Source organism: Acinetobacter cumulans (assembly GCF_003024525.3).
Classification (GTDB): Bacteria; Pseudomonadota; Gammaproteobacteria; order Pseudomonadales; family Moraxellaceae; genus Acinetobacter; species Acinetobacter cumulans.
Genome location: NZ_CP035934.2, coordinates 2,939,083 through 3,054,425, shown reverse-complemented (window position 1 = coordinate 3,054,425; position 115,343 = coordinate 2,939,083). Strand labels below are relative to the sequence as shown.

Annotated in this window: 115 protein-coding genes (2 of these 115 only partly in view); 57 read left to right on the top strand and 58 right to left on the bottom strand. The window is 41.3% G+C overall.

The window, feature by feature from the left end; all coding sequences use genetic code 11:
• The 8 genes from hcaE to C9E88_RS14325 all read left to right on the top strand — a co-directional run.
• Positions 1-1,289, top strand: the 3' portion of a protein-coding gene (gene hcaE, locus C9E88_RS14360; RefSeq protein ID WP_106985354.1) for a 3-phenylpropionate/cinnamic acid dioxygenase subunit alpha. 79 nt of this gene lie to the left of the window's left edge; only the last 1,289 of its 1,368 coding nucleotides appear in the window; its start codon lies beyond the left edge, outside the window; the stop codon is at positions 1,287-1,289.
• Positions 1,286-1,804 carry a 3-phenylpropionate/cinnamic acid dioxygenase subunit beta gene (gene hcaF / locus C9E88_RS14355; RefSeq protein WP_106985355.1) on the top strand — a complete coding sequence of 173 codons (519 nt, stop codon included), beginning with the start codon at positions 1,286-1,288 and terminating at the stop codon, positions 1,802-1,804. The genes hcaE and hcaF overlap by 4 nt, the downstream gene beginning before the upstream one ends.
• Positions 1,804-2,130 (top strand): 3-phenylpropionate/cinnamic acid dioxygenase ferredoxin subunit, encoded by a 327-nt coding sequence (gene hcaC, locus C9E88_RS14350; RefSeq protein WP_067763933.1) that lies wholly within the window; start codon positions 1,804-1,806, stop codon positions 2,128-2,130. The genes hcaF and hcaC overlap by 1 nt, the downstream gene beginning before the upstream one ends.
• A 2-nt stretch (positions 2,131-2,132) precedes the next feature.
• Positions 2,133-2,948, top strand: a complete 816-nt coding sequence (gene hcaB, locus C9E88_RS14345; RefSeq protein ID WP_106985356.1) for a 3-phenylpropionate-dihydrodiol/cinnamic acid-dihydrodiol dehydrogenase — start codon at positions 2,133-2,135, stop codon at positions 2,946-2,948.
• Between the two features lie 65 nt (positions 2,949-3,013).
• A complete protein-coding gene (locus C9E88_RS14340) occupies positions 3,014-3,979 on the top strand; it encodes a 3-carboxyethylcatechol 2,3-dioxygenase (protein ID WP_106985357.1) in 966 nt (321 codons plus the stop codon).
• Between the two features lie 5 nt (positions 3,980-3,984).
• Positions 3,985-5,214 carry a 3-phenylpropionate/cinnamic acid dioxygenase ferredoxin--NAD(+) reductase subunit gene (gene hcaD / locus C9E88_RS14335; RefSeq protein WP_106985358.1) on the top strand — a complete coding sequence of 410 codons (1,230 nt, stop codon included), beginning with the start codon at positions 3,985-3,987 and terminating at the stop codon, positions 5,212-5,214.
• A gap of 377 nt (positions 5,215-5,591) precedes the next feature.
• Positions 5,592-6,497, top strand: a complete 906-nt coding sequence (locus C9E88_RS14330; RefSeq protein WP_106985360.1) for a DMT family transporter — start codon at positions 5,592-5,594, stop codon at positions 6,495-6,497.
• Between the two features lie 339 nt (positions 6,498-6,836).
• Complete coding sequence (locus C9E88_RS14325) at positions 6,837-7,892, top strand: MBL fold metallo-hydrolase (RefSeq protein WP_106985361.1); 1,056 nt, start codon at positions 6,837-6,839, stop codon at positions 7,890-7,892.
• Here the strand turns inward: C9E88_RS14325 and C9E88_RS14320 are convergent.
• Together C9E88_RS14320 and C9E88_RS14315 are read right to left on the bottom strand one after the other, a co-directional pair.
• A complete protein-coding gene (locus C9E88_RS14320; protein ID WP_106985362.1) occupies positions 7,881-8,285 on the bottom strand; it encodes a DoxX-like family protein in 405 nt (134 codons plus the stop codon). The two genes, C9E88_RS14325 and C9E88_RS14320, sit on opposite strands and share 12 nt — an antisense overlap.
• Positions 8,278-8,718 carry a thiol-disulfide oxidoreductase DCC family protein gene (locus C9E88_RS14315; protein ID WP_106985363.1) on the bottom strand — a complete coding sequence of 147 codons (441 nt, stop codon included), beginning with the start codon at positions 8,716-8,718 and terminating at the stop codon, positions 8,278-8,280. The genes C9E88_RS14320 and C9E88_RS14315 overlap by 8 nt, the downstream gene beginning before the upstream one ends.
• A gap of 355 nt (positions 8,719-9,073) precedes the next feature.
• Here C9E88_RS14315 and katG point away from each other — a divergent pair, with 355 nt between their 5' ends.
• Positions 9,074-11,257, top strand: coding sequence for a catalase/peroxidase HPI (gene katG / locus C9E88_RS14310; RefSeq protein WP_106985364.1), 2,184 nt, complete (start codon positions 9,074-9,076; stop codon positions 11,255-11,257).
• A gap of 63 nt (positions 11,258-11,320) precedes the next feature.
• On the opposite strand, the gene C9E88_RS14305 is transcribed toward katG, so the two are convergent.
• Positions 11,321-12,145 (bottom strand): hypothetical protein, encoded by an 825-nt coding sequence (locus C9E88_RS14305; protein ID WP_106985365.1) that lies wholly within the window; start codon positions 12,143-12,145, stop codon positions 11,321-11,323.
• 399 nt (positions 12,146-12,544) lie between these two features.
• The gene (locus tag C9E88_RS14300; protein ID WP_106985366.1) at positions 12,545-13,153 is read right to left on the bottom strand and encodes a TetR/AcrR family transcriptional regulator; all 609 of its coding nucleotides are present in this window, start codon (positions 13,151-13,153) and stop codon (positions 12,545-12,547) included.
• Positions 13,154-13,244: 91 nt separating this feature from the next.
• Between C9E88_RS14300 and C9E88_RS14295 the strand changes: the two genes are divergently transcribed.
• Positions 13,245-14,906, top strand: a complete 1,662-nt coding sequence (locus tag C9E88_RS14295) for an acyl-CoA dehydrogenase family protein (protein WP_106985367.1) — start codon at positions 13,245-13,247, stop codon at positions 14,904-14,906.
• A 60-nt stretch (positions 14,907-14,966) separates the two neighbouring features.
• Here C9E88_RS14295 and C9E88_RS14290 read toward each other — a convergent pair whose 3' ends face one another.
• Positions 14,967-15,440, bottom strand: coding sequence for an Lrp/AsnC family transcriptional regulator (locus tag C9E88_RS14290; RefSeq protein ID WP_106985368.1), 474 nt, complete (start codon positions 15,438-15,440; stop codon positions 14,967-14,969).
• Between the two features lie 137 nt (positions 15,441-15,577).
• Between C9E88_RS14290 and C9E88_RS14285 the strand changes: the two genes are divergently transcribed.
• Complete coding sequence (locus C9E88_RS14285) at positions 15,578-16,231, top strand: LysE family translocator (RefSeq protein ID WP_106985369.1); 654 nt, start codon at positions 15,578-15,580, stop codon at positions 16,229-16,231.
• A gap of 93 nt (positions 16,232-16,324) precedes the next feature.
• Positions 16,325-16,540: a DUF7230 family protein gene (locus tag C9E88_RS14280; RefSeq protein WP_106985405.1), complete on the top strand. Its 216-nt coding sequence runs from the start codon at positions 16,325-16,327 to the stop codon at positions 16,538-16,540.
• Here the strand turns inward: C9E88_RS14280 and C9E88_RS14275 are convergent.
• From C9E88_RS14275 to C9E88_RS14260, 4 genes are all read right to left on the bottom strand, one after another.
• Complete coding sequence (locus C9E88_RS14275; protein ID WP_106985370.1) at positions 16,537-17,118, bottom strand: DJ-1/PfpI family protein; 582 nt, start codon at positions 17,116-17,118, stop codon at positions 16,537-16,539. The two genes, C9E88_RS14280 and C9E88_RS14275, sit on opposite strands and share 4 nt — an antisense overlap.
• A gap of 120 nt (positions 17,119-17,238) precedes the next feature.
• On the bottom strand, positions 17,239-17,709 hold the full coding sequence (locus tag C9E88_RS14270) for a hypothetical protein (RefSeq protein ID WP_106985371.1): 471 nt from the start codon (positions 17,707-17,709) through the stop codon (positions 17,239-17,241).
• Between the two features lie 36 nt (positions 17,710-17,745).
• The gene (gene ptsP / locus C9E88_RS14265; protein WP_106985372.1) at positions 17,746-20,043 is read right to left on the bottom strand and encodes a phosphoenolpyruvate--protein phosphotransferase; all 2,298 of its coding nucleotides are present in this window, start codon (positions 20,041-20,043) and stop codon (positions 17,746-17,748) included.
• A gap of 75 nt (positions 20,044-20,118) precedes the next feature.
• A complete protein-coding gene (locus tag C9E88_RS14260; RefSeq protein ID WP_106985373.1) occupies positions 20,119-20,598 on the bottom strand; it encodes an RNA pyrophosphohydrolase in 480 nt (159 codons plus the stop codon).
• A gap of 182 nt (positions 20,599-20,780) precedes the next feature.
• Between C9E88_RS14260 and C9E88_RS14255 the strand changes: the two genes are divergently transcribed.
• From C9E88_RS14255 to C9E88_RS14240, 4 genes are all read left to right on the top strand, one after another.
• The gene (locus C9E88_RS14255) at positions 20,781-21,431 is read left to right on the top strand and encodes an HAD family hydrolase (protein WP_106985374.1); all 651 of its coding nucleotides are present in this window, start codon (positions 20,781-20,783) and stop codon (positions 21,429-21,431) included.
• A 142-nt stretch (positions 21,432-21,573) separates the two neighbouring features.
• Positions 21,574-22,068: a DUF2628 domain-containing protein gene (locus C9E88_RS14250; protein ID WP_106985375.1), complete on the top strand. Its 495-nt coding sequence runs from the start codon at positions 21,574-21,576 to the stop codon at positions 22,066-22,068.
• 160 nt (positions 22,069-22,228) lie between these two features.
• Complete coding sequence (locus tag C9E88_RS14245) at positions 22,229-22,465, top strand: DUF2789 family protein (RefSeq protein ID WP_106985376.1); 237 nt, start codon at positions 22,229-22,231, stop codon at positions 22,463-22,465.
• Positions 22,466-22,705: 240 nt separating this feature from the next.
• Positions 22,706-23,137: a DUF2628 domain-containing protein gene (locus tag C9E88_RS14240; protein ID WP_106985377.1), complete on the top strand. Its 432-nt coding sequence runs from the start codon at positions 22,706-22,708 to the stop codon at positions 23,135-23,137.
• Positions 23,138-23,234: 97 nt separating this feature from the next.
• Here the strand turns inward: C9E88_RS14240 and C9E88_RS14235 are convergent, their stop codons facing one another.
• Positions 23,235-24,104: a LysR family transcriptional regulator gene (locus tag C9E88_RS14235; protein ID WP_106985378.1), complete on the bottom strand. Its 870-nt coding sequence runs from the start codon at positions 24,102-24,104 to the stop codon at positions 23,235-23,237.
• 691 nt (positions 24,105-24,795) lie between these two features.
• Positions 24,796-25,038 carry a DUF2061 domain-containing protein gene (locus C9E88_RS14230; RefSeq protein WP_106985379.1) on the bottom strand — a complete coding sequence of 81 codons (243 nt, stop codon included), beginning with the start codon at positions 25,036-25,038 and terminating at the stop codon, positions 24,796-24,798.
• A 261-nt stretch (positions 25,039-25,299) separates the two neighbouring features.
• On the opposite strand from C9E88_RS14230, the gene leuC reads away from it, so the two are divergent.
• The 4 genes from leuC (at position 25,300) to leuB (ending at position 29,185) form a co-directional block, all read left to right on the top strand.
• Positions 25,300-26,733 (top strand): 3-isopropylmalate dehydratase large subunit, encoded by a 1,434-nt coding sequence (gene leuC / locus C9E88_RS14225; protein WP_106985380.1) that lies wholly within the window; start codon positions 25,300-25,302, stop codon positions 26,731-26,733.
• 24 nt (positions 26,734-26,757) lie between these two features.
• A complete protein-coding gene (gene leuD, locus C9E88_RS14220) occupies positions 26,758-27,408 on the top strand; it encodes a 3-isopropylmalate dehydratase small subunit (RefSeq protein ID WP_106985381.1) in 651 nt (216 codons plus the stop codon).
• 95 nt (positions 27,409-27,503) lie between these two features.
• A complete protein-coding gene (locus C9E88_RS14215; protein ID WP_106985382.1) occupies positions 27,504-28,064 on the top strand; it encodes a hypothetical protein in 561 nt (186 codons plus the stop codon).
• Positions 28,065-28,105: 41 nt separating this feature from the next.
• Positions 28,106-29,185 carry a 3-isopropylmalate dehydrogenase gene (gene leuB / locus C9E88_RS14210; protein ID WP_106985406.1) on the top strand — a complete coding sequence of 360 codons (1,080 nt, stop codon included), beginning with the start codon at positions 28,106-28,108 and terminating at the stop codon, positions 29,183-29,185.
• Between the two features lie 83 nt (positions 29,186-29,268).
• On the opposite strand, the gene C9E88_RS14205 is transcribed toward leuB, so the two are convergent.
• Positions 29,269-29,664 (bottom strand): hypothetical protein, encoded by a 396-nt coding sequence (locus C9E88_RS14205; RefSeq protein ID WP_106985407.1) that lies wholly within the window; start codon positions 29,662-29,664, stop codon positions 29,269-29,271.
• Between the two features lie 242 nt (positions 29,665-29,906).
• On the opposite strand from C9E88_RS14205, the gene C9E88_RS14200 reads away from it, so the two are divergent.
• On the top strand, positions 29,907-30,266 hold the full coding sequence (locus C9E88_RS14200; protein WP_106985383.1) for a lysozyme inhibitor LprI family protein: 360 nt from the start codon (positions 29,907-29,909) through the stop codon (positions 30,264-30,266).
• A gap of 81 nt (positions 30,267-30,347) precedes the next feature.
• Here the strand turns inward: C9E88_RS14200 and infA are convergent, their stop codons facing one another.
• A complete protein-coding gene (gene infA, locus C9E88_RS14195) occupies positions 30,348-30,569 on the bottom strand; it encodes a translation initiation factor IF-1 (RefSeq protein WP_001284370.1) in 222 nt (73 codons plus the stop codon).
• Positions 30,570-30,799: 230 nt separating this feature from the next.
• On the opposite strand from infA, the gene C9E88_RS14190 reads away from it, so the two are divergent.
• Positions 30,800-31,807: an AraC family transcriptional regulator gene (locus tag C9E88_RS14190; RefSeq protein WP_106985384.1), complete on the top strand. Its 1,008-nt coding sequence runs from the start codon at positions 30,800-30,802 to the stop codon at positions 31,805-31,807.
• A 139-nt stretch (positions 31,808-31,946) separates the two neighbouring features.
• Here the strand turns inward: C9E88_RS14190 and truA are convergent, their stop codons facing one another.
• The 5 genes from truA to asd form a co-directional block, all read right to left on the bottom strand.
• On the bottom strand, positions 31,947-32,744 hold the full coding sequence (truA, locus tag C9E88_RS14185; protein ID WP_106985385.1) for a tRNA pseudouridine(38-40) synthase TruA: 798 nt from the start codon (positions 32,742-32,744) through the stop codon (positions 31,947-31,949).
• A gap of 23 nt (positions 32,745-32,767) precedes the next feature.
• Positions 32,768-33,727: an asparaginase domain-containing protein gene (locus tag C9E88_RS14180; protein WP_171406260.1), complete on the bottom strand. Its 960-nt coding sequence runs from the start codon at positions 33,725-33,727 to the stop codon at positions 32,768-32,770.
• 48 nt (positions 33,728-33,775) lie between these two features.
• Positions 33,776-35,020 carry a fimbrial protein FimV gene (locus tag C9E88_RS14175; RefSeq protein ID WP_106985386.1) on the bottom strand — a complete coding sequence of 415 codons (1,245 nt, stop codon included), beginning with the start codon at positions 35,018-35,020 and terminating at the stop codon, positions 33,776-33,778.
• A 70-nt stretch (positions 35,021-35,090) separates the two neighbouring features.
• Positions 35,091-36,590 carry a FimV/HubP-related protein gene (locus tag C9E88_RS14170; protein WP_106985387.1) on the bottom strand — a complete coding sequence of 500 codons (1,500 nt, stop codon included), beginning with the start codon at positions 36,588-36,590 and terminating at the stop codon, positions 35,091-35,093.
• Positions 36,591-36,740: 150 nt separating this feature from the next.
• Positions 36,741-37,859 (bottom strand): aspartate-semialdehyde dehydrogenase, encoded by a 1,119-nt coding sequence (gene asd / locus C9E88_RS14165; RefSeq protein ID WP_106985388.1) that lies wholly within the window; start codon positions 37,857-37,859, stop codon positions 36,741-36,743.
• A 185-nt stretch (positions 37,860-38,044) separates the two neighbouring features.
• On the opposite strand from asd, the gene C9E88_RS14160 reads away from it, so the two are divergent.
• Together C9E88_RS14160 and C9E88_RS14155 are read left to right on the top strand one after the other, a co-directional pair.
• Entirely contained in the window at positions 38,045-39,157 is a 1,113-nt protein-coding gene (locus C9E88_RS14160) for an endonuclease/exonuclease/phosphatase family protein (RefSeq protein ID WP_106985389.1), read from the top strand.
• Positions 39,158-39,640: 483 nt separating this feature from the next.
• On the top strand, positions 39,641-39,958 hold the full coding sequence (locus tag C9E88_RS14155; RefSeq protein WP_106985390.1) for a hypothetical protein: 318 nt from the start codon (positions 39,641-39,643) through the stop codon (positions 39,956-39,958).
• A gap of 111 nt (positions 39,959-40,069) precedes the next feature.
• Here C9E88_RS14155 and C9E88_RS14150 read toward each other — a convergent pair whose 3' ends face one another.
• The 5 genes from C9E88_RS14150 to C9E88_RS14130 form a co-directional block, all read right to left on the bottom strand.
• Positions 40,070-41,179, bottom strand: coding sequence for a glycosyltransferase family 4 protein (locus C9E88_RS14150; RefSeq protein ID WP_106985391.1), 1,110 nt, complete (start codon positions 41,177-41,179; stop codon positions 40,070-40,072).
• A 30-nt stretch (positions 41,180-41,209) separates the two neighbouring features.
• Positions 41,210-42,145 (bottom strand): LpxL/LpxP family acyltransferase, encoded by a 936-nt coding sequence (locus C9E88_RS14145; protein WP_106985392.1) that lies wholly within the window; start codon positions 42,143-42,145, stop codon positions 41,210-41,212.
• 104 nt (positions 42,146-42,249) lie between these two features.
• Positions 42,250-43,011 carry a 3-oxoacyl-ACP reductase gene (locus C9E88_RS14140; protein ID WP_106985393.1) on the bottom strand — a complete coding sequence of 254 codons (762 nt, stop codon included), beginning with the start codon at positions 43,009-43,011 and terminating at the stop codon, positions 42,250-42,252.
• A gap of 107 nt (positions 43,012-43,118) precedes the next feature.
• Positions 43,119-43,637: an aromatic acid exporter family protein gene (locus C9E88_RS14135; RefSeq protein WP_106985394.1), complete on the bottom strand. Its 519-nt coding sequence runs from the start codon at positions 43,635-43,637 to the stop codon at positions 43,119-43,121.
• A 177-nt stretch (positions 43,638-43,814) separates the two neighbouring features.
• The gene (locus C9E88_RS14130) at positions 43,815-45,713 is read right to left on the bottom strand and encodes an ATP-binding cassette domain-containing protein (RefSeq protein WP_106985395.1); all 1,899 of its coding nucleotides are present in this window, start codon (positions 45,711-45,713) and stop codon (positions 43,815-43,817) included.
• Between the two features lie 34 nt (positions 45,714-45,747).
• Between C9E88_RS14130 and C9E88_RS14125 the strand changes: the two genes are divergently transcribed.
• From C9E88_RS14125 to C9E88_RS14095, 7 genes are all read left to right on the top strand, one after another.
• Positions 45,748-45,993, top strand: a complete 246-nt coding sequence (locus tag C9E88_RS14125) for a SlyX family protein (protein WP_106985396.1) — start codon at positions 45,748-45,750, stop codon at positions 45,991-45,993.
• Between the two features lie 197 nt (positions 45,994-46,190).
• A complete protein-coding gene (locus C9E88_RS14120) occupies positions 46,191-47,183 on the top strand; it encodes a hypothetical protein (protein WP_106985397.1) in 993 nt (330 codons plus the stop codon).
• 332 nt (positions 47,184-47,515) lie between these two features.
• Positions 47,516-47,965, top strand: a complete 450-nt coding sequence (locus C9E88_RS14115) for a hypothetical protein (RefSeq protein ID WP_106985398.1) — start codon at positions 47,516-47,518, stop codon at positions 47,963-47,965.
• Positions 47,966-47,997: 32 nt separating this feature from the next.
• Positions 47,998-50,640 carry a type I DNA topoisomerase gene (topA, locus tag C9E88_RS14110; RefSeq protein WP_106985399.1) on the top strand — a complete coding sequence of 881 codons (2,643 nt, stop codon included), beginning with the start codon at positions 47,998-48,000 and terminating at the stop codon, positions 50,638-50,640.
• A gap of 97 nt (positions 50,641-50,737) precedes the next feature.
• On the top strand, positions 50,738-51,721 hold the full coding sequence (locus C9E88_RS14105) for an NYN domain-containing protein (protein ID WP_106985400.1): 984 nt from the start codon (positions 50,738-50,740) through the stop codon (positions 51,719-51,721).
• A 6-nt stretch (positions 51,722-51,727) separates the two neighbouring features.
• Positions 51,728-52,489: a hypothetical protein gene (locus C9E88_RS14100; RefSeq protein ID WP_106985401.1), complete on the top strand. Its 762-nt coding sequence runs from the start codon at positions 51,728-51,730 to the stop codon at positions 52,487-52,489.
• A gap of 129 nt (positions 52,490-52,618) precedes the next feature.
• Positions 52,619-53,191 carry an HdeD family acid-resistance protein gene (locus C9E88_RS14095; protein ID WP_106985402.1) on the top strand — a complete coding sequence of 191 codons (573 nt, stop codon included), beginning with the start codon at positions 52,619-52,621 and terminating at the stop codon, positions 53,189-53,191.
• A gap of 56 nt (positions 53,192-53,247) precedes the next feature.
• On the opposite strand, the gene C9E88_RS14090 is transcribed toward C9E88_RS14095, so the two are convergent.
• Positions 53,248-53,697 (bottom strand): carboxymuconolactone decarboxylase family protein, encoded by a 450-nt coding sequence (locus C9E88_RS14090; RefSeq protein ID WP_106985403.1) that lies wholly within the window; start codon positions 53,695-53,697, stop codon positions 53,248-53,250.
• Between the two features lie 81 nt (positions 53,698-53,778).
• Between C9E88_RS14090 and C9E88_RS14085 the strand changes: the two genes are divergently transcribed.
• The 8 genes from C9E88_RS14085 to C9E88_RS14050 all read left to right on the top strand — a co-directional run bounded on the left by C9E88_RS14085 (position 53,779) and on the right by C9E88_RS14050 (position 60,182).
• Positions 53,779-54,909, top strand: coding sequence for a glycerate kinase (locus C9E88_RS14085; protein WP_106985404.1), 1,131 nt, complete (start codon positions 53,779-53,781; stop codon positions 54,907-54,909).
• A gap of 73 nt (positions 54,910-54,982) precedes the next feature.
• Positions 54,983-55,915: an IS5-like element IS17 family transposase gene (locus tag C9E88_RS14080; RefSeq protein WP_099475569.1), complete on the top strand. Its 933-nt coding sequence runs from the start codon at positions 54,983-54,985 to the stop codon at positions 55,913-55,915.
• A gap of 60 nt (positions 55,916-55,975) precedes the next feature.
• Positions 55,976-56,305, top strand: a complete 330-nt coding sequence (locus C9E88_RS14075; protein WP_117006809.1) for a hypothetical protein — start codon at positions 55,976-55,978, stop codon at positions 56,303-56,305.
• A gap of 174 nt (positions 56,306-56,479) precedes the next feature.
• Positions 56,480-58,468, top strand: coding sequence for an ATP-dependent helicase (locus C9E88_RS14070; protein ID WP_106985109.1), 1,989 nt, complete (start codon positions 56,480-56,482; stop codon positions 58,466-58,468).
• An 89-nt stretch (positions 58,469-58,557) separates the two neighbouring features.
• A complete protein-coding gene (locus tag C9E88_RS14065; protein ID WP_106985110.1) occupies positions 58,558-58,809 on the top strand; it encodes an RNA recognition motif domain-containing protein in 252 nt (83 codons plus the stop codon).
• A gap of 47 nt (positions 58,810-58,856) precedes the next feature.
• Positions 58,857-59,216 (top strand): ASCH domain-containing protein, encoded by a 360-nt coding sequence (locus C9E88_RS14060; protein WP_106985111.1) that lies wholly within the window; start codon positions 58,857-58,859, stop codon positions 59,214-59,216.
• 75 nt (positions 59,217-59,291) lie between these two features.
• Positions 59,292-59,795 (top strand): DUF6586 family protein, encoded by a 504-nt coding sequence (locus tag C9E88_RS14055; protein ID WP_106985112.1) that lies wholly within the window; start codon positions 59,292-59,294, stop codon positions 59,793-59,795.
• 108 nt (positions 59,796-59,903) lie between these two features.
• A complete protein-coding gene (locus C9E88_RS14050) occupies positions 59,904-60,182 on the top strand; it encodes a hypothetical protein (protein WP_106985113.1) in 279 nt (92 codons plus the stop codon).
• 64 nt (positions 60,183-60,246) lie between these two features.
• Here the strand turns inward: C9E88_RS14050 and C9E88_RS14045 are convergent, their stop codons facing one another.
• The 5 genes from C9E88_RS14045 to C9E88_RS14025 form a co-directional block, all read right to left on the bottom strand.
• A complete protein-coding gene (locus C9E88_RS14045; protein ID WP_106985114.1) occupies positions 60,247-60,864 on the bottom strand; it encodes a DUF1294 domain-containing protein in 618 nt (205 codons plus the stop codon).
• A 143-nt stretch (positions 60,865-61,007) separates the two neighbouring features.
• A complete protein-coding gene (locus tag C9E88_RS14040) occupies positions 61,008-62,726 on the bottom strand; it encodes a cation:proton antiporter (RefSeq protein WP_106985115.1) in 1,719 nt (572 codons plus the stop codon).
• A 136-nt stretch (positions 62,727-62,862) separates the two neighbouring features.
• The gene (gene rpmG, locus C9E88_RS14035) at positions 62,863-63,018 is read right to left on the bottom strand and encodes a 50S ribosomal protein L33 (RefSeq protein ID WP_001205031.1); all 156 of its coding nucleotides are present in this window, start codon (positions 63,016-63,018) and stop codon (positions 62,863-62,865) included.
• A gap of 12 nt (positions 63,019-63,030) precedes the next feature.
• The gene (rpmB, locus tag C9E88_RS14030; RefSeq protein WP_000048256.1) at positions 63,031-63,267 is read right to left on the bottom strand and encodes a 50S ribosomal protein L28; all 237 of its coding nucleotides are present in this window, start codon (positions 63,265-63,267) and stop codon (positions 63,031-63,033) included.
• A 162-nt stretch (positions 63,268-63,429) separates the two neighbouring features.
• Positions 63,430-64,878, bottom strand: coding sequence for a coniferyl aldehyde dehydrogenase (locus C9E88_RS14025; protein ID WP_106985116.1), 1,449 nt, complete (start codon positions 64,876-64,878; stop codon positions 63,430-63,432).
• Positions 64,879-64,993: 115 nt separating this feature from the next.
• Between C9E88_RS14025 and C9E88_RS14020 the strand changes: the two genes are divergently transcribed.
• From C9E88_RS14020 to C9E88_RS14000, 5 genes are all read left to right on the top strand, one after another.
• Positions 64,994-65,701: a TetR/AcrR family transcriptional regulator gene (locus tag C9E88_RS14020; RefSeq protein ID WP_106985117.1), complete on the top strand. Its 708-nt coding sequence runs from the start codon at positions 64,994-64,996 to the stop codon at positions 65,699-65,701.
• Positions 65,702-65,925: 224 nt separating this feature from the next.
• Complete coding sequence (purU, locus tag C9E88_RS14015; RefSeq protein WP_106985118.1) at positions 65,926-66,792, top strand: formyltetrahydrofolate deformylase; 867 nt, start codon at positions 65,926-65,928, stop codon at positions 66,790-66,792.
• Positions 66,793-67,013: 221 nt separating this feature from the next.
• On the top strand, positions 67,014-67,781 hold the full coding sequence (locus C9E88_RS14010; protein ID WP_106985119.1) for a TonB family protein: 768 nt from the start codon (positions 67,014-67,016) through the stop codon (positions 67,779-67,781).
• 26 nt (positions 67,782-67,807) lie between these two features.
• Complete coding sequence (locus C9E88_RS14005) at positions 67,808-68,428, top strand: MotA/TolQ/ExbB proton channel family protein (protein ID WP_106985120.1); 621 nt, start codon at positions 67,808-67,810, stop codon at positions 68,426-68,428.
• Entirely contained in the window at positions 68,428-68,832 is a 405-nt protein-coding gene (locus C9E88_RS14000) for an ExbD/TolR family protein (RefSeq protein WP_106985121.1), read from the top strand. The genes C9E88_RS14005 and C9E88_RS14000 overlap by 1 nt, the downstream gene beginning before the upstream one ends.
• A 97-nt stretch (positions 68,833-68,929) precedes the next feature.
• Here C9E88_RS14000 and msrA read toward each other — a convergent pair whose 3' ends face one another.
• From msrA to thyA, 5 genes are all read right to left on the bottom strand, one after another.
• Positions 68,930-69,448, bottom strand: coding sequence for a peptide-methionine (S)-S-oxide reductase MsrA (gene msrA, locus C9E88_RS13995; RefSeq protein ID WP_106985122.1), 519 nt, complete (start codon positions 69,446-69,448; stop codon positions 68,930-68,932).
• Between the two features lie 118 nt (positions 69,449-69,566).
• A complete protein-coding gene (locus C9E88_RS13990; protein ID WP_106985123.1) occupies positions 69,567-70,025 on the bottom strand; it encodes an META domain-containing protein in 459 nt (152 codons plus the stop codon).
• A 112-nt stretch (positions 70,026-70,137) separates the two neighbouring features.
• Positions 70,138-71,166 (bottom strand): Lnb N-terminal periplasmic domain-containing protein, encoded by a 1,029-nt coding sequence (locus tag C9E88_RS13985; RefSeq protein WP_171501785.1) that lies wholly within the window; start codon positions 71,164-71,166, stop codon positions 70,138-70,140.
• Between the two features lie 72 nt (positions 71,167-71,238).
• Positions 71,239-71,751 (bottom strand): dihydrofolate reductase, encoded by a 513-nt coding sequence (locus C9E88_RS13980; protein ID WP_106985125.1) that lies wholly within the window; start codon positions 71,749-71,751, stop codon positions 71,239-71,241.
• A 97-nt stretch (positions 71,752-71,848) separates the two neighbouring features.
• Positions 71,849-72,691, bottom strand: a complete 843-nt coding sequence (gene thyA / locus C9E88_RS13975; RefSeq protein ID WP_106985126.1) for a thymidylate synthase — start codon at positions 72,689-72,691, stop codon at positions 71,849-71,851.
• A 242-nt stretch (positions 72,692-72,933) separates the two neighbouring features.
• Between thyA and C9E88_RS13970 the strand changes: the two genes are divergently transcribed.
• On the top strand, positions 72,934-73,485 hold the full coding sequence (locus C9E88_RS13970) for a hypothetical protein (protein ID WP_106985127.1): 552 nt from the start codon (positions 72,934-72,936) through the stop codon (positions 73,483-73,485).
• A 177-nt stretch (positions 73,486-73,662) separates the two neighbouring features.
• On the top strand, positions 73,663-74,190 hold the full coding sequence (locus tag C9E88_RS13965) for a peptidoglycan amidohydrolase family protein (RefSeq protein ID WP_106985128.1): 528 nt from the start codon (positions 73,663-73,665) through the stop codon (positions 74,188-74,190).
• A gap of 50 nt (positions 74,191-74,240) precedes the next feature.
• On the opposite strand, the gene C9E88_RS13960 is transcribed toward C9E88_RS13965, so the two are convergent.
• The 3 genes from C9E88_RS13960 to lgt form a co-directional block, all read right to left on the bottom strand.
• Positions 74,241-74,606: a hypothetical protein gene (locus C9E88_RS13960; protein WP_106985129.1), complete on the bottom strand. Its 366-nt coding sequence runs from the start codon at positions 74,604-74,606 to the stop codon at positions 74,241-74,243.
• Positions 74,606-74,992 carry a hypothetical protein gene (locus C9E88_RS13955; protein WP_106985130.1) on the bottom strand — a complete coding sequence of 129 codons (387 nt, stop codon included), beginning with the start codon at positions 74,990-74,992 and terminating at the stop codon, positions 74,606-74,608. Before C9E88_RS13955 ends, C9E88_RS13960 begins: the two co-directional genes overlap by 1 nt.
• A gap of 110 nt (positions 74,993-75,102) precedes the next feature.
• The gene (gene lgt / locus C9E88_RS13950) at positions 75,103-75,915 is read right to left on the bottom strand and encodes a prolipoprotein diacylglyceryl transferase (protein WP_106985131.1); all 813 of its coding nucleotides are present in this window, start codon (positions 75,913-75,915) and stop codon (positions 75,103-75,105) included.
• A 93-nt stretch (positions 75,916-76,008) separates the two neighbouring features.
• Here lgt and C9E88_RS13945 point away from each other — a divergent pair, with 93 nt between their 5' ends.
• Positions 76,009-76,794 (top strand): NRDE family protein, encoded by a 786-nt coding sequence (locus C9E88_RS13945; protein WP_106985132.1) that lies wholly within the window; start codon positions 76,009-76,011, stop codon positions 76,792-76,794.
• A gap of 77 nt (positions 76,795-76,871) precedes the next feature.
• Here C9E88_RS13945 and C9E88_RS13940 read toward each other — a convergent pair whose 3' ends face one another.
• The 4 genes from C9E88_RS13940 to tatA form a co-directional block, all read right to left on the bottom strand.
• Positions 76,872-78,899, bottom strand: coding sequence for a PhoX family protein (locus tag C9E88_RS13940; protein ID WP_106985133.1), 2,028 nt, complete (start codon positions 78,897-78,899; stop codon positions 76,872-76,874).
• Between the two features lie 197 nt (positions 78,900-79,096).
• Complete coding sequence (gene tatC / locus C9E88_RS13935) at positions 79,097-79,867, bottom strand: twin-arginine translocase subunit TatC (RefSeq protein WP_106985134.1); 771 nt, start codon at positions 79,865-79,867, stop codon at positions 79,097-79,099.
• The gene (gene tatB, locus C9E88_RS13930; protein ID WP_106985135.1) at positions 79,864-80,301 is read right to left on the bottom strand and encodes a Sec-independent protein translocase protein TatB; all 438 of its coding nucleotides are present in this window, start codon (positions 80,299-80,301) and stop codon (positions 79,864-79,866) included. Before tatB ends, tatC begins: the two co-directional genes overlap by 4 nt.
• Positions 80,302-80,313: 12 nt before the next feature.
• Positions 80,314-80,532, bottom strand: coding sequence for a Sec-independent protein translocase subunit TatA (tatA, locus tag C9E88_RS13925; protein WP_106985136.1), 219 nt, complete (start codon positions 80,530-80,532; stop codon positions 80,314-80,316).
• 182 nt (positions 80,533-80,714) lie between these two features.
• Here tatA and C9E88_RS13920 point away from each other — a divergent pair, with 182 nt between their 5' ends.
• Complete coding sequence (locus tag C9E88_RS13920; RefSeq protein ID WP_106985137.1) at positions 80,715-81,593, top strand: AEC family transporter; 879 nt, start codon at positions 80,715-80,717, stop codon at positions 81,591-81,593.
• A 48-nt stretch (positions 81,594-81,641) separates the two neighbouring features.
• On the opposite strand, the gene C9E88_RS17930 is transcribed toward C9E88_RS13920, so the two are convergent.
• Positions 81,642-81,767 carry a hypothetical protein gene (locus C9E88_RS17930; protein WP_256733383.1) on the bottom strand — a complete coding sequence of 42 codons (126 nt, stop codon included), beginning with the start codon at positions 81,765-81,767 and terminating at the stop codon, positions 81,642-81,644.
• Between the two features lie 266 nt (positions 81,768-82,033).
• The gene (rdgB, locus tag C9E88_RS13915; RefSeq protein WP_106985138.1) at positions 82,034-82,657 is read right to left on the bottom strand and encodes an RdgB/HAM1 family non-canonical purine NTP pyrophosphatase; all 624 of its coding nucleotides are present in this window, start codon (positions 82,655-82,657) and stop codon (positions 82,034-82,036) included.
• Between the two features lie 143 nt (positions 82,658-82,800).
• On the opposite strand from rdgB, the gene C9E88_RS13910 reads away from it, so the two are divergent.
• Positions 82,801-83,259 (top strand): GNAT family N-acetyltransferase, encoded by a 459-nt coding sequence (locus tag C9E88_RS13910; RefSeq protein WP_106985139.1) that lies wholly within the window; start codon positions 82,801-82,803, stop codon positions 83,257-83,259.
• Between the two features lie 75 nt (positions 83,260-83,334).
• Here the strand turns inward: C9E88_RS13910 and C9E88_RS13905 are convergent, their stop codons facing one another.
• The 9 genes from C9E88_RS13905 to C9E88_RS13865 form a co-directional block, all read right to left on the bottom strand.
• Positions 83,335-83,925 carry a tetratricopeptide repeat protein gene (locus C9E88_RS13905; protein WP_106985140.1) on the bottom strand — a complete coding sequence of 197 codons (591 nt, stop codon included), beginning with the start codon at positions 83,923-83,925 and terminating at the stop codon, positions 83,335-83,337.
• On the bottom strand, positions 83,922-84,515 hold the full coding sequence (gene metW / locus C9E88_RS13900) for a methionine biosynthesis protein MetW (protein ID WP_106985141.1): 594 nt from the start codon (positions 84,513-84,515) through the stop codon (positions 83,922-83,924). Before metW ends, C9E88_RS13905 begins: the two co-directional genes overlap by 4 nt.
• Positions 84,515-85,675, bottom strand: a complete 1,161-nt coding sequence (gene metX, locus C9E88_RS13895) for a homoserine O-succinyltransferase MetX (protein WP_106985142.1) — start codon at positions 85,673-85,675, stop codon at positions 84,515-84,517. The genes metW and metX overlap by 1 nt, the downstream gene beginning before the upstream one ends.
• Before the next feature lie 143 nt (positions 85,676-85,818).
• A complete protein-coding gene (gene leuA / locus C9E88_RS13890; RefSeq protein WP_106985143.1) occupies positions 85,819-87,516 on the bottom strand; it encodes a 2-isopropylmalate synthase in 1,698 nt (565 codons plus the stop codon).
• A gap of 268 nt (positions 87,517-87,784) precedes the next feature.
• On the bottom strand, positions 87,785-88,888 hold the full coding sequence (locus C9E88_RS13885; protein ID WP_106985144.1) for an alpha-hydroxy acid oxidase: 1,104 nt from the start codon (positions 88,886-88,888) through the stop codon (positions 87,785-87,787).
• Positions 88,885-89,568, bottom strand: a complete 684-nt coding sequence (locus C9E88_RS13880; protein WP_106985145.1) for a Fe2+-dependent dioxygenase — start codon at positions 89,566-89,568, stop codon at positions 88,885-88,887. Before C9E88_RS13880 ends, C9E88_RS13885 begins: the two co-directional genes overlap by 4 nt.
• 93 nt (positions 89,569-89,661) lie before the next feature.
• On the bottom strand, positions 89,662-91,923 hold the full coding sequence (locus C9E88_RS13875; RefSeq protein WP_106985146.1) for a TonB-dependent siderophore receptor: 2,262 nt from the start codon (positions 91,921-91,923) through the stop codon (positions 89,662-89,664).
• Between the two features lie 299 nt (positions 91,924-92,222).
• Entirely contained in the window at positions 92,223-94,520 is a 2,298-nt protein-coding gene (locus C9E88_RS13870; RefSeq protein WP_106985147.1) for a TonB-dependent receptor, read from the bottom strand.
• Between the two features lie 348 nt (positions 94,521-94,868).
• On the bottom strand, positions 94,869-96,977 hold the full coding sequence (locus tag C9E88_RS13865; RefSeq protein ID WP_227865812.1) for a TonB-dependent receptor: 2,109 nt from the start codon (positions 96,975-96,977) through the stop codon (positions 94,869-94,871).
• Positions 96,978-97,350: 373 nt separating this feature from the next.
• Here C9E88_RS13865 and tig point away from each other — a divergent pair, with 373 nt between their 5' ends.
• From tig to C9E88_RS13845, 4 genes are all read left to right on the top strand, one after another.
• Entirely contained in the window at positions 97,351-98,682 is a 1,332-nt protein-coding gene (gene tig / locus C9E88_RS13860) for a trigger factor (RefSeq protein WP_106985149.1), read from the top strand.
• Between the two features lie 193 nt (positions 98,683-98,875).
• Positions 98,876-99,481 (top strand): ATP-dependent Clp endopeptidase proteolytic subunit ClpP, encoded by a 606-nt coding sequence (gene clpP, locus C9E88_RS13855; protein ID WP_067666729.1) that lies wholly within the window; start codon positions 98,876-98,878, stop codon positions 99,479-99,481.
• Between the two features lie 29 nt (positions 99,482-99,510).
• Complete coding sequence (clpX, locus tag C9E88_RS13850; protein WP_106985150.1) at positions 99,511-100,821, top strand: ATP-dependent protease ATP-binding subunit ClpX; 1,311 nt, start codon at positions 99,511-99,513, stop codon at positions 100,819-100,821.
• A 214-nt stretch (positions 100,822-101,035) separates the two neighbouring features.
• Positions 101,036-101,752, top strand: coding sequence for a DUF2846 domain-containing protein (locus C9E88_RS13845; protein WP_106985151.1), 717 nt, complete (start codon positions 101,036-101,038; stop codon positions 101,750-101,752).
• A 34-nt stretch (positions 101,753-101,786) separates the two neighbouring features.
• Here C9E88_RS13845 and C9E88_RS13840 read toward each other — a convergent pair whose 3' ends face one another.
• Positions 101,787-102,284: a DUF2059 domain-containing protein gene (locus C9E88_RS13840; RefSeq protein WP_227865810.1), complete on the bottom strand. Its 498-nt coding sequence runs from the start codon at positions 102,282-102,284 to the stop codon at positions 101,787-101,789.
• Positions 102,285-102,511: 227 nt separating this feature from the next.
• Positions 102,512-104,038, bottom strand: coding sequence for a fumarate hydratase (locus C9E88_RS13835; protein ID WP_106985152.1), 1,527 nt, complete (start codon positions 104,036-104,038; stop codon positions 102,512-102,514).
• Positions 104,039-104,553: 515 nt separating this feature from the next.
• Between C9E88_RS13835 and C9E88_RS13830 the strand changes: the two genes are divergently transcribed.
• The gene (locus C9E88_RS13830; protein WP_106985153.1) at positions 104,554-105,165 is read left to right on the top strand and encodes a class I SAM-dependent DNA methyltransferase; all 612 of its coding nucleotides are present in this window, start codon (positions 104,554-104,556) and stop codon (positions 105,163-105,165) included.
• Between the two features lie 281 nt (positions 105,166-105,446).
• Complete coding sequence (locus C9E88_RS13825; RefSeq protein WP_106985154.1) at positions 105,447-106,604, top strand: hypothetical protein; 1,158 nt, start codon at positions 105,447-105,449, stop codon at positions 106,602-106,604.
• Between the two features lie 51 nt (positions 106,605-106,655).
• Here C9E88_RS13825 and C9E88_RS13820 read toward each other — a convergent pair whose 3' ends face one another.
• Positions 106,656-108,185, bottom strand: a complete 1,530-nt coding sequence (locus C9E88_RS13820) for a DNA methyltransferase (RefSeq protein WP_106985155.1) — start codon at positions 108,183-108,185, stop codon at positions 106,656-106,658.
• A gap of 180 nt (positions 108,186-108,365) precedes the next feature.
• Here C9E88_RS13820 and C9E88_RS13815 point away from each other — a divergent pair, with 180 nt between their 5' ends.
• Positions 108,366-108,707 (top strand): helix-turn-helix domain-containing protein, encoded by a 342-nt coding sequence (locus tag C9E88_RS13815; protein ID WP_106985156.1) that lies wholly within the window; start codon positions 108,366-108,368, stop codon positions 108,705-108,707.
• A gap of 91 nt (positions 108,708-108,798) precedes the next feature.
• Here C9E88_RS13815 and pta read toward each other — a convergent pair whose 3' ends face one another.
• The 3 genes from pta to C9E88_RS13800 all read right to left on the bottom strand — a co-directional run bounded on the left by pta (position 108,799) and on the right by C9E88_RS13800 (position 114,092).
• Positions 108,799-110,940 (bottom strand): phosphate acetyltransferase, encoded by a 2,142-nt coding sequence (gene pta, locus C9E88_RS13810; protein ID WP_106985157.1) that lies wholly within the window; start codon positions 110,938-110,940, stop codon positions 108,799-108,801.
• Between the two features lie 70 nt (positions 110,941-111,010).
• Positions 111,011-112,228, bottom strand: a complete 1,218-nt coding sequence (locus C9E88_RS13805) for an acetate/propionate family kinase (RefSeq protein WP_106985158.1) — start codon at positions 112,226-112,228, stop codon at positions 111,011-111,013.
• Between the two features lie 598 nt (positions 112,229-112,826).
• Entirely contained in the window at positions 112,827-114,092 is a 1,266-nt protein-coding gene (locus C9E88_RS13800; RefSeq protein ID WP_106985159.1) for a glutamate-5-semialdehyde dehydrogenase, read from the bottom strand.
• Positions 114,093-114,393: 301 nt separating this feature from the next.
• Here C9E88_RS13800 and C9E88_RS13795 point away from each other — a divergent pair, with 301 nt between their 5' ends.
• Positions 114,394-115,343, top strand: partial view of an alpha/beta fold hydrolase gene (locus tag C9E88_RS13795; protein WP_106985160.1) — the 5' portion only. 382 nt of this gene lie beyond the right edge of the window; only the first 950 of its 1,332 coding nucleotides appear in the window; it begins with the start codon at positions 114,394-114,396; the stop codon falls past the right edge of the window.

Genomic DNA, 115,343 nt, shown 5'->3' with positions numbered 1-115,343 from the left:
CAGATCCTGATATCTACGAATTAGAATTAGAGCGTGTTTTCGGTCGTACATGGTTGTTCCTTTGCCATGAGAGCCAAATTCCTAAGGCTGGGGATTTCTTCAATACCTACATGGGTGAAGATCCAATTATTGTTGCACGTCAAAAAGACGGTTCAATCAAAGCATTCTTAAACCAATGCCGTCACCGTTCTATGCGCGTAAGCTTCGCAGACTGTGGTAACACACGTGCGTTCACTTGCCCATACCACGGCTGGTCATACGGTATTGACGGTTCACTTAAAGACATCCCACTTGAAGACCGTGCTTTCCCGCATGGCGCTTGTAAAGAGCAATGGGGTCTGGTTGAAGTTACCCGTGTTAAATCCTACAAAGGCTTAGTATTCGCATGTTGGGATGAAACAACACCTGACCTAGAAGAATACATGGGCGATATCGCTTGGTACTTAGATGGCGTTTTAGACCGTCGTCCAGGTGGTACAGAAATTATTGGTGGTGTACACAAGTGGGAAATCGAGTGTAACTGGAAATTTGCAGCTGAACAGTTTGCATCTGACCAATACCACGCATTGTTCTCTCACGCATCTGCAATTCAAGTACTTGGCGCGAAACCAGACGACGAAGCTTCTAAGAAATTAGGCGCTGCGCAAACTGCACGTCCAGTTTGGGAAACTGCGAAAGACGCGATCCAATACGGTTCACGCGGTCATGGTTCAGGTTTCTTCTTTACAGAAAAGCCAGATGCTAACGTATGGGTAGACGGTGAAGTTGCAAACTACTTCCGTGAAACTTATGAAGAAGTTAAAGAGCGTTTAGGTGAAGTACGTGCATTACGTCTTGCAGGTCATAACACCATGTTCCCAACATTGTCTTGGTTAAACGGTACTGCAACACTTCGCGTATGGCACCCACGTGGTCCAAACAAAACTGAAGTTTGGGCATTCTGTATTGCAGACGCTGAAGCATCACAAGAAGTGAAAGAAGCATTTGAACGTTCTGCAACACGTGCATTTGGTCCAGCTGGTTTCCTAGAGCAAGATGACTCTGAGAACTGGATTGAGATTCAAAAAGTTTTACGTGGTTATAAAGCGCGTCAAAACAAACTCATTATGGAAATGGGTAAAGGCAACGAGAAAGTACGTGAAGACGGCATTCCAGGTATTACCAACTACATTTTCTCAGAAACTGCAGCACGTGGTATGTACCGTCGTTGGGCAGATCTATTGATTCATGAAAAATGGGAAGACGTTGAAGCTGCGGCTGACGAATATGAGAAGGAGCTTATGAAATGAGTCAAGTGAGTTTAGAACTTCATCATCAAATTAGTCAGTTTCTTTATCGTGAAGCAAAATTGCTTGACGATTGGAAGTTCCGTGATTGGTTAGCTGTATTAGCGGAAGATATTTCTTATACGCTACGCACAACACCAAACGCGCAAACACGTGACCGTCGTCGTTCGATTGAGCCGCCAACAACTTGGGTATTTAATGATACTAAAGATTTGTTGGAACGCCGTGTAGCTCGTTTAGAAACAGGTATGGCTTGGGCTGAAGAACCTCCTTCACGTACAACACACATGGTTTCAAATGTGATTGTTGAAGCGACAGAAGTTGAAGGCGAATACGACGTTTACGTAACGTACTTGTTGTACCGTACCCAGAAAGAGAAAGATGTAACAATCTACTGTGGTAAGCGTCACGACAAGATCCGCAAAGTCGACACTGAGCAAGGGTTCGAAATCTTCAACCGTAAGATTACCCTTGATCAGGTGACTTACAACTCACATAACCTGAGCGTGTTCTTCTAATGAATAAGATTTTTGTTTGCCAAGTTGACGAATTAGACGAAGGCGAAGCATTGAAAGTAGATTGCGGCGTTAACGGTATCGATGCGCTTGCAGTATTCAACAACAATGGCGAATTTTTCGCGATGAATGACCGTTGTTCACATGGTAATGCTTCAATGTCTGAAGGTTACCTTGAAGATGATGGCACTGTTGAATGTCCACTTCATTCGGCTCGATTCTGTTTGAAAACTGGTCAAGCATTATGCTTACCAGCAACAGATCCTATCAAGACATTCCCTGTGATTGTTGAAGATGGTGCTTTATACGTAGAGATGGCAGGAGAGTAATCATGGGTTGGCTACAAGGCGAAGTTGCACTTATTACTGGTGGTGGTTCTGGTTTAGGCTGGGCTTTGGTTGAACGTTTCTTAGAAGAAGGTGCACAAGTGGCCGTTCTTCAACGTTCAAAGGCAAAAGTGGATGCATTGAATGAGCACTTTGGTGGTAAGGTTCTTGCAATTGAAGGTGATGTAGCCAGCTATTCGGATAACGTTCGTGCAGTTCAAGCAACTGTAGAGCGTTTCGGTAAACTCGACTGTTTCGTAGGTAATGCCGGTATCTGGGATCACTATGCAGATATCGTCAATACTTCTGGCGAGCAGCTAGAAAAAGCCTTTGATGAGATTATGGGTATTAACACCAAATCGCTCATCTTAGGTGCAAAGGCTGCGCTTGATGCATTGATCGCTTCTGAAGGTTCTATCATATTTACTTTGTCTAATTCGGCACTGTACTCCGCTGGCGGAGGCCCTGTATATACTGCATCTAAGCATGCTGGTGTGGGTATTATGAAAGAATTAGCCTATGAACTTGCGCCTAAAGTACGAGTGAACGCTGTTGCACCATCAGGTATGAATGTGAATATCAAAGGTGCTGCATCTTTGGGTCAAGAAAACCTTGGCTTATTAGATGCACGTGATCCTGAGAAAATCGCACGTGGTATGCCACTGAATTTCTTACCTGAACCGGCAGAAATGACAGGTTCTTATGTGCTCTTGGCATCTCGTCAAAATAACCGTCCGCTGACTGGTGTTCTGATTAATGCAGAATGCGGTCTTGGTATTCGCGGCTTACGTCAGCCACGTGCGGGATTCTTTGACGAATAAAAATCTAGTCTTAAATGGACTTATCGGCAGCTAACCATTAGCTGCCTTCCTTTTTGGAGTCTCTCATGGCCGTTAAACTTATTTGTGCATCGCACAGTCCTTTGATGGAATTTGCTTCACCGCAAGATCAAGCGCAAGAACAAAAAGTCCGTTCTGCATTTGAAACACTTTCTGCTGAAGTAAAAGCTTACGACCCAACCCTAATCATCACGTTTGGTCCAGACCATTTTAATGGTTTCTTCTATGACCTTATGCCAAGTTTCTGCGTGGGTATTCGTGCCAAAGCAGCAGGCGACTGGGATTATGGTAAAGACAATGACCACATTGATGTACCTGAAGACAAAGCTTTGGCTATGGTTCGCCGTGTACTTGATGAAGGTGTTGACGTTGCGTACTCATACCGTATGCAAGCGGATCATGGTGTGACTCAGCCATTACATTTCTTATGTGAAGGCAAACTTGATCGTTACCCAACGATTCCAGTATTTATTAATGGCGCTGCAGCACCAATGCCAACCACAAAGCGTACCATCGCTTTGGGCCGTGCTGTAGGTCAGTTTATCAAGTCTTTAAACCTTGAAAACGAGCGTGTTCTTGTATTGGGTACTGGCGGTCTTTCACACGATCCGCCTACACCGCAAATGGGTTCTGTACCGCCAGAAGTGGAAGAGTTCCTGATTGCAGGCCGTAACCCAACGGAAGAGGCACGTAATGCACGTCAAGCGAAGATTATTGCTGTAGGTCAAAAATTGGCTGCGGGTGATACTTCTGTTGCTGTGCCATTGAGTCCTGAGTGGGATATCGCATTGCTTGAGAAATTCAAGAATGCTGATTTCGCTGCAATGGAAGCAATGAAAGAAGATGAAATCCGTCGTGACGGTGGCCGTGGTGGTCAAGAAGTTCGTTCTTGGATGGCAGCATTTGCAGCCCTTCACGAAATCGGTGAGTACGAAATGACGACTCACTGTTATGAAGATATTAGCGAGTGGATTGCGGGCTTCGGCATCGTATCTGCAGAGTTAAAGGGTTAAGAGATATGAGCAATATTGAAACCGTTGTAATCGTAGGTGCTGGTCAAGCAGGTGCGAGCGCGATTTTAGAACTTCGTGGGAACAAATACGAAGGCAAAATCATTTTAATTGGTGATGAAACGCATCTTCCTTATGAGCGTCCGCCATTATCAAAAGACGTGATTCTAAAACCTGAAGAAACCAAAATCGAAATTTTGTCAGAAGAAAAACTGACTGATCTTGGTGTAGAGACAATTCGCGGCAATGGCGTTGTGAAAATCAATGCAGACGCGAAGACTGTTGAACTTCAAAACGGTGACCTTGCTGCTTATGACAAGTTGCTTCTAGCGACTGGCGGTGCTGCGCGTCGTTTACCAAACTTTGATGCGTTGGGTAAACACGTTTATACACTGCGTAATCTTGAAGATTCACAAGCGCTAGTTCCAGTATTACAAGCTGGCCGTCGTATTATTTTGATCGGTGGCGGTGTAATTGGTTTAGAGCTTGCTTCATCTGCACGTTTCAAAGACTGTATCGTTACAGTGATTGAAATGGGTCCAATGGTGATGGGTCGTTCATCTCCACGTGTATTGAGCGAATTCTTATTGGCACAGCAGCGCCTTGCTGGTGTTGATGTACGCCTTGAAACTTCAATTGCAGATTGCAAATTGGATGGCGAAGAAATCGTTGTGACTTTAGGCAGTGGTGAAGAGCTTCGTGCCGATGCAGTGGTTTACGGTATTGGTATCGTGCCAAATGCACAGCTTGCGACTGAAGCTGGTTTAGACGTTGACCTTGCAATTAAAGTCAACGAAAACTGCCAAACTTCAAATGCTGACATTTATGCAGCAGGTGACGTTGCAACTCAGCTTCGTGACTGCGGTAACCACCGCCGTGTGGAAACTTGGGAAAATGCCAACCTTCAAGCAGGCATCTTCGCACGTCATGTGATGGGTGTTGAGCATCCTACGCCAAACCCTGCATGGTTCTGGACAGACCAGTTAGACATCAACTATCAATTTGTTGGTGATATGGCTGCGACTGAATGGCTTGTTCGCGGTGAAATCAATGCGGAACAACGCGCGGAATCTTCTTTCGTATTGTTCGGTGTGACTGACGGTGTGATCGTTGGCGGTATTACTGTAAATGCGGCTAAAGAAATGCGTCATCTTAAAAAGTTGATCAGCAAGAATGCAGCTTTTGAAGCTGATAAATATTTAGATCTAAGCCAAGATCTTCGTAAACTCGTGAAATAACCTTTGCGTTATTAATGAGTTTACAAAAGGGCAGACCTTGGGCAACCTAGGTCTGCTTTTTTATGGCTATATTTTTTGATGATTGAGGCATGACCGCAATTTGCATTTTAATTTTTAATGGCATTGCGTAGGTATGTCTTACTTTTCAATGATGATGAGAATATCAAAACCTCAAATTTTGTGTCATGGGTAACTGCTCACGCGCAGGTGAAGCCTCACTTTTGAGAGATCAAAAGTGACAAAAATCTTTCGATAAGCTGAAGGTATATCCCTATATCTCAGCTTATCGGTGGCATCCATGCCACCACGCGGAATAGATTTTGGGTGGATTTTCTGTGCTGCAATGCTTCTGAATTTATATTGCGATAGAACCATTTATGAACTCTAATTCCTCTCCCATGATGGTCACGGCAAGTATTTATGCTTTGCTGGTGTTGATTTGGGCAGCGACGCCGCTTGCAATTGTATGGAGTGTGGCAGAAGTGCATCCAATGTGGGTGCTGATCATCCGCTACTTTGGCGCATGTGTCATTGCTTTGGTTATTTTAGCGGTCATGCGTAATCCGCTGCCTTTTGACAAAGTATCGCTACAGAGTTACGTAGCAGGCAGTCTAAATTTGATTGGCGCGCAGCTGTTTATTTATTTGGCTGCCAATTATTTGACCTCTGGCTTGATGGCGCTGATTTTTGGTTTCTCACCGCTCATTGCAGGCCTGATTGGGCATGTGATTTTAAAAACGCATAAACTGGTGTGGTTGCAGTGGCTGGGCATGGCGGTTGCCGTCGGTGGCTTGAGTTTTGTCTTTTTAGATTCTGCCAACAGCAAGGTCAATCCGTGGGGCGTGGTATTGATGCTGATCAGTATGGTGTCATACATCAGTTCGATTTTTTGGGTGAAACAAATTAATGCACCTTTGAAGCCGATGTCACAGGCGACAGGTTCACTTATGGTATCTGCACTGGGTTCATTACTGCTGATTCCATTTATTTGGCAGCATTTTCCAACCGAAATACCAAGTAGTAATGCCATCATTGGTTTCTTGTTTACCATGATTTTGTCATCTATTGTGGCAATGCTGTGCTACTTCTGGCTGATCAAACGCCTAGCGGCTTCAACCGTGTCTTTAAGTAATGTGATGACGCCAATTATTGCACTGGTATTAGGCGCAACATTAAATAGCGAACACATTAGTGCTAATGCTGTACTGGGGATTGCTGTGGTGATGTTTGGTATTGTGCTGTATTTTTGGAAAGAGTGGCGCGAGCAGTATTTTGCCAAATAATATACGGTGGTGAAGGAAAGGGAGTCTGAGACTTCCTTTTTTTATGTCTCTTTTGATGTTTGGGTGAAAAATGTTCCATGTGGAACACCTACGATGTGTGTTTGATCTTTGTCCTTGTTGAAAGAACTTAAAAGTTGATCATGTTGCAAAGTCTAGACGCATAAATTCAACAGAATTTACATAAAATTATGGCACTCTTTATTAGCGTACAATGGCAGTTGATCGATTCAACGTAGACAAAGGTCCTGTAGGTGGTTGAAATTCGCTACTTTCGGTGTCACTGTAGAGGTTGAACTCGTCAGAGTTGGCATATTTAACATTGAAGAACTCGAAATATTCATGAAGCAAGATTTAGAACATAAAAATTTCCAGTTACCTGCAGCGCGTTGTTTGTCGCATACTTGGCAGCAACCTGTATTTGATTTTCTTGCATCAAATCATTTTAATGGCACGCATTTTTTAAATGCTTTGCGTCCGCCTGAAGCACATAAGCGCTCAAATTTTATTAAATGGATGTTAAAGCGACGTAGCTCAACATGGAAGGTCGATCGTAAGCGTGAATATGCGACCTTTGAGCAAGCGTCACGCTCTTTACCTCAAAATAGGCCAAATGCACGCTTAGATGATTGGCAGGTGTGGTTTGTAGGGCATGCAACCGTGCTCATTCAAATTGGCCCTTATAACTTGTTGACAGACCCTGTGTGGGCTGAATATGCAGGTCCGAAACAGGGCAGTGGACCACGTCGGGTTTGTCCTGCTGGGATTGCTTTAGAAGAACTGCCAGAAATTCATGCTGTTTTACTGAGTCATAATCATTATGATCACATGGACATTGCCAGTTTAAATTGGTTACATGAACGCTTTGCCATGCCAATTTATACAGGTTTGGGCAATGGTTATTATTTGCCAGAGCATTTCCAAGTCTATGAAATGGATTGGTGGCAGTCGGCATTATTGGGTGATTTAAAATTTGTATATACCCCAGCTCAGCATGGTTCGGGTCGAGGCTTGCGTGATCAAAACCGCGCATTATGGGGCGGTTTCTCTGTGCTGAATGGACAGGATCATTGCTTTTTTGCCGGTGACACAGGCTATTCACCACATTTTAAAGACATCTTTGCCAAATATGGCGCGCCACGGATAGCATTGTTGCCAATTGGTGCATACGAGCCACGTTTGCTGATGCGTTATTTGCACATGAATCCTGATGAAGCATTTCAAGCGCATAAAGACTTACATGCCAAATGTTCTTTGGCGATTCATTACCGTACTTTCCAGCTCACAGATGAGAGCCGTGAGCAGCCAGAAGAGGACTTACAAAAAGCACGTCAGAAATCGTCTAAGTTGATGAATCCGTTTATTTGCATCCGTGAAGGAAAACGCTTAACGGTTTAAGTCTGTATTTTTCGCATCTTGAATGAGCGCAATGGCAATCATCGAAAGTGTTGCCATTGCGAGGTTCATCACCAATGGATTAAAAGCCTGCAAAAAGTAACTTGGATCGAGCCATACAATTAATCCGCTTAAAAGTAGCATCGCCAGTAAATTGAGTGCATGTAAGCACAAACTTTTTCTCAAGATAAAAAACAACAGCCCAAATATAATTTCAGCACAACCTGACATTTGCATGAGTATGACCGCATGATCTGCAGTGACGCCTTGCAGTGCCCAAATACGTAATTCATCTGGAGCTTGTACTAAAATTTTAGGCACCAAGCCCTGATAGATCCATAAAGTCGCTAGCGTGGCATGAATGCCTAGCAGAATGTGTCGATGTAGTTTAGTCATGGATGGCATATTCTAAAAAATGCTGTTGGTTGTCTGTGGATGGCAACATGCAATAGTCGGTTGTACCAAACAATTGATAGCGATTCAGTGCGACACGCCGATATAAAAAATCACGGATGAATTGAGGAACCACATAGCCTGCACTGAGTAGCGAATAGGGCATGCCTAGGTGCTGCATGACTTTGAGCAAAGCTGTAGATTCGAGATAGCGTTGTCCATTGAAAATAACCACCATCGTGGTGTAATCCACTGTCGACATTGCATAATATTTTAAAATCGCTTCCCCAAGAGGCGATTGGACAGAAGCCAATTTAAATTTTTGCTGCGTATCATTTTGAATTAAAAACTTGGCCCAGCCATTACAAAGTACGCAAATTGCATCGAATAAAATAATGTTATGTTGCTGGATAATCTTTTCAATATTGTATTGCATCGCAGAGCACCTTTTTATCATTTTATACTTGAATATCAATAGTTTTATTTTAAAGAAAACTAGAAATATGATGATTTTGGGGAATCAATTTTTTGATTTTTTTTAAAAATTTCTAATATGGCTTATATAAATAATATTGCAAAATAACCATCAGTGTTGAATTTTAAATACATGCAGAAATCTAAATCTATGAAAAACAAAAATTCATTTATTTTTAATGTCTTAAATTGAATAAAACGATTGTTTTTATTCGTAAAACTCACTTCATATTGTCACCTAAAAAGGTTAAGTTAAAACTGGAATTAAAGATTTATACGGTTCGAAACATTACTTCATAATTATTTGGAGCTTTACAATGACACAGAATACGCAAGGCAAGTGCCCATTTCACCAATCAGGTGCACAGACCACGCAAGATACGACAAATAATGCATTTTGGTGGCCGAATGCCTTAAACCTAGACATTCTTTCGCAGCACGATAAGAAAACCAATCCTTTAGATCCTGACTTTAACTATGCAGAAGCTTTCAAATCACTTGATCTTGAAGCGGTAAAAGCAGACCTCCGCGATTTAATTAACAGTAGTCAAGAATGGTGGCCTTCAGATTACGGTAGCTATATTGGTATGTTCGTACGTACAGCTTGGCACTTAGCGGGTTCTTACCGCAAGCAAGATGGCCGTGGCGGTGCGAACACAGGCAACCAACGTTTTGCGCCACTCAACAGCTGGCCAGATAACGTCAATACAGACAAAGGCCGCCGCTTACTTTGGCCAATCAAGCGTAAATACGGTAACAAAATCTCTTGGGGTGATTTAATCGTTTTGGCTGGTACGGTTGCATACGACGTTGCGGGCTTAAAAACTTTTGGTTTTGGTGGCGGACGTGAAGACATTTGGCACCCAGAAAAAGACATTTACTGGGGCGAAGAAAAACAATGGTTAGCGCCAACTGAAAACCGTTATGGCGATGATGACAACCGTGAATCACTAGAAAACCCATTGGCTGCAGTGCAAATGGGATTGATCTACGTGAACCCTGAAGGTGTAGACGGTGTTCAAGATCCGCTGCGTACCGCGCAAGATATGCGTGTCACTTTCGACCGTATGGGTATGGATGACGAAGAAACTGTAGCTTTAACCGTAGGTGGTCATACAGTTGGTAAAGCACATGGTAATGGTAAAGCTGAAAATTTAGGTGCAGATGTTGAAGGCGCGGACGTTGAATTCCAAGGTCTAGGCTGGCACAACTCTGAAGGCACAGGCAATGGTGCAAATACCATGGTCAGCGGTTTAGAAGGTGCTTGGACAACGCATCCTGACAAATGGGATAACGAATTCCTTTATTTACTGTTCACTTATGAGTGGGAAAAAACACTCAGCCCAGCAGGCGCGAAACAATGGGAACCGATCAACATCAAAGAAGAAGATAAACCTGTTGATGCGCACAACCCGAATGTACGCCGTAACCCAATGATGACAGATGCCGATATGGCGCTGAAATTTGACCCTGCTTACCGTGCGATTGCAGAGCGTTTCTACAACAACCCTGCAGAGCTTGATGATGCCTTTGCACGTGCTTGGTTCAAATTGACACACCGTGACATGGGCCCTAAATCTCGTTACTTAGGTGCTGATGTACCTGCTGAGGATTTAATCTGGCAAGATCCAATTCCTGCAGGTACAGCATTGTCTGATGCAGACGTTGCGGATTTGAAAGCTAAACTGTTAAACAGCGGTTTATCTGCTGCTGAACTCATCGCAACTGCATGGGACAGCGCACGTACTTACCGTGGTTCTGACTTCCGTGGCGGTGCAAATGGTGCACGTATCCGTTTAGCGCCACAAAAAGACTGGGAAGGCAACGAACCAGCGCGTTTAGCGAAAGTTTTAGCGAAGCTTGAAGAAATCAAAGCGGCTTCTGCGGCAAATGTAAGTATTGCAGACTTAATCGTACTAGGTGGTACAGCAGCAGTTGAAGCAGCAGCGAAAGCAGCAGGCGTAGACATTGCAGTTCCGTTCACATCGGGTCGTGGTGATGCAACGCAAGAGCAAACTGATGCGTATTCATTTGCTGACCTTGAGCCTAAAGCAGATGGTTTCCGTAACTTTGTAAAAGCGGATTATGCTGTTCAGCCTGAAGAGCTGTTATTAGACCGTGCACAATTGCTTGGTTTAACTGCACCTGAAATGACTGTGCTGATTGGTGGTTTACGTGTACTTGGTGCGAACTTCGGTGATTCTAAAGCGGGTGTGTTCACAGACAACGTGGGTACATTAAGCAATGACTTCTTCGTGACCTTGACGGATATGGCTTACAACTGGAAGCCTACAGGTAAGAACTCGTACAACATCGTAAGCCGTGCAACAGGTGAAACGAAATACACAGCAACGCGTGTAGACCTAGTATTCGGTTCTAACTCGATTTTACGTTCGTATGCAGAAGTGTATGCGCAAGACGACAACAAAGCGAAGTTTGTAAAAGACTTTGTTGCTGCTTGGACGAAAGTGATGAATGCAGACCGTTTTGATGTGAAGTAATTTTCACTGAAATGTAAAAAACCGCCTGAAAGGGCGGTTTTTTTCTTGTTGTATCAACAACAATTATGACTGTTTAGGTAGTGTTAATATTGCTTGATATAAGGTTGCAGCAGCAGATGAATTGAAGGCCTGACAAATGCCCGCGGAAAACTGTACTGAACTATCATATTCTTCACGATAATCATAAACACGCGCATCATCATAAAGTCCTTCATACAATTTGCCATCTTTTTCAATCGCAGCATTTTGACGGTAGCCTAGCCCAATATAAAAGTTTTGATCTGGACTACTTACCACATAAGCAACTTTATGGTTTGCCCACGTTGCTTCAACTATTGTATTTTTGAGAGCTGCTTGTTCAGCCTTCCAATCTTCTAAAGTTTTTTTGTCATTTCCTTGGCTTTCAGAAAAAATAATATTGGCTTGATTGAATTGTTTAGATAAGTATTGATGGCAGACAGCATCTTGATCAAATTTGAAAGATAAAGCATTAATTGCATTGCTGAGTTTAATAAAGTTAGCATCATTCAGATCTGAATGAATATAGTTATTAAACAAGTCTGTTGTGATCTTTTTTGAATTTACAGTTTCGTTAGCAATCGAAATATTCTTAAACTTAATCGTAGATTTTAAGCCTTTACCATCCACATCATAGGCTAGCTCTAGGACTGAATCTGCATTTTTAATCACGTAAAGAGGGTGCTGACTATTTGCAGAATAGTAGAGTTTATTCTTAGTAAGAATGAATTCTTGCCATCCAAGCCAGTTAGGATTGTAATTGGTATTTTGTTGATACAATGTTTTGGACTCTTCTGAAATAAGAGTATTCAACAGTGATTGATTATTTTGTTGAATCGAAAAAATATCTGCTTGTGTGCCAATATCCACTTTATTTATTTTAAATTGAGTGATGGGAAAGCTTAGAATATTTTGCGTAGTTACGGGCGGTTGCGTTGGTGTTGTCGGTGATTCTATATTGGTGTCATTTGAGCTGCCACCGCCACCTCCACATGCGCTAATCAATAATGTCGTTGGTAATAAAAGTGAATAGATGAACTTATTTATAATAGGGGGGGTCCAAAGTATGCATTAAGAGAGTATTCAACCTTTTAAACACGAACATATTTAGAGTGTGATGAAAGGTATGTAAAACGCGAAAAGATTAGTATTTTTTCACATTGTAGATTTAGGTTTTATGGCAAATTATTTAGATTTGTTTGTTTTAAGTTATTGTAAATATGATTGTTGTTTAAGCTTTTGAATTTTTTATTAATTTAATTTTCTAGTTTATTTAATTGATTTTAATATATCCTTTTCAAGCTGTTGCCACTCCCAAAACTCAGGCTCAATCAATAAAGTCTGCGACACAAAGCCATAACACACTCGTTGCATATTTAAAGCCATCGACTTATTGAGTTGTTCATCATTCTGAATAAACGGTTCAAGAATGCTCTGCCACATGTGCACCATCATGGCATAACTCTTACGGTAACTTTCAATATCTGAAATTTGCCGTTCCAACAAAAACACCTGTGACCATAAAAATTGCTGTGCTTGAATTTGCTCAATTTGAAAGTGAATAATTTGCTCCAAATACGCCTGAACATCCAAATCTGTGGATAACTTGATCAAGCTTTGTGCATAACTTTTTAAGCTTTCCGCATTGTGTTTCACATGCAAATGAATGGTCAGCGCAATCAAATCTTCCTTCTTAGAAAAATACTCATAAAAAGTTCCCAAGCCCACGCCTGCAAGGTCGGTAATCTCCCGAATGGTAATTTGACTGGCAGGGCGCTCATGCAAAAGCCGAACAAAACTGTCCTGTAGGGCTTCTTGGGTCAGTTTGGCCCGTGATTGACGTGGCTTACGCCGTATTTGAATGGCTGAATGCTTCATATTTTTAAGCGCTGAAAACCGAACGCCTAGGCTTTAAATTTTCTCTATACTGAAATGAAAAGCCAACAAGAACAAGCGGAAAATATAGACGATGAATACATTAGAACAGACATGGATGACACATCAAATCAGCAACCAATTTGATGAACTGGACAACTACAATCTATTTTCAAGCGATACGGTTTTACACGAAATCTTAAAACGCTACGGCAGCCATGATCAGCCGACTTTATGCGAAATGGGCAAAGTCGCAGGTTCGAGCGAATACTTTCAGCATGGGGCTTTAGCCAATAAACACACGCCTATTTTACATGCCTTCGATGCCCGTGGACGCCGTACTGACTTTATCGAGTTTCATCCCTCATGGCATAAATGGATGGGACTCAACCGCCGGTTTGATACCCATGCACATCCTTTTAATCAGCCAAATTCTAAGACTAAATGGGTGGAATGGGCAGCACGTTTTTATCTTGCAGGTCAGGTCGAATGCGGTAACTTATGCCCAAACTCCATGACGCTCGGCAGTATTCCGCTCATTCAACGTGAGCCTGAACTGTGGGCGAAAATTGGCGAGAAACTATTATCGACTGAATACGATGAACGTGATGTGCCGATTGCACAGAAAAAGTCGATTGGGCTCGGTATGGGCATGACCGAAAAGCAGGGCGGTTCGGATGTACGCGCCAATGAAACCATCGCTGTGCCTGTGGCAGAAACAGGACGAGGCAAGGCTTATTTACTCACGGGGCATAAATGGTTTTTCTCTGCGCCGATGTGTGATGCGCATTTGGTGGTGGCAAAAACCGAACAAGATGGCTTGGCCTGTTTCTTTGTACCGCGCTGGCTGGAAGATGGCACCAAGAATAATATTCAAGTACAGCGCCTGAAAGAAAAAGTAGGTAACCGCTCGAATTCAAGCTCGGAAGTCGAATTCAAAAATGCATGGGGCATTATGATTGGTGAGGCAGGGCGCGGCATTCCAACCATTATTGAAATGGCGAATTACACCCGTCTGACTTGTTCGGTCGGTTCGAGCGCCATGCTTCGTCAAGCTTTGGTGCAATGCATTGCCTATACCCGTCAGCGTCAGGCTTTTGGTAAACATCTGATTGAACAACCGCTCATGCGTGCAGTCTTGGCAGATTTGGCTTTAGAAAGTGAAGCAGCGACGCAGCTCAGTTTCCATTTGGCGCAGTGCTACGAATCGGATGATGCCTTGTCTGTGGCGTGGAAACGCATCATGACCCCAGCAGCCAAGTTTTGGATTTGTAAGCGTGCGGTGGAACTGACCGGTGAGATGATGGAAGTCTTTGGCGGCAATGGCTATGTCGACAACGGCATCATGGCACGCATCTTTAAAGAAGCGCCTGTAAATACCATTTGGGAAGGTTCAGGCAATGTCATGTGTTTGGATGTACTGCGTGCCATTGGACGTGATCCTGAATCCATTGGAGTACTGTTTAAAGATTTAGCCAGTACAGCAGGTACCGATGAAACTTTGCAAACAGAATTGCAGGAATTATTCAGATTGTTCCATCAATCGCCTGAAGATTTACAATTTATGGGGCGCAGTTTGGTCAGCCGTTTAACGGTCTTGGCACAAGCGGTATTACTCAAACGCTATGCACCAGACTTTGTGGCAGATGGCTTTATTCAAAGCCGTTATAGTGAGAAACATGGGCAAGTGGTGGGGATGCTGGATGCCAAAATGGTCGATGTAGAGCGTTTGTTGGAACGGGCTTTTGCAAGCTAAATACTTTGGAATTCCCTCTCCCTTTGGGAGAGGGTTAGGGAGAGGGCTTCAGTCAGTATTTTATTTCTGACTGTGAATCGGATAGCCCAAGAAAGGCTTAATTTCTTTCAGCACAAAAATACTCTGCATTTCTTTAATGCCGGGTAAGCGGCGGATCGTCGACATCGAAAACTCAGCATAAGTGTCTAAATCCGGTGATACGACTTGCAGCAAGAAATCTGCATCACCGCCCACGCTATAACACGCGACCACATGCTCCAGCTCAGTCACACGTTCTTCAAATTTTTTGGCTTCTTTTTCGCTATGGCTATCAATCGACACGCGGATAAACACCATCACGCCTTGACCAATTTTTTTACGGTCTAATAAGACGCCATAGCCTTTAATCACTTGCGTGTCCTCAAGCTGTTTGACCCGACGCCAGCAGGGTGAAGTCGACATACCAATCTGTTCGGCTAGTTCCGCATTGGTGGTACGGGAATCTTCTTGCAGGATTTTTAAAATTTTGGCATCTGTCTTGTCTAAAAGGCTCATTGGTATAAATTACCTTAAAAATAAATTTATAGGTTATTTATACCCTTTTATGTGCTTTTTATAAAATAAATAGATCAGTTTTACCCATAAAATTATTCAAAAATAGTGCCATTCATTGCTCATCATACCTTTGCAAAATGGAACATTTCACACAGCTTTCGACTTATATTTTTACTTTATTTTTGGCTGCTTTATTGCCAGGGCCGGGTATGACAGGTCTCATGTTTAAAACCTTATCGCAAGGTTATCAAGCTGGGATGGTCATGCTCTTGGGCCTGATGACAGCAGATATGCTTTATCTATCAGCATCGATTTTTTTATTAAGTTATATCAATCAGCTCAGCCCGAATTTTTCATTTTATTTAATTATTTTTTCAAGCTGTTATTTGCTGTATTTGGCTTACCAGTTTTGGACTTTTAAAGGCGATTTATTGGCAAGCTCAAATGAAATGAATTTGGGTAAAACCTTTTCGGCCTATAAAGATGGTTTGCTGATTACCTTGAGTAATCCGAAAACCATTTCTTTTTATTTGGCTTTGGTACCAGCAATTTTTGGTTCGGTGTCTTTGCAGGAAAAAAGCCCGATGCTGATGTCTGTGACTTTGCTGACTTTGGCATTCATTGGCGGGCTTTATATTTTCTGTTCGCTCAGTTTAAAGAAAGTGCTCAAACCGCTACATGTACAGAAAATGCTGGTACGTAGCTTGGCCTGTGTAATGGGCTTTTTGGCGGTCAGTCTGTTGTATAAAGAACTGAATGTAATGGCGCCAGTCTATGCGAGCTTATTTTAAAGGCATTTAAAATAAGGCTTGAAATTTGCCAAAAATTGCCCAATATATGCACTACAGCACGAGGGTGCTACATAGGCAAAAAGGTGAATGCAAATGGCAAAGAAAAAAGTCCTGCCTGAAGTTGAAGTTCGCAACTTTGTGGCAAAACACATGAACGATTTTAACAAAAGCCAAACTTTTGTAGATCGAAAGAAAAATGCCAAACGTGGCTATGCAAAGCACAAAAAAGGGGGATATTCGAATGATTATCTCCCTTTTTATTTCGGTGTATTTTCTAGTAGGTTAAATTCTTCTTCAACATCTACTTAAACAAATGCTGCATCATATTCCATACGTTTTGCTGTTTGCTTCGCAATCTCTAAGCCATGCAATTTGGCCACAATATAAAGCGATGCATTGATCCCCGAAGAAATCCCCGCAGCAGTAATGATTTTGCCTTCATCAACATATTTCACATCGCTGAGTACTTCAATGTGCGGATAATCTTGCGTGAGACGTGCAATGTCCATCCAGTGTGTTGTGGCTTTTAAACCATTTAGCAAACCAGCTTCTGCCAAAATAAATGCACCTGTACAAATCGAAAAAGTCAGTTGAGCCTGTGCATGACGCTGCAGTAGCCATTGTCTGAGTGGCACGTTATACATTTCGACAGTTTCGGCCCCAAGTCCACCTGGAATCACAAGAATATCAATATGCGGGGCAGTGTCTAAGGTGTAATGGCTGGTGATTTGCAATCCATTGCGAGCACTAATTTGAGCGTGCTCAGATACAGTAAATACATTAAATAATTTTTTTTGCTCTGCATTGCTACAAATTGAAAAGACTTCAAAAGGGCCTGCAAAATCTAAGACTTCTACTTCATTAAATAACAAGATACCGACATTCATAGTGTCACTTCAGTTGTGTGTGAATGATTGAATAGTATTGATTTTATAGCGTTTTATTTGCTGGTATTGCAAGCAGTAACTGCGTTTAGTTCTGAGTCTATAAGGTTATATACGCTGAATTTAGCGTGGGCGTTGCTCGGAAAATAAATCATCAAAGATTTTATGGAGTTGTTTGCTTAAGGTTGGCGCTGTCGGGGATGTTGAGTGACTATGCTCTTGGGCAGATTGAGCCACTTTTTCTAACTGCTGTTTAAGCTGATCAAAGAAAGAAGGGGGATGGCCTGTGCCAGTCGAGTACGCTTTATTTAACTGGGCTGCAATCACTGAAGGATCATCCTTACCTAGGCGTCGGCATTGGGTTGCTGATATTTCAATGCCGTGTAAAGGAGGCATGCGTGGGCGTTCAATCGTCTGACGCGAGTATGTGGTAGGGCTTGGTGATGATGTTTCTATTTTGATCGGTTTTTGGCGTAGCACCTGTTGGGGTGCACGTTCCTCGAGCTCCGTGTTCGCGCGCTGATTTTGGCGTGGTTTGATTTGGTTAAAATAAAACACCACACCTGCAAAAACTAAAAACAGAATAAAATCCATAGGCACCTGCCATGAAAAATAAGCTGAGCCCGTGAATTAAAGGCTCACAATACGTGTAGAGGCTTTGACCATGTCACCTAGGCCATGCGTTCTAAAATAATATTCCATCCAACTTTTCACCATCAGTGGATTATTCATTTTTAATACATGCTCAAGTAACGCTTGTGCATCGGTCATTGGCACATGGCAAATGGCTTTACGCACCCGCAAAATATTACTTGAACTCATCGACAGGGTATTAAAGCCCATCGCCATCAATAATACGGCCGAAATAGGATCGCCAGCCATTTCACCGCAAATGCTCACAGGTTTATCGTATTTATGGCACTCTTGCACCAAGCGGGTGAGGGCTTTTAATACGGCAGGGTGTAAGTGCGAATAGACATTGGCTACGCGTGGGTTATTTCGGTCTACCGCCAATAAATATTGAGTTAAGTCGTTGGAACCCACCGAGAAAAAGTCAACCAAATGTGCAAATTCTTCAATTTGTAACAGCACACTTGGTACTTCCACCATAATACCAATTTTCGGTTTGGTGATTTTCACCTGTTCTTCTTCTTGAACAGCTTGCCAGTCACGGTCTAGTAAATAGAGTGCTTCTTCAACTTCACTGACACTGGTCACCATAGGCAGTAAAATGTGCAAGTTATTCAGGCCAATACTGGCTTTGAGCATGGCGCGAATTTGTGAAGAGAAAATCTCAGGGTGATCGAGGGTAAAGCGAATACCGCGCCAGCCCAATGCTGAGTTTTCTTCTTCAATGGAGAAATAAGGTAAATCTTTGTCTGCACCAATATCGAGGGTACGCATCACCACAGGTTTATTGGCAAAGTGGCTCAATTGCTGACGGTAAATGGTGCGTTGTTCTTCTTCGCCAGGGAAGCGGTCACGGAGCATAAACGGAATTTCAGAGCGATAAAGCCCTACACCTTTAGCACCACGCTGTACACCACGGACCACGTCAATCATCAGACCAGTATTCACAAATAAACGTACCGCTACACCATCAGGGGTAATCGCATCTTTGGTTTCATACTGCTTGAGATCTTTGGCGATCTGTTCTTCTTCTTTTTGAATTTCTTTATAACGTGTACGCAGACGACGTGGTGGATTAATGAATACACGGCCCTGATGCGCATCCACAATCATCTCAACATCATCGAGCGTATTGATGGGTAATTCAGTCACGCCGACCACAGTCGGAATACCTAATGCACGCGCCACAATGACCATGTGTGAGTTCATTGCGCCTTCGGTGGTCACAATGGCTGCAATCTTATCGACAGGTAATTCCACTAAAGCGGCGGTCGAAATTTCATCACCAATTAAAATGCTTTCATCGGTAATTTCACGGTGACTGGCATCGGCTTCTTGTAAAAAAGCCAAAATGCGTCGGCCCAAATCTTTTAAATCAGAGACCCGTTCACGTAAGTAGTCATCTTCCATTTGCGCAAACAGCGCAATGTGCTTATCAATCACATTACGTACAGCACCTTGCGCCCAGTTCCCGTCACGGATTTCATCTTTAATTTCTGCGGGGAGGGCATTTTCATCCAACATGCGCAGGAACACGCTAAATAGCGCACGCTCTTCGGCCATCAGCGCGTCTTGCATTTTGTCATCTAGAGACTGAATTTCCTGACGCACCGAATCAATGGCATGATCGAGGAGTTCGAGTTCTTCACTGATGTCATCAGCTTCGCGGTCAGGCACAGAAGCTAAATCTGCAGGTGGATATAGAATGACTGCGCGACCAAGCGCAATACCGCCAGAACCTGAAATCCCTTGGAAAGTTTTGTAGGCAGGCAAGTTGCTCGGTTTGCGGAATACGTCAATATTGCCCACAGCATGTGCATGCGCAATGACGCCAGAGAGCTGTGCACAGAGCGTCACGAGGAAAGATTCAGCTGCTTCAGAAAAGTCCTGAGATTCTTTATTTTGAACCACCAGCACACCCATTACTTTTCGGCGGTACATGACAGGTACGCCTAAGAATGAGTTATAGATTTCTTCGCCAGTTTCTGGAAGGTATAAAAAGCGCTCGTGCTTTGGCGCATTGTCTAAGTTGACAATTTCTTCACGTTGACCCACCAGCCCAACCAAACCCTCATTGGTGTCTAGTGAAACATGGCCAACTGAGTCAGGATTAAGACCCTTAGAGGCCATGAGTAGGTAACGATGATTACGCTCATCGAGCAAATAAATAGAGCAGACATCGACATGCATGGCTTCAGCAACCTGCTTGACCATAATATCTAAAGATTCATGCAAACTGGTTGACGCATTAATCTCTTGGACGATGCGTCTGAGGGTATCCAGTTGCATATTCGACATCGGGCCTGCTCCTTTGTTATGACATTTAATTTATATCAATAGTTCTCTGAAAAATCTGCAATGTGTTGCGATTTTTTATATTTTTTGGGGCAACTGATTGCATAGTTCCACCATCGCTTTGCGGTATACATCGCGCTTAAAATTGACCACTTGTCCCAGTGGATACCAATAACTTACCCACTGCCATTGATCAAATTCAGGTGGATCAGACAAATCCAGTTGAATGTTTTTGACAGAAGCCGTCAGCTTCAGCAAAAACCATTTCTGTTTTTGACCAATACATACTGGATCTGAGTCCATGCGTATATAACGGTTTGGCAAACGGTAGCGCAGCCACCCTTTAGTCTGCGCAATAATTTCGACGTGTTCGGGCAATAAGCCTACTTCTTCGCGGAGTTCACGAAAGAGTGCCTCTTCAGGGGTTTCACCATGCTGAATACCTCCTTGCGGAAATTGCCAAGCATTGTGACCAATGCGCTTTGCCCATAAAACCTGTCCAAAATCGTTTGCCAAAATGATCCCGACATTCGGTCGGAAACCTTCTGAGTCGATCATTTGGCTACCTAAATATTGTGTAATTTATATCTTTGCCTTCGGGGATCATGAATTTTTAATCCAGCTCGAAAAAAGCAAAGTGTAAAAATGTTAAAATTGCTATGATCTTAACGAATTTCTATCGACTAGCGGAGATAGATTTACAATTTTTTTCTTAAATTTCAGCTTTTACGAGTATTTTCATGAAATTGGCGCTCTTTGATCTTGATCACACCTTATTAAATACAGATTCTGACCATTCTTGGGGGGAGTTTTTGGTGAATGAGGGCTTGGTAGATCCAATTCATCATCGCGCGATGAATGACAAATTTTATGAAGATTATAAAAAAGGTCAGCTTGATCCGATTGCCTATAACGAATTTGTATTTGAATTTTTAACACAGCATGACAATGCCTATTTAACAGAATTACATCAGTTATTTATGCAAAAAGTGATTCGTCCTCAAATGCGCCCTGAGGGTTTTAAAGCCATTCAAAAACATCAAGAAATGGGTCACCAACTGGTGGGCATTACAGCGACATCTGATTTTATTACTGCGCCTATTTTTCATGAATTTGGCATTCAAGAGGTCATTGCCACCAATGCAGAAGTGAAAGACGGAAAATACACTGGTAAAGTGACCAATATTCCATGTTATCAACAAGGCAAGTTGGCGCGCTTAGATCAATGGCTACAAGGGCGTGATGTGACAGAGTCTTGGGCATATTCAGATTCAATTAACGACCGTTTTTTATTGGAATATGCAGATCATGCAATTGCGGTAAATCCTGATGACCGCCTTGAAGCTTTGGCTAAAGAGCAGGGTTGGGAAATTCAAGATTGGTCAATTTAAAGACCCTCATGCTTTTTTAAAGTGGTGTTGAATACACATCACACGACATCGAAAACCGTCATTTAAGTAAAGCAGAGCCTTCAATACATTGCTTTGCTTGAAGTGGTTTTGCCTACATGGGCACATTATCCAATGATCAAGAGTGACTTTTAAATTGACGCATCAGTCTGAAGCCCATACATCGAGTGCAAGTTCTGTTTCTACAGCCACATTGTTTAAAATGTTTGTTGGCCCTCGCGCAAGTGCGTATGTACAAGCATTGCAAAATCCTACACGTTTTAATTGGGGCGGTTTGTTGTTTGGGGCCTATTGGTTGCTTTACCGCAAAATGTACGCACAGTTTTTTTTATTGCTGTCGATATTGTTTTTTCTCGGCATGCTTGGGGCTGTTATTGGGCTTCCGTGGCCAATTTTGTTGGGTATTTCTGTATTGCCACATGTGGTTTATGGCTTTATCGGGTCAGATTTATATGCGCGTTTTGCACAAGAAAAAGTCCATGACTATCAACATCAGCCAAAGTACAGTCCGCAGGTTTTTGCAGAGTCTGGGGGCACATCGTGGAGCCAACCGATTTTATGGTTAGGTATACAAATGGTTGTGGGCTACATGCTAACGACACCTTTTTTACAGTATTGATATGCTAAATGACTGAAGCACATGGCGTATTGAATATGTATGTATTCTCAATCAGTGGGTGACAATAAGCGCAGTTTAAATTGAGTGCTTGGACGTTCCATGTTATATCCTTAATGACAGCATAATTGATATTTTGATTGGGTAAAATAAGGAGAACAAGATGAGTGTACGACCAAGAATGACCCACTTATTTGAACAGTTGGGCTTAGATTCAAGCGAACAAGCGATAGCTTTGTTTATTGCGACCCATCAACTCAATGCGCACACTAAAATTACACAGGCTGATTATTGGAATGAGGGGCAACGTCAATTTTTGGCCGAAAAAATAGCCTCAGATGGTGAGTGGGCCATCATTGTCGATCAGTTAAATGAGTCTTTACATGAGGATTCAGTTTAAGTACTCAGTTGGTATTGGTAAAGTCCCTAAAATTTGTATTTGCCTCTGTCGGGTTTTACTTGTACAGAGGCTTTTTCTTTTGAATAATTTTTACATCACATTGATGATTTGATGTGTGTTGTATAGCAAATGCGATAACTAAAATATAAGAATAAGGACAATGAGATGAATGAAGAAGCCAGTGTTTTACCCCCTCCCTTAAGCCATAGAACGGCACTGAGTTATCACGATGAATAACTCATGCAATGTTTCGTAGGTGAAGAAAAATATCAGCATTATTATCAAAAGGCATTTTCGCAATTAACTGCAACGAAACATGTTGCGGGAATCAATTGGGGCGCATTTGTCTTTGGTGTGATTTGGTTGTTTTATCGCAAAATGTATGGCTATGGTACGCTGGTCGTCGCGTTATTAGTGACGTTAAGCATACTCGAAAATATGTTTAAATTTGAAGCCAAAGGCGTTGGAATAGCGGTGTCGGTGAGCTTAGGTTTAGTCGGAAACAGTCTGTATAAAAAATTTGCCGAACAAAAAATTGCCAAAGTGCGTCGTCAGTTATCAGCCAGTGATTTAAATCAGGCACTTGAGCAAGCGGGTGGTACCAATTTAGGTCTTGCTTGGGTGTTGTTGGCTTTTATCTTTGTTGCTGTCTTTATTGCACATTTTGCATAAAGCCAATGATTCATTCAAACAAACATTAAAAAACGGCCTAGGCCGTTTTTTAATGTGTAAAAGTTTGTTTGCTACATAACTGATGCAATAAGTGGGCTTAAGCCAAATGTTGCTTCATGAGCGACACCAAAGCTTCAGCGGCTTTAGATTGTGTACGGCCAGGATGCCAAACCATGCCCAATTGACGGTGCATGACCAAATCAATATCGAGTTGCTTTAAGTCTTGGTTAATCATGGTTTTTGGAAGTACAGACCAACCTAAACCAATCGATGCCAACATCCGAATAGATTCTAAGGGATTATTACTCATGGTGATTTTAGGTTTAATCCCTTGCTTTTCAAACTCAGCCAATGTGATTTGGGTGGTATAAGTTTGCGCAGCAGGAAGCAAGCTTGGATATTGGATTAAATCTTCAAGGGTTAAATGGCTTTGCTGTGCAAGAGGATGAAATGGCGCAGCCACAAACACCAATGGGTCTTGCCAAATATTGACATATTTTAGACGCTCATCACCTTGTGGAGGTAAGGTTAAAAAGGCCAGTTCTAAATCACCTGCCAGTACTTTTTCATGTGCTTGTTCTGAATCGACAAAATGCACATCTAAAGTCACATCTGGGTAGGCTTGTACATAATTACGTAAATGGTTAGGTAAATGATGTAAGCCAATATGATGACTGGTACCAATTTTGAGCTTGCCCTGAATCTGGCCTTGTTCATGGCTTAATGTATGGTGAATATCTCCCAATTCATTGAGCCAGTTTTTAACTTTAGGTAACAGTGAATGTGCGGCATGCGTTGCTTGTACACCACGACCAGCCGATTCAAACAGCTTTACACCAAAATATTCTTCTAAGCTATGAATTCGCTTGGTCACCGCAGGCTGGGTAATAAACAGTTGATCTGCAGCCAAAGAAATAGAGCCTGTTTCCATGACTTTGACAAAGGCTTCGAATGCAGCAAGATTCATATTAATCACCCATAAAGAAAATTTATGCTTATTTTTATTATTTAGAAAAAATTAGAATAAATCAAAGGAAATGTGTAATTGTTTGCTATAAACTTATCCAATTGGCAAAAATAGAAATGAAATCAATGAATAATCATTTTAGGGTGATCGGTGGATAAATCACGAAAATACAGAGGCTCCAGCAAGGTGTAGTGACATGGTCAATTCGACGTGATTATGTACAGAAAGTTCCGACCAAACACCACCCAATCCCTATTCAGGGAAAATTGTTGAAGCATTGCTGAACATTGAGAACATCAGTTGTGGTGATGAACGAATAATTTATTTGTCAAATGAAGCATCTATAGGGAATGCTTCATGCATTGCTTTAAGAAAAAAATCACTTGTTATATTTTAACCCAAATTTACATGTCAAAAGTCAAACGCTAGCAGGATATGCGGACGTAAATAGATGGCATTGGATGACTGGATTCGTGGTTTAAAAAATATCGGACCTTTGTGTATCAAGTAGAAGAAGATTTAAGATATTTACTCTTAGTCTTATCTTAGGTTTAGCAAAAGCACTAAATTGGTTTGATACAAAATATTGTTTCGAAAACAAATTCGCAGTAGTCGATTTAAATCGTTTTCAATAGAAAAACCATCCGTAGGTGGTCGTGAACAACATCAAGCAAAGTGATTTGCAATCACACTAGACTTGGGCGCTCGCTTCCTGATTGTCAACAGCGGATTTTTTATCCCAAATACGCTCATGGAAGAAATATGCAACTGCTTGAACTGTAGGTTCAACTAAACTTAAAGTAATGGCCATCCATAAGCTACCTGTCACGACATAACCGACAATCATGGCAACGGTAATGTGCATGATGTAATAGCTTAAGGTCTTTTTAAACATACGTTGATTGTTTTCTACAAATTGCTGAATATTCGCCATGATGATGTTCCTTTAAAAAGTGTGTTCGCTTGGTATATGTAAATAATACTGATTCTCATTTACTTTGTAAAAGTGATTTTTTGATATTTTTTGATCGGAAAATTAGATTTATTTTTGAGCGATTTTAAGCGTGAAATTAGCAAACAAAACAATTCCAAAAAGTTTACAAACTAATAAAAATGATAAATTAGATTTATGTGAACACGTGGTTATAATCAATGTTAATGAAAGAATTTACCCAGTCCAGTGGAGCAAATCGACATGGCAGGCGAAACCCAAAAAGCAAAAACATTGTATGACAAATTGTGGGATGACCATCTAGTAAAACAACGAGATGATGGCTCTTCATTACTGTATATCGACCGTCATTTATTGCACGAAGTAACATCGCCGCAAGCATTTGAAGGCTTACAGCTTGCAGGTCGTCAGCCTTGGCGTTTAAGCGCGAACGTTGCGACACCTGACCACAACGTACCGACTTCTACTAAGGAACGTGCTGAAGGTATTGCGGGTATTGAAGATGATACTTCACGTATCCAAGTACAAACTTTGGATGACAACTGTAAAACTTTTAATGTTGCGCAGTTTGACATCAATGACGTACGTCAAGGTATTGCTCACGTGGTTGGCCCTGAACAAGGTTTGACGTTACCGGGCATGACGGTTGTTTGCGGTGACTCGCATACTGCGACACATGGTGCATTTGGCTGCTTGGCGCACGGTATTGGCACATCGGAAGTTGAACATGTATTGGCAACCCAATGCTTAGTTCAAAAGAAAATGAAAAACATGTTGGTACGTGTTGACGGTAAATTAGGTCAAGGCGTAACACCAAAAGATGTGGTTTTAGCCATCATTGGTAAAATTGGTACTGCGGGCGGTACAGGTCACGCAATTGAATTTGGCGGTCAAGTTTTCCGTGATATGTCGATCGAAGGCCGCATGACTGTATGTAACATGGCAATCGAAGGCGGTGCGCGTGTTGGTATGGTCGCTGTCGATGAAAAAACCATTGAATATGTAAAAGACCGTCCTTATGCACCGAAAGGCGAGCAGTGGGATGCAGCAGTAGAATATTGGAATACTTTGGTATCTGATGAAGGCGCACACTTCGATACAGTGGTTGTATTGCAAGGTGAAGAGATTGAGCCGCAAGTATCTTGGGGAACTTCTCCTGAGATGGTGATTCCTGTATCTCAAGCTGTTCCAACTTTAGATCAGGCTAAAGATGACGTGCAGCGTAATGACTGGACACGTGCTTATAGCTATATGGGTTTAAATGCAGGTCAGGCATTGGCTGATATCCAATTAGACCGTGTATTTATTGGTTCTTGTACGAATTCACGTATTGAAGATATTCGTGCAGCAGCTGAAGTTGCCAAAGGCAAAAAAGTTGCAGGCACAATCAAACAAGCGATGGTTGTTCCGGGTTCAGGTTTGGTAAAAGCGCAAGCGGAAGCTGAAGGCTTGGACAAAATCTTAATCGAAGCTGGCTTTGAATGGCGTGAACCAGGCTGTTCAATGTGCTTGGCAATGAATGCAGATAAATTGCAGCCAGGCGAACATTGTGCATCAACCTCAAACCGTAATTTTGAAGGTCGTCAAGGTAATGGCGGTCGTACCCACTTGGTGAGCCCAGCAATGGCAGCTGCTGCTGCAATCGCGGGTCACTTTGTTGACGTACGTTCGTTTTAATTTGGGCTAATAGGAGCAAACAGCATGAAAAAATATACCGTTGAACAAGGTATCGTTGCACCCTTAGACCGTGCCAATGTCGATACAGATTTAATCATTCCAAAACAGTTTTTAAAATCGATTAAGCGTACTGGCTTTGGTGCAAACTTATTTGATGAATTGCGCTATTTAGACGAAGGTTATTTAGGTCAAGACATTTCAAAACGACCGATTAACCCAGATTTCGAATTGAACAAAGCACGCTACCAAGGTGCAAGCATATTAATTTCACGTGCGAACTTCGGCTGCGGTTCAAGCCGTGAGCATGCGCCGTGGGCATTGGAAGAGTATGGTTTCCGTACGGTGATTGCACCAAGCTATGCAGATATTTTCTTTAATAACAGCTTTAAAAATGGCATGTTGCCAGTGATCTTGTCTGAAGAGATTGTCGATCAGTTATTTAAAGAATGTGCTGCATCGGAAGGCTATCAGTTAACGATTGATTTAGAAGCGCAAGAAGTACGTACGCCAAATGGCGAAAGCTTTAAATTTGAAGTTGATCCGTTCCGTAAGCATTGCTTATTGAATGGCTTGGATGATATTGGTTTAACTTTACAAGCCGCTGATGATATCAAAGCTTATGAAGCTAAAACCAAAGCATCACGCCCTTGGGTATTTGCAGACGTAAAAGCTTAACAATTGAAGTGACGAATGCATAGTCACCATGCTGAACTCTTGCTAATATCTAGGCATAACAATATACAAATGTCAGATTTATACTGGGTTCAGACATGGAAAAGTTACTCACACACATGGCAGTAGGGCTCACGATAATTGGATCGTTGAGCGCTTGCCAAAGCGTTCAGGTAATACAGGTTCAAAATATAAAAGAATCTGCAAGTACGCAAAATAATGCACTTATTTATTGTGCAGGTACAGAAAGCTGTCAGTTTGAGCGTTTAGATCAGACCTTCATTATGAAAGAGCATAATGAACTTGAGCGTGAAGCAATCAAGGCGGGTATTGTGCGTATACAGGGAAAATCGTTGAAAGAGCCGAATGCGGTTTATCTTTCAGTGACTCCTGTTCAGCATGAAGTAGTTGTTCGGTTTTACCCGATATCGCCTGATAAAGCTGAGCGTTTACACGTGATTCATGCGTTTAAACCCAAAGCGAATTATACCTTAACGATGTACCGTGATCGAACCAAACACAAAGCGAGCTTGTTAGAGGCCTCCGCGCCAGATCCTTTGTGTGTAGATTTGAAAATGGAACAGAAAACTATTCGACGTTTTTGCAAACCCTACAATGTCCTGACGGGGCTTGGTGAGTTTGTAGAGAAAAAATTGTAATCAATTGCCACGTATAATTGGCACATAAAATGGAAAAACTCATGTCAAAACATATCTTGATTTTACCGGGTGACGGCATTGGTCCTGAAATTGTAAAAGCTGCAGAACAAGTGCTTACCCGAGTGAATGAAAAATTCAATTTAGGTTTGACTTGGGAAGAAGGTCTATTAGGTGGTGCGGCAATTGATGCGCATGGTTCACCTTACCCAGAAGTGACATCTGAACAAGCCAAAAAAGCAGATGCTTTACTGCTTGGTGCGGTAGGTGGTCCTAAATGGGATACGATTGAACGTTCAATTCGTCCTGAGCGCGGTTTATTAAAACTACGTAGCGAACTTAACCTTTTTGCAAACTTGCGCCCAGCGATCTTGTATCCGCAATTGGCGGATGCTTCAAGCCTGAAGCCTGAAATCGTAGCTGGCTTGGACATTCTAATTGTTCGCGAATTAACTGGCGGTATCTACTTTGGTCAGCCACGCGGTATCCGTGAATTAGAAAATGGTGAGAAGCAAGGTTTCAACACTGATGTATATGCAGAGTCTGAAATCAAGCGCATTGCAAAAGTAGCCTTTGAATTGGCGGGCTTACGTGGTGGTAAAGTATGTTCTGTAGATAAAGCCAACGTACTTGAAGTGACTGAACTTTGGAAACAAACAGTGACTGCATTGAAAGAAGAGCAGTATCCAGAAATTAACTTGTCACACATGTATGTAGACAATGCAGCAATGCAATTGGTACGTGCACCAAAACAATTTGACGTGATTGTAACCTCTAACTTATTCGGCGACATCTTGTCTGATGAGGCTGCGATGTTAACGGGTTCTATCGGCATGTTGCCATCTGCATCTTTGGATGAAAACGGCAAAGGTATGTACGAGCCTTGCCATGGTTCTGCACCAGACATCGCTGGTCAAAACCTTGCAAACCCATTGGCAACTATTTTGTCTGTAGCCATGTTGCTTCGTTATACATTCCGTGAAGAAGCTGCAGCAAAAGCCATTGAAGATGCAGTAGGCTCGGTATTGGATCAAGGCTTACGTACAGCAGATATCATGTCTGAAGGCATGAATAAAGTGGGTACAGTAGAAATGGGTCAAGCAGTTGTAGCTGCATTGAACTAAGTTCTATTGATCTTAAAAAACCGAGTCTACAGACTCGGTTTTTTTATGGACATCATTGGGGGGAGTAGGGCGTTTAATACCCATTAACAGGTACGTCCGCTGAGTTGTACCGCAGTCGCAATTTGGTTTTGCAGTTGAAAACGAATTTCGCATTGAAGACTTGCATCATAGCTTTGTGTTGGAATAGGCACTGCAGTCCCGGCACCTGCACCTAAGGCAGGATTCTGTGCCATTGGAATAGGAATGCTAATCGGCCGAATCACGGTATAACTTAATGTATTTTGCTGTACGAATGGGGCAGTGGCATTTTGATAGCCAAGTTTGGCTAAGTCTAAATGGCTTTGAATATAGCTGCTACTTTGACCCACAAATTGTGCTAAGTATTTTTCTCGCTCAGTCGCATTCATCACAGGGGTGCTGGCACAGCCAAAAAGCACAGAGGCAAGCGCACATTGGCTTAAGGTCATTTTAAAATTCATAAGCATATCTCATGCTGACTAATTGCAAACCAGTGTATGGAGTTGAACACAATAACTATGTAGTGATTTGATAAACGGTTAATTTGAATGAGTCACGATGCTTGAAGTGGAATGAAGATACAATTTTTTTCTTACGCCGTATTGTGGGCATGTTTTAAAATGAATAGGCATCTTACAAGCGATTTAAAAATGGCGTGTAGGTGAATCCCATAAGATAAAAACAATGATTTTGGATGAATAAAATGAAAAAGATCTTATTGCTTGGCGTATTGCTTCTGACCAGCTATGCCAATGCAGACAATTGCGACAGTGCGCGTAATACCTACGATGATATCTATTGCACCAATAAAGTCTATGCTAGTGCCGATGCTGAATTAAATAAGAATTATCAGGCTTTGCGGGCTAAGTTATCAGACAAGCAAAAAACTACGCTAAAGCGTTCTCAACTGCAATGGATTCGTGAGCGTGATGCAAACTGTACGACGGATACAGGCGTCAATGTGAATTGCCGTCTAGAAACCACACAGGAGCGTAATCATTGGTTGTTAGAGCGCTTACGTGAATGCAAGACCATTGGCTGTAAAAGCAGTACTTTGAACTAAGTCTGCTTGATATACGGGGTATTCTATCGATTGCATAAAAAAAGCCACATGATAATGTGGCTTTTTCTGCTTCGCTAAAACTTAGCGTGCACGATAAGTGATACGACCCTTAGTCAAATCATAAGGTGTCATTTCTACTTTAACACTGTCGCCAGTCAAAATACGAATATAGTGTTTACGCATTTTACCAGAGATGTGAGCAATCACTTCATGACCGTTTTCTAAACGTACACGGAACATAGTATTAGGAAGCGTCTCGGTGACAACGCCTTCGAACTCGATGAGTTCCTCTTTATTGGCCATAGCCTACCTGAATGAATAAATTAGCAAGGCGCAAATTATAGTCAATTTTTTTGCATAAAACAAGATGAAACGGCCGTCAGAATAATCAGATGCAAGTAAAATAAGCGAACAGTGCGGTTAAACTTTTTCAACAAAAATGTTTGTAGAATAGTTGTCAGTTTGGTCAATCACAGTTAATCTAAAATTAAGCATTTGAGTATAAATGAAGTACATACAAGGAAGGTTCTTGAGTGGGTCAGCTAACTGATGCATCCGTAGTATTGCGGTTGGGCTACCAAGCGATTCGTCGTGCGGGTTTGCCGACGGAAGATATTTTAACCAAAGCTGGTGTTGCACTGAAGCAGGTTGAAGCCAATGATCGTACACCTTTAAGTGCGCAGTACGCGTTTTGGGTGGCAGCTGAAGAAGTCAGCAAAGATCCAGATATTGGTTTGCATCTGGGTGAACACCTTCCTTTGTACCGCGGGCAGGTGATTGAGCACCTGTTTATTTCATCAGAAAATTTTGGTGAAGGTCTCAAGCGTGCATTGGCCTATCAGCGCTTAATTAGTGATGCTTTTCATGCCAAACTGGTCATAGAGGATGATCGTTGCTATTTAACCAATGGTCATCAGCCTTGGGTAGAAAATATCGTTAATCGTCATTTTTCTGAATGTGCGATGTCGGGTGTATTGCGCTTTTTTAAGTTTATTACTGAAGGGCGTTTCCAGCCCATTTATATCGACTTTAATTTTAGTCAGGGCGCGCCGGATGATGAATATTTCCGTGTTTATGAATGCCCAGTGAGCTTAGGGCAAAAAGAAACACGATTATATTTTGACCCTGCTATTTTAGATTATCAACTGTGGCAAGCTGAACCTGAGCTTTTACAGTTACATGAACAACTTGCGATCGAAAAACTGCAAGAACTTGCGCGCTATGATTTGGTGGGTGAGGTACGTCGTGCTATTGGTTCAACCTTAGAAAGCGGTGAAACAACCTTAGAAACCGTGGCTGCACAGCTAAATATTACGCCACGTCGTTTACGTACCCAGCTTTCAGAGGCCAATACTAGCTTTCAGCAGATTTTGTCGGATTACCGTTGTCGTTTAGCGAAAAAGCTCTTGGCCAATACCAATGAAAGTGTTGAGCGAATTGTGTACTTAACCGGCTTTTCGGAGCCAAGTACCTTTTACCGCGCATTTAAGCGTTGGACTAACGAAACCCCAGTGGAATATCGTAAGCGTAAGCAACGTTAAATCTTAAAAACAACGCATGAAATCCCTCCTGAATGGAGGGATTTTTTATATAGTGCACCCACTCAATAAACTCGTGCGAATGGATTTTTGGACAGCATTTTTTACTTCTTTTAAGGGCAGAACCAGTAAAAAGTACATATTATTCAGGCATGTTTAGCCAATGCGGGCCAAGTGGCGCTGTAGGAAGCTGAAACTGCTCAGGATAATCTGCATGAATGAAATACAAACCGTCGGGCGGAGCAGTCACGCCTGCCGCTGAACGATCTTCGGCAGCAAAAATTGTATCGATATGATCGATGCTATACATGCCTTGGCCCACTTCTAACAAACAGCCCATAATGTTACGGACCATGTGATGTAAGAAGCCATCCGCTTGAATGTCTAAGACCAAATAGCATCCATGTTGAATTAAACGACAGTGACTGACGGTACGAACTGGCTGATTTGATTGGCAGGCAGCAGCACGAAAACTTTCAAAATTATGCGTGCCTTCAAACTTGCTGGCAGCCAGGATCATGCTGGCAACATCTAGTGGTGCATGTATGTGGGTGACTTGCTTATGTAGTAAAGCAGGACGTACAGGATGGCTATAGACGACATAGCGATAGCGACGTGCTTGTGCTTTAAATCGAGCATGGAAGTCCATGTCCATTTCTTGCACCCATTGAATTGAAATGTCTTTGGGAAGTTGGCTGTTACAGCCACGAATCCAGCCATGAATGCTACGTACTGCATGGGTATCAAAATGGGCAACCATATTGGTGGCATGTACACCTGCATCCGTACGTCCTGCACCATGCAGTGCGATTGGCTCATTTGCGACTGTGCTGAGTACTTTTTCAATGGTTTCTTGGAGGCTAATCACACCTGCCTGTTGAGTTTGCCAGCCACGATATTGTGAACCATTAAACTCAATTCCCACTGCAAAACGCTGCATACTCACCTCAGTCTATATCAATGTTACCAATGGGCATGCCATTGTTCTATGGCGTCGTATTGTAAATACATTTGTAAGACTTTTGCATATAGATCTGCATGGCCGGCACAATTGCTGACAAGAATCTGGGCATCTTGCACCCACTGGCTGACTGCATAGCGTTGATCGATTGCTCCAAATGGAACTTGGGTGGTCAGAATGACAGCACAGCCTTGTTGTTGGATGTACTTTATTTGCGCCACGACTTGATCATTGACGGCAATATTTCCTGTACCAAAACCTTGCAGAATCAACACATGAGGGGGCTGAGCAGACAGTGCTTTTAAGTTGTATTCCAGCTGTGCGACGCCAACGGGTTGTAGCATTAAACTAATGCAATTGAATGCACGAGCTTTTTCAATATGGGCTGTCTGTACAATCAGTGCATCTGTGGGTACGGTATTGACAGCTAGTCCGCTGAGTTGTCCACTAAAGGCATCGAGCTCTGTAGTATGTGTTTTAAGGGCTGTGGAAGCATGAATGAGCTTGTGATGAAATGCTAAATAAACCCCAGTTTCAACTTGTAAGACCTGATCTAAAGCAAAATTTAGATTAGAAATTGCATCGGTAAATTCGCGCGTATCCGTTCCATGTACGTTCAGTAAAGGATATTGGCTACCTGTCAAAATAACATGTGCAGATTGGGCAATAAATCGTGCCAAGACTGCACTCGCATAGCTGAGGGTGTCTGTACCATGAATAATCACGAAATGCTGATAATGCTGTAACTGTAAGCTTTGAATCTGTTGGATCAGTAACAGCCAATCAGGTGCGGTACATGCACTGCTATCACGGATGACTGGTGCAACAAAACAATCGATATGTACATGTAAGGGCAGAACATGTTGTAGTTGGGGAATAAATTCCGCTGCAGGCATTGGGCTGAGCGGTTCACCGACACAACCAAAAGTACCACCCATATAGATTAAGGCTATTTTTTTCATCATAAAAAAAGCAGTCATGGAGACTGCTTTAGTTTAAATCGATTTCTATTAAGAAGCGATTTGATTGCGTAACAGTTTGACTTGCTCAATTTGTTCAGCAGTGTATTCGCTTTCTTTTTCTTCTAAAATTTCACGCGCGGCATCAAATGCACCTAATTGGATGTATTGAGCTGCTAATTCTAGATTGAGCGTAATTTCATTGCTGTCCAAAAGTTCTGGAAATGATTGTACCAATGGATCATTTTGATCTGTACTTGATGCAGGTGTGCTCACTTGACTGATGTCGAAGCTCACGCCTGTAGATGCTGGTGCAGTAGGTGCAAGCTCTACTTCTGGCTGAGCACCAATTGAGCTTAAATCAAAGCTGAGTGGTTCTGCTTTTGGTGCTTCTGTAGCAGGTTCTTCTGTCGTAAACGAAAAGTCTAAAGGTGCTGGTTCAGCCGTCGGTTCTGGCTGTGCAACTTCAGGGCTTGTTTGCGGTGCAAAGTCTAAAGAGAAATCGAGTGGTTTGATTTCAGCTGCTGGTGCTGCTTCAGCAACTTTCGCTACAGGTGCAACTTCTGGTGCTACAAAGTCAAGCGTTTGTGCTTCTTGAGGTTTTTCAGCAACCACTTCAGCAGGTTTAGCTGCTACAGAATCAAATGACAAGTTGAAGTCTAAAGGTTTGATTTCTTCTACAGCGGGTGTAGCCACAACTGGCGCTGGAGTCGCTTCTTTTTTTGGCTCAGGTGCAGTTGAAGGGCTACCCATTAAAGCATCAAAATCAGCAGTATTTTGTGCTTGTGGTTTTGCAGCACTTGCTGGTTCTGTAGGGCTTGTAAAGGCAATAGTATCTACAGTTTTATTTTGTGCTTTGTCGAAGTTTGCTTGTTTTGCTTCGGCTTGTGCAATGATGTCATCAAGTTCAAGTGAGCGAACATGACTAATTAATTGACTAATTGCAAATTCATCTTTTTGTAAAATATGAATGTCGAGCAAGTACAAATAAAGTTCGTGTTGGGTATTATCTTTTTTCAGTGCCTGATTAATTTGTGCTTCAGCTGAAAAGAAATTACGTTCATCAATTAAACTTTGAATTTTTTTACGCGTGTCATCGTTTAAAGCCGTCGTTGTCGGTTTTACTGCCGCTTCTACAGCTTGTGTACGATTTGGGGCAATTTTAGCGGATGAACTTGCTTTTTTTGCCTTAGCCTTTTGTGCATTCGCTTTATCTGATTCTTGTGCACTTTGACGTTTTTTTAAAAATACCAAAGCAATCACGACAATCACTAATGGAATCACATAAATCAGCATATTTTAACCCCTTGTGGATAGAGCTTTGGTTCAGTGAACTCATCCATTTAAAATCTTCATGTTGCAATTTTTAGTGTATTGGCTTCTTCGCAGCGCGTTGTGCTTTCAGTTTTTCTTCCAGCTGTGCTAAGCGAGTATTTAATAATTGAATTCTTTGATCCTTCTGATTTAGCGCCAATTCTAATTGCGTTACGTTTCTCTGTAATTTAACGGTTTTTTCACGCGATGTCATAATTTTTAATGACAACTTGTCCGAAGTTTGGTTTTTTTCTGTGTTTTTGTTGGCGCTTGTATGAGCAGAATCGCGCTCATTTTCTGAAATCAGGCTCATTTCAGCTTGATTCAGGCGATATTTAGCTTTACCTGATTGTGCAGATGGAATTTTTGCTAGCGCTGCTGCATTGACTTTCGGTTGTTCTTTACTTGGTGCAGTGCTGTTTAAATTTAGCGCTACACCACGGCGTAAGCGGTTAGAGTCACCCTGAATAAAGGCATGTTCATTGCTGGCTTTAATTTGCTTCATCACTTCGTCAATTGGACGGTTTTGCGCAGTCGCTAAACGAGATGCAATACCCCAAAGGGTTTCATTTGATTGCACCACATATTCTGCTTTGGCTGGTGGCGGTGTTTGCGCAGATACTGAGTTTTTGCTCACGGGTGCTACATTTGCTGGTGCTGGTGCTGGTGCTGGTGCTGGTGCTGGTGTAGCTGGAGCGGTTTTTTGCTCGGCTTTGGCTTCAGCAAACTGCTTAACTAATGGATCTTGAGACACCTGACCCATTGCTGGCTTTGCTGCTACGCTTGTTGCTGGTTGTTCAGCCGTATTGCTAGGTTTGGTTACAGTTTGCGCAGGTGTAGGTGCTTGTGAAGATGCAACAGTCTGTTTTTGTACTGGGGAAATTGGTGTGACTGGGGCTACCGCTTTGACCATGGGCGCAGGAACTGCATAAGCTTGAGCCACTGGTGTAACTGAAGCTAAAGTTGGTGTACTGCTGTTATTTAAACTTGGTGGTGTAGCGCGGCTAATGCTTAGTGGTGCTTCATTTTTCTGGATTGAATTGGGTGTTTTTGCTGTATAGGCCGTACTGACGGGTAAATTCAGACCAATTTCATTTTCATTACGAATGATCAAAGGGGCCAGTGGTCGTTCATTTCGACTGAGATTGGCGAGAGAGGGATTTTGTCCCGCACTGCGTTTTAATGGTGTTTTAATGTGTTGCAGGCGAATGGCATTGCCTTCGGTTACTTTAACCACAATGTTGAGTTCTGCATCGGTCATTGGGCGTGACGAAGTAATGGTAATGACACCGTTGCCAGCGCTGTCTCGACGAGTAAAAAAGTTTAAATGGCCTGGAGGTTGATGGCCTACACCCATACGCATTAAGTCTTCAGCATTGGCTAGGCTGGCTTGCAAAGGCTGATTTGAATCGGATTGACGAAAGTTGATTTCGGCATATAACAGCTCCCCAGGCGCAGATTGAATTTGAATCGGATCAATCGTAATGGCATGCAAAGGCTGTGATGCAAGTATAGCTAAAATGGCGATTTTTAATTTGTTATAGACAGTCATCTTAATTTTTAGCTCAATTCAAATTGCGCGGTGTTTAAAGTGAATAGATTAACGGGATGTTTAAGAATTGTAAAACATTAACAAGATTAGTACAGAAAAAAAGCCGATCAAATGTGACCGGCTTTTTCAGCTTAAAAACAACAATGTTGATTAAGCATTTTTATAATCGATTAAGATGCGAAGCATACGACGTAAAGGCTCAGCAGCACCCCAAAGTAATTGGTCACCAACAGTGAATGCACCTAGATATTCTTTACCCATATTGAGCTTACGTAAACGACCAACAGGAACAGATAATGTACCTGTTACAGCTACAGGTGTTAGATCAGTCATTGAAGCTTCACGTGTATTTGGTACAACTTTCGCCCATGGGTTGGCGTTACGTAACATGTCTTCAATTTCATCAAGCGGTACGTCTTTTTTCAATTTCAAGGTTAATGCTTGAGAGTGACAACGCATTGCGCCAATACGAACACAGTGACCATCAATAGGAACAATTTGTTGATTGCCTAAGATCTTGTTGGTTTCAACTTGACCTTTCCATTCTTCCTTCGATTGACCGCTTTCAAGTTGCTTGTCGATATAAGGAATTAATGAACCTGCTAAAGGCACACCAAAGTTTGCAGATGGGAAACCTTCGCCACGTTGTAATTGTGCAATTTTAGAGTCGATGTCTAAAATTGCTGAACGTGGGTCATCTAACAAATCTTTAGTATTGTTATACAAGTAGCCCATACCAGTGATCAGCTCACGCATATTTTGCGCGCCAGCACCAGAAGCGGCTTGATAAGTCATTGACGTTGCCCATTCCACAAGATTATTTTGGAATAGACCGCCTAAACCCATAAGCATTAATGAAACGGTACAGTTACCGCCCACAAATGTTTTTGTACCGTTCACTAAACCGTCTTTAATGACGTTTAAGTTTACTGGATCAAGTACGATAATTGCTTCATCATCCATACGAAGGGTAGATGCGGCATCAATCCAATAGCCTGCCCAGTTTTCAGCTTTTAGCTTAGGGAAAACGTCAGTCGTATAGTCGCCACCTTGGCAAGTAATAATGACATCCATTTGCTTCAGACTATTAATGTCTGTTGCATCCATAAGTGCTGGGGCGGTCTTACCGCCAAATACAGGGGCTTCACCACCTGCATTACTGGTAGAGAAGTAGAACGGCTCAAAATGAGCAAAATCATTCTCTTCAACCATACGTTGCATAAGGACAGAACCAACCATCCCGCGCCAACCGACCAGACCTACTTTCATGTCACTTTGCCTCGGTGCGTTAAAAAATTAAAAGGGGTTTGAGTGTACCAAAAGGGTGCTCAACTGCAATAGCTGCATAATCAAAACAGCAATTATATTGTGCAATATATCTTGTTTATGTTACATGCAAAATTGATATTAATTTATAAATGAATAAAAAAATTAGAATATAAGGAGTGCAGTAGATGTTTTGGATAGAGGGTCTGGCCCTAATTGTTATTTGGCTTAGCTTTTGGTCCTTGATTCCACGTGATGAATGGTGGTTTCGTGGTGCAGATTTTCCACGTTTACAACTTCTAGCATTAGGTGCAATTGCATGGCTTTTACTAATGTTTTGGCCTGCGCCTTGGGCGCTGAGTCGTAGCGTGATTTTATTACTGCTAATGGCAGCAATAGCATATCAACTCAAAATGGTGCTGCCATATACTTTCTTGTGGAAAAAACAAGTCAAGCAAGTGACGGAGGCGGAGCTCAATCCCGAACAGCAAATTTCGATTTTGGTTTCAAATGTGCTGACACCGAATACTCAATATCACTTATTGCTTGAGCAAGTACAGAAATATCAACCCGATTTATTGCTGACCTTAGAAACTGATCAAACTTGGCAAAATGCTTTATCGTCCATTGAGGCAGACTATCCGTATCGAGTGCCTGTCCCACTGGATAATTTATATGGCATGCATTTATATAGTCGTCTGCCTTTGCGCGACACTGAAGTTAAATTCATTTTGAGCGATGAAATTCCATCCATTCATACCACCGTGCAATTACGGTCAGGCAATTTAGTGAAACTGTATTGCTTGCATCCCAAACCACCGAGCCCAACCGAAGCCAAAGACTCCACGTTGCGAGATGCAGAGTTGCTAATTGTGGGTGATCAAATTAAAGATTTAGATGAAAGCTGTATTGTGATGGGAGACTTAAACGATGTAGCGTGGTCGCGAACAACACGGTTATTTCAGCGTATTAGTGGGTTGCTTGACCCGCGTGTTGGTCGTAAATATATCAATACCTTTCACGCGGATTATAAATTTTTACGCTGGTCTTTAGATCATATTTTTCATAGTACTGATTTTGCCTTGGTCCACATGGAACGCGTAACACATGTGGGTTCAGATCATTTTCCTGTATATGTCGTCCTTCAGACGGGCCGGGCGTTCGAACATGTGCAAGAGTCTTTGACACAAACCGATGATGACGAAGCGGAAGCACAAGAAGCGATTCAGGAGGGGATTGAAAAAGCAGAGCGTGAGGAAAAGCCTGTGACGGATGAAATTGCACAGGACTATAAGCCATAAAACACGATTTGGGCGGTTTAAGATGCAGTTCAAAAACAGCTACAGTCGACGGATATTTTACTGGCGCTATACACGATGTAGGAAATGGCTTACAAGTCTTTAGGACTCTGACGAATGGTCAGTTTAAACGTATTGACATATTCTAATTTCATCGGCAAAAGGAATCGGGAATGGATCATCCCAGCTATGGAAGACAACGCCGATTGGATCAAGTCATCATGGATATGATGCAGGAAAGGAACGCCACTGAAAAAAAACAATAATAAAACTTGTGAAAGCACAACCTCATCAGCCCGAGTTATGCAGGATGCAAAACTCGGGCTTTGCTTTATGTACAATATTATCGGCATTCACATGCTTTGTGCTTTAAACATCCCATTTTTATCGATCCAGAATAGATCGATAGTCTGTATTTCTTATGTCATCTCTGCGGCTTAAAATAAGCTCGAAAAAAAGTACGACACAAAAATAAGAGTATGGAGTATGGCAATGCAGAGCCTGAGCACAGGGTTGATATCTTTTCAGCAGTGGGCACATTTATCGACCGATGCAGGTCATATTTATTTAGGGTTGGTTATTTTCTTTGTGATTGCACTGTGTCATCAGCGGCAACTGAAATCACATTATGCCATTTGGGCTGTGCTCGGACTGGCTTTGGCCTTGGAACTCTTTGGGGCACGGCACGATATTTTAGAACGTGGCTACTGGCGTGTCACTGAAAGTGTACGGAATATACTCCACATGAGCCTGATGCCCTTATTAATTTGGCTGAGTGCGTATTATCGCGTTTGGCGTGGGTAGATTTTTGGGTAGTTGAAACAAGGTTGCTTTTTTAACGAAGACCCTATTTGAAAGCCATCAGACCATGAAAAGCCGACAGCTATGTGTCGGCTTTTGATGATTATGAGCTTGTTAGTTTGAAGCCTGAACAACTTGTTTGTACAGCGCTAAAGTTTGATCACACATTTCTTTTAAGCTAAAGCTTGTGACTTCTGCGACCTGTTGTGGCGTGTCAATGTGTTGTTGAATGGCGTGTATTAATGCCACTTGATCATCTACATTAATCAGACCTTGTGGGTATAAACGGCTTAAAATTTCTGCAACACCGCCACGCTTCCAGCCAATAACGGGCGTACCTAAAGACAGGGCTTCAAGTGCGGTGCGACCAAAAGTTTCGGCTTGATTTGATAAAGATAAAACCACATTAATTAATGCCAGCCATTCACGAATATCTGAGCGATGACCCACAAAAGTGATGTGCTCGGTGAGTCCTTTCGTGGCAATGGTGTTTTGCATTTCTTCTAAATAGGCTGCCTTTTTAGGATCTGCACCACCGACAACCACTGCATGTAACTGTGGATATTGGCTATGCAGTTGTTGCATCAAATCAATTAGGGTTTCATGTCCTTTGAGGCGGGTAATCCGACCTGGTAAGCAAATTAAAAATTTATTTTCCAATTGTGGAAAATCTTTATAGGTGTTGATCATCCACTGGGCTGAGGGTTGGTAGCCATGTGGGAAGGCCACAGGATCAATACCGCGGAAAATTCTGACAATATCTTGGGGGGGACAGTTTTTGTAATTATCCTGAATGTACTGCACCACGCTGTCCGATACCGCAATGACTTTTTCGGCTTGCGTCATAATTTGGCTATAGCGATTAATCGAGTAAAAGCCATGCACTGTACTAATCAGGTGCGGACGCTTATGTGCAGGAATACCTTTGAGCGCAAAATGTGTCAGCCATGCAGGCACACGTGAGCGTACATGTAGAATGTCTGGTTGTTCTGCTTCAATGAGCTGACGTAATGGACGAATTTGCCACAGGCTAGAGAGCGCTTTTTTATGAATTGCCAAAGTGCAATGTTTAGAGCCTTCCGTTTCTAATTGGTTGACTAAACGCCCACCATGCGACACCACCAAAGATTCATGACCGTCTGCAACCAAGGCACGCGCGATTTCTAAGGTGCCGCGTTCTACGCCACCGCTGTTTAATTCGGGTAAGAGCTGCATGACTTTCATGAATATTCTCTACTGATCAAGGTAAGTGTTTTAGTAAATTTCGTCGTAGCCTTCTGGGCGACTTTTAAAGCGACGGTGAAACCACATATATTGAGTGGGCGCAATACGAAGCTGATTTTCAATAATTTTATTCACACGAATTGCATCTTCGACTTCATCTTCACTCGGTAGATTGTCTACAATCGGCTCAAGTAAAACATGATAGCGCGGATCTTTAATATCACCTGTGCGGTAAAAATACAGTGGAATAGCCACTGATTTTGAAATTTTAAGCAAGCGACGGTGCGCCGTAACCGTGGCAGCAGGAACACCAAAGAACGGTGCCATCACGCCTTGTTTGAGTCCAAAATCTTGGTCTGGACTATACCAGATGGCATGGCCATTTTTTAAATTGCGAATTAAGCCACGCATATCGTCATGATCAATTTGGTTGGCATAAATGGTACTACGGCAACGGTAAATCAGCATGTCGAGCAGTGGGTTATTTTGCGGGCGATACACCACATCGGGTTCAAAATATTGAGCGCATAGATAACCACCTGCATCGAGCAACGTAGAATGCGTACCTAAGAGTAATACGCCTTTGCCTTCGGCTTGAGCCTGTTGCAGATGCTCTAGACCTTCAATGCTCACCCGATTTTTAAACCACTGCGGGCTATACCATGCATTGAGGGTTTCAAATATGCCAATCATTTGATCGATAAAAACTTGACGAGCATTGTGCTGAACTTCTTCTGCTGACCATTCTGGAAAGCAAACTTCTAAATTACGTAGCGTTGTTTTACGACGTGACTTTAAATGTTTAAATGCTGTATTGCCCAAGATTTTGGCCAAACGGTGCTGAATGGCCCAAGGCAAAATGGCCAAGATCATCAGGAATACAATGCCAATCCAAATTCCCCAATATTGGGGCAATAAAAAGGACCACTGAAATTCACCGGGTTGGTAATCTGGCTGTTGGCTCATAAAAAAGAAGGGTATGCAGGTTAAATATAGGATTCAGTTTAGCATGAAGCTGAATTGAAAGAGAAAGTTCAACCTGCACACAAGGTTGAAAATAGCGACTTGCTTTAACCTTTGACTAAGCCACCATCAACAATGAGGTTTTGACCTGTTACCGCACGTGAATAAGGTGATAAGAACATGAGAATCGCAGCGGCAAATTCGTCTGGTGTGGTTACACGGCGTAGCGGGGTAGAAGATGCAATTAAGTCAAAAACAAAATCTGGCGTTGCTTTGCTGGCATCGGTGCTTTGCAGTAAACCACCTGATAGCATATTGACGTTAATGCCATATTGGCCCAAATCTTGCGCTGCTGTACGGGTAAAAGCCAATAATGCAGCTTTGGCGGTGGTGTAGTCATGATAAGGCACGACAGGGTTTTGGACTAAATTGGTTCCAATATTCACAATGCGGCCAAAGCCTGCTTGTTTCATATCGGCAAGGGCTGCTTGTGTGGTATAGAGTGCAGCCAATACAGCGCCATCAAATTGGCGCGTCATGCCTTCAGCAGTGAGGTCTTCTAGCTTTGGGCGTGCATCACCATTAAATTCAAAATGTACCAAAGCATTGTTAACAACGGAATGAATGGCTGTCCCAAAGTGTGCTTTAGCTTGCGCAAATAAACGTTCAACTTCGGCTTTGTTGGTCACATCGGCTTGCACTGCAAATACTTGCTTTGGATGTTGCGCCATCAACTGCGCCGCTGTGTGTTGGCTTGAATGATAGTTCACCACCACTTTTGCGCCTTCTGCAATCAGCGCTTGTGTAATGGCTAAACCGAGTCCACGTGCACCACCAGTCACTAAGACAATTTGATCACGAATGTGCATATTTCCATCCTTTTTCAGCATTCTGCATTGCACCATAGCAAGCTTTGGGATGAAAACCAAAGTTGATTGAAGTCAGAATCACCAATCAGGTTCTTTTCAATATGTATTTAACTAAGATGTGATATTTTGCTCAAAATCGCTAAGGAAATTTTTTCAATTAAAAAAGCGACAAGACAGCCAATCAAGCAGTAGGCAATTCTTAATAATGCGCCATCAATTGTGTGGTGACCAACGTCGTACACGGTGACAATCAAAAAGCTCGATAATGCAATGCCAGTAAATTGGCTGGCCTTACAGCTTACGCAAATAATGGTGGTGAGGGTAATGCCGATCACCAAAAATAAGTATTCCAAATTAATATAATAGAGGTGTAAAAAACTGGCTTTGGACATGGCAATCCAAATGATAATTCCGACCACTGAGCCAATAAAATTGCCCGTGACTTGGTTAAAGTTAATTTTTTGTTTTAAGTCATATTGCAGGGTGAAAAATGCAGTTAATGAGCCCCATAAAAAGAAATTGGTGTCTTTGTCTTTATCAAAAATTAATGCCAGTAAAACCATGATAATGGCACAAGATAAAATTTTGACCACATACACGGTATTGGCAAAGTCTTTTGAATGCATACGGGTCCTAGGCTGGGCCAAATCAGTGGATTGGTTGAAGTTAAAGTGAATGCGAGATGTCAATCATCTTAATGCAATCTTAAGGCTTATTTTGAAGCAAAATGTGCTGTTAGAAGATCGCTTTTTCAGTTCACAAAAAAACGCCACGTGAAGTGGCGTTTTTTTGTGTGCGTAGAATTACTTGGTCATATTTTCCAATTCTTCTAAGCGCTCCATTTTTTCTAACATCAGATCATCAATTTCAGCCAAACGCTGTGAAGCTTGAGTCGCTGCATCTGCATCTTTCATAAACCAAGAGCCATCTGCAAGCTTTTCAGAAAGCTGTGCTTGCTCCTGTTCTAAGGCTTCAATTTCGGCAGGGAGTTGATCCAGCGCACGTTGGTCTTTATAACTCAACTTCACTTTTTTTGCAGGAGCAGTGGCTGCAGCTTCCGCTTTTGCAACGGCTTTTTTTACCGCACTTTTTTGATCAACGACTGTTTGATCTGGGCGTTGCTCTAAATAATCTTGATAACCACCCACATATTCATCAATGGTGCCTTTACCATCAAATACCCATGTAGAGGTCACAACGTTGTCCATAAATGCACGGTCATGCGAAATCAACAATAAAGTGCCTTTGTAGTTGCCGAGCATTTCTTCAAGCAGTTCTAAGGTCACCATATCTAAGTCGTTGGTTGGTTCATCCATCACAATGAGGTTAGATGGTTTAAGTAAGAGCTTAGCCAATAAGATACGGTTACGTTCACCGCCAGACAGTGCTTTTACTGGCGTACGCGCACGTTCTGGAGAGAACAAGAAGTCTTGTAAGTAGCTGTAAATATGACGACGGCTACCATTTACATCGACATGATCAGAACCTTCAGATACGTTATCTTTTACTGATTTTTCAAGATCAAGTGCATTACGTAATTGGTCAAAGTATGCCACTTCAAGTTGAGTACCTGTTTTTACTACGCCAGTGTGTTCTTGTTCACCTAAAATGGCTTTAATCAGTGTTGTTTTACCTACACCGTTATCACCTACTAAGCCAATACGATCGCCACGCAATACCAATGCAGAGAAATCTTTGATAATTGGTGCATTGTCGCCAAAGCGTACGCTTAGGTTATCAATTTCGAATACCACTTTGCCTGAGCGACTCGCTTCTTGCGTCGCCATCGTCACTTTACCTTGTTGTGAACGACGTGCTTTGGATTGCTCGCGAAGTTCTTTTAAAGCACGAACACGGCCTTCATTACGCGTACGACGCGCTTTAATGCCCTGACGAATCCAGACTTCTTCTTCGGCTAGGCGTTTGTCGAACAGTGCATTTTGCTTTTCTTCAGCTTCCATTTGCTGTGCTTTGAGATCGAGGTAACGTGAATAGTTACCTTCATAGCTACGCAAAATACCGCGGTCTAATTCAACAATACGTGTAGCTAGACTGTCGACAAATGCACGGTCATGCGAAATAAACAATAAAGTTAAATTGTTTTGATCGAGTAAGAACTTTTCTAACCATTCAATGCTTTCAACATCCAAATGGTTGGTTGGTTCGTCGAGTAATAACACATCAGGTTGTGTTAATAGCGCACGTGCCAAGAGCACACGACGTTTACGACCACCAGATAAGTCTGAAAGGTCTGCCTCTGGGTCTAGGCCCATTTTGCTTAAAATGGCATTCACTTTAGTTTCAAGTGACCAGCCATCATGTAAATCCATTTGATGTTGCAATTCGCCCATGCGTTCGCAAGCATCCATATCACCCAGTACACATGATTCGCTGGCTTCATGGTAGGCTTTTAAAATTGCGGCTGCTTCACCCGCACCTTCGGCAACGATATCTGCAACTTTACCTGATGACATGGGTACATCTTGCGTCAACATCGAAATGGTGATGCCGTTTTGTAGCGCAATTTCACCATGATCGGGCAATAAGCTTCCCTCAATCAGTTTAAGTAAAGTAGACTTACCTTCACCATTACGGCCAATCAAACACACTCGTTCGCCGCGTTCTAAGTTAAAATTCGCGCCGTCGAGCAAGGCAGGTCCACCAAACGCTAGTTGGACATCCCTTAAAGTAATATAGGCCATAATGTTTCCTGAAAATCTCAAATGAGGACTTAAAATGACTAAACAACAGAATTTGGATAATCAGGCGTCATTTTCCGCACCCATTGAAGATTTGCAAGTCCGAATTGCATTTTTAGACGATTTAGTTGAACAACTGAATGATCAAGTCGCACTTCAATCGGTGGAAATAGCTAATTTAAAGAAGCAGATGCAGCTACTTTACCAGCGCGTTGAGTCTGCAGATTTATCTGAAGGAATTGCAGCCTTCGATCCAATGACCAATCGCCCACCACACTATTAATGGCCAGATACATACTGGATAAATGCAAATAAATATCATAGATGCGCGTTTTTCAATGGAAAACGCTTCTGTGTGTTTGATATTGCATTTGCTAAATTCATGATGATTTACAATTCCTGAATAAGATCGCTTGACCTTTGCGGTATGTACCGCTGTAATGCGCATCTGAATAAAATTCCTGCACGATTTTTCTGATTATGAGTTCCAAAGCCGTATTGCTTGATTTAGAAAATAATATGCCAACGGCCAGTCTGTTGCGCGAAATTATTGAACATTATCCTGTTTTATATCTATTGAATTGCAAAGGATATTTTGAATATTCGCTTGAGGATTTAACAGAATTTTCAAGCTGGGTCAGCAGTGGGAAGATTATTATTCTAGACACGCCAAGTGCGGCGCAAAAAGAATTTGAATATGCTGTTGTGGTTGGGCAATTAATGGCTTTATTGGAATCAGACAGTCATGTCGAAATTATCTCGGCGATGGACAGTAGCGAAATGCTATTAGATATGCTGAGTAATGCAGATATTTCATGTAGCTTAATTCAAATTCAAGAAGACATACCTGCCGCTCACAGCGAACCGCATCATTTGCCGAGTGTAAGCACCATTAAGGCGAAACCACATTTGCAATTGGTGAAAAAATATTGCGATGCTTTAGGTAAAATGACAGGTAAGCCAAATACGGTTGAAGCACTGAGAAATTCAGTTGAAAACATCTTGCAAGTTTTGCCTGAAAAAGCACAGCATTTGGTGGGAATGTTGATTAACCTGAAAATTGTAAAGCGCTATGATGAGCAGGTGAATTTCCGTAAAAAGATACTCAAACAGTGGCTAAAACTGGATTTAGAGCAAACGGAATCGGTTGCACCTGTGACCAATTTAAGTGACGCTATGGCCCAGCTAAATAAACCTACAGGCGAAGAACAATCAGTAGGGGATTCTGATATACAAGTACTGGATTTATATCGCAACTTTGCGCAAGTTGACCCCGTACAGTTGGAAGTCATTAAAAAACTTAACCTGTTAAATGCGCAAAAACCCAAAGATATTTATGCGCTACGTGATGTGCTGAGTGAAATGTTCCCGCAATCTGATATTCGTTTATTACTCAAAGAATTATTGGATAAAGGTTATATTTATTGGAATGGTCATGAAGTCATTTATAGTCATGAAATGTTTTTAAATTAATGCGCATGTCGATCCAAGGCGGTTTTAAAAAATCGCCTTTTTCATGCCTACGATTTCGCTGGTTGTTAGAGATGCCCAATAAATCATCAGTGTTTTACGTGATTGTCACAGAACGCGAATAAAAGCTTGTTTTAACATAGGCCAGTTTTTTAGAGTACAGGCCTTTTTAGACGACACGCTGTTGGAAGAAAAGGTGGAATGGTACAAAAGCCGTGCAAATCAAAGGATTCATTTTATCGAAAATGAACAAATAAGCTGAGCATTAATTATTTTGATCTTGCCTTTTATATTGTGCTTGTGCAACTCTAATAAAGGAATGTAAAGGTTGTGCTATGGAAAATACTGGAATTTGGATTACAGTCTTCATTGTTGTGTTTGTGTTAGGGTCTATTTTTGGACTTCGGGTCAATCCTCGTGAAAAGGCTTTGGGCATTATGCGTGATAAGGCGCGAAAAATGTCTTTGCACCCGCGTTTGGTGGCCGCACCAGAGTGGACAAAAATCCCAATGGCGTCTGAGAAACGTGCCAGTATGGTGGCGTACTACAGTGTTTTAATTCCAGATGCCCGCTTACCCTTAATGCGTGCGCGTGTGGTCGATCAAAAACTAGAATTGGTGTATGGCGACGACAAGTTTAAGGATTTACCCGTTGCATTAAAGGGCATTTATGCTATTGATATGCAGGCGAACTGTGTGGGTATATTCTGGGATGAAGAATCAGACCTCAGAGCAACACAGCTTGAAGATATGAAAGCATATTTACATTCTTTGGCTGAACTTTAATTATTTAAATAAAACAGGATTAATGGTTAATTATGGCGAACGCTCCTCGGTCCACATCAAAAAGCAGCACAGCGCAATCTCCCGAAGCTGGTAAGAAGCGTGCCTTGGTGATTGTGGAGTCGCCTGCAAAAGCGAAAACAATCAATAAATATTTAGGTTCGGATTACATTGTTAAATCATCTGTGGGTCACGTACGTGACTTACCAACAGGTGGCTCAGCAAAAACTGCAGAAAAAAAACCTGCAACTCGTACCAAATTAACCGATGAACAGAAGGCTGAAAAAGCTCAAAATGCTTTGGTTAATCGTATGGGGGTTGACCCAGAACATGATTGGAAAGCGCATTATGAAGTGCTTCCTGGTAAAGAAAATGTCGTTTCAGAACTGAAAAAGCTTGCTTCGCAGGTTGACGAGGTTTATCTCGCAACGGACTTGGACCGTGAAGGGGAAGCGATCGCTTGGCACTTAAAAGAAGTGATTGGTGGTGACGATTCACGTTATCAGCGTGTGGTATTTAACGAGATCACCAAAAATGCCATTCAAGAAGCCTTTAAAAATCCATCGCGCTTAGATACCAACAAAGTGAATGCACAGCAAGCACGTCGTTTCTTGGACCGTGTTGTTGGCTTTATGATTTCGCCATTGCTGTGGGAAAAAATTGCCCGTGGTTTATCGGCAGGTCGAGTACAGTCTGTTGCGGTTAAGCTGGTGGTCGAGCGTGAACGAGATATTCGTGCGTTTATTCCAGAGGAATACTGGCAAGTCTTTGCAGATACCAAATCTGCAAAAGATGACATTCGCTTAGAAGCCGTAAAGCAAAATGGCAAAACACTTAAACTTCAGAACAAAGCGCAAACTGATGCGTTATTAAATCTGATAAAAGATGCCAACTATACCGTTTCAGCACGTGAAGATAAGCCAACCAAGGTCAATCCAAGCGCGCCGTATATCACTTCAACATTACAACAAGCAGCCAGCACGCGTTTAGGTTTCTCTGTGAAGAAAACTATGATGCTGGCACAGCGTTTGTATGAAGCAGGTTTTATTACCTATATGCGTACAGACTCAACATTCTTGAGTGATGATGCGGTAAATATGGTTCGTGGCCATATTGAGTCTGAGTTTGGTGAGAAGTATTTACCAGCCAAGCCAAATCGTTATGGCAACAAAGCCGGTGCACAAGAGGCCCATGAAGCGATTCGTCCTTCAACTGTGGGCTTAAAAGGCGATAGCTTAGTGGGTGTAGAGCGTGATGCTCAACGCTTATATGACCTCATTTGGCGTCAGTTTGTAGCGTGCCAAATGACGCCAGCAGAATATTTATCTTCGACTATTTTAGTGGATGCCAATGGTGTAGAACTTAAAGCCAAAGGTCGTACCTTAGTGTTTGATGGTTTTACCAAAGTACGTGGGCAAAACAAATCTGATGATGATGTACTGTTGCCTGCGGTGAAAGTCGGTGAAGTGCTTAAACTTGAAAAGTTAGATCCATCACAGCACTTTACTAAGCCACCAGCACGCTTTACTGAAGCATCATTGGTCAAAGAGTTAGAGAAAAAAGGCATTGGCCGCCCATCGACTTATGCCGCTATTATTTCAACCATTCAAGACCGTGGTTATGTGAAGCTTGAAAACCGTCGTCTCTTTGCAGAGAAGATGGGTGAGATTGTGACAGACCGCTTGGATGAAAGTTTTAATAACCTAATGAATTATGACTTTACCGCAGACTTAGAAGGTCAGCTGGATAAAGTTGCAGATGGCGAGCGTAATTGGAAAGAGTTACTGAATAGCTTCTATGGTGATTTCAAAACACGTTTAACCAATGCGCAAGGTGAAGGCGGTATGCGCCGTAACTTACCTGTAGAAGTTGCAGCTGTTCACTGTAAAGAATGTGAACGTCCAATGCAGATTCGTACGGGTACGACGGGCGTTTTCTTAGGGTGTTCAGGCTATAACTTGCCACCTAAAGAGCGTTGTAAAGGCACATTAAACTTAACACCTGTTGAGTCCTTAGCGGCATTATCTGATGATGATGCAGCAGAAACAGCGGACTTAATGTCGAAAAAACGCTGTCCGATCTGTGAAACAGCGATGGACAGCTACGTGATTGACGGCGGTCGTAAATTACATATTTGTGGTAATAACCCAGACTGTAATGGTTTTGAGCTTGAAGAAGGTGAGTTCAAAATTAAGGGTTATGATGGTCCAACCATTCCATGTGACAAATGTGATGGCGAGATGCAACTGAAAACTGGTCGCTTTGGCCCGTATTTCGCGTGCACAAGTTGTGATAACACGCGTAAAGTGCTGAAGAATGGTCAAGCTGCACCACCGCGTGTTGATCCAATCAAGATGGAACATCTCCGTTCAGTAAAACACGACGACTTCTTTGTTCTTCGTGATGGTGCTGCAGGTTTATTCTTGGCTGCTAGCAAGTTCCCGAAAATTCGTGAAACACGTGCGCCAAAAGTAGCCGAGCTACGCAGTGTTGCAGAACAACTGGATCCAAAATATCAGTTTATTTTACAAGCACCAGATGTAGACCCTGAAGGTAATCCAACCTTGGTGAAATTTAGCCGTAAGAACCAAGCACAATATGTAGGTTCTGAAACGCCTGAAGGGAAACAAACCAAGTGGTCATTGGTTTACCAAGATGGAAAGTGGATTGAAGCGTAAATTTTAAGATGTAAAAAATGCTGGCGATTGCCGGCATTTTTTATGGCAATATAAATAAAGGCAACAATTTGAAATAAATAATTTTTTGTGGGGAAAGATGGAATTACAAACTAAAAAATTTGCAGTTTTGATCGATGCTGATAACTCATCTATACAGGCGATACCTTCGGTACTTGAAGAAGTCGCAAAATACGGAATAGCTAGTGTCAAGCGAGTATATGGTGATTGGAGTAGTGAAACATTAAAAAATTGGAGAGATGTTTTACTTCCTCATGCAATTACGCCTGTACAGCAATTTGCCTACACAAAAGGTAAAGATGCTACGGATATGATTTTAATTATTGATGCGATGGATTTATTGTATGCAGGCGCATTAGATGGTTTTTGCATTGTTTCAAGTGATAGTGATTTTACGCCATTAGCATCCCGTATTCGTGAAAACGGGCTTACTGTTTTTGGTTTTGGAAAAAAAACTACGCCAGAAGCATTTAAGAAAGCATGTGATAAATTTATTTCGGTTGAAAATCTGCTCACAGTTGAAAAAGAAGAGATGAGAGAGGCAACTGATCTAACAGATAGTAAGAATAATATTAAAGAGCCATTAAAAAATGAAAAACTCGAAAAAGAAAATTTAAAATTAGATATAGATAAAGCTACATTAAATTTGATTTATAAGGCTGTGAAAGATAATTCAGACGATAGTGGATGGGCTTATTTAGGTTTAGTTGGAGGGTATATTAATGCGGTAAAGCCTGATTTTGATACAAGAAACTATGGATCAGATAAGCTTTCAACATTAATTAAGGCACTAGGTGTGTTTGAGACCAAAATGAAAGGTAGCCAAATGTACCTTCGGAAAAGTAGTTTTAGCTCTTTTTTACGGCTAGTTCAAAAAGCAATTAATATATATGCCGTCAATGATGGTTGGGCAAAAATGTCAGATGTTATTGAATACTTAAAAAAGACAGATTTAAATATAAGAAATTATGAGGAAGCAATTGAGACAATTCATTCAGGATGGATTGATTTTAAAGATATTGAAAAAAACAAATATATTAAAGTAAATCGTGTCTTGGTTTAAATTAACATGTGGAAAAAAATAAGAATTCTGTGCTTATTAATCGTGTTGGGGATTGTTGCTCTCAACGCGTATAGAGATAAAAATCAGGATTGGAACAAGCCTGTATTTGTATTATTACATCCAATTAATGCCGATGGTTTAGCGACAACCCAGACCTATATCCAACATCTTTCTGAGCGAGATTTAGATGGCGCACAGCAATATTTACAAAACTATGCGCAGCAATTTCGTGGGCAACCGACCTATTTTTACTTCCGTTTAGGACGTGAGTTGAAACAGTTGCCTCCCAAAGTACCCGATCAGGCCAATATTTTAGATGTCATGTTATGGAGCTTAAAGTTCCGTTTTTATGCATGGAACAATCAGCAAAAAAGTGATGGTCCTGCCAGCTTAACGCTATATCTAAATTATTATGATCCGCGCCAAATGCGAGAGTTAAAGCATTCAACAGCACTTGAAAATGGACGCATCGGCTCAGTGAATTTATTCGCATCCAAAAAGCAAGGTGCGCAAAATAAAATTGTCTTGGTACATGAGCTTTTACATGCCTTTGGCGCAACCGATAAGTATGATTTAGCAACGGGGCAACCGATTTTTCCGCAGGGTTATGCGTATCCAGAACAGTTACCGCGCTATCCACAGGCTAAGGCTGAACTCATGGCTGGGCATATTCCAGTTTCAGCGACGCAAAGTAAAATGCCAGAGCATTTAGCGCAAACGTTGATCAATACACAAACAGCACAAGAAGTCGGTTGGCTCAAACCTTAACTATGGATAACTCAAATTTTATCCACAGTCCTAAGTACGATTTGATGGAAAACTGTGTATAACTTTTGGACTTTTGCTTTAGTACAGAACGTGTTACAACTCAATAAAGCCATCTGACTTGAGAAGAATATGAGAACAGTAGGAAATGATTTAGTTCGACATCAATTACATGAAAATCGTAAATGGTATTTAGGCTTGGGCATTTTACTGACCATTTTTGGCGTTGTCTTATTAGCCGCTTTGCCTTTTGCGACACTGTCTGTGGTGTTTATTTTTGGTGTGCTCATGATGATTGGTGGTCTGTTGCATTTTGTGGCCGCATTTAAAATTTTTGAAGGAGGGTTTCGCTGGCTTTGGGCGTTGTTTGGTCTTTTGTATTTGGTTGCTGGGTATTATGCCTTTAGTACGCCAGTCAAAACGGCCATTATCTTGACCAATATTCTGGCGATTATTTTAATTATTGCAGGTGTGATTCGTGTCTTGAGTGCGCTTGTATTCCGTGCGATACAAGGCTGGGGTTGGACTTTATTTTCAGGCTTACTGACTTTAATTACTGGCGTGATTATCTTCATGTCGCCTGATGCGCCATTTTGGGTGTTGGGGTTATTTTTAGCAGTCGATATTTTATTCCAAGGAATTAACTATCTGACTTTGGCTTCATATATTCGCCGTGAAGTGCCAAAGAGCTCGGCAGATCAATAAGCTTAGAAGTAATCAGATGTAAAAAAGAGCGCTAAGGCGCTCTTTTTAGTATGCAATTAAGGCTTCACGCTGTAGCGACTGCTAATCGCAATTCGGTTCCATGCATTAATGACAATCGCTAGCCATTCAATGGCACTAATTTGTGCATCCGTTAAAAAGGGTAAAGCATCTTCATAAATCGCATCGGGCACTTGATCTACGGCAATAAGCGTGATGGCTTCCATTAAAGCTAAAGCTGCCCGTTCTGCTTGGTCATAGTATTCGGTTTCACGCCAAGCATTCAAAAGCGCAATTCGCTCTGCGCTTTCACCTGTTTTGAGGGCATCTTGAGCATGCATCCGAATGCAAAATGCACATTGATTAATTTGTGAGGCACGGAGTTTAAGCAAATGTGCAAAGCCTTCATTCAACTGTGCTTCTTGGACTTTTTGCATGGCCAAAGCATCTAGTTCGGCAACTTTTTTATACAGTTCAGGTGCAGACTGACCCAAGTTAATTCGAGACATTTCGAGCCTTTTTGATATTTAGATATACCTATTATTTTAAAACCGTTATGGTTTAGGACAAGGTTTATTTTGAGCATTGAGATGACCACTTTTGTTCTTGCTCCCGATTCATTTAAAGAAAGTCTGAGTGCGCAGCAAGCCTGTAACGCAATGCGACGTGCCATTTTAAATGTTATTCCACATGCAGATGTTATTGCCGTTCCAATGGCCGATGGTGGTGAGGGCACTGTGGATGCATTACTCAGTGTTTGCCATGGGCAAACACATGCAATCACAGTTAGAGGGCCTTTGCCTAATCAACGTATTCATACCTATTTTGGTCTTATCGATGAGGGAAAAACCGCAGTTATTGAAATGGCAAAAGCCAATGGTATTCACCTTGTGACAGTTAGGGCCCGAAATCCGTCACTGACTTCGACCTATGGCACGGGAGAAATGATCAAGGCAGCATTAGATTTAGGCGTGAATAAAATTATTATTGGCTTAGGCGGAAGTGTAACCAATGATGGCGGTGCTGGTATGGCACAGGCACTCGGGGTTCAATTTTTAAATGATCAAGCTACAGAAATTGAGGTTTGTGGCGGAAATCTACATCAAGTTGTACAGGTTGATGTGACCCAACTCGACACTCGTTTAGTACAGACCGAAATCATTATTGCTAGTGATGTCAATAACCCGTTGTGTGGTGTAAATGGCGCATCCTATATCTTTGCGCCACAAAAAGGCGCAACACAGCAGATGGTACAACAGTTAGACCAGAACCTTAGCCACTATGCTGATGTCGTTGAAGCGACACTGGGTTGTACTTTACGCAATGTTCAAGGTGCAGGCGCCGCAGGTGGACTTGGTTTTGGTCTGATGGCTTTTGCAGGCGCATCCATTCAATCAGGCATAGCGCTGATGATTGAGCAGACGCAGCTGGTGCAAAAAATTGCGCAGGCAGATTATGTGCTGACAGGCGAAGGTAAAATTGATCATCAAACCAAATTGGGTAAAACACCGTATGGCGTGGCGCAGGTGGCGAAGCAGTTCAATAAGCCTGTAATTGCTTTTGCTGGTGTGGTGGGTGAGAGTATAGCTGAACTTTATGATTTAGGATTTACGCAGATTGTTGGGATTAATCCACCAAATTGTGCCTTGGAAGATGCATTCAAAAATGCGGAAATGAATTTGCAAAAAGCGTGTGAAAATATAGCTAAATTATTGAAATAATGTTTATTGAGATCAAATAGGCTTTGTTGCACAAACCTATCTGTAAAGGCTTTTTCAGCGATATAATTTTCAAATGAAGAAGCCTACACACAAAATCTACCGCACAACCAATTGGCCCGCATATAACCGAGCACTCATGAGTCGCGGAAATATTGCCATTTGGTTTGATCCTGCTACGCAATGGTATGCTCCATCAAAAGGCAAACAAGGGCGAAATCAAACCTACTCCGACGCAGCTATCCAATGCTGCTTAATGATTAAATCTCTATTCCGTTTGTCTTTACGTATGGTCACTGGCTTTGTGCAAAGTCTGATTAAACTTTGCGGATTAAATTGGACCGCACCAGATTACAGTACGCTTTGTAGAAGACAAAAGCATATTGATATTGCAATCAGCTACCAAAAAAGTAGCGATGGGCTGCATCTACTCGTAGACTCTACAGGCATGAAGTTTCTAGGTGAGGGCGAATGGAAACGCAAGAAACATGGAGCTGAATATCGTCGCCAATGGCGTAAACTACATATTGGTATAGATGCCAAAACCCTACAAATACGCGCTATTCAGCTCACAACCAATAATGTCAGTGATTCACAGGTGCTTGGTGATTTACTTAATCAGATTCCACAAGATGAGCAGATTGACTCTGTTTATACCGATGGAGCTTATGACACCAAGCAATGCCGTCAGGTCATTGCAGATCGGCAAGCGCATGCGGTGATTCCACCTAGAAAAAATGCGAAACCATGGAAAGATACAAAGAGTAGCTCGCTAGAGCGAAATGAATTACTTCGAACAGTTAAACATTTAGGCAGGACATTATGGAAAAAATGGTCAGGCTATCATCGCCGCAGTTTGGTGGAAACCAAGATGCATTGCATCAAATTATTAGGCGATAAATTAATGGCAAGAAGCTTTCCTAGTCAGGTGAATGAGATCCATGCACGTGTAGCAGTCCTTAACAGATTTACGGAATTAGGTCGCCCACTTACCCAAGTTACGCCTTAAATTTGGATCAATTAGGGGCGCTTTGCATTTCAAATCTTTGTGCAACAAAGCCGATCAAATATGAAAAAAATAATCTTTTTAGTGTCGATGTTGGGGCTGCAGAGTTTTGGCTTTGCTCATGCGGATGCCACTCATGAAGTGAAAGACAGATTAAAACAAGGAAATAAAACGTCTTTTCGATTTAATGATAATTCAATTCAAACAGCCGCATATCTCATTCAGCATGAAAAAGGGATTAAGGTTGTGATTGATCAAAGCGTGGATAAAAAAAGGAGTTTTCCCATCAATTTAAGAGATCAAAATTTTTTAACTTATCTTGATGTGACTACTCAGCGATTGGGTCTGAGCTATGAAGTGCTAGACAATAAAACCATCAGAGTGTATCGATAATATTTTATGCTTATTTTTAAAATACGTATAAACTAATTGGCTGATACAAAATGAAATTCAGCCACTTTTGTACCGCTACTGAGCCTTTCTTGTGATCTCAGCTTAGCTTTGTTCATCAAGTTTTCTGCATACAGCTCTGCTAAACTATAGGCCTAACCCGTACGATGAGACACCATGAGTTTAGCCAACCTGATTAATGAATTAAACCCGCAACAAAAACAAGCCGCAACAACAGAAGCACAGCATAGCTTGGTTTTGGCAGGGGCAGGTTGTGGTAAAACCAAAACCATCGTGGCGCGTGCAGCTTATTTAATTGATCAAGGTGTACCAGCCAATCAAATTCAAATTTTAACTTTTACCCGTCGTGCGGCCAGTGAAATTGTGGCACGTGTTGAACTGGCCTTGGGCGATCAAGCACAGGGCTTGCGAGCATCGACATTTCATACTTTTTGTATGTACTTGCTACGCCGTATTCCAAAAGCTTTTGGTTTAGAGCAGTTTTCCATTATTGATCGTGATGATCAAAATATGATGTTTCGCTTGATTCGTGGGCGCGACGATAAAAAAAATCCTAACTTTTTACCTAAGCCTGCTGAGCTTTGCGATCTATATTCTTATGCACGCAATACCCGTCAAAAACTGAGTGAAGCACTAGAAAAACAAATGCCCGAATATTTGGCGCTCAAAGACCAGATTGCGGACATTATGAAAGAGTACGAAGCCCGCAAACGTGCCCGTGCATTTTTAGATTATGATGATATTTTAGCCATTGTGGCGAAGGCTTTGGCGGAGTCTGATGGTTTAGTGGATTATGTGGCGTCGATTTGTCGTTATATGTTGGTCGATGAAATGCAGGACACCAATCCCTTGCAATGGGCTTTATTAGAGCCATTGAAGGATCGTGTAAGTTTATTTTGCGTGGGTGACGATGCGCAGTCCATTTACGGCTTTCGCGGTGCAGACTTTGAAAACATTCATCATTTTAAAGAGCGAGTGCCAAATGCTGAAATCTTTAAACTGGAAAAAAACTACCGCTCGACTCAAGAAATTTTAGACCTCTCTAATTGGTTATTAGATGAATCTGAAATTAAATATGACAAACGTTTAGATGCGCATCGTGGGGAAGGCATTAAGCCGAAAATGCATATTTTCCCAAATGAATTTGATGAAGCCAAATGGATTGCGATTGATATTAAAGAGCGCCATTATTTACAAGGCAACAAATGGTCAGATCACATGGTGCTGGTACGTTCGAGCTTTGCCGCCCGTAGTATTGAAGCAGCCTGCATTGCTGCCAACGTGCCTTATCGCTTTATTGGTGGCATGAAACTGCTTGAAACAGCGCATGTAAAAGATCTGATGAGCCTGCTTCGCCTCATGTCTAATCCACTTGATGACATTGCTTGGATGCGCTTTTTAACCTTGTGGAATGGTGTGGGGGATGTAGGCGCGAGTAAGCTTTCACAGCAATTGCTACTTGAACACGACATTGATGGTATTGCAAAGCAATTAGAGAAGTTTGGTAAAGTGCCTGCAGAAGCGATATTGATCATGAAGCAAATGTCGGTGCTCAAAGATCAGGTTAAAGCGTGTGTGAGCTTGGCCATTCAAGCGATTGAAACGCAGTTGGCGGAGAACTATAAAAAGGATTGGCCACGTCGCCAAGGTGATTTTGAGTTGGTCAAACAACTGGCGTCTAAGCACGATCAATTGGCAGAGTTTTTAGAAGCTTATGTGCTTGATCCGGTATCTATTTCTGAAATTGAACGCCAATCCGATACCGATGTCGTGACTTTAATTACTATTCATTCTGCCAAAGGGACAGAGCAGAAAGTCTGCTATGTGGCCAATGTTAGCCCAGGACAGTATCCAAACTCACGGGCAGCAGGCGATTTTGATGCCGTAGAGGAAGAGCGCCGTGTACTGTATGTGGCTTTAACTCGTGCGCAAAATGAATTGATTTTAACCAAGCAAAACTTAAATCATTGGGCGCGTGAAACCGTTGATGAGCAAGGACGCAAAGTTCAAAGCTACTTTTTTAATGATATGACGCGTCAATTATGTACGATGGAAACACATTATAAGCAACGTGAACAAACAGTAAAAACTGCTTTAATTGAGCGTAAGTCGATTAATTTAGATTTTGGCATCGATCTCGATTAAAATAGTGCATTGACGTGATTGAGCACGCAAGTTCAAAAAGCAACCATAGGCAAATGCTTTTTGAGGACGCTGCCTATTTGGAAAATTGAATGAATATTTTAGTACGTAACTTAGAGCGCTCGGTAACAGAAGCAGAATTACTGGAATTGTTTAAACCTTTTGGTAAGGTTGAATCAGCAGTGGTAGTGATGGATGCTGAAACGGGCAAATCTAAAGGTTTCGGTTTTGTAGAAATGCCAAATGGCCGTGAAGCAATTAAAGCGATTAAAGGTTTAAATACGCTGAAAGTGAAAGGTATGGGTATTCGAGTTAAATCTGTCGAAGACAAACCAAAAGCTTAATAAAGAAAGGGAGCAATAATTGCTCCTTTTTTTATGGTGAATTCAGCATGCAAACCTATTTCGCACTTTCTATTGTGGCTCCTGCAGGGCAAAAAATTGTCAATGGTTTAAAAACACTGGAAGTGCGCCGTTGGCGACCTGAGCAATTGCCTTTAAAGAATTTAGTGATTGTCGAAAATCAGCATTTTCTACACCAAGAAGGTGCGGAGGAAATGGGGCATGCCATTGCAATGGTGGATGTGCGAGAAGTCCATGCTTGGACTGAAGATGAAATTGAGCCTGCACAGGCCTCTTATTGGGAAGCAGGATACTGGGCTTGGACTTTAGAAAATATTCGTCCCATTGCAACAATACAACCACAAATTGCTAAACGGAAAATCTATTTAATTGAAATGGATCATCCATAATATTTATTGTGAATTCAGAGAGTTTGAGTTTAAGCTTGTGCTTGTACTCAACGCCAAAATGTAGGAATTAAATTCATGTCTCGAGTTGCTCGTTACCATGCTGATCGCACCAACCAAAAACTCTATTTTGCACGACTGGCTTGCCAACAAGCTGAGCAAGTAGAACATATTCAGCAAGCACAAGCACATCGAGAGGCTGCAGTATTTCACTTACACGGTGCGGTATTGGCGTTCTTGCAGGAACTGGTGCGCTATTATCGTTTAAATGACTTTAATCCAACTTTAAAATCTGTAGAAGAACATATGGCGGCTAAAGGTCAGGTGTCTCCTGAAATTTCCGTCATGCAAAAATTGGCCAAAGAAGGATTTATTGCTGAATTAAAGCGAGCTTACCGGATGTGTCAGTATGCACCAGAGCCAAGTGCACCGGAACCTGAGGCAGAAACCTCGTCAAATTTAATTATTAAAGTGACGCAGTCGCCTCAAGCATGGTTGCCTGATACCAAAATTTTACGTGAATGGCATCGTGAATTAACGCAGTTGATTGATGGCTTCCGTAATGAAATGGTGGAGTTCTAATTCGATTTAATGAGCAGTACTTGAAATTGCCAATTTCAACCCGATATTAATGATCTAAGCCGTGCAAAGTGCAGTAGCCTTTGCCACCATGTTGTGCATGGAGGATATATGTCTATAGAACAGTTGAAAGAATTATTTGGAAATCAAGACGCAATTTTAGAACTTGTGCAACTCGAGGGTGGTGAATTGGCCTTGCGTAATGCAGGCTCAGAGCAAGAGCCTTTGGTGACGATTCAATTTAATGAAGAGGTCCGAGCCTTACTTGGGGATCAAACACCTGTGATTGCGCAGCAGATGATTCAGGCTGCGCTATATGGTTTGCTTGAAAAGCAAGTCAATGAATGGCAAGCAGGCGTTGTGGATGAGAAGCCACAATATTTGAGTTAATCATTTAAAAAATTAAACGCACCTTTTGGTGCGTTTTTTTATGTGTGCATCGATCAAGTTGGCATTAAAATGTTGAAGGCCAAGTGAAGTAGACAAAGACCGCAAACACTATAATATTACCCAGCACCGTAAGCCAGAACGTTTCACGAAATTCTTTCTTTTGTGATTTATGACGTAAGCTGAGCTGAGCAATCAGCGCGCCTATCCAACCGCCTAAAAAACTCCATTGATGTAACGTTTTTTCAGGTGTGCGCCGTTGATTTTTTTGTGCTGCGTTTTTATCTTGCCAATACAAAAAGAAGGTCAGTAGGCTTAGCACGATATAGTAGCCAAGCACCCAAATACTGATTTTTCCCCAAAAGCATAAAGCTAATAACACTAAAATAAATGGATAGGCTGCAATTTTAGACAGCAATTGCTTGCCTTCTTCAGCTTGGTTATGTCGTTGATGGCGTAATTTTTTTCGTTCAAAGTCATGTAAAAATTGAATATTCACAGCTTGAGGGCGCTGATTGGCATCCATCTGAATATCATAGACCAATTGATCCCCTTCGCATGGGCGACGGGTTTTATAGCTAAAATTTTTAATATGTACAAAGACTTTATCAGTTTGCTGTTCAGTTGTTGCAAACCCAAAGCCTTGCTCGTCTTTCCAAGTGGTGAGTGTGCCTTTTGAATGCATGATGCCCTCGAAAATATTATATTTAAATATGTATTGTTAAGTGTTTGAAGCTTATCGGTTTTGCTTTGTTTTGACCAGTGTGTACTCAAAAAACGGATAATAAAAAACGCACAGAAGCGTGCGTTTTTTATAGCGTGATGAGCTTAATGCGTAGGGGCTTCATGATGCGCAATTTGGATTTGATTCAAAATATGATTGCTCATATTTTTGGCCATTTCCTCTTTGGCAAAATACACTTCGCCAATATTATCATTGCGGATCACTTCGGCTTCTTGCTTACTCTCAGCACATACCAAGACCTGAATTTGTGGGTTTAACGTTTTGGCAATATCTACAATTTTATGAATATCCAAAATATCCATGGGTGAGAGTACCAAAAGGCGTGCATGTTGAATGTGTGCTTGAATGAGTACGCTCGGTTCAGTGGCCATACCAGAAACAGCGGCAATGCCTTTTTCCCGTAAGTTTTCCACAATCTCACGGTTTTCTTCTGCAATCACCACCTTAATATTTTGTTTCATCAGCGTACGGGTAATACGACGCCCAACCTCACCATGGCCAACGATCACCACCTGATCGCGTAGGTAATCTTGTGAGACTTCATCTGGAAGCATTGCCAAGGGGTCACCACTACGTTCAAGTAAGCGAGCCAATGATGAGCGCTCACGAATCCATCTTTGTATTGGTTCAACGGCTGAAAATACAAAAGAGTTTAGGGTAATGGAGATGAGCGCACCGGCTAAAATTAAGTTTTGACCTTCAATAGACAGCAGTTGAAGTGAAACTCCGAGTGCAGCTAAGATGAAAGAAAATTCACCAATTTGAGCCAAGCTCGCACCAACGGTCAGTGCTGTATTGAGTGGATAACGGAAGAATAAAACCAAAGCCATGGCAGCGATGGTTTTACCAATCATAATAATGCCGACAACAGCCAATACATGCAGTGGTTGTTCTAGCAAGATCCTTGGATCAAACAGCATGCCAACAGAAACGAAGAACAAAATGGCAAAAATTTCACGTAAAGGCAGGGTTTCTTCTTCTGCACGGTGACTGAAGTCGGATTCCTTCACCACCATCCCAGCGAAGAATGCACCCAAGGCCATAGAAACGCCAAAGATTTTATATGCGCCAAATGCAATGGACACCGCAGCAGCAACAACAGTTAACGTGAAGAGTTCACGTGAGCCAAGGCGTGCCACAATTTGCATAATTTTAGGCACTAAGCGCTTGCCAACAATCAGCATGAAGGCAATGAAGCCTGCAACTTTCAGCAGTGTGATGCCTAAAGTCAGCCAAATGCTATCATCTGCATTGGCACCTTCAATGGCTTGCCCACCGAGTAGGACTGCAGTGGCAGGTAACAGAACCAATGCCAGTACCATCACGAGGTCTTCAACCAACAGCCAGCCTACGGCAATTTTACCATTGACTGATTCGAGCAGACCTCGATCACCGAGAGCTTTGAGTAATACCACTGTACTTGCACAAGACAGGCTTAGACCGAAAATGAGTGCAGAACCAAAACTCCAGCCCCAGAGCATAGAGATGCCGACACCTAAGAGTGTAGCGACAGCAATCTGTAAAATTGCGCCTGGGAGGGCAATGCGTCGAACTTGCATTAAGTCATTGAGTGAAAAGTGCATGCCAACCCCAAACATGAGGAACATGACACCAAGCTCAGCCAACTGATTGGCCAAATGAATATCACCGACAATACCCGGTGTGTTTGGGCTAATAATAATGCCCGCGACTAAATAGCCAATAAGAGGGGGAAGGCGTAAACGGGCGGCGATATAACCAAAAAACAGCGCAACACCAAACCCGACTGCAAGTAGGATAATGAGTTCTACATCATGTGGCACTAAAACCTCCTGAAGTCAGTGTATATTAGGGAAAAATTAAGCATAAGAAATGCCAATTATGCTGAAAGTGTAACAAGTCGAATAAAAAAAATGCAAAAAAAAACGGCCAGAAGGCCGTTTTTTTTAGAATCTAAAATTATTTAATTTTAGCTTCTTTGAAGATTACGTGTTGACGGATTTTTGGATCAAATTTTTTGATTTCCATTTTTTCCGGCATAGTACGTTTGTTCTTAGTAGTGGTATAGAAATAACCTGTACCAGCAGAAGAAACTAGGCGAATCTTATCACGCATTGTAATGACTCCTTAGATCTTTTGACCTTGAGCACGAAGGTCAGCAACAACCTTTTCAATGCCCAATTTGTCGATAATACGCATACCTTTAGTGGTTAGACGAAGACGTACAAAACGTTTTTCGCTTTCTAACCAGAAACGGTGGTGGTGCAGGTTCGGCTCGAACCGGCGTTTGGTTTTGTTATTGGCGTGCGAGACGTTGTTGCCAACGACTGGACGCTTGCCGGTAACTTGGCAAACCTTAGACATGGTGAACTCCATTGCTAGACAGCACCGATTGTGTGCCTAGTCATAAAAAGTAAACGGATGAAATCATTCAAGGGGCGTTTTATACCAAAAATACGCTTAAAAGACAAGCGATTTTCAATAAAACACGGCATGACTATGTGCGATAGATCATGCCTTGATCAGTTAGCGAAGAAGTGTCTTCGAAATTAGCTTGTGGATCGGCTTATTGAATGGTGGGAGAATGAATTTCAAGCTATACAGCTTTGGATTCGACATCACTGACCGTTCATGCGACAAACTAAAGAACCCTTCCGGACCATGGTATTTCCCCATACCTGATGCGCCAACGCCACCAAATGGTAAATCGTCTTGTGCAACATGGGTTAAAACCGTGTTTTGTCCAAAATGCCCTGAATGCGTACGCTGTGCGACATAGTCGGCACGCGCCTGATCAAAGTCGAAGTAGTATAAAGCAAGTGGACGCGGACGGCTATTAATAAACTCAATAACATCGTCAATTTGATCATATTCCATGATTGGAAGGATCGGCCCGAAGATTTCATTTTGCATAATTTGCATATCAGGGCTAACACCCGTTAGCAAAGTTGGTGCAATTTTGCGCACCGCAGCCACATCTTCGTGTTTTGAATTAATTTCAATGATTTGAGCACCCGATGCTTGCGCGTCTTCTAAATAGCCTTGCAGGCGGTTGTACTGTTTATCATTAATAATTGAAGTGTAATCTTGGTTATCTGCAAAATGCGGATACATATTTTCTGCACAGGCTTTAAAACGATCAATAAACTCTGCTGTTTTACCTCGAGGTAAAAATATATAGTCAGGTGCAACACAAGTTTGGCCTGCATTCCAAAGTTTACCTACAGCTAAACGTTCAGCAACGTCTTGTAAGTCCATGGATGGGTGAACCAGCACAGGAGACTTACCCCCGAGTTCTAAAATAACTGGGACTAAGTTTTCAGCGGCTGCCGCCATGACGGTTTTTCCGACATTGGTCGAGCCTGTGAAAATAATTTTGTCAAAAGCCAGATGACTAAATGCATCAGAGATTGCACCACCGCCATTAATCACAGCCACCAACTCTTGTGGAAAGGCTTCTGCTAAGGCTTTTTCTAACACAAAACCAAAGTTTGCCGATGCACTCGAAATTTTGATCATGGCATGGTTACCTGCAGCCAATGCACAAATGAGTGGTCCAATCGAAAGAAGAAGCGGATAATTCCAAGGGGTAATAATACCGACCACGCCCAGTGGTTGATATTGTACCCAAGCTTTTGCAGGCTGATGAATAATGCCAATATGTCGCTTAGACGGTTTCATCCAGCCCGTTAAATTTTTGCTGTAATATTTAATATGTTCAAGGCACGTAAGTAGTTCGCCAATTTTGGTTTCACTGATCGAACGGTTGCCATAGTCTTGATTAATTGCTTCAGCAAATTGATCTTGATACTTAACTAAGATACGCTTAAGACGAGCCAAACGGTCGATGCGTTCTTTTGCTGTAGGCAACGGGTAACGCAAATAAGCATTTTTTTGTTGCGCCAACGTATTTTCAAGATGTTGGGTATCAAGAGAATGAGGTGTCATTGATGTTGTTTTAGTCTGACTATTCATGTCGCACGACCATTTTCAAAGAGCGATTTATTAAATTTTTAGAGTAAATGCTCTAAATAGTCAAGTTACTTTATGTGTTATGAAATTAATGCATTGAATTTATGGTTGTTTTAGGATGTCCCAAACAAAAACGTTGAAAACCAAAGAACGTATTTTACAGCTGAGCTTACAGTTGTTTAATGAACGTGGCGAACGTTCGGTTACGACCAACCATATTGCAGCTGAACTTGGGATGAGCCCAGGTAATTTGTATTATCATTTCCGCAATAAAAGCGAAATTATTAAAGAATTGATGGAGCAATATCAAAAGGAAACGCTAGAAATGCTGGCGTTACCTGAAGATCGTCCTCTCGATGCAAATGATAAAATTCGTTATTTTCAGGTGCTGAGTAGTCAGCTTTGGGCATATCGCTTTTTACATCGTGATGTTTATCATTTGGTTGAAAACAATGATGATTTTCGTAAGATGTATCCACGCTTTGCCAGTCAAGTAATGCAACAAGGGCAAAAAATTTATAAGGCCTTTGTAAATGCAGGCTTAATGGAAATGACTGACTCAGAAATTGAGGCTTTGACCATTAACCTTTGGATTGTACTGACTAACTGGACGAACTTCTTGTATATGTCTGGTCATATTACCGATTCAAACCATTTGGAAGAGAAGTGGGTTTGGCAGGCATTGCGTCAAATGGTGTTCTTGGAAGGGGCATATTTACGTGGTGAAAGCCGTCAGACGTATGAGCATTTATTGGAAACGATGGGTGAGTCAGAGCTTTTTGAAAGTTTAGCAGCCTCGGTGCCTAAAACCCCAGAAGCACCCTAAGAGAACAGCTACCCAATAGGTGAAAATGAACACGCTTTTGTGCAAGCCACAGAAGCGTGTTTTTATTTTGTAGTTATACTTAAATGAGTAGTCGAATGAGCATAAAAACTCAACAATCTTCTCGAACAACTCGAATGTTCGATCCTACCTATTTAGTCTGTCTTTAAAACGCGTTAGAATACTCGGCTTACTTTTATTAATTGATTTTAGCGATACACACCAAAATGAATATGTCGACTGCAAATACTGCGCGCTTGCTCATTACCTGTGAAGATAAGCCAGGTATTGTGCAAGCTGTATCGAGCTTTTTGTATCATCATGGAGCAAATATTACCGCACTTGATCAATACGCAACGGAAGCTCAGGGCGGACGTTATTTCATGCGTGTTGAGTTTGAGCTTGATAATTTACAAAGCCGTAAAGAAAACTTATTACAGACTTTTGATAATAATGTCGCTGCACGTTATGAAATGCACTGGCGCTTGGCGTTAGTTAGTGACGTGAAAAAGGTTGGTATTTTGGTTTCCAAAGTAGACCACGCCTTGCTTGAACTTTTATGGCGCCATGCCCGTGGCGGTTTGCCATGTGAAATTACCAAAGTTGTGTCGAATCACGACACTTTACGTGAAGCTGTAGAAAACTTTGGTATTCCGTTTGAAGTTGTTCCTGTGAATAAAGAAAACAAACGTGAAGCTTATGCGCAAATTGATGAGCTAATGCAAGGCAATGATTTACTTGTTTTAGCACGTTATATGCAAATTCTGGATGAAGAATTTGTACAAAAATGGGAAATGAAAATCATCAATATTCATCACTCATTCTTACCAGCGTTTGTAGGTGCAAATCCATACAAACAAGCGTATGAAAAGGGTGTGAAGTTGATTGGTGCAACAGCGCATTATGTGACTGCTGATTTGGACCAAGGTCCGATCATTGAGCAAGATGTTGAGCGTGTGAGCCATGACTTTACCGTAGAACAGCTACGTGAATTAGGTCAGGATGTTGAGCGTAATGTACTTGCACGCGCTGTGAAATGGCATTTGGAAGACCGTATTATTGTGCATGGCAACAAAACTGTTGTATTCCAATAATGCTTTGAATCTAGTGTTTAAAAAAGGCATACTTTAAGTATGCCTTTTTATTGATGTGTTGCAGTTTATCATTCAAAAAAGCCATAAAAGTAACCAAATTAATAGTTGCAAATGAAAACACTTCTCATTTATCATTGTGCCACTTTAATTGTTCGAACCGATGAGTTTGATTGCAATTTTCATTCTATGTGCAGTCACTTGTTTAAGGTATATTGATTTTAATGACTCCTTCTTCTGCTCCGATGCTGCCAGACCCAAATTCGATGAAAAAGAAAGTCCTCACGGCACTTGTAGCTGTTGTGATTGGGCATGTTGGGGTATTGTGGGCAGTTGGCCAAATGAAAGCGCCAGATTTAAAGCCAATTGAAAAAGAACCATTAAAAGTACGCTTTGTAAAACTTCAGGAAGCACCAAAACCATTGCCTCCTAAGCCAAAACCAGAACCGAAAAAAGAACCACCAAAACCGAAAGAAGTTAAAATAGTAGATAAGCCTTTACCGCCACCACCGAAAAAAATTGAAAAAGTGGAGCAAGTGAAGAAAGCTGAAACGCCGAAACCCGTCGTTAAACCAGTGGAAACACCAAAACCAAGTCCAGTGGTATCTACAGTAGTCTCTGAAACGAAAAAACCTGTACCAACACCTGCACCAGCGCCAGTTGCACCGCCTGCACCTGTAGCTCCTCCGGCACCGCCTGCACCACCAGCACCTAAAAGTGTTTCTTTGGGTGGAGGTGTATCATGGTTACGTGCACCGAAGGTAAGTTTTGAAGGTGGTGAGCTGAAAGACTCATGTTCATTAGTGGTTGCAATATCAGCCAATGAGCAAGGTAAAGTTATTTCTGCTGATGCAAAAAATTCGAGTTGTAGTCCAGCTGTCAACCGTAAAGTTACGGCAGCAGTAAAACGGGCTCAACTCACCAAATATATTGAAAATGGTGTGGCGTATCCAACACGTGTGGAACAGCCATTCGACTTTCAACTTAAATAACCGGCTAACCCATTAGGAGTTCGAGTATGAACTTTTCAGTTTATTGGCAACATGCAGATGCAGTCAGCAAAACGCTGTACTTTGTGTTGTTGGCAATGTCGATTGCGACATGGACCATTTTTGTTTTACGCATTATGGGCACACGTCAGCTGAAACAAGTAGCTTATGCTCATCTTTCTGATGCTTTAACGGCATTAAAAGCAAAATTTGCGCCGTTAAACTTTGATCAACGTAAAGCAGTTGCTGAACAAGCTTTGCTTCGCCAAATTGCAGTGGAAAAAGCCAATGCAGAAAAAGGCGTTTCTGTACTGGGTACGATTGCATCACTTGCACCATTCGTAGGTTTGTTTGGTACGGTTTGGGGTATTTTCCACGCCTTGGTTGCAGTAGGTAAAAGCGGTCAAGCAGGTCTAGCTCAAGTTGCAACACCCGTGGGTGAAGCCTTAATTATGACAGGTCTAGGTTTGGCGGTCGCGATTCCTGCAGTATTGGCTTATAACATTTGTGTACGCTTTAACCGTACATTAAGCAATGAATTGCAAGATCAAGCACATGGCTTGTTGATTGATACCATGCTACAGCAAGAGTCAGTAAAAAAGACTGAAGTCACTGCGGCACAAGAAGGTTTAGTTGGAGGTCAAGCTTAATGGCTTTTCAATTGGGTGAAGACAACGATGCAGGCATGAATGAGATGAACCTCATTCCGCTCATCGATATTATGCTGGTATTGATGATCATCTTTTTGGTGACAGCGACCGTTGCCAACCCATCAATTCCATTAACCTTGCCACAAACTACTGCTGAAGTAATTGATTTACCACCAGAGAATGTGACCATTAGCATTAATGCAAATGGTGATATTGCATGGAATGGTAATGTGTTGTCGCTAGAAGAGCTTGAAACGCGCTTTAATACGGCAGCGGAAGCTGAACGTAAGCCAACCATCGTACTTAAAGCAGATAAAGAATCACGTTATGATACTGTCGCGCAAGTGATGTCACGTGCGAGTGGAGCCGGGCTCAGTGATATTGCGTTTGCAACAGATAATTAATCTGCATTTGAACATAAAAAAAGCAACCCAATAGGTTGCTTTTTTTATGCCTCAGCGTTGGGTTTTGTTGTTGAACTCCAAGTGAGCGTGCCAGCGACTATTTCATTAAATCTTGAAATTTACTTTGTAGCTTTAATAATTTGGGTGGAATTGCAAAATTGCAGTATCCCTGTGTTGGGTTACGGGCAAAAAAGTTTTGGTGATAGTCTTCGGCTGGATAAAACTCAGGGCTAGGGCTTAGTTCGGTGACGATGTCTAAACCTTCCGCTTTTAAAGCTTCAATCGCTTCCATGGCCTGTGAACGCTGTGCATCATCCATAAAGTAAATGACAGAGCGATATTGAGTGCCAATGTCATTGCCTTGACGGTTTAAGGTTGTTGGATCATGCGTCGCAAAGAACACATCAAGCAATTGTGCAAAGCTAATTTGTGATTCATCAAAATCAATCAGAATCACTTCTGCATGCTGTGTCGTTCCTGTGCAAATATCGTCATAACTTGGGTTAGATGTTAAACCACCCGCATAGCCGCTGGTTACTGCATGAACACCACGTAGTTGCAGAAATACAGCTTCTGTACACCAGAAGCAGCCACCGCCAAATAATGCTTTTTGCATAAGTTAAACCTAATTAATGTGTGAATTGTCTTTTAATATCGGGGCAAATTGCCAAGCTACAATGTTGCTGGTCTAAATCGCATTAAAAAGCCTGCAGAAGCAGGCTGATGGTCATGATTTAGCGGGGTTGCACTGCTAATTCAAATTTTAGAACTGGGTTGCCATAGCGGTCGAGCAGTTGCAGGGTTTTGCCAATGGTTTTGTAATGGGTGACTTTGGCTAATGCATCATTGAAGTCGCGATCAATATTATTGTTGTTCATGCAGGCCATACGTGTGCTTGCCATTTGACTCAATTGTAGCGTGTCACGTTTAACGCTATAGCTGCCCATAATGCGGTTACAGCCATCGGCACCTGATACACGTTTGGTTGCTTCATCAAATTGAATGCTCGGAATATTACGTGCTTGAGGCGAAGTTTGAATTACGGTATTACCAATCTGAGTGGCAATCCAAGTGCGGTTTTGCAGGAGTTGTAAATTTTCTGTACTTTCTGCAGTTGTCTTTGGCATGGTTTCGCATCCTGCAAGTAGTGCGACTGAGCTCATGGCTAAGGCAAGACATAACGGTTTTAACATGATTTACCCCATCTGTTTAATATTTAAACTTTAGCTTTAATATAAACAAATATTTAGCTCATTCGCTAGTCCAATTTGTTGCATTTATATATGTGGCTGTCCATGGTTTATTCTATTGTGAGTTTTGTGGTGCCGTGTGTGTCACAGAGCTGAGTCCTTGGCGAATCAGCGCAGAATACTGTGCACTACTGAGTGTATGGTGGCTTGTTACTCTTGGGTTAACATGTGCACGTCGATACCATGTAGCGATGTCCCATTGATGCGAAAGCGCATTTAAGTCATATAAATAATTGGGCAAATAGCCAGAAGCCAGTAAGCGATAATCGACAGGTAAGTGTTGCTTACTTACCGCCTGCACCATATCAAAGACTAAAGTGGTGCAGTTGCTGGTTAGCGTGTTATACCATTTGGCATGCTTGGCCAAATCGTCAGATTTAGACAGATACTCTTCAAATAAAGCTTTACGTTCGGCCTCACCCATGTTGATCGGGAAGAAATAGACCTGTTCGCCACGAATATTGCTCCGCGTATAGATAATATCTTTTTCATCAGCGGCAATCAGGCTGACTTCAAATTTACGAAAGAAGCCTCCAATGGCAGAGAAGTCTTCGTTTTTCTCTTTACGGATTTCAATAGAAAAGGTCAGGGGTGCACTGTGGGCAAAGTCAAAGCTGACGAGGATATGGGCAATTTTAGGTCCCATCCAATAAGAGGTAATAATATTAACGCCAGTAATGTCATTTAGATTGTAGTGGCGTGTTTCCCAGCGTTCCGTATAGCGACCATCGGCATGCCAATCAAAATTACGGACATTATGTAGCGTGACTTGGTCGCCGTGCTTTTCGTAGCTCAGCATTTTAGCGACTTCTGGATTCCAGTCACGGTCTTGTCGTGCAGGTAAGCTAAAGTACCAAATTAGGGCAAATAAAAAGGCCAAGCCGTAAATGAGTATATCTTTGCGACGACTGAGCAGGTGTGAAAAATAGATGCCTAAGATGCTCAGTGCAAAGGCAATCCAAAACCCGATAATCGCATAGCTCACAATGCTATTAATGGGCTGCTGTACCCAAATGGCCATACACAGCCAAGCTGAACTCAGAACTACAAATAGGCTAAATACCCCATGCGCAAGTTTGCGCATGAAAGATTTTATCGAGCTATTGGTTCGCGAAGGCTGTTGCATAAGACCATGTTATGTTTTCATTATTTAGCTTTATTTTCGGTAAGTTGCGAACTCAAAAGCAATCCCAGTTTTGTCGTCGATATGTTGTTCAGAGGCAACTTTATTGAAGTCAGATGGAATTGCTGGATAGTGGGCATCACCTTGTACATCCAGTTCGACATGCGTGAGTTCTAAGCGATCGGCAATGTCTAAGGTTTGTTTAAAGATTTCCCCGCCACCAATAATAAAAATGGTGTTGGGTTTTTCTGATGCTTCTACATCTGTAACGGCGTGTTTTAAGGCATCTTCAATGCTATACGCCACTTTAGTGCCTTCAGATTGCCAGTTTTGGTCACGCGTAATGACCCAGTTAACACGTTTTGGCAGGGTGCGTCCCATTGATTCTAAGGTTTTGCGACCCATAACGACCACGCCACCTTGGGTGATTTCTTTAAAGTGTTTAAGATCGGCAGAGATATGCCAAGGTAGGTCATTGCCTTTACCAATACAGCGCTGTTGATCCATTGCCACCACATGAACAACTTCTAAATTTTGGAACGCCATTGCCAACTACTCAAACACAATAAAAATTGACCCTATTAAAATGCAAAATCCCGCTTTTCGCAAAGCGGGATTTTGGTTTTTATGCAATTTAGATGCTTTAAACTGCAACTGGCGCTTTAATTCCAGGATGTGATTCATATCCTACAATTTCAATGTCTTCAAATTTGAAATCAAATAGGTCTTTGACATTTGGATTAAGTTTGAGTTGACATAACGTCATTGGCTCACGGCTCAGCTGTAATTTGGCTTGCTCGAAGTGATTGGTATAAAGGTGAGTATCACCACCAGTCCAAACAAAATCGCCTACGCCAAGCCCACAGACTTGCGCAATCATGTGAGTGAGTAATGCATAGCTGGCAATGTTAAATGGCACACCCAAAAATACGTCTGCACTGCGTTGGTAAAGTTGGCAAGACAATTTGCCATCTTGTACAAAAAATTGGAACAAAGTATGGCACGGAGGCAATGCAACATTGCCTGCTTCGTTAGGATTCCAACCTGAAACGATCAAACGGCGTGAGTTTGGGTTGGTTTTAATTTCATTCACCAGCCATTTGATCTGGTCAAAACCGTCGTCATTAAACGAACCATCGGCATTTTTAGTGGCACCAAAGTTACGCCATTGGTGACCATAAACTGGACCTAACTCACCTTCAGGACGTCCAAAACGTGCAGTCTGTTCTGCTGTAGACCATTCATCCCAAATGCTGACTTTGTTGTCTTTTAAATATTGAACATTGGTGTCACCTTTTAGAAACCACAACAGTTCAATCACAATTGAACGAAAATGCACTTTTTTGGTGGTGAGTAAAGGGAAGCCTTTTGAAAGGTCAAAGCGCATTTGATGACCAAATACAGAACGTGTTCCCGTACCTGTACGGTCGCCTTTGTCGCCACCGTTGTCGAGAATGTGCTGTAACAGGTCGAGGTATTGGCGCATATCGCTCTCATCATCTAAATAAAATTTTGCGAGCTATTTTAGCCTGTTTTTGGCGCAGAGCAAAATGCTACATACAGCGTGCAATTTTTGCATTTTGTTACGTTTTGAGATGAACTTTATGTCGCTTACTTACAATTTTATAAAGAAGATTTAAGTTTGGGTTTTTACTATCGTCTGCATGAAAAATAGTCTGGTTTTTTGCACAGGACTGCAAATTTGAAGTGAGTCATTGAGGACAGCGGATGTTAGTTGATAGCCAATACCTTGAAATACATAATAGTTATGCTCAGGCACAGCCACACGAGATTGTAAAAACCACAAATCAATATCCTCAGCGCACCAGTGTTGATCCAAAAGTTGATCCAAATTTAACAGCGCAATTTTTTCAAAAGCGTGATGTAGTTAACACTTTTAATATGGACAACACAACTGGAATTCAAATTGACCGATTTATTCAGAAGCTAGACAGTATTAAATCTCATGTGAGTTCGCAGCGTTGTGCGCGTAGTATTCGGATTGCTTTAGAAAGTGCAGGTGCAGTTATTGGCAGTCATCCTATTGCGGCTTCAGATTGGGGGGATACTTTAATGAAGCTGGGCTATAAACATATTCAGCCTGAGTTTGATCGTCCACAAGAGGGTGATATTTATATTATTCATCGGACTTCAAAGCATGTATATGGCCATATTGCTGGCTTTACAGGTTCGGAGTGGGTCTCGGATTTTAAGCAAAAAAGCTATGATGTGTATAAAGATGATGGTGTGCAATATGAATATTATCGTTTGGCACTTTAGAGTGAATATTTAGAATTAATTTGTTTAATAATTATACAAATAATGGATATTAAAGTACTTTTCTTAAATTTTCTTACATTTTCGGCATGATATTTTAAGTTTAGGGGCGTAGTATCGGCCGCTGTTTAGGGTAGTAAATTCAATCAAGATGGATTGAAAAAGAGGTTGTTGTTTCACATGGCTTATGATCAAGGCGTTGACGTACAAAGTGTAAATGGTCCAGTCAAGGCAGAAATCGTGATCCGATCCCAGCAAGCACCAAAGCGTTCATATCGTAGTAATAGTCGTGTGAGTGCGCAAGACGATACACCACGTAAGCTTTTTGGTGCGGACAATGGTCAGCGTATTGATATTGATAAATTTGCGCAAAAGCTTCGCGGTGTAACTGCACAAACCAGCTCGCAAAAATGTGCCAAGAGTGTTCGTATTGCTTTGGAGTCTGCGGGCGCGAAATTTAATAATCATCCTGTAGCAGCAGCAGATTGGGGCAATACCTTACAAAAAATTGGTTATGAACGAATTAATCAGTCTTTTGACCGTCCTAAAAAAGGCGATATTTATATTATTAACCGTACGCAAAAGCATGTGTATGGCCATATTGCGGCGTATACAGGTTCAAATTGGGTGTCGGACTTTCAGCAAAGTGGCTATGCGGTGTATAAAGACCCCAATGTACGTTATGAATACTACCGTTTAAATAAATAACGTCTGCCGTTCAGCAAAATTGAGCAAACATCTAATTTAACCGCGTCACGCTACTCAAAGCGCTTGGCGCGGTTTTCATAAATAGACACCAAAAACAAAGCAAGTGCGCTAAAGCAAATGCACTGTAAGGCCAAAATGGCACGGTGTGCTGTTGGAAGCTGACTGATAAGGATCAGTAGGGCGATGACAGGAGCAATCATTCTAAAATAATGAAATGCTTGGTTTGGAGCTTTCGCTTGTTGTTGAGCATAGCTTCGCATGAGGTGAATGGCGATCCCAATGGCCAAACTTAACCCTGCAAATAGGGGTGTCAATTGTTGAATTTGAGAAGCCCAATACACCACGGCACAGACAGCGATACACAGCACCAGTTTTATTTCACGCGTACAGCGTTTTGAATACCAAAATTCGAGCATTAGGGCTGTGCTTCTGGAGGTTGATTTTGATTCAATAAGGACAATGGTGAAAATAAGCAAATCGCCAAGGCCATAAAGCCAATCCCTTGTGCGCCTGGAATCAAAATTTCACCATCTTTCATGTGCATAAAAATGAGCGCCAAGAGTAATGCAATTGGAATCCACGTCAGTACACGGTAAAACAGTCCTGTTGGATTTTTACTGGCAAAGTGAATTTTACAATAGCGGCAAATCAGAAAAATAACACCTGTGCCTAAGAACATTAAAATGGCATCAAGTTTGAGGGGTTCTATCCAATACAGCACAGCAGTTGCTATGGCAATGAGGGCAAAGATCAGGAATTTTTTGACCACCGAAATTTGTGGATTAAACCAAAACTCAAGCATATTGGACTGTATCGATTGATAGAAAGGCTAAGACTTTAGCACAGAATGCGGTCAAAAATGCAGTACAAAAAAGCGGAGCTCAAGCTCCGCTAAAATGCTAAATCATGATGTTATTTATTTTTGAGCGGGCCCCAATCATAGATTTTTTTCTGGTACGCATACCATAGCATCCATAGGCCAATGAGGATCATTGGAACTGTAAGGAATTGACCTTTACTCATCCACCCAATAAAGAGTTGTCCATTGTCTGGTTCACGGAAGAACTCGACTACGAAGCGTGCAATACCATAGCCGATGAGGAACAGTGCAGAAACGGCAAAACGTGGACGAGGTTTAGAACTGAACCACCACAGCACGATAAATAAAATTAAGCCTTCACACAGTGCTTGATAAAGCTGAGATGGATGACGTACTAACTGTAATGGATCGGTTGGGAAGATCATGCCCAAAGCAAAATTTGGATCGTGTACAGGACGGCCATACAGTTCGCCGCCAATAAAATTACCAATACGACCAAACATCAGACCAGTCGGCACACAGGGTGCAATAAAGTCTAAAGTTTGGAACCAGGTCATTTTGTACTTTTTGCACCAAAGGAGCATGGCCACCATCACCCCAAGGAAGCCACCGTGGAAGCTCATGCCTCCAGTCCAGACTTGGAATAGCCACAGTGGATTTGCCAGAAACTGATCAAAACCATAAAAGAAGACATAGCCTACACGGCCACCGATCACAACCCCCAAGGCGCCGTAAAAAATCAGATCGGATACCATGTCTGAAGTCCAACCATCACGTTGTTTGGCGCGGTGCGTTGCGAGACCCCAAGCAAATAAAAAGGCCAATAAATACATCAGTCCATACCAATGGACTTGTAATGGACCCAGCGACACGGCAACTGGGTCGATATTTGGGTAGGTCAGCATTGCTGCTCCTTAGCATTTTGTTTTGCACAGATTTTAACGGAATCTATAGAAATATGTTGTATATTCAATGTGTAAAGATAATGAACTTTGACTATGTGTATTGTGGCCTTTGCTTGGCAAGTGTTGGATGATTTGCCACTGTGTTTAATTTCCAATCGTGACGAATTTTACCATCGTCCTACAGCGCCTTTGCATGTATGGGCACAAAGTCACATTGTGGCAGGACAAGATTTACAGTCGGGTGGAACATGGATGGGCGTGACGGCTACAGGGCGCTGGGCCATTATTACCAACTTTAGAGATGGCACAGACAAAACTGAATATGCCACGTCGCGCGGTCATCTTATACAAACATTTTTAGCCTCAAATGAAACGCCGATTCGCTTTGCACAGACCTTGGAAAAGCATCAATGTGAGTATGCAGGCTTTAATTTATTTTTGGGTGATACCCAGCAAGCCGTCTATATGAGCAATCGAGGTGAGGCGCCACAAATCTTAGCAAAAGGGGTATATGTAGTGTCGAATGGACTTATGTCGGAAGATTGGGTCAAGACTCGACATTTACGTAAACGCTTTACGCAAGAGCTCTTGCCAATGTTGCAGCAGCCTCAAATCCCCACTGCGGACATCGAACACGCCGTTTGGGATATTTTAGAAGATGAGCGCAAAGTGGTGCTTGAGCAACTCCCAAATACAGGTATTCAACCAGAAATGGAAGCGTTGTTATCGTCCACTTTTATTCAAAGCCCTGTGTATGGGACACGTTGCTCCAATTATTTAAGTCTGCATCATCAACAGTGGCAATGGTTGGAAAAAATTCAGCAAGGTGAACAGCAAGGTCAAATCAATAAGTTGCAAGTGCCACTTTGTTCAGCTTAAGCCACCCTATAAATATGATCTAAATCAGCCCAATAAAAATGCCAGCAATGTGCTGGCATTTTTATTATCGCATGATCTTATTTTGTTGCTGTGGGTTTAGTAGTAGAAGGTAATACATCTGCAGTGATATAGCCTACCGATGCACTGAACTTCTGGTTGTAGCTTTTATCAATGGCTACATTCAATTCATTTTGCATGCTTAAGCTTAAACCTGTACGTACACCCGAAGCATCAACTTTGTAGAAGCGGTTCCATTCATCACCCGGATGTTGGAAGTTGCTCATAATATAAGTCCAACCGTTGATCGAATCTACTGCATGTAAGCCAGTTGATTCTGCACCTGCAGGCGTTGATAGGATACGATCAAGCTTTTGTGATTCTACATTGTACGCCCAAAGATAGTTGTTGATGTGGTTGCCACTATCTTCACCAATAAACAGGGTACGGAGTTGCTCAGAGAATTTAAGATTGTCTGGGCTGGCAATTTTGTCAGGATGTGCAGTGTTGCCCATGCTATCTAGCGCGATGTCTTCACCTGCCAATAGTAGCTTAGATTGGTAAGGTACCCATTCACTGTTAATTGGCATGCCAGTGGTCGTCGACTGACCGCCACTCAGATCGTGTGCTAAAATACCGCCTGCTTGAATTTTTGTGAATTTTACATTGTGGGCAGCGCTATAGCTTGCTGTACCTTCAACCATCGAATCCACAATATTGGCCAACGCAGAATACGCCACTTTGTCTTTAATGTTCACTGTGGTGCCTTCCATTTTGGTAAAGGCCATACTTGCACCTTTAAGTGCAGCATAACGATGCGTTTCTAAAAAGGCTGCTGCTTTTTCCATGCCCGGTTTTACTTTTACCCAAAGTTTTTTCTTGGCTAAAATAATCGAGGTAAAGCCACTCAGATCCGCAGGTTTGTTGGTGTCGGTATCAAGATAGCTTTCCATAATGTCGCTTGGTTGAATGTTTTGTACATTCACCATATCTTCAATTTCTTTACTGCTTGCTTTACCCAGTTCAATCCATTTGATTTGACCTGTTGTGGTATTGCTGAGCAAGCTGGTAAATTTTGCGACGTATAAAGTGCCTGAATTTAGGTCCTTTTCTTTATCAGCCACAAACATGAACAAACCGCCGTTGGTGTAGTCGTCGCCCATAATCACGGTTTTATTGTCAGGCATAACATGGACAAGCTCATGTGAAATACGGCCCATACAATAGTGTTTGATAATTTTGCCACTGCCGTCTGGGTTAACAATTACTTCTGGTAGATGACCATAGTTATAAGGCTTGGCAGCATTCGCATCGCCAAAGAAGTTTTTGCCTAAACCAGTCGGGCTTGGGCCACCAATACCTTGGTTAAAGGCATCGGGTTCATATTCTTCGCTTGATAAATGCGTATTCCAAGGTGAAAGGCTGGCACCACAGGTAATCCATAAACCATGAACAGGTGCTGTGTCTACGTTGAAGTATTTCTTCAGCTCGAGATGCCCAGTTTTTTGGTCTTGGTCTAGGGTTAAAATCGCAATCGGTGAAGGTAAATTGCCGTATTCACTTGTTCCAGCTTGGTTCATGGTGGCATATTCAAATTGCACCACATGAAATACAGGATTGGTCACGCCATCGACTTTGGCATTGTCTAATTTTAACAGTGATGAACCATCTGGGCAGTCAGAGAAAAATTGACGTGCTGCTTGTGTAGAGGATGAAGTATCCATAATCGGTTGGCCTTGGGCATTAAAATAGCCACCAGCGACAATTTCGCCACCGCCCCATTTAGGTACTTTTGAACCCGTTTCAAAGAAGCTCTTATAACCCAGTTGATATTCTGTACTGGTTGTATCATCCCAAGTAATTTTAAGTTTTGAGCTGACCGCTGTTTTGGCCATTTCAGCCACAGTGATAGGTGCTGCCATGGCTGTAAATGTCGCATTTTTAAAATTCACAGGTTTAACAGGTGGTGTAACTACTGTGCTGTCATCACTGCTATTACAACCTGATAAGGCTGCTGCTGTGCTCATTGCGCCTAAAGGCAAAAAAGGAATCCCTGCAAACCATTTTAATAAATCACGGCGGCTTGGCTGTTGAGTATTGGCTGTCATAGTACGTCCGTAAGCGATGTTTTTTTAAATAAAAGTCGGTCTATAAATCGCTTATGATTGTAGGAAGAGGAAATGACAGTTTTTTGACCGAATGAAGACAGTTTAAAGATAAAACGAAAAGATAAAAAATGCGCCCTTTCTACAAAGGGCGCATTCAGCCAAGGTCAATTGAATATTGAAGTGTGTATGCACACGGACTATGTGTCTGTGCTTTGCGGTTTTTCGAGAAATTTACCCAGTAACAGTCCTAGCTCAAAAAGCATCCACATCGGCACGGCCAGCATCACCATGGAGAGTGCATCGGGTGGTGTGGCAAACATCGCCACAAAGAAACATCCCACCACAATAAAGCGTCGTTTTTCCACTAAACTTTGGGTGCTGACCACGCCAATTAAAATCAAGACCAAAGTAATAATGGGAATTTCAAAGGTGAGCCCAAACACTAAAAATAGCTTTAAACAGAAGCTTAAATAGCTATTAATGTCGGTCATGGGCGCGACGGATTCGGGTGAAACACTAATAAAAAAATGCAAAATTGCGGGTAGGGTAATGAAGTAGGCAAACGCAATACCCACATAAAATAAAGCAATACTGCCAATTAATAAGGGCATAGCCAAATGTCGTTCTTTTTCATATAAGGCTGGGCGTACAAAAGCCCATAGTTGATAAATAATAAAGGGCATGGCCAGCATGAGTGCCACAAATAAATTTAACTTAAATGGTGCCATAAATGTTGCGGTCACATCGGTTGCAATCATGGTGGATGATGCAGGAAGTTGTTGGCGCAAAGGCTCAGACATCAGTTGATAAGTGAAATTACGAAAGGGCAATAAACAAAAAAATAGCAATAAAGTAACGGCCACTATTTTAAAGAGATATTTACGCAGAATAATTAAATGCTGCATGACTGGCATTTGATCCAGCTGTTCGTGTTCAGTTTTCACTAAGGGCGCGGGCAGTTCATTCATACAGCAATCTTCAATTCAATGGCAGAGGTTTGAGTCTCGAGCATGTGCACCAAAGCCTTAAAATGCTGTTGTAGATGCAGGCGTGCATAAGGACTCGGAATTTGTGTGTTGAGTGGATAATAAGGCGTAGATGGTATGGGTGAGTTGATCTGTTGAGCTGATGCTACGGTTCCAGTCTGACGCAATGCATCAATTTGTTGTTGCATGCGTTTTTCGAGTTCAGTCATGCGTTCGATTTCTTTTTGCACTTCGGCGCGAAACTCAGACAGTTTTAATTCTTGATCAATCTCATTTTGCACACTGCTAATAAAGCGCTTTATTTTGCCATACCATTTGGCGGCAAAACGCGCGCCTTCTGGGAGCTTTTCTGGGCCTAAAACCAAAAGCGCAATAATGGCAAAGCACAGCAGCTCAGTAAATCCAATATTGAGCATGATGTGTTTCTCTTAGCTTTTTACAGAACTTTCAGGGGTTTTGACTTGGGCATCGATGGTACGTGGTTCTTGTAGTTTAGCTTGCTCAGCTTCATCATCGCGTACGGATTTTTTGAAGTCTTTGACTGCGCCACCGACGTCTTTCCCTAGGTTTTTAAGCTTAGATGTACCAAATAATAAAATCACCACGATTGCAAATATCAGTACATGCCAAATTGATAATCCAGCCATTTTGTCTTCCTCGTTTAATTTTTAAACATTGCAACAGTTCTGCATGACAAGGATGTGACAGTTGGGTTTCAGTTCAAAGAAACAGCTTAACTGCCATTGAGCAACATGGGGTTGGTAAGGGGAGGACCAAGAGGATTTGTGCTAGCATAGCGACTCTTGATATCTTTTAGATGACTTAATCTATGGTGCTTATACTGCCACTACTCTCATTTTTAGTGGGATATTGGGGCGTAAGCCGACTGCAAAGTATTCGCGCATTGTTGGCGGCATCGCTGGCCAAATTACTCATTCCAGCGCTCATTGTGTACAACATGGTGTTTTATAAGCCGGGCAGTTTGTGGCTGATTGGCTTAAGCTTTGTCAGTTCAGTATTGTTCTTTGCTATTTTTTATGCCGTTCAACAAGATAAATTGCGTGCGCTGTGTTTTAGTTATTTAAATGGCGCATGGTTAGGCTTTCCTTTTGCTTTAGCTGTATTTGGTCCGAATGCCAGCAGTACCATCGTTGCACTTTATATCGGTGGCTCACTGTTTGGTAATATTTGCGCCGTCATGGCGGTGAGTACAGGCAAACAAGACCTTCGATTTATATGCAAAAATGTGCTTCTTTCACCTCCAGTGATCGCGTTAAGTATTGCTGCAATATTGTCAGTGTGGGATTTGAGTGCATACGAGCAACACCCGATTGTGCAGTGGGCATATCAACTCAACAAAATATTGGTGACCTTTGCAGGCATGTGTGTACTGGGCATGTGGCTGAGTAAAGTTCGCATTGGTTGGCATGATTTACAGCAGAGCCTGATGGTCATACTGGCACGTATGGTGTTGGCTGTACTGATTTGTATCGGGGCCTATGTTCTTTTGCCGATTCCACATCAGCTGTTTATTTATGCTGTTATTTTTATGTTTTTCTGCTTGCCTCCCGCAGCCAATATTGTGGCTTTAGAAACGCATTATCAGGGGACGGGGCATTCCGCAAAATATATTGCATCGGGCACGATCGTCAGCGCCGTAGTGATTTCAATCTACGGCTTTTTACTGCATTGCTTTATGCAATTTTAATGGCTTAGCGCAAGTAAAAATGACTGCTGCGATCGTCACTCAGTGCATTCAATCAAAGTTGAGTTCTTTGCGGAGCTTCCAATCACGGAATAGGGCATAACACATGGCGATACCAATAATGCCTGGAAAGCCAATTCTGCCTTGCAATAGATTGACCAGAAGTATGAGGATCATGACAATTACCAAAACCCGATAGGTGGTGCGAAAGCCAGAGCTTAAAGGATAAGTCAGATTCTCATTGCATGCGGGGCAACTGATTTTTTGGAAACCTAAAAATGATCTAGAGGGTGTTTCATTAAATGGATGCTGACAATACGGGCAAGTACCATGGATCGGATGCAGGGCCATATAGTTCTCTTTTTATGATTGATTATTATTGAAGTAGTTAAATTAAAAAGGTTAGGAGATAACCTTTAACGATAGACTATCTCCTAGTGTATTTATTTCAAGCTGTTTTTAAACAGTTTCATCGCTTGACCGCGGTGACTGATTTTATTTTTTTCTTCTTTACTCAGCTCAGCACTCGCAACATTTAATTCAGGTAGCCAAAATAAAGGGTCATAGCCAAAGCCATTTTCGCCTTGGGCTTGTTCTAAAATCTCACCTGTCCAAATGCCTTGGAAAATTTGCGGCAATGGATCTTCTGCATGTTGTACCAAAGCCAATACACAAACAAACATGCCTTCAATGGTTTCACCATTTTTACGCAATGGTTTTAAATCAGCCAAAAGTTTTGCATTGTTGGCTGCATCATTACCATGCTCACCTGCATAACGTGCCGAGTAAATACCCGGTGCACCACCAAGTACAGGTACGCAAATTCCCGAGTCATCTGCAATCGCAGGCTTACCTGAAATACGCGATGCATGACGGGCTTTAATAATGGCATTTTCCACAAAACTTAAACCATCTTCAATTGCATCTTCAATATTCAGTTTGCCTTGGGCAACCACTTCGACCGGGAGATTAAGCTCTGCAAACATTTTTTCAAATTCTGCAATTTTACCTTTGTTATTGCTTGCAAGAACCAGTGTGCCTTGAGATAGCCAATCGGTAGCAGACATTGTATTGTGCTCATATTGAAAAAAAATAATCGCTTATTTTAGCGTATTTACGATGTTTTCAGGTATTGAATCTGCATGATGAGTTAGAGGTGTGCATTCAGACAGTCAGTCCGCAGAGCAGGTGAAAGAAAAGAGCAATAACAATGAATACAGAAAAAAATTTAAAAAATATTCGTGGCGCTGTGCAGGAGGATGCAACACAAATTGCAATGCTCATCGCACCTTATATTCCGCAGTTTGCACTTGATGAACAAGGCGCACAAAAACTTGAAAAGCCTGCGATTGAGGCACTACTTCAAGATGGTGCTGTACATTATTATGTTTATGAGCAAGCTCAGCACATTTGCGCTGTAATTGCGTTTAAAACCTCAGGCCATTTGATCCACTTTTTTACAGCTCAGTCTTTTCTTCGGCAGGGCATAGGTCGGCAACTGTGGCAGTACGCAGAAGCTTCTATGTTGGCACTCGGCAATCAACATATCAGTGTCAATTCTAGCTGTGGCGCACAGGCCGTGTATGAAGCATTTGGCTTTTATGCAGTCTCATCGGTCATTGAAGCTAGTGGCTTACGGTTTATTCAAATGCGTAAAGATCTCTCTTAATACATCGAATAGATTCTAGATATCTCCAACATAAAAAAAGCGCCCGAAGGCGCTTTTTGTAGTTCAAGAGCGTGATTACTGCGCTTGAATCCATTTGTCTGCACGGTCACGTGCTTGACGAATTTGTTCTGGTGAAAGGTTGGCTGCCAAAGCAGTTTTTTTACCTTCAGACAATGAAATGACTTTATTGTCCAGCATGCCATCACGTGTAGAAAGCTCATACCACTGGTAGGCACCAATGTAGTTTTTCTTTTGCTCTTCCATAACGGCTAAATTAAAGCTGGCGCGGTTATCACCACGGCTGGCTGCTTTTTCAAAGTATTGGCGTGCAAGAACTTCATCTTTTTTGGTGCCAATACCATCAGCAAGCATACGGCCTACATTCAGCTGTGCTGCTGAAATCCCTTGATCTGCTGCAGCCTTATACCAAGCAAAGGCTTGGCGCTCATCTTTTGCAACGTCTTTGCCATTTTGGTATTTCGTTGCTAAGTAAAATTGTGCACCGGCTTGGCCTGCTTTAGCCGCTTTACTTAAGCTATGAATATCCATAACAGAATACTGCGCAGCTTGCATCGCAACAGAAGGGGCTGGAGCAACATAGTCTGCATGGGCTTGAAAACTAAAAAGTCCAACCAGTAGCGTCGTGCTTAGTAATAATTTTTTCATAGAGCGCTCACTCGATATATTGCGACTTCACCAAACAGATTAGGGAGGTGTTTACTGAGTAAACTGTCTTGTTGATCCCCATTTACGGCAAGTCGGTTAATAATCCGAATATTATTTTCTGCACACAGTGCTTCAAAATCTCGGAAAGTACATAAATGAATATTAGGCGTGTTATACCACATATATGGTAAAGCCTCTGAAACAGGCATCTTTCCTTTTAAGGCAAGGAATGAACGTGTCTTCCAATGCGCAAAGTTAGGAAATGTAATAATGGCTTGTTTCCCCACACGCACCATGTCACGTAATAAAACATCTGGTGCATCTACAGCCTGCAAAGCCTGTGCCATAACCACATAGTCAAATGATTGGTCGGCAAAGCGACTTAAACCTAAATTTAAGTCCTGCTGGATGATATTTAACCCGCGACTGATGGCAATTGCAATCTTTTCTTGATCAATTTCGAGGCCGTATGCACGAATATTGTGTTTTTTACTCATGTGAGCGAGCAGTTCGCCATCGCCACAACCCAAATCAAGCACACGAGAACCTGGATTAATCCACTTTTCTGCCAATTGTTGATCGATACGCATTACACGGCCTCCACAGTGGTTGCTTTGAGGTGCTGTTCACCACCTAAGAAGGCACGTAAAGATTTTACGTACAATGGAATTGGGAACAAGAAAGAGTCGTGACCCTGTTCTGCATCAATGTCTAAGTAACTGACATGCTTATTATTTGTGATTAAAGCATCCACAATTTCTTGTGAACGTGAAGGTGAGAAACGCCAGTCAGTGGTAAATGAAACCACCAAGAATTTACACTTCGGATTGGCCATGGCTTTCACTAAAGACTGTTCGTATTCACGTGAAGGATCAAAGTAATCCAAAGCCTTGGTCATAATTAAATAAGTATTGGCATCAAAGTTACGGCTAAATTGCTCACCTTGATAACGTAAATAGCTTTCCACTTGGAATTCGACATCAAAACCATACATAAATTTGCCAGACTTTAAGTCGCGGCCAAATTTTTGCTTCATGGCTTCTTCTGAAAGATAGGTAATATGACCCACCATACGCGCCAAAATCAGGCCACGTTTTGGATAGCTGTCGTTTTCTAAATAGCGACCATTATGAAAATCTGGATCGGATAAAATAGACTGACGTGCCACTTCGTTAAAGGCAATGTTTTGTGCAGACAATTTTGGTGCGCTGGCAATAATCACACATTTGCGTAAACGGTCTGGGAAATCGACAGACCATTGTAGTGCTTGCATACCACCCAAAGATCCACCCACAACAGCATCCCAAGTATCGATGCCTAAACGGTCAGAGAGCATAGCTTGGGTTTTGACCCAGTCACGGACTGTGACCAATGGAAAGTCTGGTCCGTATGGACGATTGTCATTTTCAGGATTGGGTGAAGTTGGGCCTGTTGAGCCATTACAACCACCAATATTATTTAAAGAAACGACAAAAAATTTAGACGTATCAATTGCCTTGCCCGGGCCAATACATGAATCCCACCATCCGGCTTTTTTATCATCTGCATGATGATAACCTGCTGCATGATGATGCCCTGACAGTGCATGACAAATCAAAATCGCATTGGATTTATCTGCGTTCAGCTCGCCATAGGTTTCAACCATGATTTCAAAACGAGGAAGAATTCGACCGCATTCGAGCTCTAGAGGCTCTTCAAATGAGAACTTTTGTGGGGTAACTAAACCCACTGAGTCAGCTGGAAAGGACACTGGAAATGTTCGCCTTAAACCTTGAGGATCAATAATTAAAAGGATACCACTTGGGGGTATCCTTTTAAAATTGTTTTATGTGATAAAGAGCTATAGGCTACATTTTGATGTGAAATCCTTATGTAGCCTATCCGTGATTGGACTTAAGCAGTCGCTGCAATCACCTGATCTAAGCTCAATACGCCTTGATCAATTAAGCGGTTGGTGCTGGCAATAATTGCTTCGATTGATGCAGTTACGATGTTGTCGTGTACACCTGCACCAAAGGCAGCTTTACCCGAACCTTTCACTTGAAGCTCAATTAATGCCAATGCTTTTGCATGTGCGCCAGAGCTAATACTGCGTTCTTCATAGTTTAAGACATCAATTGGTAACTGCAATGCATTCAAGATTGCAGAAATAGGGCCGTTGCCTTCACCGCGCAATTGTTGTGTTTCACCATTTACTTCAATATCTAGCTCAATCACTTGCTTACCGTTGTTGTCATGTAAGCGGTAGTTTTGCGCCACATAATGGGCATCTGCTGTTGCGACATAGGTATCTTTAAACAATGACCAAATTGCTTGTGCTGAAATCTCAGTACCATCTTCATCAGTTTTTTGTTGTACTACTTGCGAGAATTCAATTTGTAAACGACGTGGCAACACCACGTTGTAGTTAGACTCTAACAAGTAAGCGATACCGCCTTTACCAGACTGTGAGTTCACACGGATAACTGCATCATAGTCACGACCCAAGTCTTTTGGATCGATAGGTAAGTATGGCATGTCCCAAATTTCTTCGTTCTTTTGGAACTCGAAACCTTTTTTGATTGCATCTTGGTGTGAGCCAGAGAATGCAGTAAATACCAAGTCGCCTGCATACGGATGGCGTGGGTGTACAGGCAAGCCTGTGCATTCTTCAACGGTTGCAATCACTTCATTGATATTTGAGAAATCTAAGTTTGGTGCAACGCCTTGGGTGTACATGTTCAATGCAATTGCCGCCACATCGACGTTACCTGTACGTTCGCCATTGCCAAATACACAGCCTTCTACACGGTCTGCACCCGCCATAATGGCAAGTTCAGAGGCAGCAATACCACAGCCACGGTCGTTATGGCAGTGTACAGAAATGATCACACCATCACGGCGCTGAATATTGCGGTGCATCCATTCGACTTGGTCTGCATAGACGTTTGGACCTGACACTTCGACTGTTGCAGGTAAGTTCAAAATGACTTTATTGTCTGGAGATGCTTCCCAAATTTCAGTCACAGCATCGCAGACATCTTTCGCAACTTCTAATTCAGTTGCAGTAAAACACTCTGGGCTGTATTGGAATACAAATTCAGTTTCAGGTTGTTTTGCTGCGTATTCTTTAACTTTGGTTGCTGCATTAATCGCTAATTGTTTTGCACCTTCAACATCTACATTTAAGACTTTATTACGGAAAGTCGGAGAGTTTGAGTTGTAGATATGCACAATTGCACGTTTTGCACCTTGTAAAGATTCGAAAGTACGTTGGATTAAATGATCACGTGCTTGAACCAAAACTTCGATATAAACATCATCAGGAATATGGTTTTCTTCAATCAATTTACGCGTGAAATCGAAATCGATTTGAGATGCAGATGGGAAGCCAATTTCAATATGTTTGAAACCAATTTTCACCAACATTTGGAACATTTTAAATTTTTGTTCCATGTTCATTGGTTCAAAAATCGCTTGGTTACCGTCACGCAGGTCGGTGCTCATCCAAATTGGCGCTTTCGTAATTTCGTTATTCGGCCATTGACGGTCTGGTAAGTCTACACGTTGATACATGCGACGATATTTTTTACTTGGATCAGCCAACATCATGAGGTAACTCCTTGTCGTAGCCACTATATGTTAGGGCGTAGATAACATTAGGTACTACTAATATAGATTGTGTCTATGGTATCAATTTACAAGTATGAAGTCGGAAGATTTAGCCAAAAGTATCAAAATTTCATGTGAAGTTACGTTGACTTAGATTTACCGCAGATCATGCAAATTTATAAATAAATATTAATCCACTTATTCCGAAAATATTTTCCTATTTTTGCAATGAGCAGGGATTTATAGAGAAAAATTCTCTATAAAATGGCTATTTTTGAAAAATATAATCTTGGTTAATCTCATCTATGCGGGCTGTTCCCATTAAAGCCATGGTAATTTCAAATTCTTCTTTCAGAATTTTCAGCACATGTGCCACACCTAATGCGCCTGCAGTGGCTAAGCCATAAATCACAGGACGACCGACCAACACCGCTGAGGCGCCAAGGGCAATCGCTTTAAAGACGTCAGAACCACGGCGAATTCCACCATCATAAAGCAATGGAAAATCAGCTGGCACCACCTGTTTAATGAGTTTGAGCGCGGTGAGTGGTGTAATACTGGTATCTAAAACACGGCCACCATGATTCGACACAATTAATCCTTGTACACCATGTTGTATTGCAAGTTGGGCATCCATTGGATTGAGTACACCCTTTAACACAACGGGGAGGTGGGTCTGTTGAACCAACCAAGCAATGTCTTGCCAAGTCGGCGCAATTTTCATGAGCCCTTGAAATACAGGGTGATCACCTTCTTGTAATTCTGGCAGTGGAATGTGCGCAGGGGTATGCGGGTGTTGCATACCTTCAGGTAAATGGAAAAATACCCGACGCTCGCGGTCACGGATGCCTGTATGGGGGGAGTCCACTGTCACTACAATGGCACTGTAATTGTGCGCTTCAGCCATTTTGACTAAATCTAAGGATTTGCTGCGTTCACCTTGCCAGTACAGTTGAAACCATTTGCGCGGATTGTCTGCATTCAGTTCACGCATGTCGGTATTAGTAAAGGTGCTCAATACCATATTGCTTCCCAAAACTTCTGCAGCCAGTGCAGTGGCAGCTTCCGCTTCGGGATGAAATTGCTGTTGGTGCCCAATCGGTGCGACAAAGATGGGATGCGGATAACGTTGCCCGAAGATTTCACATTCGGTATGGCCGTGGGTGAGGTCTTGTAGCAGGCGAGGCATCAGTTGAATGTGGTCAAACGCTGAAAGATTCGAGCGCACACTGACTTCATCCATGGCACCGCCTTGGAGATATTGCCAAACCATGTCGAATAAATGCAGTTGTGCTTGGCGCTCATAGTCTGCAACAGTCTGTAAGTAGGGAGGAATTTGGGTCAGTGGTGGCAAAATTGATGCTTGGCTCATAGTTCGGCCCATTGACGAATCAGGTTATGATAATGGCTGGTTAATTGTACGGTTTCTTCGCAGTCGCCCAGCTTTTGACGCAATTGAATAATGGTCATGTCTAAATTAAACAACATGGCCCGTTGCCAGTCATCCTTCACCATACTTTGCAGCCATGTAAAAGCAGCAATACGCGCACCTTGAGTGACTGGCTCAACACGGTGTAGGCTGGTTGCTGGATACACAATAGCATCGCCAGCATCGAGTTTGACTTCATGTGCGCCGTATGTGTCTTCAATGATCAATTCACCGCCCTCATATTCATCGGGTTCAGAGAGAAAGACGGTCATAGAAACATCGGTACGCACAGATTTATTTTTTTCGGCATAAAAATGCACAGCATTGTCGACATGGTTGCCATAATGCCCCGAATTTTCATAGCGATTGAACATTGGAGGCAAAATGTCTTTGGGCAGTGCAAATGATTGCACCAGTAGGCTACTTTGAATGTGCTGTTGAACAAAGGTACTCAGTTCTTGATATAGCTCGCTACTGGTATTGATTTGTAAGTTGTCTTTGATGAGCTGTGCTTGTCCGCCTGCTGTTTTTTTGCCAGATACCCATTGGTTGTCTTCTGCCATAGCTTGGCGAATAGATTGGACTTGCACTTTAGAAAGCACATTGGGAACATGAAGCAACATGGCAAGCACCTAGCAGTTAAATTTTTCGGTTAAGGATAAGCATAAATAAAAAAAGCCCCAATTCAAGATTAAGGCTTTTAATTTTATGGAAAATTAGAATTTAAAATTAAATGTAAGACGATAATTACGTTCAGCACCTGCCGTATAACGTAGGCCACCACGGTTGATACTTGCAATATAATCTTCATCAAGTAAGTTGTTAATATTTAACTGAACACCAATATTAGGTGTTGCTTGATAGCTGACCATTGAATCCAGAACCCAATAATCTGGAATTACAGCAGGGCCAACGGTATTACCATCTTTACTTTTTTTCATTTCGCCATTGTAACGTGCACCACTACCAATGCTCCATTTATCCATTGTATAGGTGGTCCACAGCGTGAAAGCATCTGACGGGGTAAATGGAATGTTATTGGAACCATCGGCAGAAGTCAGGCTGCCAGAGCTGACATGTGTAACATTATCAATTTCAGTTTTTTGATGGGTGTAGCCTGCAATGATCTTCCAATAATCATTAATGTTACCAATCGCACCTAACTCAATACCTTTAACGGATTTTTTACCCGTTTGGTAATAACCGCCATTATCATCTTTTTCAATTTCTTTGGTGACTTCAGTTTGGAATAGCGCACCTGTGAGTAATAAGCGGTTGTCAAAGAACTCCCATTTGCTTCCCACTTCAATGGTTTCAATCTGTTGTGGATCAAAATCAAGATTATTATTGCTACTTGCAGAGGTTGATGGTGCAAAAATGTTGGCATTACCAATACCATCACCGCCTGTAATAGTGCCTGGTTGTTGCTGTTGCACAGCATAGTTGGCGTACAGACTACCATTTTCGGTTGGCTTAAACAGCGCACCTGCTTTCCAGTTAAATAGATTGCCATCATCACTGAAACTAGCAGAAGAAGAGTAACCTTGCATTTTGTAATGGTCTAGGCGGATACCAGCGTTGACCGAAAATTTTGGTGACAGTTGTACTGTGTCAAAAGCAAAAATAGAGGATGTATCCATTCGGCCTTTGGTATCCGCGGCTTTATTGCGCGTTAAGGTTGAATGTACCGTTCCAGAGGGATTATACAGTGAGCTCGTACCCGTAATTGCGCCTGTCCAACCAAAGGTTTTCATATCTTCACGGGTAAATTCAACACCTGTACTTAAGGTATGCTGAAGTGTTCCTGTATTGAATTCTGTGACTAAGCTAGTTTGGTTCGTCATGATTTTATTTTCAGTATCACTGTTGTTGGTGCTGCCTGAAACTTGAATAGACGAACCGTCAGTAGGATCTGATGGATTTGTAGTGGTATAAGCGTTGCCAGAGAATGACGTTAAATATTGATGTTTGGTTTGGCCCCAACGTGTGGTATTGGTTAACTTGGTTTTATCGGATAGATCATATTCGATACGTGCAGTGACCATATCGGCACTGACATCGTCAAAATCTTCAGGAGCACCGTAATAATTTGACGTATTAACTTTGTGGTTATTTAAATACTTAGCCAAGCTTTTGATGCTGGCATTAGTGCTGTTATTTGCATTAAAACCGTTTAGGCCAACAGTAGGAATACCACCATCTAATTTATTATCTTGCTCTGTATGAAGATAGTCTAAAAATACGCGTAAATCTGTGCCTAAACCAAAGCCTAATGAAGATGCTAGTGCCCATTTTTTATTTTCTACACCGTCACGACCAATTCCGTCGGCATTTTCGCCCATCATATTGACACGAAGTGCAGTTGTTTCATTGATTTTTTTATTTAAATCGGCTGTTGCGCGCGTGTATTTATCGGAGCCGAAACCTAATGTTGCACTATTTGAGTCTTCGAGTTTGGCATGTTTAGTCGAGAGGTTAATGGAGCCTGATGCCGCTGTACGGCCATTATCCGTCCCCGCAGGGCCTTTAAAGACTTCAATTTGCTCGTAGTTGAACATGTCGCGTGTGACGTTGCCCAAATCACGTACGCCATCAATAAAAATACTGTTTGCTGTGTCAAAGCCACGCATGGTTACGGCATCGCCTGTATTCATACGGCCATTTTCACCCAATGAAAATGTTCCTACGCCAGGTACATTACGTAAAGCTTCGGTCAAGGTTGTGGCATTTTGTTCTTTAAGTACCGCTTGGGGGATGACAGCAACCGTCTGTGTGGTATTGAGTAAGGGTTGAGTAAATTTGGCAGAGCTGACTTTTTCTTTTTTATAATTATTTTCTGCTGCAGCTTTAACATTAATGGTTGGAAGCTGTACTGAATTTGATTCAGCTGTTGCAGCTTGAGCCGCCAGTGGCAAGGCTGCGGCTAACGCGACCATTGAAACTGTATTTTTGTGTTTTCGGCTTTTAATCTGTGCCATTTCTAAGTCCTGATTTTATAAGGAAAGCGACATTGATACTTCGTGATGACATATATGATGAAGATACAATGGAGGGATTGTTATGGCCTGTAACAATTGCTGTGAATTGTATTGATAATGATAATAGTTATCAATATTAATTTGTGCGTAATGTGAGGGAATTCTTGCTTAAGAACAGCGAGTTAATTAGAAAAAACCATAAAGTTTGGTTTTTAGGCGCGAATCTTATGGCGCAAAGACAACAACGCCCCTGTGAAAAGGGGCGTTGTTGAATACATTGAGATGGATTGATATTGAACTTAGTATTTGAAGTTCACAGAAAGTACAGCACTACGGCCTTCAGCTTCTGTTGCATAGTGAGATGCGTATGCTTTAGTGAAATAACGTTTGTCAGAAAGGTTGTTTACGTTTAACTGCAAATCAACATTTTTATTGACGTTATAACGTGCCATTGCATCGTAGCGTACATAACCTGGAACAAATTTCGTATTTGCAGCATCGCCATAAACTTTATCCATTGCTACTGCACCAGCGCCGAGGGTAAATGATGGGGTAAATGCATATGTTGTCCAAAGAGTTGCGGAGTTTTTTGCAACGTTTTGAACTTGATTGCCTTCATTGCTGTCTTTTGGACCATCATCAACAATTGTACTGTCTAAATATGTATAGCCTGCAGAAACTGCCCATTTGTTAGTGATATTACCATTAACGCCAAGCTCAAGACCGTCTACACGTGTTTCACCAATATTACGAGTGTAGCCATCCGTATCTGTTGCACGGGTATTTGTTTTTTCAGTACGGAAAATAGTAGCAGTTAAATTCAATTTTTCATTGAACAGATCCCATTTCGTACCGATTTCCATTGTGTGGACATCTTCAGGTTTGAGATTGTTGTTTGCAATTGCTTGTTCTTCAGTTGGACCACGGCCACCTGGGGTACTTAAGCCTTCAGAACCATCACCTGCATCTACACCAATTGGATTAGATGAAGTTGCAAAACTTGCATAGATCGAACCATTTTCTACTGGCTTAAATGTCACGCCAGCTTGATAGTTGAAAAAGTCGTTATCTGATGAATAACTTTTATTGGTTGCGTAATTATTTAGATTTGTTTCAAATTTATCCCAGCGGATGCCTAAATCCAAAATCCATTGTGGATTAATTTTGATACTATCTAATGCATAGACAGAAGTATTTTTGGTCGTAACATTCGAAGTTTTTGGATTTGCAGTGATGCTACCTAGCCATGGATCATTCGAGTTTGGATTGTTAAGAGAAGTACACCAGTAGTTAGAGTCTGCACCAATACCCATGCCAGAATTTGCACATGCACCAAGCGTACCACCTGGTTTAACGTTCCATTGAGATGTACCGCTATTAGGATTAGATCCGTTAGCAGTAGTATCGTTTAATGTATATCCACCACGGTCAGAATCTTGTTTGCTGTATTCAACACCTGTATTAAAAGAATGAACCAGTGAGCCAGTATTCAACTTACCAGTTAAAGACAGCTGATCTGTAAATGTGTTGGTATCAGTAATTTTTGAGTTTGAGCGACGCCATACTTCACCTTGAGCAACGTTGCCCTGTGAGTCATCTGGCTGTGTCCATACATAATTATTTTTTGAATTCGAGTACTGAGCGACATTGCTGATGGTTAAATTATCAGTTAAATCGTGTTCAAGTTTAAGTGTGCCAATTTGGTTTTCTTGTTTTTGGAAATCGCGATTTTTCCAACCATAATAAATACCTTGCGGAACATCTACAGGTTTACCTGCAGTTACTAATTTAGATGTGTCATATTGATATGGGACACCTGAATCAGGGGTATCATCAGATTTTAAATAATAGTAGCTTACAGTGGCACGAGTCGGGGTATCCAAACCAAAAGTAATACTTGGCGCAATACCCACACGTGCATATTCAGCACCATCATCACCTTGGCCTGCTTTATTATTATGATGGCCCATGAGAGCTACGCGTGTTGCAATACCATTACCAAAGTCTTTGTTGCCATCTAAGGTAATACGTTGGTAATTATCTGTACCTGCGCCAACAGAACCTTCTAAAGAGTCACCTTTTTTAGCCACTTTAGAAATCATGTTGATGCTACCGCCAGTTGTACCTGCGCCACCCATTGCAGATGCAGAACCTTTGGTTACTTCAACTTGCTCAACAGCAAACATTTCACGGTTTTGTGATGTAGCACTACGAACACCATCGACATACATTGAGCTTTCAGAATTGAAGCCACGGATAAATGGACGGTCACCATTCGGGTTGCCACCTTCACCTGCACCTAGGGTAATACCAGGAACATTACGTAAAGCATCACTTAACGTTGTAACTTGAGTATCTTCAATCAATTGCTTAGAAATTACCGATACTGATTTTGGTGTATCGAGTAGTGGTGCAACATATTTTGTGTTCGCTGATTTATCTACTTTTAAGCTTTGTTTTTGCTCAGCTTGAACATCTTGATGAATGGTTTCAAGTGTAGTGACTTGTTCTTGTGCAACAGCATTCATTGCAATAACAGAGAGAGACGAAGCAATTGCAGAAGAAACAATTTTCTTACGTGTTTTAATGAAAGCCATTTCAACCCTGAAAATATAGTTGTGAATTAGTTTGCGAATAATAATAATTCTTATTTGTTTTTACTTGTCTTTGCTATTGTTTTTGACAATAGATTAGTAATATATAATCTATATATAAGATGAAATAGTGTAATAATATGTAAACAATCCACTGATTTTAATAGATATTGATTATTTAGATTAAAAAACAAACTATTTATTGAAATTAATTATGAATGATTTCCAGTACTATCTTCATACAAAAGAAGAAGTCCGGAAAGTATTGAACAATATAAGATTTGAGATGTGGTGTGGAAAAAGGATGCTCAACCTAAAATGAGCATCCTTTTGTGTGCTTAGTACAAATTTTTAAAAACGATATGTACCTTTTACAGAGAATGAACGGCCTGGTGCGACTGTTGAGAAAACGCCAACGTGAGACGCATCATAAATACGTTCATTAGTAATATTGTTAACATTCAATTGCAAACCAAATTCAGGCATAAGTTGATAACTCGCAAAGGCATCTAAACGTAAGTGATCGGGTAGGTAGTAGTCGTTACTATCATCAACGAAGCGTTTACCCATGTAGGTTGCACCGCCACCGACAGTGAATTTGTCCATCACTTGGTACGTGGTCCACAAATTTGCATTGTGTTTAGCAATGAATTTTAACTGGTTGCCATTAGATGGGTTAGTTACATAGTTAGGTGCAGCACTTGTTCCTGCATTCACATAACCACCATCTAATAGCTCACTATCTAAATAGCTATAACCTGCGGAAATATCCCAACGCGGTGTAAGTTTGCCTGTTGCACTCAATTCAATACCACGAACACGGTTTTCACCATCAATGGTGACGATGCCCTGTGGGTCTGTTGATCGTGCATTGGTTTTACGCGTTTCAAATAGCGCAGCGTTTAAGCCTAAACGTTGATTAAACAGCTCCCATTTTGTACCAATTTCAATACTGCGACTTTTTTCAGGATCAATATTGTCTGCTAAACGGTTACCACTTGAGACACCATCTGCACCGCCAGCTTGACCTAAGTTATCACCACTTGGATTCAGTGATGTTGCATAGTTCGCATATAAACGACCATTTGGTGTAATTTTGAAAATTGAACCAACTTGATAGCTCACTAAATTGTCTGAAACAGTATCTTTAAAGTTAGTCGATTCATAATCATCAAAACGGATACCAAGATTTAAGTCCAATTTATCATTGAGACCAATAGTATCTGTGACGTAAACACCTAAGTTTTTAATTTCACCAGCTTTTGCATGGTCACCATAAGCAATGTTGAAATTAGGATGTGCTGGATTGGTTGGATTATAGAAATCAGTCACCTCACGACCTGCACCAGTGACGGTCATGGTCTTATTGCCAATACGCTCTTTGCTGTAATCCACTCCTGTGACCAAATTATGTTTAATCGCCCCAGTATTGAATTCGCCTTGTAAATTGATTTGTGCACTATTGACATGACTGGTACGGTAAGACGTACGATCATTACGCTCATACGTTAAACCATTGGATTCAGTTTCACATGCTGTACCACTGCTGGCTGCACAGCCAAAACTTAAACGCGTAAAGAAATAATCTTGGATCGTTTCTAAATCACGAGCAACAAAATTGAGTTTAAATTTTTCATTGAAATCATGTTGGAGACTTAAGTCGAAACTTTCAGATGTATAGTTTCTAAAGTCGATGTCTGGTCGGCCAAAGTTAGTTTCAAATGGCATCGTTTCAATTGGGGTCTTACGATCTGGATTTTTAGCATTGCTAAATGGTAAACCCATATCTGGGGTATCGTTAAACTCTAAACGACTGTAGCCAGCGGTGACGCGTGTAGGGGTATTCAAGCCAAATGTAATGGTGGGTGCAATGCCCCAACGGTCAACATCGACGCCATTACGGCGTGCGACTTCGCCTTGATCGAGCATGGCATTCAAACGAACTGCAATATGATCACTTAACACCACATTATTGTCAGTGGTAAAGCGATATTTGGTTTGGCCTTTACCTGAATTTTGATATTCCGACGTCACTTCAGATTCAGTACGATCTTTAGGTTTTTTAGTAATGAGGTTAATGGTGCCGCCTGTCGAACCACGACCTGAATACACAGAACCTGGCCCTTTAGTCACCTCGACAGCTTCGAGATTAAAAGCCTCGTGTGAACCACGGGCAAAATCACGCATACCATCAATTAAAATGTCAGTACTCGCCTCATAGCCACGAATAAATGGACGGTCGCCCATAGGCGTACCACCTTCGCCAGCACCTAAAGTGACACCAGGGGTTGTGCGTAGAATATCTTGTAAAGACGTTGCGCCACGTTCATCAATCTCTTTTTTAGAAATAATATTGATCGTACGTGCAGTGTCTAATAAAGGCGTCGTTATTTTGGTATTACTGGATTCTTTAATGTAATAGCTATCTTGTTGCTCAGTAACAACAGTGATCTTATCCATCTGTTGCACATTTTTATCATCACTAGCAAAAGCTAGGGGGGATGAAATGCTAATAAGTGAAGTGGCTGCTAAGTGAGCACGCCTTTTATGGTTTTTAATATGTCCCATGGTAAAAATCCGCTAAATAAAATAAAAAAAAACAATCAGTTAAGAAGTTGCGCGCTAATAATAATGAGAAAGTTTATCATTTGCAATAATAAATTAAAAAATAACCAATTTAAAATGTAATTTCTAGATTCTATGTAAACTGAAAGTTCATCCTTCATGCTGATATGTATGGTGTTATAATCCGCTTTTGTATATCTTGAAATGTTGTCATATAATGTGGCACTTTTTTAAAAACTGTTTTTACTAACAAAATATCGAGGAAGCCATGCAAGTAACTTCTGAAGCGGTTTCGGGCGTTGCCCGTCGTTTAAATGTATCTGTACCGACGAGCCGTATTAACGAGCAATTTGAAGCTCGCTTGAAACGCACTGCCAAAACTGTGAAGATCAACGGCTTCCGTCAAGGTAAAGTGCCTGTAAACGTTGTTCGTCGTGAATATGGCGCGGGCATTTACCAAGAAGTAGTGAACGACATTATTCGTGACACTGTGTTTGAAGCAATTCAACAAGAAAAAATCAACGCTGTTGGCATGCCGAACATCGAAAAGTCTGAACTTAAAGATGATGCTTTAGTTTATGAAGCAACTGTAGAAGTTTACCCAGAAGTTGAAGTTAAATTTGACGGTTTAGCTGTTGAACGTAAAGCAACTGAAGTAAATGACAAAGACGTTGAGAAGATGATTGAAAATCTTCAAAAACAACGTGCAGCTTGGGCTGAAACAAAAGGCATGGCTAAAAAAGACATGCAAGTAACTTTTGATTTCGAAGGTTCAGTTGATGGCGAAAAATTTGAAGGTGGTTCTGCAGAAGACTTTAAACTTGTTTTAGGTTCTGGTCGCATGATTCCTGGCTTCGAAGACGGCATCGTTGGTATGAAGAAAGGCGAAGAAAAAGTTATCGATGTAACTTTCCCTGCTGACTACCAAGCCGAAAACCTTGCTGGTAAAGCTGCTCAATTCAAAATCACTGTTAAACTTGTTGAAAAACAAAAGCTTCCAGAAATTGATGCTGAATTCCTTAAAATCTTCGGTCTAACTGAAGAAGAAGGCGTTGAAAAACTTAAAGCTGACGTTCGTAAAAACATGGAACGTGAAGTGAAAAACGGTCTTCGCAACCAAGTGAAAGGTGCAACTTTTGATGCCCTTGTAGCTGCGAACGAAGTTGAGCTTCCAGAAGCAATGTTGACTCAAGAAATTGATCGTCAACGTCAACAAATGATCCAACAATTCACTCAACAGTTTGGTGCTCAAGGTGCGAAAGCATTTGACTCAAGCATGCTACCAGATGAATTGTTCAAAGAACAAGCTGAAAAAGCAGTTAAACTTGGCGTATTGGTAAGCAAAGTTTTAGCTGAAGCTAAAATCGAAGTTGATGCTGCACGTGTAGATGCATACATCGAAGACATGGCTTCTTCTTACGAAGATCCTAAAGAAGTGATTGAATACTTCAACAACGACAAGCAACAGCGCGCTCAAATCGAAGCTGTTATTCTTGAAGATCAAGTTGTAGATCACATCTTAGCGTCTGCTAAAGTAACAGATACAAAAGTAAGCTATGAAGACTTATTGAAAGAGCAACAAGCTCGTCAACAAGGCTAATTCTTAGCTAAATAAAAAAAGGCGCTTAGAGCGCCTTTTTTTATCGCCAAAGCGCAATGGAATATGTCCTAAATTCACAATGCTTATGCAAAAAATATCTGTTATTTAATTGGGAAACTTTTGCATTTTCGAAAAATATCCCTCATATTGTGAATATGGGTCAACTCAGAAAAATTCAGGAATAAATAAACGTATGTATGTTCCAACAATTGAAAACGCACTTGTGCCAATGGTGGTTGAACAGTCATCACGCGGCGAACGTTCTTTCGATATTTACTCGCGCCTTTTGCGCGAACGCGTCATCTTTTTAACAGGTGAAGTGGAAGATAACATGGCGAACTTAATCGTTGCGCAAATGTTGTTTTTAGAAGCTGAAAACCCAGATAAAGATATCCATTTGTATATCAACTCACCGGGCGGTTCAGTGACTGCTGGTATGGCGATTTACGACACAATGCAGTTTATTAAACCAGACGTGGTGACTTACTGTATGGGTCAAGCGGCATCGATGGGTGCGTTCTTACTGAATGCTGGTGCCAAAGGTAAGCGCTATTGCCTTGAAAATGCACGTGTGATGATTCACCAACCACTTGGTGGTTTCCGTGGTCAAGCATCTGATATTGAGATTCATGCGCGTGAAATTCTGTTTATTAAAGAACGTTTGAATCGTTTAATGGCTGAACACAGTGGCCAAGACTACGAGCGTTTAGCAAAAGATACTGACCGTGATAACTTTATGACTGCACAGCAGGCAAAAGAATATGGTCTTGTGGACGAAGTTTTATCTAAACGTCCATAAAATTTAAAGATTTTTATATTGGAGTGAATATGTCCGAACATCCTCAAGGACAAAAGCATTGTTCATTTTGCGGTAAAACGCAGTCTGAAGTCGGGAAACTGATCGCAGGCGAGGACGCATATATCTGTAATGAATGTGTGGACGTATGCTTAGACTTAGTACAAACCAGTCAACAAGTTGATTCGAGTGATTGGGCTTCTAAGCCATTACCAAAACCGCATGAGATCCGTGCTGCCTTAGACCAATATGTGATTGGTCAAGATGTTGCGAAAAAGACGCTGTCTGTAGCGGTATATAACCATTACAAACGTTTGAAAGTTTCGACCAGCGGTAAAAAGCCTGAAGATGGCGTTGAGCTTTCAAAAAGTAACATCATGCTCGTCGGTCCAACAGGTTCTGGTAAGACTTTACTTGCTCAAACGCTTGCACGTTTGTTAGATGTTCCATTTGCAATGGCAGATGCAACAACACTAACTGAAGCAGGCTATGTGGGTGAAGACGTAGAGAATATTGTTCAAAAGCTTTTGCAAAAAGCGGACTACGATGTAGAAAAAGCCCAAAAAGGCATTATCTATATTGATGAAATTGACAAAATTACTCGTAAATCAGAGAACCCGTCGATTACACGTGACGTGTCTGGTGAAGGTGTACAGCAAGCCTTGCTGAAAATGATTGAAGGTACAGTTGCGTCAATTCCACCTCAAGGTGGTCGCAAGCATCCACAGCAAGAATTTATTCAAATTGATACTTCGAATATTCTCTTCATTTGTGGTGGTGCATTCTCTGGTTTAGAGAAAATTGTACAACAGCGCCAAGAAAAAGGTGGTATTGGTTTTACCGCTGAAGTGCGTAAGAAAGACGAATCTAAAAAGCTTTCTGACTTGTTCCGTCAAGTTGAAGCAACTGACTTGGTTAAATTTGGTTTGATTCCTGAATTTATCGGTCGTTTGCCAGTGATTGCTACTTTAGATGAGTTGGATGAAGAAGCATTGATGCAAATTTTGACAGAACCTAAAAATGCATTAACACGTCAATATCAATATTTATTTGATATGGAAAATGTTGATTTAGTATTTGAAGATTCAGCATTACGCGCTGTGGCTAAAAAAGCATTAGACCGTAATACGGGTGCACGTGGTTTACGTTCTATTTTAGAAAATTCACTACTTGAAACCATGTATGACTTGCCAAGTCGCACAGACGTTGGCACGGTTGTGGTCAATGAAGCTGTAATTAACGGTGAAGAGAAACCTGAGTTTAAAGCTGAGCGTCAGCCAAAAACTCAAGAAGAAGTCGCACCAAAAGCAGATTTGAAAGTCATTGATTCAAAATCTGCTTAATCAACAGTTGGCCGAACAGGCTTGAAATTTAAAGCCTGCTATTCGTCAGAAACGTGTGGAAAACGCTGTTTTTCACACGTTTTTTATTTAAAAAATAAAAACTGAATGTTACTCTCAGATGATTGGCGCGGATGCCTAAACATCATAATTTTAAAAGTCGAAGTTTTAAAAGAAAGTTAGCCGACAATAAGAAAAAACGCAGTGAGGGATGATCATGCGTGTTGTATATATCACCATATTAAGTAGTTTGGCGTTGCTGGGCTGTCATGGAAAATCAAGTGTTGAACAACAACCAGCGTTAAGCTCAACCTTAAAATCCGTCAATCCAGAGCAAGCACCTGGTATTATGGAACAATACCGTCTTGGTATGTTTACCATTGGTGGCTGGGTGAATCAAAAACAAGGCCGTCATTTTCAGACCGTAGAGCCACAGCATTCTCAAGCAGCAATTGTGTATTTATACCGTCCAGACAGTAAATGGAATCGGCAAGAAATTGTTGCGAGTAGTTTATTTCTCAATAGTGAACGTATTCCGAGTCTATTAAACAATCACTATTATTGGGTGGAATTGCCAGCAGGAAACTATCGATTATCAACCAGTCGGCCATTGGGGGTAAATCACTTTCAAAAACCCAAGTACCTCGACTTTACAGTAGAAGCAGGGCAATCATATTTTATTAAATATGATGAAGAAAACATGGCGACACGTCGTTCGGTTAGTGGTGCTTTAATGTTAATGTCGGATCAAACAGGGCGCAGTGAAATTGCATTTACTGAAAGAAAATCGTCAAGTTATAACTTTGTGGCACAAGATGAACAACGAGGCAAAGTTCGACACAGTGCTCAAAAATTAAAAGCAGAAAAGTATGATCCTAAAACAGATGTTCAGTTGGTGAAGCCATTCAAATTATGGAATCCACTGACCTGGTAAGGTGCAGTGGATTGCTTTGGACTGTGCTGAACAGTTAGCTTTTGCTTTTTAAAAGCAGGGGCTGAATGAGGCTAGCCAATTGCTCATTAAATTTCTGCATTTGTAAGGGTTGGTTTAGAATTTCATTACTAATCGCTAAGGTTTCTTGCAGAATATTATTGGTCATGACACTGCTTTTACGGTTAATCGATTGTCCCATTGGTGTGCTAAGAAACTGAATATAAGCTTGTGCTTCTTCTTCTGTATAGGTTTGTTGGAAGTTCTTGCGAATCATGTGTAAAAATTTAGGATTGCTAATAATTGCTTCATTGGTCTTTTGTAGCAATAAACTGATTTTTTGAGCGACATGTTTTTGCTCACTCGAAAGCTCAAGCACACCCAAATTATTTTTCAAAATATCTTCGGCTTGTGCATCAAACATTGGGCGCATATTCTGATTGGACTGAGCAATCATTCCAGTAAAATTAGAAAGTTCGATTAAATGATCTAAGGTTTTTTCTTGAACGGGTTGAGCCATTAAGGCAGAACTCATCAATACACTCGTGCTGAGAAGCAGAGCACGATAGATCGAGGGTTTTATCTTAAATTTCCATCGCATCTTATTCATCTTCCGGCTTATATTTTTATCTGCATTATCTTTTATTAAGCTAAAAAGCATAACAGGTCTTAAATACAGCACAAAGGATTTGGCGATATAAGGCAATAAAAACAGCAGACCAAAAAAAAGCACCCTGTAGGGTGCTTTTTTACTGGACAAAATTATTTTGCAGCAGCGTCAACTACTGGAATTTTACCAATTTTAGCTTGCCAGATTTTTGGTGCAGTTGCGTGTACAGAAGTACCGTTTACGTCAACTGCTACAGATACAGGCATATCTTTAACGACAAATTTGTAGATTGCTTCCATACCAAGGTCTGCGAAAGCAACAACTTCAGCTTCACGAATGGCTTTCGATACTAAGTATGCAGCGCCGCCCACAGCCATTAAGTAAGTTGCTTTATTGTCTTTAATTGCTTCAACAGCAGCAGGACCACGATCAGCTTTACCAATCATACCGAACATGCCAGTTGCTTCAAGCACTTGACGTGTGAACTTGTCCATACGCGTTGCAGTTGTTGGACCTGCAGGGCCTACAACTTCGTCACCAACTGGATCAACTGGGCCTACGTAGTAGATAAACTTGCCTTTAAGATCAACAGGAAGTTCTTCACCGTTGTTTAGCATGTCAACCATACGTTTGTGCGCAGCGTCACGACCTGTATAGATGGTACCGTTAAGCAGAAGCGTGTCGCCTGGCTGCCAAGCGTTCATTTCTTCTTGCGTGATGTTGTCTAGATCTACACGTTTAGACGTTGAAGAATCCCAAGTCACTTCTGGGTAATCTTCAAGTTTAGGCGCCATGATATGTGCAATACCAGAACCATCAAGCGTGAAGTGTGCATGACGAGTTGCAGCACAGTTCGGAATCATACCGACTGGTTTGCCTGCAGCGTGACATGGGTAATCTTTAATTTTGATGTCGAGTACAGTTGTTAAGCCGCCAAGACCTTGAGCACCAATACCAAGCGCATTTACTTTTTCGAAGATTTCGATACGAAGTTCTTCAAGTTTGCTTTGTGGACCGCGACGAAGTAATTCGTCCATGTCGAGTTCTTCCATTAATGCTTCTTTTGCAAGCATCATGGCTTTTTCTGCAGTACCACCAATACCAATACCCAACATACCAGGAGGACACCAGCCTGCACCCATAGTCGGAACAGTTTTAAGAACCCAATCCACGATTGAATCAGATGGGTTAAGCATTGCAAGTTTAGATTTGTTTTCTGAACCGCCACCCTTAGCTGCCACAGTAATATCTACTTTGTTACCAGGAACAAGTTTGTGATAGATCACAGCAGGGGTGTTGTCTTTGGTATTCTTACGACCAAATGCAGGGTCTGCAAGTACAGAAGCACGAAGTACGTTAGAATTTTCTAGGTAACCTTGGCGTACACCTTCGTTAATCGCATCATCTAAGCTCATCGTTAAATCAAATTTAACGTCCATGCCCACTTCAACGAATACGTTAACAATACCTGTATCTTGGCAGATCGGGCGATGACCTTCTGCACACATACGAGAGTTAATTAAGATTTGAGCGATCGCATCTTTTGCTGCTTTGTTTTCTTCACGGTCATACGCACGGCTCATCGCTTGGATGAAGTCTTGTGGGTGATAGTAAGAAATGAACTGAAGCGCATCTTTAACCGATGTGATCAAGTCATCTTGCTTGATAATAGTTGTCATACAAAAATCTCTTGAGCGGGCTGATAGCTAGCGGGCTAAATTATAAGGCAAAAAACTCAAGCTGTGGGTGTTTTGTCTGTGCTTTGGGCGAAAGTTTAATATCTGTACAGGCTTTGGTTTTTTGTAGGTTATTTTCAGCATCAGTTTGAAATATTTAGCTGTCATATTACAGAGAATTTTTGACTTAAATTTAAAATTAAATATTTAAGTTATTGTTTTTATTATTAAAAAATATTATTAAAATTATGACGGCTTTGTCATATAACTGTCATAAAACTTTCGCATAATAAACTCAACATAAATCACAGGTCATAAAGATGACAGTTACAAGTGTTTTGATGGTTGTAGGCTTCTCAATTTATATCGCCGCAACGTGGATGTACGGACAGAAAGAAGATCAAGTTTAAAACTTCATCTTCTTTTTTTATGTCTGCAATTTTGTATTTTATTCTAAAAATAAATTTTTCTGTTCTCGATTTCTTTATACTGATTTAAAAATCCTCTTGGCATTCGTGATGACTAATCAGATGCATCTTGCCCGAAATATTATTGATATTTATAACAAACATGGTCGTGCTTGGACTGCATTGCGTGGTGAATATTTATATGAAAAACAGTGGTTGGATGCTTTTTTAGCCTTATTGCTACAGCAAGCTGAAATTTTAGATTTGGGTTGTGGTTCGGGGCGGCCGATTGCGCATTATTTGATTCAGCAAGGCCATACGATAACTGGCATAGATGCTTCAATTGTGATGATAGACATGGCACAGCGTAATTTCTCTAGTCAAAATTGGCATGTGGCAGATATGCGTACAGTCGAGCTGAATCAACAATTTCAAGGCATTTTGGCATGGGATAGTTTCTTTCATTTAACACCAGAGGAGCAGCGTCAGATGTTTGGGCAATTTGCCAAACTGTCAGCTCAAGGCACAGTACTCATGTTTACAAGTGGCCCAGCAGAAGGTGAGGCGATTGGAGAGATGTTTGGTGATGCTTTGTATCATGCCAGTTTGTCGCAAGCAGAGTATCGGGCATTACTGGCAAAGCATGGCTTTAAAGTGTTAAAGATGACTGCTGAAGATGCTGATTGTGCGGGGCATACGGTGTGGCTGGTGCAAAAGTTATGACGAATTCATACTAAATAGTCGTGCGAAACAATGAGTGGATCTTGAGCGTTGAATATGACGGCTTGTATCAAAAAGTCCAATTAGCAGGAGTTGGGCTTTTGGATAGTGGTTAAAAGAATGATTTTTATAGAATGAAGAGAGAGCATTTTGTATAGCGCGTATTATGTTAATTTTAGAGAAAATTAAGAATATATAAATATTTACATCATGATTGAAGAAAACTATTTCTTGATTTATTGATACTTCAACTATAAGTTCCTCTAATTGCTAGGAGGAAACAAATGAGTTTTAATCAATTACATACAGACTTTGAGAAAAGAAATACTGATTTATTCTTATTACAGCAAAAGCCAGGATTTAGTAAATATATTTTAGTCAGATCTTTAGATAAACAACATTTGCTTAAATTAATAGCCCAGAGAAAACTTTCCCTACCTAAAAAACCAAAACCTGATGATCTTTATCAAGTGATTTATGATTCCACAATTTCCATTCAGGATTTGATTAATTTTATAAGATCGGAATACCCTGCTGTTAAATCTATACGCCAAGATCAAGAACAGTACTTACCTACCATTTTACAAGGATTCACCAGTGTCAAATGTGGTGTACGAAATGATAATTTGAATGATCTTGTGAGTGGATTAGTTCGGGATAAAACTATTCAATCTAAACAAGAGTTAGATACAAGAATACATGACCTTATTAACAATAGTGTTCAAGACTATATTTATTGGCAATACTATAACCAAGCATCTTCTGATCTACTAGAACACATATTTAATGATCATCCGAATGTAATACCAACTCTAAGAAAAATTAAATATGTTGATTTTTTAATAGAGCTGAATGGCAAAATTGTTCCCTTTGACTTAAAGGTAACTCACCTATCAGAAGAGTATTATAATTTACTTAAATCAGGTTTAGTCCCAGCAAATGGAGATGATGACTATGTGGTTGGAGCAAATGTTACAGAAATTCAAGAAATTAAAGAGTTTTATAAGTCAGTAAAAAAGAAATACTCTTTACCAAATTATGGTCAGTTCACAAAGCTTGACTTGATCAATGAACTTAAGAAATATGCATCTGTAGATCCATCTATCAGTACCTTTCTTACAAACATTACACTCAGTCGCTCTCAACTAGTTAAAGAAACAGAACAGAATTTAAAAAAGGCGTGTTGGTGGAATTATAAATATCAAGGTGAAAGATTATTCAAAAATAATAATAGATTTTATATTTTTTTAGCCTATAAGGATTCATATGAAGATCCAAGACCACTGAAAGGAAATCTAACGGATATTAAGCTAAAGGTTGATAATTTAATTAATAATCTAACTTCTCAAAATTTGATGACTATTAAGTACAAATATCAAAAAGATCCAACATTCAATGGGACTTATAAAGTAAATGCCTTGTCAGTTATCGTTATAAAATAAAAAGTAATAATAATTACTTAATATGGGGGAGTTCCCCCCATATTTTTTAATTTATTTCATCCGTTTTAATATTTCTTCAGACATGTTGATTTCACTAAAAATCAGTGAATTTTTAAAGAAATGTTGTATTAGTAAAGAATAATTTTCTGAAAAACTTTTATCAGATTGAATAATCTCATCAAAGCAACTCAATGTCTGATCTTCTGATAGATAAGTAATTTCACGATTTTTATTTACCTTTTTAAAGGTCACTAACATGTCACCTTTAATAGTTACAGCTCTATTCAACTGTCTTGGTGGTAAAGTTTTTTGAGTCATTTCCTCAATATTTTCAATGACAAAGCCACAATCTAAACAAGATTTTATAAGAGCATACCATTCACGTCCTTCTAATGAATGGAATGTAAAAGTAAAGTAACTTTGGAACTTTAAAACCCGATAAATTTCTTCTACTGCTTGCCGAATATCCTTGGCAAAATTAACTTGATCTTTTTCACGCTGTTTACTGTCACTAATTACAATTTCTTCTTGATATTGCACATCAAAATTTAACCAAGTATTCCAAAGGATACTTTGTTCAAAATATGGTACAGAATCTCCATAAGGAAAATCAGTAAAAATATAATCAACAGTTTCATCTTGAATGGTTAATTTTTTTGCATCTCCATTTAAAATGGCATAACCACCATTAGAGCTAACATATAAATCGTTAATATCCTCTACTTTATTAATTCTTCCATTTAAGCTACCTAAAAAGTCTTTTTTCCCATTTAAAACTTTTTTAAATCTATTTTTAAAGTAGTGTAAGACATTGTTTTCTATGTATGTTTCACCTGTATAAAAACCAGTCATCCATGCTCCAGCAGACATAGCCCCTCTACTTTTTATAGGTGGAACTAAGCGTGAGCAATTGGCTAAGTTAGATGTAAAAGCAAATAGAGCTAAATTTCTAATACTTAAATCATCAATTTCTTTTAATTTTTTCCAAATCTTGGTGTGAACTAAAAGTGCTCGTTTAGTAAATAAATGATCTGTATACATACCCTCTTTAGCACTTATTCGACCATTCCGAATAAGTAATGTATTCGGATGTTTCGGAATTTCTATATGACTTTCGATATCCTTAATTTGTTGGAGATCACTATCATCTACATTTTTTTCAATGGCAGCTCTTGAACAATCACAAGAGATTTTGTTCACTAAAAGGACGTCTTCTTTAGTTCTTAAACTAGCTGTGATAGGTGCTGGACAATTACATAGAGGGCATACTGTTTGATATACGGAACCTACGTCTTTTTCTACTTCGGAAAGAATGGCTTCTATTTCAATTTTAAATTTTTTTAAATCTATATCTTGGTTTAACAATTGTTCTTGAATGAAAGTTGCCACAGGATTTAGATCATGACTTATCGCTTTCCTACCTAGTAAAATAGCTTCACAAGCAAACACTCCATACCCAGAGAAGGGGTCAAATACTAAATCATTTACCTTAGTATATTTTTCTAGAAGTCTAGCAAGATCTTGAGGTGGTTTTTTCCCCCAATATTTATGCATTTCATATCTAGGTAATTTTTGTTTCATGGAATTTCCAAACAAATCGTAATTAAAATGTATAATACAATCAGATTTCAAATAAAGCAAAATTTCTATTTTAGAAACTTTGCTTTATTTGAAAAATTCTTAGTTTAAAAAAAATATCTTTTAGAATTTATTTTTTTCTATATATTTATAGTAAATTTATAGGTTTTTTTACTTTCTCTTATGGATAATTTCATTTATCAAACTAATTTAAATTGTGTTTTAGGTCAATTATTTAGCACATATAGATCCAATAGGCAGTTAGACCAATATGAAGCTGCTAATCTTGTTAAAATTAATAAATCTAGTATGTCAAAATTAGAATCTGGACACATGAATTTCAACATTGAACATTTGTTTGTTCTTTGTGAAGTCTATGAAGTTGACTTAAGTGCTGTAATTAATGATTTGCTAGAAACAATCGAAATACTAGAGAAGAATAAAGTTTATGTATTAAAAAATAGTAATATAAGTTTAAATCTACCTGAATTAACACGAAATCAACTTGGTCATTTTATTAAATAAAATAATTTAACATAAATTACTTATACGAAATCCACATAAAAAAACCATCCAATTGTTTAATTAGATGGTTTGGAAAACTGGGTATTAAAGATTATTGAGCAACTTGTTGCTCAGACTGAATAGCAGTGAGGGCAATCGTGAAGACGATATCATCCACCAATGCACCACGTGACAAGTCATTCACTGGCTTGTTTAAGCCTTGCAACATTGGACCTACGCTGACAACATCGGCAGAGCGTTGAACCGCTTTATAAGTCGTATTACCTGTATTTAAGTCTGGGAAAATAAACACATTGGCACGGCCAGCCACTTTAGAGTCTGGTGCTTTAGAGCGACCAACACTTTCTACAGATGCAGCATCGTATTGCAATGGGCCATCAATAAGCAGGTCAGGGCGACGTTGTTGCGCAATACGCGTTGCTTCAGCAACTTTTTCAACATCTGCACCAGCACCCGATGTACCTGTTGAGTAAGAAATCATTGCAATGCGCGGGTCAATACCGAAGGCTTTGGCAGAGTCTGCAGATTGAATTGCAATTTCAGCCAATTGCTCTGCATTTGGATCTGGATTGATCGCACAGTCGCCATATACATAGACTTCATCTGGCAACAGCATAAAGAATACAGAAGATACCAATGAATAGTCTGGTGCAGTTTTTATCAGCTGAAATGCAGGACGTACAGTATTGGCTGTTGTGTGTACGGCACCTGAAACCAAACCATCGACTTGATCGAGTGCCAGCATCATCGTACCCAATACAACGGTGTCTTGTAGCTGTTCACGCGCTTGCAGTTCGTTCATTTTACCTTTGCGGAGCTCAACCATTTTCTCGATATAGTTGTCGCGAATTAAGTCGGGATCAATAATTTCAAGATCGTGTGGTAACTCAATACCACGTGCCTTCGCTACTTCAACCACAACCTCTGGTTTGGCTAATAGCACACATTGAGCAATATCACGTGCTTGGCAAATGGCAGCGGCTTGTACCGTACGTGGCTCATCACCTTCAGGCAATACAATTCGTTTTTTGGCTGCAATCGACTTTTGTACCAATTCATGGCGGAATGCCGAAGGCGAAAGGCGAGGCTTATAAGAGCCATTGATCAACTGAGTAATCCATTCAGGGTCAATATGACTCGACACAAAACGTGTCACTTGCTCGGCACGTTCCGTATCATCGACTGGAATTTCGTTACTCAGCTTCGCTAGTTTTTCGGCGGTGTCAAAGGTGCTGAGCGGGGTATGCAAAATAGGCAAACCTTGCTTGATTGCGGTTTGACAGAAATTTAAAACATTTTCATTGGGCGCATGGTGTTCTGTGAGCACTAAACCAGCCAATGGAATACCGTTACTACTTGCAAGGCTGCTTGCCAGTAACACATCAATGCGGTCAGATGCACTAATAATCAGCTCACCCGCCACAAATTTATGTAGCTCATGCTCAATATTCGATGCAATCAAACTGCTATGTAATACGCGACGTTGTTTGGCTTCGCCTTCGTTAATCCAGTGTGCGGCAATATGCGATGCAAGATCAGACATACGTGGCACACTCAGGGTATTACTAAAAGGGACGAGGCCAATAATTGGAAAGTTTTCAGAACCAATATGTACATTTAATGCTTGTAGCTGATTTGCAAATTGAGTGCTATCGCTAATTAAACGTAAGCTTGGATCAAGTGTTACCGGCACTTGGGCTGCGCTTTCAGGCAGGCCTTTGGTTCGCATGAACAATACACCTGCAGCGCGTGAATTGTTTGCACCGCCAAAAGTACGTACTTGTGTTTCAATTTTTTCAAGTGTTTCTGTAGGATTGCGAATATCAGCCGTACTCACAATCACCACCTTTGCATCGAGTGCTTTGGCAAGATCTGCATTAAGCTCTGAAGCAAAAGCATCACGGTTATTCGGCACTAAGCCTTCAACAATAATCAGATCATGCTTTTTTGCAATTTCACGGTGTAGGCGAACAGCATCTTCTAGCAGTTCATCATTTTCATCATGACTTAAGCGACGTGTAACTTCTGTATAAGCAATCGGTTCAACTGTTTCATTGCTAAAAAGGTGACGGTAAAGCGCAGTTGTGCGATCTGTCGTGCTTTGTGCTTCCTGGGCAAAAGGTTTTAAAAAACCAGCTTTAATGCCTTGGCATTCCAACGCATAAATTAAGCCCAAACATGCGGAGGTTAAACCTACGCTTTCCCCAGTGGGTACAAGTAAAATCGTTTTCATAATGTCAAAATCAAAAAAGCTAAGTTTTAAAATATGTTAAAGCAAGGGCTGAAATGAACACCGAAGTTGCTTATGCAACTTCAGTTTCTGGTTCAGACTTTTTTGTTGTTGGGCGCTCCAATGCTGCCACTACATGCTCTGTTTCTTTGGCAATACGGCCTTCTTCATCGGTTGGAACGACCCAAATTTGTGGGCCTGTACCTGCATCAATACGTCCTTCAGTGCCACGTTTTAATGCATTGTTATTTTCTTTACTCAAGTTAAAACCGAAGTGTGGTAAGTATGCCAAGGTTTTTTCACGAATGAGTGCTGAGTTTTCACCAATCCCACCTGTGAAGAACAAGCCATCAATACGTGGTAAGCCACAGCTCAGTGCTGCTAAAGATTTGGCTAAACGGTAGCAGAAGACTTCAATTGCAAGTGCTGCATCTTCATTGCCTTCATCTGCCGCTTCAATTAGCGTACGCATGTCGTTGGAAAGGTCAGATAAGCCAAGTAAGCCAGATTGGCTGTTTAGCATTTTATCAATTTTATAAATATCCCAGCCTAAGTTTGATGCTAAGAAGCTATGGATACTTGGGTCGACATCACCACTACGTGTGCCCATCACCACACCTTCAAGAGGAGTGAGACCCATAGAAGTATCTACAGATTGGCCATTCCAAATTGCACAGGTTGAACTACCATTACCTAAGTGTGCTGTTAACCAACCACCTTGTTTGAAACTTCCTGCAAGTTGAGAGCCACGTTCTGATACATAAGCATGACTGGTCCCATGGAAGCCATAACGACGTACGTTATGCATGGTGTAGAGGAATTTAGGCAATGCATAACGGTATGCATGCGACGGCATAGTTTGGTGGAATGCTGTGTCAAATACCGCAATTTGCGGCAAGTGCGGGAACAAACGCATAGTGGCATCAATACCAACCAAATGCGCTGGGTTGTGAAGTGGTGCAAGTGGCGTTGCTTCACGAATACGTTCAATAATTTCAGGTGTCAGTAATTCAGCTTTGGTAAGTGTGCCACCATGTACAACACGGTGACCAATCGCTTGTGGGTTGTGATGTGCTAAGCGCTCAAGAATGGTTTCTAGTGCCTTTTCATGATCAGCATTTGGAATAGACAGTTCAAGTGCTTCACCACCAGTGGTAATTCCTTTGATTCGAGCTTCAGGTGAGCCTAGGTTTTCCGCCAAACCGAAAATACGGTCTTCACGACGTTCAGAAACCAACGCATATTTAATTGAAGAAGACCCGCAGTTAATTACTAATACTGATGTAGACACGTTTTTCTTACCCGAATTCTAATTAAATTACTTATCCATTTTGTGATCTGAACACATTGAGCTGCGTTGTAGATCAGTAATAATGATGTTTTATCATGTGTTTTTTTTTAGTCCTAGATAGACTTTAGGAGATTAGACTTAAGCACTATCGACCCCATGTACAATTATAATTAAAATTTATCAGTTGATAGTTTTCATTTATTAATAAAATACTCTGTTCAAGAAAAATACACTTAACGCGATAAAATACAGGCTAAAATTTATCTTTCTCTTTTTAAATTAGATTAGCACGAATTTTAAGCTTATTTAGCTTTAAAACTGTATGTAATTGTTGCATCTAATTTTTTAATTCTATTAAATATTTTTTATAAACAGTAGTTTATTGATTTAGATTGCAGGTCTTGTACTTGTGCTCACTCTGAATTGTGGGTGTTTTTATAGATTCTTCATACGCCACAAATTGTACTTGCAGGCTGAATACCACAGTTGTTCTTTGTGAATATATCTTCAATATGCTTATTCATTCTTTTATATATATAAATCCCCGCAGCAGATGACTCTACTGAGGGGATGAAAAGATTAAACTGATGAGTTCGTTTTATTGACGGATTTGACCATCGCCAAACACAACCCATTTTTGAGAAGTTAAGCCTTCTAAACCAACAGGGCCACGGGCATGGATTTTATCTGTAGAAATACCAATTTCCGCACCTAAACCGTATTCAAAACCATCGGCAAAACGAGTGGAGGCATTAATCATCACTGAGCTTGAATCTACTCGCGCAAGGAACTGACGCGCAAGGCTGAAGTTTTCAGTGATAATCGCATCGGTATGATGTGAGCCATATTGGTTAATATGGTCAATTGCTTCATCCATCCCAGACACAATTTTGATGGCTAAAATTGGGCCAAGGTATTCTTCATACCAATCTTCTTCACTGGCTGGTTGAACTTGATCCCCTAAGATGCGACGTACATTTGGGCAACCACGGAGTTCAACTTGCTTTTCTGCATACAATTCGGCAATACGCGGTAAAAATTCATCAGCCACTTTTTCATCGACCAACAAGGTTTCCATGGCATTGCATACGCCGTAACGGTGTGTTTTGGCATTGAGTGCAATTGGCAAGGCTTTTTGTAAGTCTGCTTGCGCTTCTACATAAACATGGCAGTTACCATCTAAATGTTTAATCACAGGAATGCGTGCATCATTGGTAATACGTTCAATCAGTCCTTTACCACCGCGTGGCACAATCACATCAACATATTCGGACATGGTAATGAGCTGACCCACCGCCTCACGATCTTTGGTTTTAATGACTTGTACACAAGACTCAGGTAAACCCGCTGCTTTTAAGCCATGTTGAATGGCCGCAGCAATTGCTTGGTTGGATTCCAAGGCTTCTGAACCACCACGTAAAATAATGGCATTACCAGACTTAAGGGCCAATGAGGCTGCCTCTAAGGTTACATTCGGGCGTGATTCGTAAATCATACCGACAACACCGAGCGGTACGCGCATTTTACCCAGCTGAATACCCGAAGGGCGGTAAGCCAAATCTGTAATTTCGCCAATGGGGTCTGTCAGACCAATTACATCTTTCAGGCCATGTAGCATGCCTTTAAAGCGTGTGGGGGTAAGTTCTAAGCGATCAAGAAGCGCACTGTCTAAATTGTTGTTGTGTGCTTTAGCCATATCATTTTTGTTGGCTGCCAAAATTTCCGCTTCATTGTTTTCTAAAGCAGTGTAAATAGCAGATAACGCATGATTTTTAATTTGGGTAGACGCACTGGAAAGCACGCGGGATGCTTGACGTGCTTGCTGACCTACCGTGTGCATATATTGTTCAATAGACTCTTGCATAGCGCTGTGATCACATAAAAATTACCCTTTGATATTAGCAGTCTATCTGTTCGCAAAGAAGTCTCAAGAAGAAAAAACGTGTGAAACAGTCGTGTTATTCACATTTTGAAAATGTTTTTCACTTGAAAACAGATGAGTGGTGCAAGAAGCAGTTGCTTGTAAAAACATCTCCTGTATAGAATGAAACATAAACGACATTGACGTCTGATAAATTCGCGACAGAGCAGGATGCTTGAAGCAAGCAGAGATCTCTAATTGATTTCTTGCACAATAAAAATAAGCAAGGATGGAGGAAAGGAATATGAATTCCGTTATCCAAATGGAACCTGAAGTACAGGCAAGTACGCATTACGGTTTCTTTGATTTATACGACCGCAACAGCTTTAAACAACCACCACGTACGACTTGGATCGATGGTTGGAAAGTCGAATATATGGCCATCGCTCGTGCAGATACCTTACATCGAACACCAATGGTCATTATTGGTGGGGCTTTTCAAAATTTTAATTCTTATAAATATTGCGTTGAACAATTGTTTGATGCAGGCCCGATTATTCTCATCGACTTACCTTCAATGGGCGCTAATCAACAAATTACCAATGTCGATACAGGCGTCTCTGCAGGCACTTTAGAATTGGAAGACCTTGCTGGCATGCTTGGTACGTGGTTAGATCTGGTACACATGCCTAAAGTGGCTGTATTGGGGATGTCTTTGGGATCAGTGGTGGCATCCTGTTTGGCACATCAGCGTCCAGATGTTGTAGAGCGCATGATTTTGATGGGGGTGATGCAAAAAACCCGTAAAAGCTGGCGCATGCTATTGGAAGAATCCTTACATCTTATGAAAGAACAGCGCATGGATGAGTTTGGCCAAGCGGTGATTTTGTATTTGGTGAACCATGCCAAAATGGATTTAACCCGAATGTCGCCGACAGCGAAGCGTTTGTTCTTCCGTCAAATGGCAGAGTTTACGGCCACAGAACAAGAGCGTTATGACATTAACTGTAATCGCTTACTGCGCTTAACCAATGTACCAATTCCTGAATGTGATGTTTTAGTTGCATGTGGGCAATATGATAGTTTTACCTTGCCTCATGAAAATGCCAACTTCGCATTGCAATGTCCAAATATGCAGTTTGCGATGATTGCCAATGCAGACCATGTTCCTCAGTTACAGCGCCGTAAAGAAACCATGGGCTTATTTGCAACCTTTTTGCGTGGGGAGTCTATTCAGTCTTTAGATGGCATTAT

Excerpts from the sequence above, each read along its gene's own strand:
- C9E88_RS13945 (WP_106985132.1), top strand. The coding sequence starts at position 76,009 with ATGTGTATTGTGGCCTTTGCTTGGCAAGTGTTGGATGATTTGCCACTG.
- C9E88_RS14085 (WP_106985404.1), top strand. The coding sequence starts at position 53,779 with ATGACCACTTTTGTTCTTGCTCCCGATTCATTTAAAGAAAGTCTGAGT.
- rdgB (WP_106985138.1), bottom strand. The coding sequence starts at position 82,657 with ATGTCTGCTACCGATTGGCTATCTCAAGGCACACTGGTTCTTGCAAGC.
- C9E88_RS14230 (WP_106985379.1), bottom strand. The coding sequence starts at position 25,038 with ATGGCGAATATTCAGCAATTTGTAGAAAACAATCAACGTATGTTTAAA.
- C9E88_RS14105 (WP_106985400.1), top strand. The coding sequence starts at position 50,738 with ATGGAATTACAAACTAAAAAATTTGCAGTTTTGATCGATGCTGATAAC.
- C9E88_RS14130 (WP_106985395.1), bottom strand. The coding sequence starts at position 45,713 with ATGGCCTATATTACTTTAAGGGATGTCCAACTAGCGTTTGGTGGACCT.
- C9E88_RS14340 (WP_106985357.1), top strand. The coding sequence starts at position 3,014 with ATGGCCGTTAAACTTATTTGTGCATCGCACAGTCCTTTGATGGAATTT.
- C9E88_RS14235 (WP_106985378.1), bottom strand. The coding sequence starts at position 24,104 with ATGAATCTTGCTGCATTCGAAGCCTTTGTCAAAGTCATGGAAACAGGC.
- C9E88_RS14245 (WP_106985376.1), top strand. The coding sequence starts at position 22,229 with ATGAGTGTACGACCAAGAATGACCCACTTATTTGAACAGTTGGGCTTA.
- C9E88_RS14330 (WP_106985360.1), top strand. The coding sequence starts at position 5,592 with ATGAACTCTAATTCCTCTCCCATGATGGTCACGGCAAGTATTTATGCT.
- C9E88_RS14160 (WP_106985389.1), top strand. The coding sequence starts at position 38,045 with ATGTTTTGGATAGAGGGTCTGGCCCTAATTGTTATTTGGCTTAGCTTT.
- C9E88_RS13830 (WP_106985153.1), top strand. The coding sequence starts at position 104,554 with ATGACTAATCAGATGCATCTTGCCCGAAATATTATTGATATTTATAAC.
- C9E88_RS14215 (WP_106985382.1), top strand. The coding sequence starts at position 27,504 with ATGGAAAAGTTACTCACACACATGGCAGTAGGGCTCACGATAATTGGA.
- tatB (WP_106985135.1), bottom strand. The coding sequence starts at position 80,301 with ATGCTCAATATTGGATTTACTGAGCTGCTGTGCTTTGCCATTATTGCG.
- hcaC (WP_067763933.1), top strand. The coding sequence starts at position 1,804 with ATGAATAAGATTTTTGTTTGCCAAGTTGACGAATTAGACGAAGGCGAA.
- C9E88_RS13985 (WP_171501785.1), bottom strand. The coding sequence starts at position 71,166 with ATGCGCAAACTTGCGCATGGGGTATTTAGCCTATTTGTAGTTCTGAGT.
- C9E88_RS14025 (WP_106985116.1), bottom strand. The coding sequence starts at position 64,878 with ATGAATAGTCAGACTAAAACAACATCAATGACACCTCATTCTCTTGAT.
- C9E88_RS14080 (WP_099475569.1), top strand. The coding sequence starts at position 54,983 with ATGAAGAAGCCTACACACAAAATCTACCGCACAACCAATTGGCCCGCA.
- asd (WP_106985388.1), bottom strand. The coding sequence starts at position 37,859 with ATGAAAGTAGGTCTGGTCGGTTGGCGCGGGATGGTTGGTTCTGTCCTT.
- C9E88_RS14100 (WP_106985401.1), top strand. The coding sequence starts at position 51,728 with ATGTGGAAAAAAATAAGAATTCTGTGCTTATTAATCGTGTTGGGGATT.
- C9E88_RS14325 (WP_106985361.1), top strand. The coding sequence starts at position 6,837 with ATGAAGCAAGATTTAGAACATAAAAATTTCCAGTTACCTGCAGCGCGT.
- C9E88_RS13815 (WP_106985156.1), top strand. The coding sequence starts at position 108,366 with ATGGATAATTTCATTTATCAAACTAATTTAAATTGTGTTTTAGGTCAA.
- topA (WP_106985399.1), top strand. The coding sequence starts at position 47,998 with ATGGCGAACGCTCCTCGGTCCACATCAAAAAGCAGCACAGCGCAATCT.
- C9E88_RS14175 (WP_106985386.1), bottom strand. The coding sequence starts at position 35,020 with ATGCTGATTTATGTGATTCCATTAGTGATTGTCGTGATTGCTTTGGTA.
- C9E88_RS14065 (WP_106985110.1), top strand. The coding sequence starts at position 58,558 with ATGAATATTTTAGTACGTAACTTAGAGCGCTCGGTAACAGAAGCAGAA.
- C9E88_RS14240 (WP_106985377.1), top strand. The coding sequence starts at position 22,706 with ATGCAATGTTTCGTAGGTGAAGAAAAATATCAGCATTATTATCAAAAG.
- C9E88_RS14315 (WP_106985363.1), bottom strand. The coding sequence starts at position 8,718 with ATGCAATACAATATTGAAAAGATTATCCAGCAACATAACATTATTTTA.
- C9E88_RS13800 (WP_106985159.1), bottom strand. The coding sequence starts at position 114,092 with ATGCAAGAGTCTATTGAACAATATATGCACACGGTAGGTCAGCAAGCA.
- C9E88_RS13865 (WP_227865812.1), bottom strand. The coding sequence starts at position 96,977 with ATGGATAAGATCACTGTTGTTACTGAGCAACAAGATAGCTATTACATT.
- C9E88_RS14020 (WP_106985117.1), top strand. The coding sequence starts at position 64,994 with ATGTCCCAAACAAAAACGTTGAAAACCAAAGAACGTATTTTACAGCTG.
- C9E88_RS13910 (WP_106985139.1), top strand. The coding sequence starts at position 82,801 with ATGAATACAGAAAAAAATTTAAAAAATATTCGTGGCGCTGTGCAGGAG.
- tig (WP_106985149.1), top strand. The coding sequence starts at position 97,351 with ATGCAAGTAACTTCTGAAGCGGTTTCGGGCGTTGCCCGTCGTTTAAAT.
- C9E88_RS14170 (WP_106985387.1), bottom strand. The coding sequence starts at position 36,590 with ATGACTGTCTATAACAAATTAAAAATCGCCATTTTAGCTATACTTGCA.
- C9E88_RS13905 (WP_106985140.1), bottom strand. The coding sequence starts at position 83,925 with ATGAAAAAATTATTACTAAGCACGACGCTACTGGTTGGACTTTTTAGT.
- rpmG (WP_001205031.1), bottom strand. The coding sequence starts at position 63,018 with ATGCGTGATAAGATTCGCCTAGTTTCTTCTGCTGGTACAGGTTATTTC.
- msrA (WP_106985122.1), bottom strand. The coding sequence starts at position 69,448 with ATGCAAAAAGCATTATTTGGCGGTGGCTGCTTCTGGTGTACAGAAGCT.
- C9E88_RS13880 (WP_106985145.1), bottom strand. The coding sequence starts at position 89,568 with ATGTTGCTTCATGTTCCCAATGTGCTTTCTAAAGTGCAAGTCCAATCT.
- C9E88_RS14180 (WP_171406260.1), bottom strand. The coding sequence starts at position 33,727 with ATGAAAAAAATAGCCTTAATCTATATGGGTGGTACTTTTGGTTGTGTC.
- C9E88_RS14285 (WP_106985369.1), top strand. The coding sequence starts at position 15,578 with ATGGAACATTTCACACAGCTTTCGACTTATATTTTTACTTTATTTTTG.
- C9E88_RS13885 (WP_106985144.1), bottom strand. The coding sequence starts at position 88,888 with ATGAGCCAAGCATCAATTTTGCCACCACTGACCCAAATTCCTCCCTAC.
- C9E88_RS13970 (WP_106985127.1), top strand. The coding sequence starts at position 72,934 with ATGTTAGTTGATAGCCAATACCTTGAAATACATAATAGTTATGCTCAG.
- C9E88_RS13965 (WP_106985128.1), top strand. The coding sequence starts at position 73,663 with ATGGCTTATGATCAAGGCGTTGACGTACAAAGTGTAAATGGTCCAGTC.
- hcaB (WP_106985356.1), top strand. The coding sequence starts at position 2,133 with ATGGGTTGGCTACAAGGCGAAGTTGCACTTATTACTGGTGGTGGTTCT.
- C9E88_RS14200 (WP_106985383.1), top strand. The coding sequence starts at position 29,907 with ATGAAAAAGATCTTATTGCTTGGCGTATTGCTTCTGACCAGCTATGCC.
- leuD (WP_106985381.1), top strand. The coding sequence starts at position 26,758 with ATGAAAAAATATACCGTTGAACAAGGTATCGTTGCACCCTTAGACCGT.
- C9E88_RS13875 (WP_106985146.1), bottom strand. The coding sequence starts at position 91,923 with ATGGCACAGATTAAAAGCCGAAAACACAAAAATACAGTTTCAATGGTC.
- C9E88_RS13990 (WP_106985123.1), bottom strand. The coding sequence starts at position 70,025 with ATGTTAAAACCGTTATGTCTTGCCTTAGCCATGAGCTCAGTCGCACTA.
- C9E88_RS14150 (WP_106985391.1), bottom strand. The coding sequence starts at position 41,179 with ATGAAAGTCATGCAGCTCTTACCCGAATTAAACAGCGGTGGCGTAGAA.
- leuC (WP_106985380.1), top strand. The coding sequence starts at position 25,300 with ATGGCAGGCGAAACCCAAAAAGCAAAAACATTGTATGACAAATTGTGG.
- metW (WP_106985141.1), bottom strand. The coding sequence starts at position 84,515 with ATGCGTATCGATCAACAATTGGCAGAAAAGTGGATTAATCCAGGTTCT.
- thyA (WP_106985126.1), bottom strand. The coding sequence starts at position 72,691 with ATGCGCCAATACCTCGACCTGTTACAGCACATTCTCGACAACGGTGGC.
- C9E88_RS14140 (WP_106985393.1), bottom strand. The coding sequence starts at position 43,011 with ATGCACATTCGTGATCAAATTGTCTTAGTGACTGGTGGTGCACGTGGA.
- C9E88_RS14275 (WP_106985370.1), bottom strand. The coding sequence starts at position 17,118 with ATGAATGTCGGTATCTTGTTATTTAATGAAGTAGAAGTCTTAGATTTT.
- C9E88_RS13835 (WP_106985152.1), bottom strand. The coding sequence starts at position 104,038 with ATGACAACTATTATCAAGCAAGATGACTTGATCACATCGGTTAAAGAT.
- C9E88_RS13960 (WP_106985129.1), bottom strand. The coding sequence starts at position 74,606 with ATGCTCGAATTTTGGTATTCAAAACGCTGTACGCGTGAAATAAAACTG.
- hcaD (WP_106985358.1), top strand. The coding sequence starts at position 3,985 with ATGAGCAATATTGAAACCGTTGTAATCGTAGGTGCTGGTCAAGCAGGT.
- C9E88_RS14280 (WP_106985405.1), top strand. The coding sequence starts at position 16,325 with ATGGCAAAGAAAAAAGTCCTGCCTGAAGTTGAAGTTCGCAACTTTGTG.
- C9E88_RS13840 (WP_227865810.1), bottom strand. The coding sequence starts at position 102,284 with ATGAGTTCTGCCTTAATGGCTCAACCCGTTCAAGAAAAAACCTTAGAT.
- rpmB (WP_000048256.1), bottom strand. The coding sequence starts at position 63,267 with ATGTCTAAGGTTTGCCAAGTTACCGGCAAGCGTCCAGTCGTTGGCAAC.
- C9E88_RS14295 (WP_106985367.1), top strand. The coding sequence starts at position 13,245 with ATGAATACATTAGAACAGACATGGATGACACATCAAATCAGCAACCAA.
- clpX (WP_106985150.1), top strand. The coding sequence starts at position 99,511 with ATGTCCGAACATCCTCAAGGACAAAAGCATTGTTCATTTTGCGGTAAA.
- C9E88_RS14120 (WP_106985397.1), top strand. The coding sequence starts at position 46,191 with ATGAGTTCCAAAGCCGTATTGCTTGATTTAGAAAATAATATGCCAACG.
- lgt (WP_106985131.1), bottom strand. The coding sequence starts at position 75,915 with ATGCTGACCTACCCAAATATCGACCCAGTTGCCGTGTCGCTGGGTCCA.
- C9E88_RS13820 (WP_106985155.1), bottom strand. The coding sequence starts at position 108,185 with ATGAAACAAAAATTACCTAGATATGAAATGCATAAATATTGGGGGAAA.
- C9E88_RS14270 (WP_106985371.1), bottom strand. The coding sequence starts at position 17,709 with ATGGATTTTATTCTGTTTTTAGTTTTTGCAGGTGTGGTGTTTTATTTT.
- C9E88_RS17930 (WP_256733383.1), bottom strand. The coding sequence starts at position 81,767 with ATGATCCTCATACTTCTGGTCAATCTATTGCAAGGCAGAATTGGCTTT.
- pta (WP_106985157.1), bottom strand. The coding sequence starts at position 110,940 with ATGAAAACGATTTTACTTGTACCCACTGGGGAAAGCGTAGGTTTAACC.
- C9E88_RS14205 (WP_106985407.1), bottom strand. The coding sequence starts at position 29,664 with ATGAATTTTAAAATGACCTTAAGCCAATGTGCGCTTGCCTCTGTGCTT.
- C9E88_RS14320 (WP_106985362.1), bottom strand. The coding sequence starts at position 8,285 with ATGACTAAACTACATCGACACATTCTGCTAGGCATTCATGCCACGCTA.
- hcaF (WP_106985355.1), top strand. The coding sequence starts at position 1,286 with ATGAGTCAAGTGAGTTTAGAACTTCATCATCAAATTAGTCAGTTTCTT.
- C9E88_RS14145 (WP_106985392.1), bottom strand. The coding sequence starts at position 42,145 with ATGAGCCAACAGCCAGATTACCAACCCGGTGAATTTCAGTGGTCCTTT.
- C9E88_RS14290 (WP_106985368.1), bottom strand. The coding sequence starts at position 15,440 with ATGAGCCTTTTAGACAAGACAGATGCCAAAATTTTAAAAATCCTGCAA.
- C9E88_RS13920 (WP_106985137.1), top strand. The coding sequence starts at position 80,715 with ATGGTGCTTATACTGCCACTACTCTCATTTTTAGTGGGATATTGGGGC.
- C9E88_RS13980 (WP_106985125.1), bottom strand. The coding sequence starts at position 71,751 with ATGGCGTTCCAAAATTTAGAAGTTGTTCATGTGGTGGCAATGGATCAA.
- C9E88_RS14050 (WP_106985113.1), top strand. The coding sequence starts at position 59,904 with ATGTCTATAGAACAGTTGAAAGAATTATTTGGAAATCAAGACGCAATT.
- purU (WP_106985118.1), top strand. The coding sequence starts at position 65,926 with ATGAATATGTCGACTGCAAATACTGCGCGCTTGCTCATTACCTGTGAA.
- C9E88_RS14070 (WP_106985109.1), top strand. The coding sequence starts at position 56,480 with ATGAGTTTAGCCAACCTGATTAATGAATTAAACCCGCAACAAAAACAA.
- C9E88_RS14010 (WP_106985119.1), top strand. The coding sequence starts at position 67,014 with ATGACTCCTTCTTCTGCTCCGATGCTGCCAGACCCAAATTCGATGAAA.
- C9E88_RS14000 (WP_106985121.1), top strand. The coding sequence starts at position 68,428 with ATGGCTTTTCAATTGGGTGAAGACAACGATGCAGGCATGAATGAGATG.
- C9E88_RS14135 (WP_106985394.1), bottom strand. The coding sequence starts at position 43,637 with ATGCATTCAAAAGACTTTGCCAATACCGTGTATGTGGTCAAAATTTTA.
- C9E88_RS14005 (WP_106985120.1), top strand. The coding sequence starts at position 67,808 with ATGAACTTTTCAGTTTATTGGCAACATGCAGATGCAGTCAGCAAAACG.
- C9E88_RS14090 (WP_106985403.1), bottom strand. The coding sequence starts at position 53,697 with ATGTCTCGAATTAACTTGGGTCAGTCTGCACCTGAACTGTATAAAAAA.
- C9E88_RS13870 (WP_106985147.1), bottom strand. The coding sequence starts at position 94,520 with ATGGCTTTCATTAAAACACGTAAGAAAATTGTTTCTTCTGCAATTGCT.
- C9E88_RS14045 (WP_106985114.1), bottom strand. The coding sequence starts at position 60,864 with ATGCATTCAAAAGGCACACTCACCACTTGGAAAGACGAGCAAGGCTTT.
- C9E88_RS14060 (WP_106985111.1), top strand. The coding sequence starts at position 58,857 with ATGCAAACCTATTTCGCACTTTCTATTGTGGCTCCTGCAGGGCAAAAA.
- C9E88_RS13845 (WP_106985151.1), top strand. The coding sequence starts at position 101,036 with ATGCGTGTTGTATATATCACCATATTAAGTAGTTTGGCGTTGCTGGGC.
- C9E88_RS13940 (WP_106985133.1), bottom strand. The coding sequence starts at position 78,899 with ATGACAGCCAATACTCAACAGCCAAGCCGCCGTGATTTATTAAAATGG.
- clpP (WP_067666729.1), top strand. The coding sequence starts at position 98,876 with ATGTATGTTCCAACAATTGAAAACGCACTTGTGCCAATGGTGGTTGAA.
- C9E88_RS13825 (WP_106985154.1), top strand. The coding sequence starts at position 105,447 with ATGAGTTTTAATCAATTACATACAGACTTTGAGAAAAGAAATACTGAT.
- C9E88_RS14075 (WP_117006809.1), top strand. The coding sequence starts at position 55,976 with ATGAAAAAAATAATCTTTTTAGTGTCGATGTTGGGGCTGCAGAGTTTT.
- C9E88_RS14300 (WP_106985366.1), bottom strand. The coding sequence starts at position 13,153 with ATGAAGCATTCAGCCATTCAAATACGGCGTAAGCCACGTCAATCACGG.
- katG (WP_106985364.1), top strand. The coding sequence starts at position 9,074 with ATGACACAGAATACGCAAGGCAAGTGCCCATTTCACCAATCAGGTGCA.
- infA (WP_001284370.1), bottom strand. The coding sequence starts at position 30,569 with ATGGCCAATAAAGAGGAACTCATCGAGTTCGAAGGCGTTGTCACCGAG.
- C9E88_RS14255 (WP_106985374.1), top strand. The coding sequence starts at position 20,781 with ATGAAATTGGCGCTCTTTGATCTTGATCACACCTTATTAAATACAGAT.
- C9E88_RS14260 (WP_106985373.1), bottom strand. The coding sequence starts at position 20,598 with ATGATCGACTCAGAAGGTTTCCGACCGAATGTCGGGATCATTTTGGCA.
- C9E88_RS13955 (WP_106985130.1), bottom strand. The coding sequence starts at position 74,992 with ATGCTTGAGTTTTGGTTTAATCCACAAATTTCGGTGGTCAAAAAATTC.
- C9E88_RS14155 (WP_106985390.1), top strand. The coding sequence starts at position 39,641 with ATGGCAATGCAGAGCCTGAGCACAGGGTTGATATCTTTTCAGCAGTGG.
- C9E88_RS14125 (WP_106985396.1), top strand. The coding sequence starts at position 45,748 with ATGACTAAACAACAGAATTTGGATAATCAGGCGTCATTTTCCGCACCC.
- C9E88_RS14095 (WP_106985402.1), top strand. The coding sequence starts at position 52,619 with ATGAGAACAGTAGGAAATGATTTAGTTCGACATCAATTACATGAAAAT.
- C9E88_RS14115 (WP_106985398.1), top strand. The coding sequence starts at position 47,516 with ATGGAAAATACTGGAATTTGGATTACAGTCTTCATTGTTGTGTTTGTG.
- C9E88_RS14055 (WP_106985112.1), top strand. The coding sequence starts at position 59,292 with ATGTCTCGAGTTGCTCGTTACCATGCTGATCGCACCAACCAAAAACTC.
- leuB (WP_106985406.1), top strand. The coding sequence starts at position 28,106 with ATGTCAAAACATATCTTGATTTTACCGGGTGACGGCATTGGTCCTGAA.
- truA (WP_106985385.1), bottom strand. The coding sequence starts at position 32,744 with ATGCAGCGTTTTGCAGTGGGAATTGAGTTTAATGGTTCACAATATCGT.
- tatC (WP_106985134.1), bottom strand. The coding sequence starts at position 79,867 with ATGAATGAACTGCCCGCGCCCTTAGTGAAAACTGAACACGAACAGCTG.
- ptsP (WP_106985372.1), bottom strand. The coding sequence starts at position 20,043 with ATGTCGAATATGCAACTGGATACCCTCAGACGCATCGTCCAAGAGATT.
- tatA (WP_106985136.1), bottom strand. The coding sequence starts at position 80,532 with ATGGCTGGATTATCAATTTGGCATGTACTGATATTTGCAATCGTGGTG.
- leuA (WP_106985143.1), bottom strand. The coding sequence starts at position 87,516 with ATGATGTTGGCTGATCCAAGTAAAAAATATCGTCGCATGTATCAACGT.